We start from the raw sequence: 80901 nt of genomic DNA on the forward strand, positions 1-80901 counted from the left end.
GAAAGAGTACTGCGACCTGCTGCGCCGCGCGGACGCAATCTTCATTGAAGAGCTGCACAAAGCCGACCTGTACAACAAAGTGAGCCAGGCGTTCACCGTGTTCCTGCCGGTCCGTTCCGTTGGCGTCATGGGCGATGGCCGTAAGTACGACTGGGTTGTTTCCCTGCGTGCGGTTGAAACCATCGACTTTATGACCGCTCACTGGGCGCATCTGCCGTACGATTTCCTCGGCCGCGTATCCAACCGTATCATCAATGAAGTCAACGGTATTTCCCGCGTGGTGTACGACATCAGCGGTAAGCCGCCGGCGACCATTGAGTGGGAATAAACTTTATTCTTTGCGTTAATTGAATAAAAAAATAATGCCATTAATGATTGACGTCATTAATGGCATTTTTCTTAACAAGATCGCCGAATTACGGCATTCCCTGAGACGATGAATACCGATACACCGGGTTTCTACTGTCAACCCCGTTCTTCAATCGCCGCTGGCGTATTCTCCCGCTGACACCATGCAATGGCCATCGCCAGAGCTGCCACCACCAGGGCCAGCGCGGCGGAAACCGCTAAACTGCCCCTTATCCCGAGATGATCATTCAGCCACGCGTAGGCAAACGGCGAGGCGGCGGCCAGCAGCTGCGCGGGAATCAACAGAATACCGGTTCGTCGGGCATAATCCTCGGCGGCAAAAAGCTGCAGCGGCAGAGTAGCTTTAAATACGGTCGTCAGGCCGTTGATCGCGCCGTAACCCAGCACAAATCCGCCGGCCGCCCACGACAGATATGGCCCGCTCAGGCCGAGCGCAAAGCAGAGCGGCATCAACAGGGTGGTCAGTATCGTTAGCCGCAACGGCGTAAGGACAGAACCGGATGCCACTTCGAGAAAGCGCGCGCCGGTTTGCCCAATCCCCCACAGCATTCCCACCGCGACAGGAAGCCCGACGCTGGCGATATACTCGGGGAGATGCGTCGAGGTACCGTTGGAAACAAAGGTTACCAGCGCAATCAGCGACGCGTACAGGAGGGCAGGGCGTTTATCGCGGTGGGAGAGCCGCTGGCGTTGCATTATCCGTTTCGGTGACGGCAGTCTGTGATTTGGCATTTTCCACAGCAGCATCGCGCTAAGCAGGCCAAACAGGGCATAAATCAGCAGCGCATGCCGCCAGTCCATCTGCGTCAACAACCCGGCGCCGAGCGGCCAGAACAGAGCCGAAGCCAGGCCGCCGGCCAGCGTCACGCGCGAGATAGTTAATCTGGCGCTTTGCCCATAGATATTCACCAGCGCGGCGAACAGCGCGTCGTAGAGCGCCAGACGCATCCCGGCGCCGGTCAGAACCCAGGCGGCGAACCAGCCCGGCAGACTCTGGACGTAAGCCATTACCAGGCAGCCCGCTGAAATCATTAGCGTACCCGTGACCACCACCCGTTGGCCCCCAAAGCGGGCCAGTAGCCGGGCGACAAACGGGGAGAGCATCGCCATCATCAGCATGGCGATAGTCAGGCCAAAGTAGATTTCCGTTGCGGCCCAGCCGGTCTCCTGAGCAATAGCTCTGGCGAAAGTGCCGGGCATATAAAATGAGATTCCCCAGTTTATTAGCTGGTTGCACCCGGCGGAAAGCGTGACAGCGCCCGGCGCGGAGAGTGGTTTTGCAGATGTTTTCATGATCGTCCATTTTGTTACGCTGTTGTCGGCAGCATACCCTGCACGCTATTGTGGAGGCAGGCCGGTCCATTTATGACCCTTATAAGAGAAACTTTGTGATGATGACGCTCAATCTGGGAAATCTGGCGACGTTCCGCCTGGTGGTACAGCGCGGAAGCTTTTCCGCCGCAGCTGACCTGCTGGGGCTGTCGCAGCCTGCGGTAAGTCTGCAGGTACGTCAGCTGGAACAATTTCTCCAAACCAGACTGCTTGAGCGAACAGGACGAGGCATCAAAGCGACGGCGGCCGGCATCGCCCTGCTGGCGCACAGCGAGCGGATTGAACTGGCGGTGGGCGCGGCAGTGCAATCGGTTAGCGAATTCAATCGAGAAATCAGCGGCTCGATAACGTTGGGTACCGGGGCGACCGCCTGTATCCACCTGTTACCGCCGCTGCTGCAGAAGCTGCATCAGGATCACCCTCTGCTGACGGTGAGGGTCACGGTTGGCAATACCCTGGAAGTGGTTCGGGCTATCGAGGAGAACCGGCTTGATCTGGGCCTTTGTACGCTTCCGGCGAACGGACGCAGCCTGGCGGTGACGCCGGTTTTAGATGAAGAGTTTGTCGGTATTTTTAGCGATGCTCAGGACGACCTGCCCTCGCCGCTGACGCCAGAGGTTCTGCAATCATTGCCGCTAATTGCTTTTGAAGCGGGGAGCGGAACCCGGGATCTGATTGACGGCTGGTTTCGCCATAATGGACTGATGGTCGTGCCAGTCATGCAGTTAGGCAGCATTGAGGCGATTAAGCGCATGGTGCGAGCGGGGCTGGGATACAGCATCGTGCCGCGTATGGCGGTAGAGGATCCGCAGGATCGCGTCGGCCTGAACGTGCAATCGTTGACTCCGCGCCTGTATCGGCAGTTAGGCATCGTCATGCGGCAGGATAAAATCATCAGCAAAGGCATCGCTGAAGTGCTGCGTTTGCTCTCTCAGGCCGGTTGCTGAACAACGTACCGCGCTTATTTTTGTACCGGCGTTTTTAGCGGATCTGAAGGTTCAACGGTGATAGTGGATTGCTGCGATTGCTTTTTGTCCTGATGATGGTACCAGGCACCGATGGAGGAGTAGACAAAGCGTCCAAAGAAGAAGATAAAGCTGATAAGCAGTACGATACGGGTCATGCGACGGTTAAATCGATGTCGTTTACGCATACTGGGTGCCTGACTCACAAAAGGTTCCTTAAAGTATACCCAAAGGATGGGCGATGTGCGTATTAAGGCACAGTAACGCGGAAGGGTCAATTGATGAGGATGTAAAAATCCCAGGGGTAAAACATTAATTAATGTTATATAAGATAATCCTCGTATTTACATGCTTTCTGCTTATCGCAAATTGATGTTAAAAAAAAGACATTATTAATATTAGCGACGTGATTTTTTGATTTATATCAATCGTCTATTCTCACCGACAACTAAAATCACCAGCCAGTTCCGCGTTGTTATTCCTTGCGCGATTATGACGGTTGGTTGGATGCCTGCCTGAATATACCCTGCAGGATTTAGGGTTATCCGTAGAGCATCTATGAACATTATTAAACTTTACAGACGATATCGGGATAAATGGTGGTCGCTGCCGCTCATCTTACCCATCCTTTTACTCCCCCTGGCAAGATGGGCGAACACCGTTGCTGTACTGAATGGTAATGAAGTTTATCTTTACTATTTACCTCTGGCGTTAGTGCTGAGCCTGATGCTGTTTTTCGGCTGGGCTGCTTTACCGGGGATCGTTGTCGGTTTGCTGCTTTCCATTACGCGCGGCATGGCGCTGGAAGATTCCATCGGCGTGATTTTCCATTTTCTTATTCCGACCGTCCTTTGCTGGGGCGGGTATCGCGTTTTTGTCCCGCGAAGACAGCAAATCTCGCATGGCAATGTGCGACTGATGCCTCAACGATTGTTCTGGCAAATGTTGCTGCCATCGCTGATCTTTCTTATCCTTTCCCAGCTCGCCGAGTATTTGGGGATCCATCCTCGCGCGACCGGGTTGATCGGAGTCAACCCCTTAAGTTTGCGTTCGCTTATCACCTTTCAGGCCCTGATGGCCGGATGCCTGACCGGCGTGCCGCTATGCTACTTTCTGATTCGAATTATCCGCAACCCGCTCTATATTCGGGGTTTTGTTTCTCAGATTCGCCTGCAGATCGATCCGAAAATAAAGTACTTTGAGTTTATTTTATGGGCGGTAGTGCTGTTAATTTTATTAGTTTTGCTATTAATGCCGCTAAGTAGTACGAGCACTATTTTTAGTACAAATTATACCTTGTCCTTGCTTATGCCGGTGATGCTGTGGGGGGCGATGCGTTTTGGCTATCGCTTCATTTCATTGGTCTGGTCCCCTATATTAATTGTTATTATCCACTTTCATTATCAATATCTCCCGCATTCACCGATTTACAGTAATCAGCTGGCTATTATCTCCTCAAGCTATCTGGTGTTTTCATTTATTATCGCCTATATGGCGATGCTGGCGACGCAGCAGAGAATTTTTTATGCGCGTATGCGGCGGATGGCCTTCATTGATCCGGTTGTACGCTTGCCCAATATCCGCGCGCTGAGTCGGGCGTTAAATAAATCCTCCTGGTCAGTACTGTGCTTCTTACGCATTCCCGAGCTGGAAATATTGGGCCGCCATTACGGCGTTCTGTTGCGCATTCAGTACAAGCAGCTGCTGGCCGAGTCGCTTGGCGATCTATTGCAGCCCGGGGAGGATATCTATCAGATGGCCGGACACGAGCTGGTTATCCATCTGCACAGTGAAGACCATCAGCAGCGAGTCCCCCTGCTGTTTGACCATCTCAAAAAGTTTCGCTTTGTCTGGAACGGTATGCCGCTGCAGCCGCCCGTGGGATTCAGCTATTGCAACGTTCGCTCTCCGGTGATGCATCTGCATTTACTGCTTGGAGAACTCAGCGGCGCGGCTGACCTTTCCCTGGCGACCGGAAGTCCTGAAAATTTACAGCGTCGCGGCGCCATTAATACGCAGCAGGAGCTGAAAGACAAAGTCATGATAATGAATCAGCTGGTGAAGGCGCTGGAGCACGATCGCTTCGTTCTGATGGCACAACCGATCGTCGGCATCCGGGGGGATAGCTATCATGAAGTTCTGCTGAGAATGCTGAACGACAACGATGAAATCATCATGCCGGATGTCTTTTTACCGGTGGCGCACGAGTTTGGACTGTCGGCGCGTATCGATAGCTGGGTCCTCGAACATACGCTGATCTTTATGGACAAGCGGCGCAAAAATCTTCCTGGAATGCGCCTGGCGATAAATATCTCGCCGTTTTCAGTGAGTAACAGTTATTTTCATCAGCAGGTAAAAACGCTGCTGGAGCATTATGACATTGAGCCCTGGCAGATTATTTTTGAGCTGACGGAGAACCATTCACTGACCAATCCCGAGCAGGCGCGGAAAACCCTGGCGCAGCTTCAGGACCTGGGCTGTCGGGTAGCGATTGATGACTTTGGCACCGGCTATGCCAGCTACGCGCGGCTGAAAACGATGAATGCGGATCTGCTGAAAATCGACGGTAGTTTTATTCGTAATCTGGTGACCAGCAGTCTGGACTATCAGGCCGTTGCCTCTATTTGCCTTCTGGCGAGGATGAAAAATATGCAGGTGGTGGCCGAATATGTCGAAACGCCCGAGATTCGGCAGGCTGTGGTTTCGCTGGGGATTGATTATATGCAGGGCTATGATATCGGCAAACCGGCCCCGCTTGAGGCGCTGGTTGAGGATTGATAAGCGAATGGGCCGGACGTCCGGCCCATATGCGCGAAACTAGCTTGCCGCGTCAGGCTTCTCTTCTTCGCTGATTTTCAGCCACCAGTCAGGCACCCCTTCCCAGTATTCCTGCTCTTTTTCCAGGTCGAGCAGCACCAGCGCATTCTGGCTAAACCAGTCGTGCGGGAAGGTCAGCGTCCAGTGGTTTGCCTCGGTTTTCAGCGTAAGGCTCGGCGGCGTTGTCGTTGCCTGACGCTGGTTATTCAGCAGCACGCCAAGGCGCAGCAGCTGAATTAACGGCAGAAACTGCTTCTTCTTAAACAGCGTGAAACGCGGTAAATCATCCAGCTTAATCGCTTTACGGTGATAGCGAACTAAGGTGGCCATCAGCATCTGCTGTTCCTGATTAAAGCCCGGCAGATCGCTGTTTTGCAGGATATAAGCCGAATGACGGTGCATGCCGCTGTGGTTAATATTCAAGCCGACTTCATGCAGCATGGTCGCCCATTTCAGCAGCGCCGCCAGATGGGGGTTCGCGAGCTTGGGATTCTGCTCCTGCCATTGCTCATAAATATGCGTGGTGGTCTCCAGCACCCGACGCGCCTGCTCGCGATCGATATTGTACTGGTTCGCCAGGCTCTGCGCGGTGCGGCTACGGATATCCTGGTGACGGAAACGTCCTTCCATCTCGTACAGTACGCCTTCACGCAGCGCGCCGTCGGACAAGCGCAGCTCTTTAATCGCCAGCGCGTCAAACACCCCGCACAGGATAGCCAAACCGGGCGCAAAAACGGCTTTCCGATCTTCAGACAGCCCGGGCAGGCTTAGCGAGTCGAAGTTTTTATACTTCAGCAGCTCTTCGACCAGCATCTCGAGGCGCTCGGGAGTGATGAAGCCGTCTTTCTCGCCCATGGCCACCAGCACTTCGTGAGCGGCTTTAATGGTGCCCGATGCGCCCAGAGCGACGTTCCACCCCTGGATGCGGAACTGCCAGGCCAGAGTTTCCAGCTTCTGCACGGCGGAAAGACGCGCGCGCTGGAAATTCTCTTTGTTGATGACGCCGCCAGCAAAGTAGGCCTGAGAGAAGCTCACGCAGCCCATACGGCGGCTTTCCACCAAGCGAGGCTCGAAATCCTCGCCGATAACCAGCTCGGTAGAGCCGCCGCCGATATCGATGACCAGCTTACGGCCTCGCTCCGGCTGCGTGTGCTCCACGCCCATAAAAATCAGACGCGCTTCTTCGTTGCCGGGAATGATTTCGATCGGGTAGGGGATGACCTGCTCCGCGCGTTTGAGGAAATCTGCGGCGTTTGTCGCCTGGCGCAGCGTGTGCGTGCCGACGATACAGACGCTTGATGGGTCAAAACCCTGCAGGCGCTCGGCGAACAGCGACAGGCAGTTCAGCCCGCGCGCAATAGCCTCTTCGCTCAGTACAGAGTTTTCATCCAGGCCGTCGGCCAGATGTACGCGCTGCTTCAGACGACCGATGATCTGCATTGCCCCGTCAACGACACGGGCGATCACCATATGAAAACTGTTCGAACCGAGGTCGACCGCAGCGAACTCCTGCGGCCGAGGGGCATTTTCGTTTATTGGCATAGGTTAATCGGGCTGTTCAAGTGATTTGAGGTAGTCGTATATCGCCATCTGTGCGCGCACTTTGCGGCGATTGCCGCGCGGCACATAGCGATTACTCAGTTCTTTATCAAGATAGCGTGCTTTCACCGTATCGTTGAAGAGGAGATCGAAAATATCCAGCACCCGCTGTTTCAGGCGCGGATCCAGCAGCGGTGCGGCCACTTCGATACGATAGTCAATATTGCGCGTCATCCAGTCCGCGGACGATAGCCAAACCTGCTTATCGCCGCCGTTTTCAAAGCAATAAACGCGGTCATGCTCAAGGAAACGGTCAACAATGCTGGTCACGCGAATATTTTCGCTGATTCCTTCCAGACCGGGGATCAGCGAGCACATACCGCGAATAAGCAAATTAACCGGCACGCCGGAGCTGGAAGCGGCGTAGAGACGGTCTACCAGCCCCTTATCGACCAGGTTGTTCAGCTTCAGCATGATGCCCGATGGCTGACCATTTTGCGCGTTGGCGATTTCACGATCGATCATCTCATAAAGCAGGCGACGCGAGTTTTGCGGCGACACCAGCAGATAATCGAAGCTGACCGGGCGGTAGGGGTTTTCGATAAAGTTAAATACCCGGCGGACTTCATTGGTGATGCGCGCATCGGCGGTCAGCAGCGAGTAGTCGGTGTAAAGACGCGCGGTTTTTTCGTTGAAGTTGCCGGTACCGATATGCGCATAGCGCACAACTTCATCGCCCTCTTTGCGCGAAACCAGGAACAGCTTGGCGTGGATCTTGAGGCCCGGCGCGGAGAAGATAACGTGCACGCCAGCTTCGGTCAGGCGTTTAGCCCAATGAATATTGGCTTCTTCATCGAAACGCGCCTGCAGCTCCACGACCACCGTCACTTTCTTACCGTTGTGGGCGGCGTGAATCATCGAGTCGATAATCCGTGAATCTTTCGCGACGCGGTAGATGTTGATTTTGATAGCCAGCACGCTTGGGTCGAAAGAGGCCTGGCGCAGCAGCTCAAGGACGTGTTCAAACGTATGGTACGGGTAGTAAAGCAGCACGTCGCGTTCGCGGATTGCGTCAAAGCCGTTGCGGAATTTATCAAACCACAGATGACGCAGACGCGGCATCGGTTTGTTGACCAGATTGGCTTTGCCGACGTTCGGGAAGCCGATAAAGTCTTTAAAGTTGTGGTAACGACCGCCCGGCAGCATTGAATCGTAGTTGGAGATGGAGAGCTTATCGCGCAGCATTTCGACCATCGCGTCGGGCATATCGCGCTGATAAACGAAGCGCACCGGCTCGGCGGTCAGGCGCTGTTTCAGGCTGGAGGACATCAGCTCCATCAGGCTCGATTCCATCTCGTGCACCAGATCGTATTCGGCGTCACGGGTCATTTTCATCGAGTAGGCGTTCAGCGCGTCGTAATCAAAAAAGCCCTTGAAGATATCATCCAGGCAGTAGCGCAGGATATTATCTAACAGAATCATCGGCTTGCGGCGGCGAGGCGCTTCCGGCGGCAGGTTCACAAAACGCGGCACCTTGTCTGACGGAATTTCAAGCAGCGCGTAATTGATGGTATCCCCGCGAATAATCTCGACGGCCAGGTAGGTGTAATCATCCTTCAGGAACTGCACCAGATCCGTTTCGCGGTTAATCAGTATTGGCGTGATGTGCTGACGAAGATACAGCTTGAAGTAGTTACGCAGCCAGGACTGCTGGTTGACGGAGAGCTGGCGTTCGTTGATCAGGAAAATCTGGTTACGCGCCATTTCCAGCAGCAGCTCGTTGTATAAGCCGTCAAACTCCTGATCGGCCTTGAGCACGCGGGCCTGAATTTTGCCCAGCAGATGGCGAGAGTGTGCGGTACTGCCTTGTTCTTCGCTGATGATGATGCGGCGCTTCAGCTCGGCAAAGCGCACTTTATAAAATTCATCGAGGTTATTGGAGTAAATCCCTAAAAAGCGCATGCGCTCGATCAGCGGGTTGCTTTTGTCCGCCGCTTCCTGAAGTACGCGCTCGTTAAAGGATAACCAGCTGAGTTCTTTTTCGATGTATAGCTTTTCCTGGCCCATTACAGCTCACACTCCGGTAGATGTATGTTGCTTTTTCATTATGGCGAGCTTTGCCACTGAATGTCCAATTATGTCAAAGAAGTATGACTGTTTTCTTTCAGTATATAGCGAAGAAAAACAGACGATTTTCGCGACTTACGTTATGTTCAAGGCAAGGTGAGATTCAGGAGCAAAACCATGTGGGAGACGCGAGCGTTAGAACTGAATAATCAGGATATATGGAACTGGTCATCGGTATGCAATCTGGTCAGGTATGCCTCTCAGCATGGCTTTAATACTATCGTGGTGGGGCAGGCAGATCTCTTCGGTAAGCTGGTGTCCCCGAAGGGATATACGCCTTTTCACTATAACGATAGCGTTTCCAGCCAGCAGAGAGCGCGCTGTATCTACCTTAATCGTCTCGCCATGTATTGCCGCGAACAGGGGCTGCGATTTTATTTACAGGCAAAAGAGCTGGATTTCCCAACGGAATTGCTGTTGTCGCATAAGTATCTACTGGATAACCAGCAAGGGATCCTTTTTGATGTGGATTTCTGGAGCCGCTGGCTGACAGACAAAATTCGCGGCGTTTGTCAGGGAATTCCAGCTTTAACAGGGCTAATTATTGCGCTTTCCAGCACCGATGGTTTATTGCCGATTACGCGCCCTAAATGGGATATAAACGCCAGGGATGAGCCTGAAAATACCCGGCAACCGTCGCAAAGCTTTGTGCTCTATCGCCGTTGTTTTCAAGCGCTCAGCCAGGTGGTTACCGCACAAAATAAACATCTGGTTTTGCGGGTTTTCCCTGCAAGTAATGATGATCTTGGTACCGTTCTCGATGCTATCGAGCCGCTTCCGCCAAGCGTTTCGGTATCGATCAAGTTAACGCCAGAACGTTTCTGGCCAGCATTTCCAAATAATCCCGCACTGCTTCAGGTCACTATGCGAGACGTCTGGGTTGATATTGATTTAGCAGGCGAAGAGGTGGGCTGGGGCGTTATGCCTTTCTTGCGCATTGATGAGTTAAAAGGCCGACTGCTGTGGTGCCAAAGCGCGAATCCCAGAATCACCGGTGCGATATGCAAAACCAGTTGGGAGAGCGTTGATAACCACTGGATACCGGAAACGTTAAGCGAATGCAATCTGTTTGCCTGTAGCCAGCTGTTAGGTCATGGTGCGGGAAAGACCCAGGAGCAGCTGTTGGATCTCTGGCTGGCTGAGCGTTACGGCTGGTGCCCCGATGTTACAGTCGCCCGCCGTTTTCAGCAGCTACTTGAACAGGCAACGGAGGTGCTTTACCAGGCGATTTATGTTCGCGATCACGTTTTTCACCGCCATAGTCAGCTACCGGAAAGCTATGGTCAGGCAGTATGGAGTTTGTACAGCCAGCTGGCGCGTAATCACTGGCTGCCGGGGTCGGCCCAGGATATCCACTTCACGCGTGACGATCCGCAAATATCGATGGAAAACCTCACGCGAATTGCGCAAGAGAAGGATGAGGTAGCGGCAGATGCCCTGAAGCTATGCGCGCAGGCGCTGGAGTTTGCCGAGAATGCCGCGTTTCCCACGGCGCTCTATCGGCTCTGGCAGAATGAATGGCGGGGGCTCGCACTCTACTGTCAGCTGTTCACGCATGCACAGAAAGCTTTTTTTACGCTGCATTTTGCTCGTGAGGTGGAGAATAGCTGGAGTATGAGAGAAATCTGCCATATCAACGTGCAGGCGTTGTATCAGGGGGCATCCGAAATGGAGATGCTTTGCCAGCAGATGAACGAAGCATCGCCTGGGTTTTATATCATGTTCGATGCGGGTCGGGTTCGTAGCCTGGCTGATAGCCTGAGTAGCGAACTATCGGCACTCAGGCATTAGGTATTAACGCGTGCGGTATAAAGCCTCGACCAGGCTGAGCATCGCCAGCGCCTGGCCATATGGCATCGCAGTTAGGGGGATTCGTCGGTAATGGTCAAGGTCGTGTCCCATTGCCGTGCCAAATGAAACCTGGGTTAACTCTCCCTCCGGCGAGATATGCTCAATAATGCCTGCGATTGCTCGTTCGGCAACGGCTAGATAGCTGTCGTCCAGGTAGCCGAGACGTATCGCTTTCAGGATACCGGCTGCAAATCCCCCTGTTGCTGAGGCTTCAGCGTAGCTTGTTGCATCATCTAATAGCGTCGGCCATAGCCCGTTTTCACATTGACAGCGGGCGAGGGCGGATACCTGGCCCTGCAGGATGTTACAGAGCTGGCGATAGAAGGCGTCATGCTCATCAAGATTGAGCATTTCCAGTAGTTCAGGAATCGCCAGTGTTATCCAGCTATTGCCACGAGCCCATCGGGCACCGGCAAAATGATGCCTGCCGTCGAAATTCCAGCCGTGAAACCATAAACCACTTTTTCTATCCGTAAGGTAGTGAATGTGCTGTAGAAATTGAAATTTTGCTTCTTCTACCCAGTAAGGTTTTTGCAATAAAAACCCAATCCTGGCCAGAGGCAGGACCGCCATCATCAAGGTGTCATCCCAGATTTGCTGATAATGCGCGTTTTCGTAGGTGACATGCTGCATGCAGCCTTCATCAGTGCGCGGAATCTGACGATAAAGCGCATCTCCCCACACTTCCAGATACGCGCGCCATTCGTGACGAGCGTCCTGCTGGTAGCGACTGGCAAGCGTCAAAAAAGGGATCGCGGTATTAATATTCTTCTCCGGCGTTCCTTCGGCGAAACGGGCGCTGAACCAGTCGTCAATAATCTGCCTGGCGCGAGATGAGCCGGTAAGTTCATGGTAGCGGTAGAGACCAAACAAGCCGATACCATGTGTCCATTCCCATCCAGCCCAGCCTTTTGTATCAATCACGCGCCCGTCAGGCAGGCGCTGCAGGAATTGACCATTGTCATCCTGAATTGCGGTGAGGCTATCGATCAGTTTTTCGATAAGACGGATGATTTCAGGATGGCTTATTTTCTGCGACATAGTGATTCCTTTGCGCTGTCGTTTCAGCTGTATGCTGCCAGTGGGTATTCATATGCGGATGCCCGGTAAGTAACTCTACGGTTTGTCGTACCTGTGTTGATGCATCTTCGGGTTTACCGCCAGACCGCAGACGCTCTAGCTCGAAGGTAAGCGTCTTATGACACTCCTGGCTTAGACGAAAGCGAAACGCGCCGTACATCGCCAGCAGAGTGAGTAAACCCGGTCCGATAAGGAATACCCACCAGATGCCGTTTAGCGCGGCGGCATCTTGCGACTCTGCGCCTTTGGTAAAGCCAAACGCCTCCAGCGCCAGTCCAACAATAAACAGGGCGAGGGCCTGGGAAAATTTGCGCGTTAGCATCATGACGCCCGCGTAAATGCCTTCACGTCTGACGCCGGTATAAGCTTCATCCACATCAGGTAAAAAGTTGTAGACGTTCCATGGGATAAGATAGGTTCCGCCGCGTGCGATGCCCATCACGATGGCCCCGCCGAATAAGAACCCTGATAAATGGCTAATGGAGGCGGAAAGCTGGCTGAACCACAGTAGAGCGCACATAATCAGTGCAATTGCCAGTTTGTAGGCGTTGCCGTTGCCGATGCGAATACAAAGCCAGGTAAAGAAAGGGATGGCAAAAAATTGAAATAGCGTCATCAGGCTCATTGCCTGGGAAGCTAAGGATGCGCCGACCTGAAGTACATATGTAAGATAGTGCATAAACAGCGAGCCGAAAATATCCAGGGCGACGGCTCCGCCAACGTACATCATGATGTGAATGCGAAAAGTACGTAAACGGAAAGTTGAAGCCATTTCTCGATACAGCGAAATAATTGTTTTCCCCATCCCGCGCTGAGTCGAAGGCGGCGGGAGATTCTCCCGTTCCCAGGTTCCCCGCCAAACGAAGATCCACGGTAGGGCGAAGAGTACGGAAAAGACCAGGCCGATATATAAAAATGCCTGCGATTTATCGGCGACGTGCGCCAAAATTTGTCCTGGGATAAGTGCAGATAAAAACGCTGTCGCCTGGGCAAATAGCATCCGCGCGCCAGACATTTTTGAACGCAGATCGTAACGCAAGGTCATCTCCGCAGGCAGCGTATCGTAGGGCACCATCAAGAGGGTAAAAACGGTGCTGAATAACAAATAAGTACCAAGATACCAGGAATAGCCAAAACCGCTTACCCACATCAGGGCAAAGCAAAAGGAGAGCGGCGCGCCGATAATAAAGAATATTCGGCGTCGCCCCCAGCGCGTGCGAATATTGTCGGTGATATAACCCATGATCGGGTCGGTGATGCCATCCCAAATTTTGGCGATCGCAAAGATGGATGCGGCGGCGGCGGGAGAAAGGCCCGCCACTTCAATATAAAAATAAAGCAGCCAAAGCCCGGTGATCGTCATTGCCCCGCTGCCGAAGATATCGCCCATCCCCCAGCAGAGAATATTGCGTGTTTTTACTTCCCGTGGTGCCGTTACTGTCCTCGTCATTTTTCCTGTCTCTTCTGTCAGTAAAGAGGAAGTAGCACAGTAAAAGAGGTGAAAATTTTGCGGAATCGTCATTAAGGCGCTTTTGTTAAGAACTGAGAGCGGGGCGGAGAAAGCGGATTAAATGAAATAAATAGCGTGATATGGCCGGCAGTATTAGGACGGGCGAAAAAATGAAATGTGATAGCCATCGCTATTTCTGCGGAAGGAGCGAGAAGAAATGTGTCCGAAATCACAGATGAACTGCGGGAAAAAAGGACGTTGTGAGAACGGCGACAGATTACTTATGTCGATGCTGTTTTGCCCTACGGCGATCGATAATGACTGTGTTCAGATAGCATTCCCATTTCATCTCAGGAAATCCTATGAACATTTTTCTTTCAAACTGGCGCCCGCACGCAGATGGTATTACTCGCGACACTGAGATTTTTCAAAAAGCGCTGGATACCTTATCGCAAGCGGGCGGCGGTACGCTGGTGGTGGAAAGTGGAAAATATTACCTTGGCGGGTTACGCATGGGGTCAAACACCTGCCTGTGGTTGTCACCCGGTGCAGAACTCATCGTCAGCGATAATTATGCTGACTTCACCCAGGCGGTGGCCTTAAGTCGCGCAGAGTGCTCAGACCGGGCTTTCCTCTATGCCCAGGATGCCGAAAATATCTCGATTTGTGGGGGCGGTACTATTTACGGTAATGCCGATGGTTGGTTCTCCTCATCGGTTGATGATATGGGCTATCGCACGCCCGCCGAACAGCGGCCGCGCATGATTCTTCTGGAAAATTGCCAGCGGGTCAGGCTGGAAAATATCTGTATACACCATGCGCCGATGTGGACAATTCATCTTGTTTCATGTTCACAGGTGGTGATTGATGGCATTACCGTCGATAACGATCTGACAATGGCAAATACTGATGCGCTGGATATCGATAGCTGTCAGCAGGTACACGTTGCTAATAGTTTTTTTAGTGCGGCGGACGATGCAATTTGTCTGAAAACCACCGATAAACCGGCGGCTATCCAACGTCCTCTACGTCAGGTGACGATCGTCAATTGTACCCTGCGCTCAAAAAGCTGTGCTTTTAAAATCGGCACGGAAACCTGGCAAGATATTGAAGATATTGTGGTCAGCAACTGCACTATCTATGATTCGAATCGCGGTATCGGCCTGATTTCACGAGATGGCGGTCGGCTACGAAGAATGCTCTTTACCAGCATGACTTTTGAGTGTGTGGCGGCGCCAGCCTGTCACTGGGGGGAGGCGGACCCGATTTTCCTCTCCGCGCGCCGCAGGAATCCGCAGATCGAGCCCGGTGAGATTACGCAAATCCAGTTTCGTGGGCTTTGCGGAGAATGTGAAGGCGCCATCAATATGCACAGTGAAACCCCTTCCATGATCAACCGAATACGACTCGAGAGTATTCAGCTTACCCAGCGACTGCATTGCCACGGTTGGCAGGGGAATTATGATATTCGTCCGCCGTGTAATCCTTTTTCGCCAACAGGAATGGGTATCGATAACGCCTGGTGCCTCAACCCAGAAACGGGAAAGGCCTGGGGAGTCGAACCCTATCCCGGAGGGCTACCCGTCCTGTTTGCGCAGGGGGTTTCCGATTTAGTCATCACAGAACTTGATTGGCAGCGTCCAGTTCCCCTACCGGCAGGCTGGAATACGCAAGCGCTGTGTCTGGAAAAATGCGAGCGGTCATCCGTGCGGGAAACCTGAGCTAATGAAAAACGCCTCCAGCGGACGCCAGAGGCGGGGAAGTTTACTCTTCTGCCGCATATCCCTGCGGTGGAAGAGGAACATTATCAAGCCAGGCTTCGTTTCCTTCCGCGCGCAGGCGGCCGTCGACAAACCAGCTGATAGCCAGGGGATAGATATCGTGTTCCTGAGCCTGTACGCGGGCGGTAATGTCGTCCTCGGTATCTTCAGCGAAAACCGGCACCTTTGCCTGCAGAACCACCGGACCTCCGTCCAGCTCATCGGTCACAAAATGCACCGACGTCCCGTGCTCCTCATCGCCATTTTCCAGCGCCTGACGATGGGTGTGCAGCCCCGGATATTTTGGCAGCAGGGAAGGGTGGATATTCAGCATGCGCCCCTGGTAGTGGGCGACAAAAGCCGGGCTAAGAATACGCATGTAGCCGGCGAGAACCACCAGATCCGGCGCGTAAGCATCGATCTCGTGCATCAGCTCTCGGTCGAAAGCTTCCCGGTTGGCAAACTGGCTGGCGGCGAGCGCGTGAGCCGGAATATTGGCCGCGCGTGCGCGCTCAAGGCCGAACGCGTCGGCCTTGTTGCTGAAGACTGCACGCAGGGTGCCGTTGATTTTTTTCCGGGCGCAGGCGTCAATAATCGCCTGCAGGTTGCTACCGTTACCGGAAATCAGCACCACGATGTTTTTCATTCAATGACCACACGCTGTTCGGAATCAGAGGCTTTGATATACCCTATTTTCCACGCGCTTTCACCTTTGTCGTTCAGGAAGGCAATGGCTTTATCCGCCGCTTCCGCCGGCAGCGCGATGACCATGCCGACGCCGCAGTTAAAGGTGCGATACATTTCGTGGCTGCTAACGTTACCCGCGGTTTGCAGCCAGTTGAACACGTCCGGCCACTGCCAGGAGGATTCATCAATGACCGCCTGGGTGTTGTCCGGCAGCACGCGCGGGATGTTTTCCCAGAAGCCGCCGCCGGTCAGGTGGGCGATGGCGTGCACGTCAACGTTGGCGATCAGGTCGAGTACGGATTTCACATAAATGCGGGTCGGCGCCAGCAGATGGTCGGCCAGCGGCTTACCGTTGAGATCGGTGGTTTGCGGGTCAACGCCGCTGACTTCGATAATTTTGCGCACCAGAGAGTAGCCGTTAGAGTGCGGGCCGCTGGAAGCCAGCGCCACCAGCACGTCGCCATCGGCCACTTTGCTGCCGTCGATAATTTCTGATTTTTCTACCACCCCAACGCAGAAACCGGCCACGTCATAATCTTCGCCGTGGTACATGCCCGGCATTTCCGCCGTCTCGCCGCCCACCAGCGCGCAGCCTGACTGCAGACAACCTTCGGCAATGCCGCTGATTACGCTCGACGCAGTATCGACATCCAGTTTGCCGGTCGCGTAGTAATCAAGGAAGAACAGCGGCTCTGCGCCCTGAACCACGAGGTCGTTTACGCACATAGCGACCAGGTCGATACCGATAGTGTCGTGACGCTTGAGGTCCATCGCCAGACGCAGCTTGGTGCCGACGCCGTCGGTGCCGGAGACCAGAACCGGTTCGCGATACTTCTGCGGCAGCGCGCACAGCGCGCCGAATCCGCCCAGTCCACCCATCACTTCCGGGCGGCGGGTTTTCTTCACCACGCCCTTAATACGGTCGACGAGAGCGTTGCCTGCATCAATATCCACGCCGGCATCTTTATAGCTGAGAGAGGTTTTATCGGTCACTGCGAAGTCTCCACGCGTTTGCGGTAGCAATAAAAAACGGCGCAATTCTAACAGGGATAGCAAACGTTTGCGAGCCTGCTTTGCAGCCGATGTAAAACGGCCGTTAAGTGCGCAAATTTGATACTGTTCACGAAAATGAAACCGGGTACATTCTTCTGCTTGCCAGCGTTGTCGGGAATAATCATCATGCCAGTGAAACCGGTTTCTTTCCTGATTCCTGGAGAGATAAACCGCGAATGTGATGGATTCTGGAGGAAAGCTGAGGATGAACATTGCCGCATTTGATATCGGTGGCACGGCGTTAAAAATGGGGGTAATGACGCGCGAAGGCACGCTGCTGGAGAAAGGAAAGCAGAACATCGTCGACAGCGACGGCGACCAGATCCTGCAGGCGATGCTGGCGTGGATCGCCGCTCACCCGGCGTGTGAAGGGGTGGCAATCAGCGCGCCCGGCTACGTTAACCCGCACACCGGCTTTATCGAAATGGGCGGCGCCATCCGTAAATTCGATAACTTCGCCATCAAGCGCTGGCTTGAGCAGCAGGTTCGCCTGCCCGTGGCCATTGAGAATGATGCCAACTGCGTGCTGCTGGCCGAGCGCTGGCGGGGTAAAGCCGCCGACATGAGCAACTTTCTGGTCCTGACCATCGGCACCGGCATCGGCGGGGCGATTTTCTGTAATAACCAGCTGGTCCACGGCGCGCGCTTCCGCGCCGGCGAGTTCGGCTATATGCAAACCGCGCGTCCGGGTACCCGCGATGTGCGGCGCTATTCGATGAACGAAAACTGCACGCTGCGCGTGCTGCGCCATCGCTACGCTGAACATATCGGCAAGGCGCTGGATGACGTCACTGGCGAAGAGATTTTTGACCGCTACGATGCGGGCGACGCCACCTGTCGACGTCTGGTCGCTGAATTCTTTAACGGCCTGGGTACCGGGCTTTACAACCTCGTCAACTTATTCGACCCGCAAACGATTTTGATCGGCGGCGGGATTGTGGAACGACCGGGCTTTCTGGCGCTGCTGCGCGAACATCTGGCCTGGTTTGGCATTGCGGAATATATCGACACCGTCAGCCACGGCAACGATGCCGGGCTGGTAGGCGCGGTTTACCATTTCAATCAGCAATACCGGTCGCAGAGCGGCGACTGCGCATAGGGAGAGAACATGTCCGGATTTAAAGAAGGTTTTCTGTGGGGCGGCGCGGTGGCGGCGCATCAGCTGGAAGGCGGCTGGAAAGAGGGTGGTAAAGGGGTGAGCGTCGCCGACGTAATGACCGCAGGCGCGCACGGCGTACCGCGCGAAATCACCGATGGCGTGCTGCCGGGGAAAAACTACCCCAACCACGAAGCGATTGATTTTTATCATCGCTATAAAGACGACATTCGGCTGTTTGCCGAAATGGGCTTCAAATGCTTCCGCACCTCTATTGCCTGGACGCGCATCTTTCCGCTGGGCGATGAGCAAGAACCTAACGAGGCCGGGCTGCAGTTTTACGACGACCTGTTCGATGAGTGCCTGAAGCACGGTATTGAGCCGGTGATTACGCTCTCCCACTTCGAAATGCCGTACCATCTGGTGACGGAGTACGGCGGCTGGCGTAACCGTAAACTGATTGATTTCTTCGTCCGCTTTGCCCGGGTGGTATTTACCCGCTACCAGCACAAAGTGAAGTACTGGATGACCTTCAATGAGATCAATAACCAGGCCAACTTCCACGAAGATTTTGCGCCGTTCACCAACTCCGGACTGAAATATCTGCCGGGGGAGGACCGCGAGCCGGTCATGTTTCAGGCGGCGCACTATGAGCTGGTCGCCAGCGCGCTGGCGGTTAAAGCCGCCCGCGAAATTAACCCGTCATTGCAGATTGGCTGCATGATAGCCATGTGTCCGATTTACCCGCTGAGCTGCGCGCCCAACGACATGATGATGGCGATGAACGCCATGCATCGCCGCTACTGGTTTACCGACGTTCACGTGCGCGGCCGCTATCCGCAGCACCTGCTGAACTACTTCGAGCGTCGCGGTTTTGCGCTGGACATCACCGAAGAAGACCGCGTGGCGCTGACTCAGGGCTGCGTCGACTATATCGGCTTTAGCTACTATATGTCGTTCGCCACGAAAGCAACGGATGATAATCCGCAGCTGGATTACGATGAAAGCAAGAGCCTGGTTTCCAACCCGTACGTGCAGAAGTCAGACTGGGGCTGGCAGATTGATCCGGTCGGGCTGCGCTACTCCCTGAACTGGTTCTGGGATCATTACCAGCTGCCGCTGTTTATTGTGGAGAACGGCTTTGGCGCCATCGACGTGCGCGAAGCGGACGGCTCGGTGGATGACCAGTATCGTATTGACTACCTTTCCGCCCATATCGCCGAAATGAAAAAAGCGGTTGTTGAGGATGGCGTCGACCTGATGGGCTATACCCCGTGGGGCTGTATCGACCTGGTTTCCGCGGGAACCGGTGAGATGAAAAAACGCTACGGCTTTATCTACGTGGATAAAGATAATGAGGGCAACGGTACGCTGGCACGTAGCCGTAAGAAATCTTTTGCCTGGTATCAGCAGGTTATCGGCAGCAACGGCGAAAATCTATAAACGGCCGTAAAGCCCCATTCAGCCCCGCCTTCGCGGGGTTGTTTTATTTTGTCTTATACTGGCTCAGGCAGCGTAAAGCATTTTGGTTGATCCCGGTCAAACATATCGGCTATGGCGTAAAAGGAAAAAGGCGGTATAATCCGGCGATTTTTTTTGTGGCTGCCCCTCAGAGGAGAAAGAGAATGAAGATCGTGGAAGTGAAACACCCACTCGTCAAACACAAGCTGGGCCTGATGCGTGAGCACGACATCAGCACCAAACGCTTCCGTGAACTCGCCTCAGAAGTTGGCAGCTTACTGACTTATGAAGCTACTTCCGATCTGGCGACCGAAAAAGTCACCATCGAAGGCTGGAACGGCCCGGTAGAAATTGAGCAGATCAAAGGCAAGAAAATTACCGTAGTGCCGATTCTGCGCGCGGGTCTGGGGATGATGGAAGGCGTGCTTGAGCACGTGCCGAGCGCGCGCATCAGCGTGGTGGGCATCTATCGTAACGAAGAGACCCTTGAGCCGGTGCCTTACTTCCAGAAGCTGGTATCCAACATCGACGAACGCATGGCGCTGGTGGTTGACCCGATGCTGGCGACCGGCGGCTCCATGATCGCCACCATCGACCTGCTGAAAAAAGCGGGCTGCTCCAGCATTAAGGTGCTGGTTCTGGTGGCGGCGCCGGAAGGCATCGCCGCGCTGGAGAAAGCGCATCCGGACGTTGAGCTGTACACCGCGTCCATCGACCAGGGCCTGAACGAGCACGGATACATTATTCCGGGGCTCGGCGACGCCGGCGATAAGATTTTTGGTACGAAATAAATGATGAAGTAGAAAAAGCCGACTTTGAGAGTCGGCTTTTTTTTGAATAAAACACACCAACAGCAATCAACAAACGACTCTCAGAGGAAAATGCCATGACGCGCCGTGCTATCGGGGTGAGTGAAAGACCGCCGCTTTTACAGACAATCCCGCTTAGTTTGCAACATCTGTTCGCCATGTTTGGCGCAACGGTACTGGTGCCCGTTCTGTTCCATATCAACCCGGCCACGGTACTGCTGTTTAACGGCATCGGAACGCTGTTATATCTTTTCATCTGCAAAGGCAAAATTCCGGCTTATCTCGGATCGAGCTTTGCGTTTATCTCCCCGGTGCTGCTTCTGCTGCCGCTGGGCTACGAAGTCGCTCTCGGCGGCTTTATCATGTGCGGCGTGCTGTTTTGTATCGTCTCCTTTATTGTCAAAAAAGCCGGAACCGGCTGGCTGGACGTGATGTTCCCACCGGCGGCGATGGGCGCGATTGTCGCGGTTATCGGCCTGGAGCTGGCGGGCGTGGCGGCGAATATGGCCGGTCTGCTGCCCGCTGACGGGCAATCGCCGGACAGCAAAACCATTATTATTTCGATGGTGACGCTGGCGGTGACGGTTTTCGGTTCGGTGCTGTTCCGCGGTTTCCTGGCGATTATCCCGATTTTAATCGGCGTCCTGGTCGGCTACGCGCTCTCCTTCGTGATGGGCGTCGTCGATACCACGCCCATCGCCGAGGCCCACTGGTTCGCGCTGCCGACATTCTACACCCCGCGCTTTGAATGGTTTGCGATTTTCACCATTCTCCCCGCCGCGCTGGTGGTGATCGCCGAGCACGTTGGACATCTGGTAGTCACGGCCAATATCGTCAAAAAAGATCTGATCCGCGATCCGGGCCTGCATCGTTCAATGTTTGCCAACGGCCTGTCTACGGTGATCTCCGGCTTCTTTGGCTCCACGCCAAACACCACCTACGGCGAGAACATTGGCGTGATGGCGATCACCCGCGTCTACAGTACCTGGGTTATCGGCGGCGCGGCGATCATCGCGATTCTGCTCTCCTGCGTCGGCAAGCTGGCGGCGGCGATCCAGATTATCCCGCTGCCGGTAATGGGCGGCGTCTCACTGCTGCTGTACGGGGTTATCGGCGCTTCGGGTATTCGCGTGCTGATCGAATCTAAAGTCGATTACAACAAGGCGCAGAACCTGATTCTGACCTCCGTTATCCTGATCATCGGCGTCAGCGGGGCAAAAGTGCATATCGGCGCCGCCGAGCTGAAAGGCATGGCGCTGGCGACCATCGTTGGCGTCGGGCTGAGCCTGATCTTCAAACTGATTAGCGTGCTGCGTCCGGAAGAGGTGGTTCTCGACGCTGCGGATAGCGAAGAAGCAAAACATTGATCCTTATACCGGGCGGCGATCCTGCCCGGTTCTCTCCTTGCGTATTTCTGTGCTAAACTCTCCGCGTTTTTCTGCAAGCCTATGTTGAGGTCCATCTGAACGCACCGGCACAGCTCTCTTTGCCACTGTATCTTCCCGATGATGAAACTTTCGCGAGTTTCTGGCCGGGCGATAACCCTTCTCTTCTTGCCGCCCTTCAGAACGTGCTGCGGCAGGAACATAGCGGATACATCTACATCTGGTCACGCGAAGGGGCGGGGCGCAGCCATCTCCTGCACGCGGCCTGCGCGGAGCTCTCTCAGCGCGGCGATGCGGTGGGCTACGTACCTCTGGATAAACGGACGTGGTTTGTTCCTGAAGTGCTGGACGGGATGGAGCACCTGTCGCTGGTTTGTATCGATAATATTGAGTGCGTAGCGGGCGATGAACTGTGGGAAATGGCGATTTTCGACCTCTACAACCGCATTCTCGAGTCCGGTAAAACCCGGCTGTTGATTACCGGCGACCGACCGCCGCGCCAGCTCAAGCTTGGCCTGCCGGATCTGGCTTCGCGTCTTGACTGGGGGCAAATCTACAAGCTGCAGCCGCTGTCGGATGAAGACAAACTCCAGGCGCTTCAGCTTCGCGCCAGACTGCGCGGTTTCGAAATGCCGGAAGACGTCTGTCGGTTCCTGCTTAAGCGGCTGGATCGCGAAATGCGTTCGCTGTTTATGACGCTCGATCAGCTCGATCGCGCTTCCATTACCGCCCAGCGCAAGCTGACCATTCCTTTCGTGAAAGAGATCCTCAAGCTTTAGCGGGCCGCGGCCTGAGGATCAACAACTTAGTTAACGATTTCCAGAACCTGCTCCGGCGGGCGACCGATACGGGCCTCACCGTGGCTAACGACGATAGGCCGTTCAATCAGCTTTGGATTATCAACCATCGCCTGGATCAGCGCATCTTCGCTCAGCTGCGGGTTAGCGAGATCGAGGGATTTATAGAGATCTTCTTTCTGGCGCATTAAGTCGCGCGCGCTGGCCATCCCCAGCATCTTCAGCAGCTGGCGCAGCGTGGCGGCATCCGGCGGCGTCTCCAGATAGAGCACCACTTCGGGGTCGATGCCGTTAGCCTTCAGCAGGCTCAGCGTGTCGCGACTCTTGGAGCAGCGCGGGTTGTGATAGATTTTGACCGTATCGGACATGAGGTCTCCTTACATTTTCTGGTACGGTTTGAAGCGTTCCTGCAGCTGACGCAGCTGATCGATACGCGCATCGTAGCGGGCCTGCTGCAGGCTGCCTAATTTTACCTGTGAGCTGGCGCTGCTGAGCAGGGTAATGGCCTGATCGAGTCGGCCAACCAGCGCCATGCCTTCCGCTCGGGCTGCCAGCTCCTGATCGCGATTTCCCAGTTTAGCTTCCGCTTGCGCCAGCAAATCCCAACCATTGACGTCATCTTTATTATTGAAGGTATAGCGGTTAAGGATCGTCGCCGCTTCCCCCGGCTGCCCGCCTTCCAGCAGGGCGTTGGCGAGGTTGAGCTGCAGCACCGGATTAGTACGCAGCTCGCGGGCGCCCTTCAGGCGATTAATCGCGTCTGTGGCTCTCTTTTGCCCGAGATCGATATCGGTCGCCAGGTCAAGGTACCAGGCGTTCTGCGGTTCGGCGCTCAGCAGCGGCTGCAGCGTTTTGCGCGCCAGATCGTAATTGTTATTGCCCATGGCCAGCAGCGCGCGGCCGTACTGGGCGGCGTGCTGCTCGCGAATATTGCCTTTTTCCCAGCTGCTCAGCAGGTCGTTGCCCAGCTTATTGTCGCCGGAGGTGTACATGCCCAGCGTTCTGGCCTTCGCCAGGTAGAAGTCAGCGGAGGACTGCACGACAACCGGGCGCATCTGGTTCGCACGGTTGCGGGCGTCGGCGAGACGGCTTTCCGGTAAGGGGTGGGTCAGCAGCATTTCCGGCGGCCGGGTGGAGTAGCGCGACTCGTCGAGCAGCTTACCCATAAACGCCGGCATTGCCTGCGGGTCGAACCCGGAGCGCTGAAGGACCTGAATGCCAATGCGGTCGGCCTCTTCTTCATTTTGACGGGTAAAGCTGATCAGCCCCTGCTGGCTGCCCGCCAGGGTGCCGGTCAGCGCGGCCATCCCGGCCTGCGGGCTGGCCATCGCCAGCAGAATCGAGCCCAGCGCGCCGACCCAGGTCAGCGGAGCGTTACGCTTTTGGTCTTCCATCGCGCGGGCGAGATGGCGCTGGGTGACGTGAGAAATTTCGTGCGCCATTACCGACGCCAGCTCGCTTTCATTATCCGAGTAGCGGAACAGGGCCGAGTGCAGTACGACGTTACCGCCGAAGAAAGCAAAGGCGTTTATTTGATCGTTATTAATCAGATAAAAGTGGAACGGGGTGCGAACGGAATTGGCGTGCGACACCAGGCGCATGCCTAAACCGTTAATATACTGCACCAGCAGCGGATCGTTGATCAACGGCGCGCTGCCGCGCAGCTGGCGCACGTAGTAATCTCCCATCTGCATTTCCTGGCCGATGGAGAGCGTGCTTCCTGCGGAGGTGCCCATGTCCGGCAGAGTGTCTGCGGTATCGGCAAAAGCAGGTAATATTGAACCCAGCGTCAGCGACGCTATGACGGTCGCCACCAGCGTTTTCTTCAACTGCCTGAACATAACCTCTGTCCTGTAATGTAGGTGTGCCAGTTTGACCGATTGTGCGGCGTAATGTTCCCTGACCGCAAGCAGGTCCAGCGAGTTTAGCCGTCGTTCGCGGCGTTGCAAATATGATATTCATCCGGCCAGTAATGTTTGTGGTTTTACCCATAAAAAGCGAAGTCTTTTTTGTGACATTTCGATACAATTCCTGAGATTGTTACAGTTCCGCTCTTCAGGGAAGGGTTTTATGCTCCAGATGTTAATGCAGTGGTACCGTCGTCGGTTCAGCGACCCGGAGGCGATAGCGCTGCTGGTCATTTTGCTGGCTGGGTTCGGCATTATGTTTTTCTTCAGCGGCCTGCTGGCACCTTTGTTAGTGTCGATTGTTCTGGCCTATCTGCTGGAGTGGCCCACCGTCAGACTGGAGCGTATCGGGTTTTCACGTACCTGGGCCACCTCGGTCGTTCTGATTCTGTTTGTCGGCATTCTGCTGCTGATGGCGTTTGTGGTGATGCCGGTTGCCTGGCAGCAGGGCATTTATCTGATTCGCGATATGCCCGGGATGCTGAATAAACTTTCCGATTTCGCCGCCACGGTGCCGCGCCGTTATCCGGCCCTCATGGATGCCGGCATTATCGATGCGATGGCGGAGAATATGCGCAGCCGGATGTTAACCGTCGGCGACTCGGTGGTGAAATATTCGCTGGCCTCTCTGGTCGGGCTGCTGACCCTGGCGGTCTATCTGGTGCTGGTGCCGCTGATGGTTTTCTTTCTGCTGAAAGATAAAGAGCAGATGCTTAATGCCGTACGCCGGGTGCTGCCGCGCAACCGCGGCCTGGCCGGGCAGGTATGGAAAGAGATGAACCAGCAAATTACCAACTATATTCGCGGTAAGGTGCTGGAGATGATTGTCGTCGGCGTGGCGACGTGGATTGGCTTTATCCTTTTTGGCCTCAACTATTCGCTGCTGCTGGCGGTGCTGGTAGGGTTCTCGGTATTAATCCCCTATATCGGCGCGTTTGTGGTCACCATTCCGGTGGTGGGCGTGGCGCTGTTCCAGTTTGGCGCGGGAACCGAGTTCTGGAGCCTGTTTGCGGTGTACCTGATTATTCAGGCGCTGGATGGCAACCTGCTGGTGCCGGTACTCTTCTCGGAAGCCGTTAACCTGCATCCGCTGGTGATTATTCTGTCGGTGGTTATTTTTGGCGGTCTGTGGGGATTCTGGGGCGTGTTCTTCGCTATTCCGCTGGCGACGCTCATCAAAGCGGTGGTGCACGCCTGGCCGGATGGCCTGATAGTGGAAGACGAGCATTAGCGCTAAGCCGCAAGGAATGCCCTAAAAAAAGACGCCGGGTGGTTGAGAACGACCCGGCGTCTTGCGTTTATCTTAGCGTCAGGCGTTTTCTTTCAGCCAGTTCAGCACCACGTCGTGGTGATTGCTGGTTTTGAAATCATCAAACACATGTTCGATTTTGCCGTTGGCGTCGATGAGGAAGCTAATACGATGGATACCGTCGTAGGTTTTCCCCATAAAGGTTTTTTCACCCCAGATACCAAACTGCTCGCATACCTGATGATCTTCATCAGACAGCAGAGTGAAGTTCAGCAGCTCTTTTTCGGCGAAACGGGAGAGTTTTTCTGGTTTATCCGTACTGATACCCAGTACTTCAACGCCTGCTTTTTTCAGGTCGTCCATATTATCGCGTAAACCGCACGCCTGTACGGTGCAGCCCGGGGTCATGGCTTTCGGATAAAAATAAACCAGAACACGCTGTCCCTGGAAGTCGGTCAAATTTACTTCCTCGCCGTCCTGGTCCGGTAAGCTAAATTTCGGTGCAATATCACCGGCTTTCAGTGGGTTCATCACTCAAACTCCATCCTGTTCATCATGCTGTGAATAATTAACAATGTTAATACTGCCTTGTGCATTCAGTTCTGTACATAGGGCTTTGAACGCTTGTTCGATATTTGATGCATTTTGCGTAGTCGGGCTGTGGGCGGTGATTTGAATAAAAAGCTGTGCTGACTCGTCGTTCGCTCCGGGCTGAGTGCGGGAAACCAGCTCGGCAATGTTCATTTTCCACGTATCGCACAGCGCCGTAAACCGCTCAATGATATGCGGCGAATCCGGCACCTCAACCTGAACCCAGACGGTGTTCTGCATCGCCTGAGGTGGCCTCGCGGTTGTACGCTTCATCACGATAAGCAGATCCAGCTCGGCGCCTTTCAGCGGCAGAGTGGATTCAATCAGGTTAATTGCATTCCACGAGCCGGAAAGCAGCATGATAAACGTAAACTCATCGCCAAGCATGGCCAGCCGACTGTCTTCAATATTACAGCCGCAGCTGCTGACGTGACGAGTGATCGTATTCACGATGCCTGGGCGGTCAGCACCCAACGCGGTAATAACCAGATAGTGTTGTAATGAGGCTGTCAAACCTGTTCTTCCTTTAAAAAGGTGAGGTAACGTTAGGAAAGCATAAAAAAAACCGGCATACAACATCCCTGATGGCATCGGGTCTCTTGCTTTTATTACGACTCCAAACGTAACATTGAGAATCTTGTCCCACTTATGCTCTGAGGATGGCCCATGTTTACGGGAAGTATTGTAGCGCTTGTCACGCCAATGGATGAAAACGGCAACGTCTGCCGGTCAAGCCTGAAAAAACTGATTGATTATCATGTCGCCAGCGGAACCTCGGCGATCGTTTCGGTAGGGACTACCGGAGAGTCCGCAACATTGAGCCATGAAGAGCATGGTGATGTGGTGATGCAGACGCTGGAGCTGGCCGACGGGCGTATCCCGGTCATTGCCGGTACCGGTGCAAATGCAACCGCAGAGGCGATTAGCCTGACCAAGCGATTTAACGATAGCGGCGTGGTTGGCTGCCTGACGGTAACGCCGTATTACAACCGTCCGACCCAGGAAGGGCTGTTCCAACACTTTAAAGCTATCGCAGAACATACTGACCTGCCGCAAATCCTGTATAATGTGCCGTCCCGTACCGGTTGCGATATGCTGCCTGAAACCGTTGGTCGTCTGGCGGAAATTAAAAATATTATCGGTATTAAGGAAGCGACGGGGAACTTAAGCCGCGTTCATCAGATCAAAGAGCTGGTTTCAGATGACTTTATTCTGCTGAGCGGCGATGACGCGACCGGAATGGACTTTATGCAGCTTGGCGGTCATGGCGTGATTTCCGTAACGACAAACGTTGCGGCGCGCGAAATGGCCGAGATGTGCCGACTGGCGCTAGCAGGTCAATTTGCCGAAGCTCGTGCGATTAACCAGCGTCTGATGCCATTGCATACCAAATTATTTGTCGAACCCAACCCTATTCCGGTCAAATGGGCCTGTAAGGCGTTGGGTCTTGTGGCGACCGATACGCTACGCCTGCCGATGACCCCGATTACCGAAAACGGTATTAAGGTTGTGACCGCAGCGCTGAAGCATGCCGGTTTGCTGTAAAGTTTAGGGAGATTTGATGGCTTACTCAGTACAGAAGTCGCGCCTGGCGAAGGTTGCGGGTGTTTCGCTGGTTCTACTCCTCGCGGCCTGTAGTTCTGACTCGCGCTACAAGCGTCAGGTGAGCGGCGACGAGGCCTATTTGCAGGCTACGCCGCTTAGTGAACTTCACGCGCCAGCAGGGATGATCCTGCCGATTCAGGTGGGTGATTATAATATTCCGGTTGCGACCAGCACCGGTAACACTGGCAAAGCCCTGGACATTCGTCCGCCGGCCCAGCCACTGGCGCTGGTCAGCGGTGCGCGTACGCAGTTTAACGGTGATACCGCGACGCTGATGGTGGAAAACGGGCGCAGCGGTTCGCTGTGGGCGCAGGTGGCAAGCATCGTGCAGTCGAAAAACTACACTATCGCGAAACGCGACGATGCCGGCCAGACGCTGAATACCGACTGGGTCGAATGGAATCGCCTCGATGAAGACCAGCAGTATCGTGGTCGCTATCAAATCTCAGTTAAGCAGCAGGGCTATCAGCAGGCGGTGATCGTGAAGCTGGTGAATCTGGAGCAGGCGGGTAAACCTGTTGCCGATCCGGCTTCGCTGCAGCGCTACAGTACCGCCATGCTGAACGTCATCTCCGAAGGTCTGGATCTGAACGCCACCAGCGCGCAGAACGCCGCGCAGAAAAACGCCGGGGCGACCTTCGACGTGCAGAGCGGCGCTGATGATACCGGCCTGCCGATGCTGATCGTTCGCGCGCCGTTTAACCTGGTGTGGCAACGCCTGCCGGGCGCGCTGGAAAAAGTGGGCATGAAGGTCACCGATAGCTCTCGTTCTCAGGGCAGCTTCTCCGTCACCTACAAACCGCTTTCCGACAGCGGCTGGACCGATCTGGGCGCCCGCGACCCGCAGCTGGTTTCCGGCGATTATAAACTGCAGGTCGGGGACCTCGATAACCGCAGCAGTCTGCAGTTCATCGACCCGAAAGGCCATACGCTGACGCAGTCGCAAAATGATGCCCTGGTCGCCGTATTCCAGGCCGCATTAAGTAAGTAATTAACAGGGCTGGAGCAATCCGGCCCTTTTTAATGTATAGTGACGCAAACGTGTGCGTCAGCAGAAAAGCACAAATTTTTATCGTTAATCATCACTGGAGTGACAAAGATGCAAAAGCAAGCTGAGTTGTATCGTGGTAAAGCGAAGACGGTATACAGCACCGAAAACCCGGATCTGTTGATACTCGAATTCCGTAACGATACGTCAGCAGGGGACGGCGCTCGCATTGAGCAGTTCGATCGTAAAGGCATGGTGAACAACAAGTTCAACCATTTCATTATGAGCAAGCTGGCGGAAGCGGGTATCCCGACCCAGATGGAAGCGCTGTTGTCCGATACCGAGTGTCTGGTTAAAAAGCTGGATATGGTGCCGGTGGAGTGCGTGGTGCGTAACCGCGCTGCCGGTTCGCTGGTGAAACGCTTAGGGATTGAAGAGGGCATCGAGCTGAACCCGCCGCTGTTCGACCTGTTCCTGAAGAACGACGCCATGCACGACCCGATGGTCAACGAATCCTACTGTGAAACCTTTGGCTGGGTGAGCAAAGAGAACCTGGCGCGTATGCAGGAGCTGACCTACAAAGCTAACGATGTGCTGAAAAAGCTGTTTGACGATGCGGGCCTGATCCTGGTGGACTTCAAGCTGGAGTTCGGTTTGTTCAAAGGCGAAGTGGTGCTGGGGGATGAATTTTCTCCGGACGGCAGCCGTCTGTGGGATAAAAAAACCATGGATAAAATGGACAAAGACCGCTTCCGCCAGAGCCTTGGCGGCCTGATTGAAGCCTACGAAGAAGTCGCTCATCGCCTGGGCGTGAAGCTCGACTAATCCCCCGACGCCAGAAGAAGTTTTCTTCTTCTGGCGCTCTTCTTGCTGTTTCCTGTGGTAATCCTCCGCTGAACCGCCTACGATCTTATTCATTGGTTAATATGATGAATTGAGGTGCTTATGCGCTGGCAAGGACGTCGCGAGAGCGACAATGTGGAAGATCGTCGTGGTCAATCTGGTTCACCGATGGGCGGCGGAGGCGGTTTTCGTCTCCCCAGCGGTAAAGGCGGCATTGTACTGCTGATTATTGTTCTGGTGGCGGGCTATTACGGCGTGGATTTAACCGGCATGCTGACCGGCGAGCCGGTATCTCAACAGCAAACCACCCAACGCTCCATTAGCCCGCAGGATGAAGAGGCCGCGAAATTCACGAAGGTGATTCTGGCGGACACGGAAGATACCTGGGGCGCTATTTTTAAAGATATGGGCCGTCAGTATCCGCAGCCCAAACTGGTGATGTACCGCGGCGCGACGCGGACCGCCTGCGGCACCGGTCAATCGGTCATGGGGCCTTTTTACTGCCCTGCGGACAGCACGGTGTATATCGACCTGTCATTCTACGATGAGATGAGAAACAAGCTTGGCGCCGGCGGCGATTTCGCGCAGGGCTACGTTATCGCCCACGAGGTTGGCCATCACGTACAAAAGCTGTTGGGTATTGAATCGAAAGTGCGCCAACTGCAGCAAAACGCTTCGCAGGCGGAAGCGAACCGTCTGTCGGTAAAAATGGAGCTACAGGCGGACTGTTTTGCCGGCGTCTGGGGCTACAACATGCAGAAGCAAGACTACATGGAGACCGGCGATCTGCAGGAAGCGCTGAATGCCGCAGAGGCGATTGGCGACGATCGCCTGCAGCAGCAGAGCCAGGGGCGCGTCGTGCCGGACAGCTTTACCCACGGAACGTCGCAGCAGCGCTATACCTGGTTTAAACGCGGTTTCGATAGCGGCGACCCGGCGCAGTGCAACACCTTCGGCAACGCGCTGTAATGCTCTGCTGTCATGGATGAACTGCGTCACCTGGCGGCGCAGATGGCGCGCGAAGGCGTTCGTCGTCTGCTGGTTCTCAGCGGCGACGATGCCTGGACCCTGCGTCAGGCGCAAAGAGTACGTACCGCGCTGGCCGGCGACGGGCTGTGGGTCGGCCCGCGTCCGATGCCCGAGCCGTACGTCTCGTCTGCTGCCCTGAAATCGCTGCTGGGCCGCGAATTCCAGCACGCCTTTTTCGATGCCCGCGAGGGTTTTGATGTGGCGGCCTTTGCCGCATTAGCCGGTACGCTGCGCGCCGGAAGCTGGCTGGTATTGCTCACCCCCGACTTTGCGCAATGGCCGGCCCGTCCTGATGCGGATTCTCTGCGCTGGAGCGACGCTCCCGACCCCATCCCTACGCCGAATTTTGTTTATCGTTTTTGCCAACAGATTAGTGCGGATAACGCGTCCATTCTCTGGCGGCAGGGCAATGAACTTGCGGTGCCCGCGTTACCCGTGCGCCCGCCATGGCATCCCGCCGACGGACATCCGCAGGCGGAGCAGGCTGTCGTGCTTGCCGAACTGGCCCGGTTCCCTCCCGGTATTGCGGCGCTAACCGCCGAGCGCGGGCGAGGCAAGTCCGCGCTCGCGGGAATGCTTATTCGCCATCTGGGGGGAGATGCCATCGTCACGGCACCGGCGCGGGGAGCAGCGGAGGTGATGGCGACATTCGCCGGGGAGGCTTTCCGCTTTATGGCCCCCGACGCATTGCTGGCTTCCGGCTGCACCGCCGGATGGCTGATTGTCGATGAGGCCGCGGCCATCCCCGGGCCGCTGCTGCGCCAGCTTGTCTCCCGCTTCCCGAGGACGCTGTTGACCACTACCGTTCAGGGGTACGAGGGGACGGGACGCGGCTTTTTGCTTAAGTTTTGCGCCAGTTTTGCGCACTTACGGCAGTTTAGCCTGACGACGCCCATCCGTTGGGCAAGCGGCTGCCCGCTGGAGGCAGCGATTGCGCGGCTGCTGCTGTTCAACGACGAGACCTTTCAGCACGCGCCAGGCGGCGATATCGCGCTGGAAAGCGTCAGCCAGGAGAGCTGGCGGCGACAGTCTGCGTTACCGGAAGCGATGTATCAGCTGCTCTCCGGGGCCCACTATCGCACGTCGCCGCTGGACCTCCGGCGCATGATGGATGCGCCGGGGCAGCATTTTACCTGCGCCCGCGGCGGGGAGCGCATCGCCGGAGCGCTATGGCTGGTGGAGGAGGGCGGTCTTGAGCCGCCGCTTAGCCAGGCGGTGTGGGCCGGCTATCGCCGTCCGCGCGGCAATCTGGTGGCGCAGTCGCTGGCGGCGCACGGCGGTAGCCCACTGGCGGCTACGTTGGCGGGGCTGCGCATCAGCCGTATTGCCGTGCATCCGGCTCGCCAGCGCGAAGGGCTGGGGCAGCGGCTGGTGGCCCGGGCGGCGTCGCAGGCTGCGGACCGGGATTATCTCTCGGTGAGTTTTGGCTACACGCCTGAGCTGTGGCGTTTCTGGCAACGCTGTGGTTTTACGCTGGTGCGGCTGGGCACGCATCGGGAAGCCAGCAGCGGCTGTTACACCGCGATGGCGCTCTATCCTCTCAGCGAAGCGGGCCATCGCCTGGCAAGCGAAGAAGCCCAACGGCTGCAGCGCGACGAATTCTGGCTGCGCGAGTGGCGAGATGAACCTGTGCCTCTGACGGCGCTGAAAGCGACTATTCTTACTGAAGAAGACTGGCTGGAGGTGGCGGGTTTTGCTTTTGCCCATCGTCCGCTGCTGACCTCGGCGGGTAGCCTCAATCGCCTGCTTATATTGGTGGAGCTGCCGCTTCCGGCGCTGCGGGCCCGCCTGCAGCAGCAGGATGAGGCCGCGCTTTGCCGGACGTTAGGCTTATCCGGACGGAAAGCGCTGCTGGCCAGGCTGCGCGAAGAGGCGGCGCAGGCGCTGCTCAGCCTGGATGAAAACCGCGCCAACGACCTGCGCCGGCAGGTTCAAATGCTGCAATTTTTTTAACTAACTCCTTCAGTTAAATGGCATGGTCATATTTCGCCTGCGGCGTAAACTTCCTTGCAGACATTAAGGAGACAGCCATGAAACACGATCATTTTATTGTTCAGAGCCCCGCGACACCTGCACAGCAACTGCTGCTGCTGTTTCATGGCGTCGGCGATAACCCGGTGGCCATGGGGCAAATCGGTAGCTGGTTTGCGCCGCTATTTCCCGATGCGCTGATTGTCAGTATCGGCGGCGCTGAGCCGTGTGGTCCGCCTCCGGGACGCCAGTGGTTTTCCGTGCAGGGCGTTAGCGAAGAAAATCGCCAGCAGCGGGTGGATGCCATCATGCCGACCTTTATTGAAACGGTGCGCTACTGGCAACAGCAGAGCGGCGTCAGCCCGCAGGCGACGGCGCTGATCGGCTTCTCACAGGGGGCGATTATGTCGCTGGAGAGCATTAAAGCCGAGCCGGGTCTGGCATCGCGGGTGATCGCCTTTAACGGCCGCTATGCGACGCTGCCGGAGACCGCGACGACCGCGACCACTGTTCACCTGATCCACGGCGGTGAAGATCGGGTGATCGATCTGGCGTGGGCGGTAGCGGGGCAGGAGGCGCTGCAGCAGGCCGGCGGTGACGTGACGCTGGATATTGTTGAAGATCTGGGGCACGCGATTGACGATCGCAGTATGCAGTTTGCCCTCGATCATCTGCGCTTTACCGTACCGAAGCATTATTTCGATGAAGCCCTCAGCGGCAGCACGCCGAAAGACAGCGATATTATTGAACTGCTGTGAATAATAAACCCGGAGGCGGCGCGATGCGCCTGTCCGGGCTACCGGACCTGCAGACGAGCTGTAAACCCGTAGCCCGGGCAAGGCGCGTTAAGCGCCGCCCCCGGGAAAAGAGCGCAGAGTGGGGTAATCTTCCGGAGGCGATGCTGCGCATCTGTCCGGGCTTGTATGATTACTCCGTCAGAAAGAACCGGCCAGTTCTCTCTGATGGCGGTCCGGATGCCGTGTCCGGGCTTAGGCTTTCGCGCCTGTTCCGTAGATCCTTTGCACCGGACCGCCGTTCTTTCTCATGTGATAAACCGGACAGTATCATGGACCGGCTTTCACCGGTAACCCGTATTTGCAAGGTTGGTTTCACTATGGAAAATGAACTCCACTTCATCGGTATTGATGTCGCCAAAGCTAAACTGGATGTCGATATTCTTCGCCCTGATGGCCGGCATCGTTGTAAAAAATTTGATAATACCCTCTCCGGACACGAAGCGCTGGTCCGCTGGCTTCGCGGCCATGACGTGAACCGTGCCCATGTCTGCATGGAGTCCACCAGCACCTACATGGAAGACGCGGCCGCGCATCTGAGTGATGCCGGGTATACCGTGTCCATCATCAACCCCGCCCTCAGTAAAGCTTTCGCACAGAGTGAGGGGTTGCGCAGTAAAACTGACAAAGTGGACGCCCGTATGCTGGCTCACTTCTGCCGGGAAAAACGCCCGTCAGCCTGGGAGGCCCCTCATCCGACAGAGCGGGCACTGAAAGCCCTGGTGTTAAGGCATCAGGCGCTGACAGAGATGCAGACGCAGGAGAAAAACCGGCGAGAAACCGCGCCGGAGGTTCAGCTGGCCAGCATTGACATCCTGCTGGGATGTCTGAGCGCGGAGCTGGCACGTATCGAAAAACAGATAAAAGACCTGACGGATAACGACCCGGATATGAAACGACGGCGGAAGCTGCTGAACAGTATCCCGGGCATCGGGGAGAAAACAGCGGCTGTTCTGCTGGCGTATACGGGCCTGAGGCTGAAGTTCGGTACAGCGCGGCAGTTCGCGGCGTATGCAGGACTGACGCCGGTGCAGCATGAGTCGGGAAGCAGCGTGATGCGGGCGAGCCGGATGAGCAAAGCGGGGCCGGTTCAACTGCGCAAGGCGTTATACATGCCAGCGTTATCGGCGCTGTACCATACGGCGTGGGGAAAAGCGTTCAGGAAAAGGCTGGAAGAGAGCGGAAAGCGGGCAAAAGTCATCATAGGGGCGATGATGCGAAAGCTGGCGCAGGTGGCTTATGGAGTACTGAAGTCAGGAAAGGCGTTCGATGCGTCACAGCATGAGCTGTTGATAGCGTAACAACGTTCCCTGAGAAAAAACGACAGCACCAGAGAGTGCTGTCGTTGGTGTGCCTGTCATCCGGGAGCCGGAGAAAGTATCGGCAACTAAAAATGGTTGCAGGCGTTCACAGTATCTACCGGACTTGCAACGAGCTGTAAACCCGTAGCCCGGGCAAGGCGCGTTAAGCGCCGCCCCCGGGAAAAGAGCGCAGAGTAGGATATTTTCCCGGAGGCGATGCTGCGCATCAGTCCGGGCTACTTGACCCGCGTCGAACTCGCCGGGCGATTGCTTTATGGCAATCCGCAGTAAGATGTTACTTCTTCTTCGACGGGTCGTTCTTCGGCCAGTCGTCATCGTCGTCCCACTTGTCGTTGAAGTCGCGATGCGGGGGCAGATCCGGTTTATTGTTGAGAAATTTTTTGTGGTCAACGCGGGTCAGATCTTTAATCACGTTGATCATCACGCCCACCAAAAATACCAACACCAGAACCCACCAGTATTTCGTTAGCCAATCCATGCGCTTACCTCTTCTCTATTGATGCCGTCAGGCGACCAGCTGTTCCATGATGCGTTGGTACATCCGCGCCAGCAGCTGGAGGTCGGCGGCATTCACACACTCGTTTATTTTATGAATGGTGGCGTTCACCGGCCCCAGTTCAACCACCTGCGCGCCCATACGCGCGATAAAGCGCCCGTCGGAGGTGCCGCCGTTGGTCAGCAGCTGCGGTTTTATTTCATTATAGTGCTCAATGGCGTTAACCACCGCATCAACCAGCTTACCGCGGCTGGTCAGGAACGGCTGGCCTGAGAGCCACCAGTCGACGCTGTAGCGCAGCGCGTACTTCTCCAGCAGCGCCACGACGCGCGCTTTAATCATTTCGTCGGTCAGCTCGGTGCTAAAGCGGAAGTTGAACTGGACGAACATATCGCCGGGAATTACGTTGTTGCTGCCGGTGCCGGACTGCACGTTAGCGATTTGCATACTGGTCGGCGGAAAGAACTCGTTGCCCTTATCCCATTCGATATTCACCAGCTCCGCCAGCATCGGCGCGGCGCGGTGCACCGGGTTATCGGCGAGATGCGGGTAGGCCACGTGCCCCTGTACGCCGTGAATGGTCAGGTTGCAGGTCAGCGAGCCGCGACGGCCGTTTTTCACTACATCGCCGACGACTTCGGTGCTGGACGGTTCGCCGACCAGGCAATAATCCAGGCGCTCGTTGCGCGCCATCAGCGCTTCAACAACCTTAACGGTGCCGTTTTTGGCGCTGGCTTCTTCATCAGAAGTGATCAGGAAGGCCAGACGACCTTTATGATTTGGATACTGAGCGACAAAACGTTCGGCGGCGACGACCATTGCCGCGAGCGAGCCTTTCATATCCGCGGCGCCGCGGCCAAACAGCATGCCGTCGCGAATGGTGGGTTCAAAGGGGGGGTTAATCCAGCGATCGGCGTCCCCCGACGGGACGACATCGGTATGGCCGGCAAACGCCAGCGTTTCCCCGCGCCCGCGCCAGGCCCAGAAGTTTTGGGTATCCCCGAAATCCATCGGTTCAACGGTAAAGCCAATCGCACGCAGACGTTCAATCATTAACGCCTGGCATCCCGCATCATCGGGGCTGAGGGAAGGGCGGCGAATAAGCTGCTGAGCCAGCTCAATGACCGGGCAAGACATAGACTACACCTCGTTAAACTGCTGATAACTTGATTCACTGAAACCCAGCAGCATAGGCTGACCGGGCGCGCAGAGCAATGGGCGTTTAATGATTGCCGGCATTTCCAGCATCAGTTTTGCCGCAGCGTCGGCGTTATTGATACCGGCGCGGACCGTTTCATCCAGCTTGCGCCACGTCGTCCCCCGGGTGTTAAGCAGGGCTTCCCAGCCGAGTTCAGCGATAAAGGTATCTAATAAAGTGCGATCCAGACCATCGACACGATAATCATGAAAGCGATATTCTATCTGCTGCGTCTCCAGCCAGCGGCGAGCCTTTTTTATGGTGTCGCAGTTTTTTATCCCGTACATGGTAAGCATGATTAAACCTTTTCCGTTGAATTAAACGATTGGCTAAGAATGTTCCGAATATATAAGCCCTGAATAAATAATACGTGAAATGCTTTAATAAATATCGTTTTTTCCCGTCGGGATATATTCATTGTTACATTTTGGCTGTTTTTTAAACGCCCCCTGACGGCGTTTCCTGGCCTCGAGGCGGATTCCGGTGATTCAGGCTGATGAACAAATGTTGCTAAATGTTGCTGTTGGTCACATTAAAATGCGCAAAATCGGCTCATAGTACTTACGAATGAAAGAGAACGTTCCGCAGGGGGTAATGAAAGTTATCAGTACGATAGCGCAAACAGGCTTTTAACCATCAATGAATTTGCATAAAATCACCCATAATAATAAGAGAGGCTATTATGATTGAACACGAACTGGGGAACTGGAAAGACTTTATCGAAGGCATGCTTCGTAAATAGTTTTCCGCAATAAAAGCATGGCGATTTCACAGGCAGAATAATAATGCAGTTGAAGCGACCACATGAAAAAGGCGACCTGTCCGGTCGCCTTTTCTGTTATTTGGCCCTGGCGAAAATATCGTCAGGGCGCGTCCCGATTATTGCGGCCGTTCCTTGAGCGGGAAGCGGCGGCGTACCAGCACAAAGAACAGCGGCACGAAGAAGATAGCCAGCACCGTGGCGGAAATCATCCCGCCCATCACCCCGGTGCCGACGGCATGCTGGCTGCCGGAGCCCGCCCCGGTGCTGGTGGCCATCGGCAGTACGCCGAAGATAAACGCCAGTGAGGTCATCAGGATCGGCCGCAGACGCTGGCGGCAGGCGGAGAGCGTGGCGGTAAGCAGATCTTCGCCTTTCTGATTCAGCTCATTGGCAAATTCGACAATAAGAATGGCGTTCTTCGCCGACAGGCCGATAACCGTCAGCAGGCCCACCTGGAAATAGACATCGTTTTCCAGTCCGCGCATCCAGGTCGCCAGCAGCGCGCCGATAACCCCCAGCGGCACCACCAGCATCACCGAGAACGGCACCGACCAGCTTTCATACAGCGCCGCCAGGCACAGGAACACCACCAGCAGCGAAATGGCGTACAGCGCCGGCGCCTGCGCCCCGGAGAGCCGCTCCTGATAAGACATCGCCGTCCATTCGAGACCAAAGCCGTTCGGCAGCTGCTGGGCCAGCTCTTCCATAATCGTCATGGCGGTACCGGTACTGACGCCCGGCGCGGCTTCACCGACGATCTCTACCGCCGAGTAGCCGTTGTAGCGCTCCAGACGCGGCGAGCCGGTCTCCCAGCGCGAGGTCGTGAAGGCGGAGAAGGGCACCATCGTACCGCTGCTGTTGCGCACGTACCACAGGTTGATATCGTCCGGCAGCATGCGATACGGCGCGGCCGCCTGAACGTAGACCTTCTTCACGCGGCCGCGATCCATAAAGTCGTTAACGTAGCTTGACCCCCACGCGGTCTGCAGGGTGTCGTTGATATCGTCGATAGAGACGCCCAGCGCCTGCGCTTTACGCTGATCGATGTCCACCTGAAGCTGCGGACTATCGTCGAGGCCGTTGTGGCGGACGCGGGTGAGCTGGTTATTTTTGCCGGCTAGCTCCAGCAGGGTATCGCGGGCGGCCATCAGCGCTTCGTGTCCGTTGCCCGCGTGATCCTCCAGCTCCATATCGAAACCGGCGGAGCTGCCCAGACCGCTGATGGCCGGCGGACTGCTGGCAAAGACGCGCGCTTCTTTAATTTTGTTAAACGCTTTGGTTGCGCGTTCGATGATGGCAAAAGATGAACCGGTTGTGGGATCGCGTTCGTCCCAGTCCTTCAGGCGTACGAACATACGCGCCACGTTCTGGCCGTTGCCGCCGGGGCCGGAGCCGATGGTCGCGAACACCGATTCAACGTTTTGCTTCTCATTGTTCAGGAAGTAGTCTTCCGCCTGCTGCACCACCTTCAGGGTTTGCTGTTGGGTTGAGCCGCTCGGCAACTGCACCGAAGTGGTAAACATGCCGCGGTCTTCCAGCGGCAGGAATGACGTGGGCAGATGCAGAAACAGAAAGACCATCCCGCCCAGCAGCAGGACGTAGATCATTATCCAGCGCAGCGAACGATGAAGAATTTTGCCGACCGCGGTTTCGTAGCGGCTGGCGTTACGGTTAAACGTGCGGTTAAACCAGCCAAAAAAGCCCCGCTGCCCGTGGGTTTCGCCTTTATGAACGGGTTTAAGCAATGTGGCGCACAGCGCCGGGGTGAGGATCATCGCCACCAGCACCGACAGTACCATCGCCGAGACGATGGTAATCGAGAATTGGCGGTAGATCGCGCCGGTGGTGCCGCCGAAGAAGGCCATCGGCACAAATACCGCCGATAGCACCATGGCGATACCGACCAGCGCGCCCTGAATCTGCCCCATTGATTTTCGCGTCGCTTCACGCGGCGAGAGGCCCTCCTCGCTCATAATACGCTCGACGTTCTCTACCACCACGATGGCATCGTCCACCAGCAGGCCTATCGCCAACACCACCGCGAACATGGTTAAGGTGTTGATGCTGTAGCCGCAGGCGTAAAGGACGGCAAAGGTTCCCATCAGCACCACCGGAACGGCGATGGTCGGGATCAGCGTGGCGCGGAAGTTCTGCAGGAACAGATACATCACGAGAAAGACCAGCGCGATGGCTTCAAGCAGCGTTTTCACGACGTCGGTAATCGACGCCTTAACGAATGAGGTGGTTTCGTAAGCGACTTTATATTCCAGGCCGTGCGGGAAATATTGCGACAGCTCGTTCAGACGGCTGATGACGCGTTCAGCGGTCGCCATTTCGTTTGCGCCAGAGGCCAGCTTAACCCCCAGCCCGGACGCCGCCTGGCGGTTGTAGCGGCTGAGGTAATCGTATTTTTCCGCCCCCATCTCGACGGTGGCGACGTCGCCAAGGGTGACTTCCGAACCGTCCTGATTAACCCGCAGGGTAATATCACGGAACTGTTCCGGCGTTTGTAACAGCGATTGTGAATTAATCGTCGCGTTGAGCGCCTGTTTATCCACCGACGGCGTGCCGCCCAGCTGGCCGACGGCGATCTGCGCGTTCTGCGAAGAGATGGCATCAGTGACGTCTTTTGCCGTCATCTGAAAGCTGTTGAGTTTGGCCGGATCGAGCCAGATGCGCATCGAATACTGCGAACCGTAGGCGTCAATATCTCCGACGCCGTTGACCCGGCTGAGCGGGTCCTGAATATTACTGGCGACGTAGTCGGCGATATCCTGTTTATCCATACTGCCGTCGGTAGAGACGAAGGCGATCGTCAGGATATTGGTATCCCCGGTTTTACGCACCGTTACGCCCTGGTTCTGGACGGCCTGCGGCAGTTTGCGCATCGCCGACTGTAGCTGGTTCTGCACCTGCTGGACCGCTTCATCCGGATCGGTCCCGGCGGTAAAGCTCAGCGTCACGGTGGCCTGGCCGGTGCCGCTGCTCTGGGATGACATATACATCAGGTTATCGAGGCCGGTCATATTTTGCTCGATAACCTGGGTGACCGTATTTTCCAGCGTCTGTGCCGAAGCGCCCGGATAGTTCGCTGTGATCCGTACGTTAGGCGGGGCAAGGTCGGGATATTGCTCAACGGGAAGCGACAAAATTGCGAGCGTACCGGTCAGGCATAAAAGTATTGCCAGTACCCACGCAAAAATGGGGCGATCGATAAAAAAATTCGCCATCAGAATTAGGACCTCATTTTGCACATTTTTTTGTTATTGCACAGCCTGTGACACTCTAGCGGCAAGCCCTCAGGCAATCGTGGAGAAAATAAGGAGATAGTGTAATTTATCGTGTGCCTTTTATGGCAGCGTAAAGAACTCTCTTTCTTCCTCTATCTGCTCCTTCCTTTCGGCGCGCCGCCGCGGTGGCGCATACGTAGCGCATTATTACTTAGCTAAATAAAACGTGATTTCATTTAAGTCAAAAAAATTGATCCACCTCGGGTTATTACCAAAAAATCGGCAACCTGTGCAAATGCACATTGTTCCGGCACCGTTTTGTCGGGTAATAGATAAGCATGCGAATTGAGGGGTTATTCACCACGAAGACTGAAGGATGTCATGAACCACTTTATTTTAAGCGATAGTCATAAGTGCATCGGATGCAAGGCTTGTGAAGTTGCCTGCGTCATGGCGCACAACGATGAGCAGCATGTTTTGACCCCGCAGCGTTTTTTGCCGCGCATTACGGTTATCAAAAACGAGCAAAAACGTAACGCCGTAACCTGCCACCATTGTGAAGGGGCGCCGTGCGCCCGCAGTTGTCCCAATGGCGCCATCAGCCAGCTTAACGACAGCGTCCAGGTTAATCAGGAGAAATGCATCGGCTGTAAATCCTGTATGGTTGCCTGCCCGTTTGGCGTGATGCAAATCGTCCTGACGCCGGTACAGGAGGAGAGGGTCAAAGCGACGGCGCATAAATGCGATTTGTGCAGCGGTCGCGAAGAGGGGCCCGCCTGCGTACAAAACTGCCCGGCCGAAGCGCTGGTACTGGCAACGGACAGCACGCTGGTGAATCTGGCGAAACAGCGGCGTCAGCGCGCGGCGCGTCTTGGCCACCCCGGCGCGGCGATGGCGCCTTGCTCCGCGGGCAAAGTCGCGCAGATGGCCGCGACGCCGCCGCGCGGCGAGCCCGACAAGCTATCCGCCGAGGCGCGTAAGGCCAATTTTAGCGAAATCTATCTGCCGTTCAGCGCCGGGCAGGCCAACCGCGAGGCGGAGCGCTGCCTGACGTGCGGCGAGCACAGCATTTGTGAATGGACCTGTCCGCTGCATAACCATATTCCGCAGTGGATTGAACGCGTGAAAGAGGGGGATATTTCCGCCGCCGTGGAGCTTTCTCACCAGACCAACTGCCTGCCGGAAATTACCGGCCGCGTCTGCCCGCAGGATCGCCTGTGCGAAGGGGCCTGCACGCTGCGCGATGAGCACGGTTCGGTGACTATCGGCAACATTGAACGCTATATCTCCGACCAGGCGCTGGCCAACGGCTGGCGGCCGGATCTTTCTCAGGTCGTTGAAAGCGGCAAGCGGGTGGCGATTATCGGCGCGGGTCCTGCCGGGCTCGCCTGCGCCGACCGTCTGGTGCGTAACGGCGTGAGTCCGGTGGTCTTTGACCGTCACCCGGAAATTGGCGGTCTGCTGACCTTTGGTATTCCTGCCTTTAAGCTGGATAAATCTCTGCTTGCCCGACGGCGGGAAATCTTTACCCAGATGGGCGTGCGCTTTGAGCTGAACTGCGAGATAGGCAAAGATATCCCGCTGACGACGCTGCTTGATGACTATGACGCGGTATTTATTGGCGCCGGAACCTATCGCTCGATGAAAGCGGATCTGCCGAATGAAGACGCGCCCGGCGTATATGACGCGCTGCCGTTCCTGATAGCCAACACCAAACAGGTGATGGGGCTGCTTGAGCTGCCGGAAGAGCCTTACGTCAACACCGAAGGGCTGAACGTCGTGGTGCTCGGCGGCGGCGATACGGCGATGGACTGCGTGCGTACCGCGCTGCGCCACGGCGCGAAGCAGGTTACCTGCGCCTATCGTCGCGATGAAGCCAATATGCCTGGTTCGAAGAAAGAGGTGAAAAACGCGCGCGAAGAGGGGGCGCAGTTTGAATTTAACGTCCAGCCGGTCACCCTGGAGCTGAACGAAAAGGGACACGTCAACGGCGTACGCTTTCTGCGTACCCGGCTGGGCGCGCCGGACGCTCAGGGGCGCCGTAGCCCGTCGCCAATCCCCGGAAGCGAGTTTGTCATGCCCGCCGACGCGGTGATCATGGCCTTTGGTTTCCATCCGCACGGTATGCCGTGGCTGGAATCGGTGGGCGTTAAGCTCGACAGCCGGGGTCGAATCAAGGCCAATGTGGAAAGCCGCTACCGCTACCAGACCACCCATCGCAAAGTGTTTGCCGGCGGCGATGCGGTGCGTGGCGCCGATCTGGTGGTGACCGCCATGGCGGAAGGCCGCCACGCGGCGCAGGGGATAATGGACTTCCTCGAGGTTAAATCGATTCCGCTTCACTGACGACAAAGCGGGCTTCACAGCGTAGTATGGAATCGTCATTTCACGCTGTGGGGCTCGTATGTCACTCAATATCAACATTATCAAAGATAAAATCCTCTCCGAAAACTGGTTCCTTTTGCGCAACATGACCTATGAACTGACGCGCAGCGACGGCAGCGTGGTTCGCCATAGACGCGAAGTCTACGATCGCGGCAACGGCGCTACCATCTTGCTGTATAACCGCCATAAGCAGACCGTCGTGCTGGTTCGCCAGTTCCGCATCGCGACCTGGATAAACGGCAACGAAGACGGGATGCTGATTGAAACCTGCGCCGGGCTGTTGGACAGCGATGAGCCGGAGGAGTGCGTGCGCAAAGAAGCCATTGAAGAGACCGGTTTCGAAGTGGGTGAAGTGCGCAAACTGTTTGAACTGTTTATGTCGCCCGGCGGCGTCACCGAGCTTATCTATTTCTTTATTGCCGAATATAACGATACTCAGCGGGCCAACGATGGCGGCGGCGTTGATGATGAAGATATTGAGGTGCTGGAGCTCCCTTATCATCGGGCGCTGGAGATGATGGCGAACGGGGAGATCCGCGATGGCAAAGCGGTGATCCTGCTGCAATATTTGCAAACCTCCGGGCTGATGAACGGGGATCTCTGATAAATCCGATTGAGTAAAACCTCGCCGCTGGTGAACATAGCCGCTGTGTATGGCGTTTTCTCCGGGGTTGTGCCGCTCATGTTGCATCGGGTTATTTTGTTTCTGCTTTTCGGTTTAGTGCCGACGTCGCTGGTGCGGGCGGCGCCGGCACAACAGCTCTTCAATGACTGGCAGGTAACCTGCAACAATCAGAACTTCTGCGTGGCCCGCAACGTCGGGCTGCATCACGGCCTGGTCATGACCCTCACCCGCAGCGCCGGGGCGGCTACCAGCGCCAGCCTGCGCATTGAACTCGGCGGCGTGGGCAATCCGGTCGCGGCGCTGGCGCCGATTGCGCCACGCCTTCGCCTCGATGGTAAACCCCTGTCTCTGGGCGATAAACATTGGCAGATCGCCGACAAACTGCTTGAAACCGACGATAGCGTCACCATTGATGCCTTTCTGCAGCAGGTGCAGGCAGCAAAGGCGATAACCCTCGAAAATGGCCTGCAGGCCATCTCTTTACAGGGGCTGAAAGCCGCCCTGCTGTTTATCGATAGCCGGCAGAAGCGCGTGGGGAGCGAAACCGCGTGGGTAGGGAAGGGAGAAGAGCCGCCGCTCAGCGTTCCGCCCGCCCCGGCGCTGCGCTCGGTGGCGAGAATCGACGTGGCGGAGTCCCCCCTCAGCCGCGATGAACTTAACGATCTCATGGATTATGGCAACGAGCGCATGAACAGCAGCGCCTGTTCGCTGGATCCGTTTCGCCGCGAGGTGCGGGTTGCCGCGCTGACCGACGATAGGGTGCTGCTGATGACCAGCTGCGAAGCGGGCGCCTACAACACCATTTGGCTGGCCTGGCTGGTGTCGCGCCAGCGGCCGTATATTGCTCATCCGGTACGGCTCACTCTGCCTTTCCAGCCCCCCGGCGACGGGCCGCGCGATGTCGAACTGGTAAACGCCCGCTACGACGATCGACGCCAGGAACTGGTGACGCTGGATAAAGGGCGCGCGCCCGGCGACTGCGGGACGCAAACGCGCTGGCGCTATGACGGCCAGCGGTTTAGCCTGGTACGCTACGCGCGGCAGCCGCAGTGCGATAACTGGCAGGGGCCAGACGCCTGGCCCACGCTCTGGGTTACCCGTTCAGTACCTCGTCCCCTACGGTAACGATATGCTCAACGGTAAAGCCGAAGTAAGGGAAGAGCTTATCCGCGGGGGCCGATTCACCGTAGCCGGTCATGCCGACGATTTTGCCTTTTAGCCCCACATACTTATACCAGTAGTCGGCGATGCCGGCCTCAACCGCGACGCGGGCGCTGACGTCCGACGGCAGGACCGATTCCCGGTAGGCTTCCTCCTGGGCATCAAACACGTCGGTCGATGGCAGGGAAACCACGCGCACGTTCACCCCTTTGGCCAGCAGCTTCTCCGCCGCCAGCACGGTGATCTCGACTTCCGAACCGGTAGCTATCAGGATCAGGTCCGGCTTGCCGCCAGCGTCCTTCAGCACGTAGCCGCCGCGGGCGATATTCTGTACCTGCTCCGGCGTGCGCGCCATTTGCGCCAGATTTTGCCTTGAGAGGATCAGCGCCGTCGGCCCGCTGTGACGTTCGACCGCCAGCTTCCACGCCACCGCGGCCTCCACCTGATCGCACGGTCGCCAGGTGCTGAAGTTTGGCGTCAGGCGCAGGCTGGCCAGCTGTTCTACCGCCTGGTGCGTCGGACCATCTTCGCCGAGACCGATGGAGTCGTGGGTATAGACCATGATTTGCCGCGCTTTCATCAGCGCCGCCATACGCGCCGCGTTGCGGGCATATTCGACGAACATCAGGAAGGTGGCGGTATAGGGGACAAACCCGCCGTGATGCGCGATGCCGTTGGCGATGGCCGTCATCCCAAACTCGCGTACGCCGTAGTGGATATAGTTACCCGCCGGATCCTCTTTCAGCGAAGTCGATCCTTTCCAGATGGTCAGGTTGCTGGGCGCGAGGTCAGCGGAGCCGCCCAGCAGTTCCGGCAGATGCGGGCCGTAGGCATCGAGGGCATTTTGCGAAGCTTTGCGGGTGGCGATTTTCGCCGGGTTAGCCTGCAGATCGGCAATATACTTCCGCGTCGTTTCATTCCACGACTCAGGCAGTCCGCCGCTCATGCGCCGCGTAAACTCCGCCGCCAGCTGCGGATGGGCCTGCTGATAGGCGGCAAACTTCTCCTCCCAGCTTTTCTGCGCCTTTTGTCCCTTTTCACGCGCGTCCCAGGCCCGGTAGATCTCTTTCGGGATCTCAAACGCCGGGTGATGCCAGCCCAGCTGCTGGCGCGCCAGCGCCACTTCCTGTTCTCCCAGCGCCGCGCCGTGGGCCTCTTCTTTCCCGGCTTTATTCGGCGAACCAAAGCCTATTACCGTACGGCAGATAATCAGCGAGGGTTTGTCCTTCACGCTCTGGGCTTCCAGAATCGCTTTCTTCACGGCTTCGGGGTCGTGGCCGTCAATTTCATGCACCACATGCCAGTGATAGGCCTCAAAGCGTTTTGCCGTGTCATCGGTAAACCAGCCTTTGGTTTCGCCATCAATGGAAATGCCGTTGTGGTCGTAGAAGCCGATCAGCTTGCCCAGTCCTAACGTCCCCGCCAGAGAGCACACTTCGTGAGAAATCCCCTCCATCAGGCAGCCATCGCCCATAAACACGTAGGTGAAGTGATCGACGATCTCATGGTCTGGCTGATTAAACTGGGCCGCCAGCGTGCGCTCGGCGATAGCCAGGCCCACGGCATTCGCCAGTCCTTGCCCCAGCGGACCGGTGGTGGTTTCCACTCCAGGCGTATAGCCAATCTCCGGGTGGCCCGGGGTTTTTGAATGCAGCTGACGGAAGTTTTTTATCTCTTCGATGGGCAGGTCATAGCCCGTCAGATGCAGCAGGCTGTAGAGCAGCATCGACGCGTGGCCGTTGGAGAGAATAAAGCGGTCGCGATCGTACCATTGCGGGTTTTCAGGATTGTGCTTGAGGAAATCGTTCCATAGCACCTCGGCGATATCGGCCATACCCATTGGCGCGCCGGGGTGGCCGGAGTTGGCTTTCTGGACTGCATCCATACTCAGGGCGCGGATGGCGTTGGCTAGTTCTCTACGGGACATAATGTGCTCCTGAAACAATAGGTTACATGAGTTTTTATTGGTTTAGGATAGAGAGGGTGATGAGTTGCATAACTAAAAAGCATAGCAGACGGGGCTATCATTGCTTCTGAAACTAAGTTACATAAACAATATAAATCGATAACAAATATAACTTTGTTATGGCGAGAGTTTGGCGGTGTTCAAAGTTTACGAAGCCGTCAGGCGAGATACTAGGTGGCCCTTTAGGGTGAACACCAGGTACGCGATAACGTTTCACCCCCTACGATCGATACGTGAAAGGAACGATAAAATGGATGAGCAGTTAAAACAAAGCGCCCTTGATTTCCACGAATTCCCGGTCCCCGGAAAAATCCAGGTCTCCCCGACCAAACCGCTGGCTACCCAACGCGATCTGGCCCTGGCCTACTCGCCGGGCGTCGCCGCGCCCTGCCTGGAAATCGAGAAGGATCCGCTGGCAGCCTATAAATATACCGCGCGCGGCAACCTTGTAGCGGTGGTCTCCAACGGCACGGCCGTTCTGGGGCTGGGCAATATCGGCGCGCTGGCCGGTAAGCCGGTGATGGAAGGCAAAGGCGTTCTGTTTAAAAAATTCGCCGGTATCGATGTGTTCGATATTGAAGTCGATGAACTGGACCCGGACAAATTTATCAACGTCGTCGCGGCGCTGGAGCCGACCTTCGGCGGTATCAACCTTGAAGATATTAAAGCGCCGGAATGCTTCTACATCGAGCAAAAGCTGCGCGAGCGCATGAATATTCCGGTTTTCCATGACGATCAGCACGGGACGGCGATTATCAGTACCGCGGCGATTCTTAACGGTCTGCGGGTGGTGGAGAAAAACATCTCCGACGTGCGGATGGTGGTCTCCGGCGCGGGCGCGGCGGCGATTGCCTGTATGAACCTGCTGGTGGCGCTGGGGATGCAGAAACACAACATCGTGGTCTGCGACTCGAAAGGCGTTATCTATAAGGGCCGCGAGCCGAATATGGCGGAGACGAAAGCGGCCTATGCGGTCGAAGACAGCGGCAAACGCACGCTGGATGACGTGATTGACGGGGCGGACATTTTCCTCGGCTGCTCGGGCCCGAAAGTGCTGACTCAGGAGATGGTGAAGAAAATGGCCCGCGCGCCGATGATTCTGGCGCTGGCTAACCCGGAGCCGGAGATTCTGCCGCCGCTGGCGAAAGAGGTGCGCTCCGACGCCATTATTTGTACCGGCCGCTCCGACTATCCGAACCAGGTGAACAACGTGCTGTGCTTCCCGTTCATCTTCCGCGGCGCGCTGGACGTCGGCGCAACGGCGATTAACGAAGAGATGAAGCTGGCGGCGGTGCACGCGATTGCCGAGCTGGCGCACGCTGAGCAGAGCGAAGTGGTGGCCTCCGCCTACGGCGATCAGGATCTGAGCTTCGGCGCGGAATATATCATTCCGAAGCCGTTCGACCCGCGGCTGATCGTCAAGATTGCTCCGGCAGTGGCGAAAGCGGCGATGGACTCCGGCGTCGCGACCCGCCCGATCGCCGATTTTGATGCTTACATCGAGAAGCTCAGCGAGTTCGTCTACAAAACGAACCTGTTTATGAAGCCGATTTTCTCGCAGGCGCGCAAAGAGCCGAAGCGGGTGGTACTGGCGGAAGGCGAAGATACCCGCGTACTGCACGCGACTCAGGAGCTGGTCTCCCTTGGGCTGGCGAAACCGATTCTGATCGGTCGTCCCGGCGTCATTGAGATGCGCATCCAGAAGCTGGGACTGCAGATCAAAGCCGGGGTTGATTTTGAGATCGTCAATAACGAATCCGATCCGCGCTTCAAAGAGTACTGGAATGAATATTACACCCTGATGAAGCGCCGCGGGATCACCCAGGAGCAGGCGCAGCGGGCGGTGATCAGCAACACTACGGTCATTGGCGCGATCATGGTGCAGCGCGGCGAAGCCGATGCGATGATCTGCGGCACCATCGGTGACTATCACGAGCACTACAGCGTCATTCAGCCGCTGTTTGGCTACCGCGAAGGGGTTCATGCGGCCGGGGCGATGAACGCGCTGCTGCTGCCGAGCGGCAACACCTTTATCGCCGACACCTACGTCAACCACGATCCCTCGCCGGAGCAAATTGCCGAGATCACCCTGATGGCGGCAGAAACCGTTCGTCGATTCGGGATTGAACCGCGGGTGGCGCTGCTGTCGCACTCGAACTTTGGTTCCTCGGACTGCCCGTCCGCCAGCAAAATGCGCCAGGCGCTGGAGCTGGTGAAGGCGCAGGCGCCGGAGTTGATGATCGATGGCGAAATGCACGGCGATGCCGCGCTGGTGGAAAGCATTCGTAATGAGCGGATGCCGGACAGCCCGCTGAAAGGTTCGGCCAATATTCTGGTGATGCCGAATATGGAAGCGGCGCGTATTAGTTACAACTTACTTCGCGTCTCCAGCTCTGAAGGCGTCACCGTCGGACCGGTGCTGATGGGCGTCGCAAAGCCGGTGCATATCCTGACGCCAATTGCTTCGGTACGGCGTATCGTGAATATGGTCGCGCTGGCGGTTGTTGAAGCGCAAACTCAGCCGCTGTAATTTTCATTTAATTATTTCAGGCGCGGGAATTCTCCCGCGCTTTTTTATTTCTGTTTATAAGTGATCTATCTCACCTTTCAAATCAACTTGCCGAATTTTGTTATTTACTCCAGCGGAAACTTGTCACGATAAGCGCAAGTTTTAGCGGAGCGGTGAGCCATGGATAAAGAACGCATCATTCAGGAATTTGTACCCGGCAAGCAGGTGACGCTGGCGCATCTGATTGCGCACCCTGGGGCAGAACTGGCGAAAAAGATCGGCGTTCCCGAATCCGGCGCTATCGGCATTATGACCTTAACCCCTGGAGAAACCGCCATGATCGCCGGTGATTTAGCGATGAAGGCCGCCGATGTGCATATCGGTTTTCTCGACCGGTTTAGCGGCGCGCTGGTGATTTACGGCTCGGTCGGCGCGGTAGAAGAGGCGCTGCTGCAGACGGTGAGCGGGCTTGGCCGATTATTAAATTACACCCTCTGCGAGTTAACCAAAAGCTAATTAGAGGCGGCAATGAAACGTATTGCATTTGTCGGTACGGTGGGCGCGGGAAAAACAACGCTATTTAATGCGTTGCAGGGAAATTATTCCCTCGCGAGAAAAACGCAGGCCGTGGAATTTAACGAGAAAGGCGATATTGACACCCCGGGGGAATATTTCAGCCATCCGCGCTGGTACCACGCATTAATTACCACGCTGCAGGATGTCGATACGCTGATTTATGTCCACGCGGCAAATGATACCGAAAGTCGCTTACCCGCCGGGCTACTGAATATTGGCGCGAATAAACGACATATCGCCGCGATCAGCAAAACGGATATGCCGGACGCCGACGTCGCCGCGGTGCGGCAACTGCTGTACGGGATGGGGTTTCAGGAGCCGATTTTCGAACTCAACGCTCACGACCCGCAAAGCGTAGAGCATCTGGTGAATTACCTGAGTGAGCTCAGCCAAAAGGAGGAAGGGGCAGGTGAAGAAACTTATCACAGCTAACGATATTCGTGCGGCCCACGCGCGAGGCGAAGAGGAAATATCGGTTGTGCTGCGCGCCAGCATCATCACCCCGGAAGCCCGCGAAGTCGCGGAGCTGCTGGGCGTCGCCATCCAGGAGTGCGATGAATCCGCGCCAGAGCCGGCAGTCCCGGCGGCAGAGGAAAAAACCGAAAGCCAGCGCATTCGCGAAACCATTATCGCGCAGCTGCCGGAAGGGCAGTTTACCGAAAGCCTGGTGGCGCAGCTGATGGAAAAAGTGATGAAGGAGAAGCAGTCGCTGGGGATGGACGCGATGCAGCCCAGCTTTAAGGCGGTCACCGGTAAAGGCGGCGTAAAGGTCATTGACGGCAGCAGCGTGAAATTCGGCCGCTTCGACGGCGCCGAACCGCACCGCGTCGGCTTAACGGATTTGGTCACCGAGCAGGACGGCAGCAGCATGGCCGCCGGGTTTATGCAGTGGGAAAACGCCTTCTTCCCCTGGACGCTGAACTATGACGAGGTCGACATGGTGCTGGAGGGCGAACTCCACGTGCGCCATGAAGGCGAAACCATGGTGGCCAAAGCCGGGGACGTGATGTTTATCCCGAAAGGTTCGAGCATTGAATTCGGCACGCCGTCGACCGTGCGCTTCCTGTACGTCGCCTGGCCTGCGAACTGGCAATCGCTATGAAAGATTTTATTACCGAAGCCTGGCTCAGAGCGAACCATACGCTCAGCGAAGGAGCAGAAATTCATCTGCCCGCCGACGCCCGTCTGACGCCTTCGGCCCGGGAGCTGCTGGAAAGCCGCCGTCTGCGCATTAAGTTTCTCGACGAGCAGGGCAGCCTGTTTGTCGATGACGACGCGCAGCAGCCGCAGCCGGTACACGGTTTAACCAGCAGCGGTACGCATCCGCAGGCCTGCTGCGAACTATGCCGCCAGCCGGTAGACAAAAAACCGGACACCCTGACCCATCTGACGGCGGAGAAAATGGTCGCCAAAAGCGATCCGCGGCTGGGCTTTCGCGCCGCCCTCGACGCCACCATCGCCCTGGCGGTATGGCTGCAAATCGAACTGGCGGAGCCCTGGCAGCCCTGGCTGGCGGATATCCGCTCGCGCCTGGGCAATATTATGCGCGCCGACGCCGTGGGTGAACCGCTGGTGGCGCAGTCTATCGTCGGGCTGAACGAGGATGAACTGCATCGCCTTTCCCACCAGCCGCTGCGCTATCTCGACCACGATCATCTGGTGCCGGAAGCCGGCCACGGCCGCGATGCCGCGCTGCTCAATCTGCTGCGCAGCAAAATACGCGAAACGGAAACGGTCGCCGCACAGGTCTTTATTACCCGCAGCTTTGAGGTCTTACGTCCGGACATTCTGCAGGCGCTCAACCGCCTCTCCAGCACCGTCTACGTGATGATGATTTTAAGCGTGGCGAAACATCCGCTGACCGTCAGTCAGATCCAACAGCGTCTGGGAGGGGAGCAATGATTATTCAACGCGCCCGTCAACTGGCTTTGCGTTCGCCCGCCCGGGTGGTGTTTGCGGACGCGCTGGATATCCGCGTCCTCAAAGCGGCGCACTACCTCCAGCAGCAGGGGCTGGCAAAGCCGATTTTGATCGCCAGCCCCTTTGCCCTGCGCCAGTTCGCCCTCAGCCACCGCCTGCCGATGGACGGTATGCAGATCGTCGACCCGCACAGCAACCGGCAAATGCGCGAAGCGTTTGCCCGCCGCTGGCTTGCCCGCGCCGGAGAAAAAACGCCGCCGGACGCGGAGGAAAAACTCAACGACCCGCTGATGTTCGCCGCCGCGATGGTCAGCGCCGGGAAGGCCGACGTGTGTATTGCCGGCAATCTCTCCTCGACGGCGAACGTGCTGCGCGCCGGATTACGCATTATTGGCCTTCAGCCGGGCTGCAAAACGCTGTCGTCGATCTTTCTGATGCTGCCGCAGTACGTCGGACCGGCGCTGGGATTTGCCGACTGCAGCGTGGTGCCGCAGCCGACGGCGGCGCAGCTGGCGGATATCGCCATCGCCAGCGCGGAGACATGGCAGGCCATTACCGGCGAGGAGCCGCGGGTGGCGATGCTGTCGTTTTCCAGCAGCGGCAGCGCCCGTCATCCCAACGTCGCCAACGTACAGCAGGCCACAGAGATCGTGCGTCAGAGCGCTCCGCAGCTGATGGTGGATGGCGAACTGCAGTTTGACGCCGCCTTCGTGCCGGAGGTCGCCGCGCAAAAAGCGCCCGCCAGTCCGCTGCAGGGGCGGGCCAACGTGATGGTTTTTCCGTCGCTGGAAGCCGGCAACATCGGCTACAAAATCGCCCAGCGCCTGGGCGGCTATCGTGCGGTCGGGCCGCTGATTCAGGGGCTGGCCGCACCGCTCCACGACCTCTCCCGAGGCTGTAGCGTGCAGGAAATTATCGAACTGGCGTTAGCGGCAGCCGTGCCGCGCCGGAGTGACGTAAGCGGCGAGTGCCGCTTACCCACGCAGGTTGAATGAACGGTCCCGTTCTGGACCCCCTTAAGTAAGAGGAAAACACAATGGAAGCATTAGGAATGATTGAAACCCGGGGCCTGGTTGCGCTGATTGAGGCCTCTGATGCGATGGTGAAAGCCGCGCGCGTGAAGCTGGTTGGCGTGAAGCAGATTGGCGGCGGTCTGGTGACCGCGATGGTGCGCGGCGACGTGGCGGCCTGCAAAGCCGCTACCGATGCCGGCGCCGCTGCGGCGCAGCGCATCGGCGAGCTGGTCTCGGTGCACGTGATTCCGCGTCCGCACGGCGATCTGGAGGAGGTGTTCCCCATCAGTTTTAAAGGCGACAGCAACATCTGATGGTCGGGCCGGATAAGACGCGCCAGCGTTGCCCTCCGGCATTAACGCGCGCCATTGCCTGATGGCGCTGCGCTTATCCGGCCCACCACTTACCACGCAATTCAGGGAGGCGGTATGAAACTGGCAGTCGTCACGGGACAGATTGTCTGCACCGTCCGCCATCAGGGGCTGGCGCACGACAAGCTGCTGATGGTGGAGATGATTGATGCAGCGGGCAAGCCCGACGGGCAGTGCGCCGTCGCCATCGACAGCATCGGCGCGGGGCCCGGCGAATGGGTGCTGCTGGTGAGCGGAAGCTCGGCGCGACAGGCACACCGCAGCGAGGCGTCTCCTGTGGATTTGTGCGTCATCGGTATCGTCGATGAAGCGGTGGCCGGCGGTCAGGTGATTTTCCATAAATAGGACTGAACATCATGAATCAACAGGATATTGAACAGGTGGTGAAAGCGGTACTGCTGAAAATGACGGCCAGCAGCCAGCCGGACGACGCCGTTCATGAGATGGGCGTCTTTGCCTCCCTGGATGACGCCGTCGCGGCGGCAAAGGTGGCCCAGCAGGGGCTGAAAAGCGTGGCGATGCGCCAGCTGGCGATTCACGCCATCCGTGAGGCGGGCGAAAAACACGCCAGAGAATTAGCGGAGGTTGCCGTCAGCGAAACCGGCATGGGTCGCGTTGAAGATAAATTTGCCAAAAACGTGGCCCAGGCGCGCGGCACGCCGGGCGTGGAGTGCCTCTCTCCGCAGGTGCTCACCGGCGATAACGGCCTGACGCTGATTGAAAATGCGCCCTGGGGCGTGGTGGCCTCGGTCACCCCCTCCACCAACCCGGCGGCGACGGTAATTAATAACGCCATCAGCCTGATTGCCGCGGGCAATAGCGTGGTGTTCGCCCCGCATCCGGCGGCGAAAAGGGTTTCCCAGCGGGCGATTATGCTGCTCAACCAGGCGGTGATTGCCGCGGGCGGTCCGGCCAATCTGCTGGTCACCGTGGCGAACCCGGACATCGAAACGGCCCAGCGGCTGTTTAAGTACCCCGGTATTGGCCTGCTGGTGGTCACCGGCGGTGAAGCGGTGGTGGAGTCCGCGCGCAAGCATACCAATAAACGTCTGATTGCCGCCGGCGCCGGTAACCCGCCGGTAGTGGTCGACGAAACGGCCGACCTGGCGCGCGCCGCGCGGTCCATCGTCAAAGGCGCCTCGTTTGATAACAACATCATCTGCGCCGACGAAAAGGTGCTGATTGTGGTCGATAGCGTCGCCGACGAGCTGATGCGCCTGATGGAAGGCCAGCAGGCGGTGAAGCTCAGCGCGGCCCAGTCCGAGCAGCTTCAGCCGGTGCTGCTGAAGAATATCGATGAGCGCGGCAAAGGTACGGTCAGCCGTGACTGGGTGGGACGTGACGCGAGCAAGATTGCCGCCGCCATCGGCCTGAACGTGCCGCCGCAGACGCGCCTGCTGTTCGTGGAAACCCCGGCCAGCCATCCATTTGCCGTGACGGAACTGATGATGCCGGTGCTCCCTGTCGTACGGGTGGCCAGCGTCGATGACGCTATCGCGCTGGCGGTGCAGCTGGAGGGCGGCTGCCACCATACGGCGGCGATGCACTCGCGCAATATCGACAACATGAATCAGATGGCGAACGCCATTGATACCAGCATTTTCGTTAAAAACGGGCCGTGCATCGCCGGGCTCGGGCTGGGCGGAGAGGGCTGGACCACCATGACCATCACCACGCCAACCGGGGAGGGGGTGACCAGCGCGCGCACCTTCGTTCGCCTGCGGCGCTGCGTGCTGGTGGATGCCTTCCGAATTGTATAAGGGATGACTCATGGCACACGACGAACAATGTTGGCTCACCCCCAGACTGCAAAAAGCGGCCGCCCTGTGTAATCAGACGCCTGCCGCCAGTGAATCACCGCTGTGGCTGGGCGTGGATTTAGGCACCTGCGACGTGGTGTCGATGGTTGTCGACAGCGAAGGGCAGCCGGTGGCGGTGTGTCTGGACTGGGCTGACGTCGTGCGTGACGGCATCGTCTGGGATTTCTTCGGCGCCGTCACCATCGTGCGCCGCCATCTCGATACGCTCGAACAGCAGCTTGGCTGTCGCTTCAGCCACGCGGCGACCTCGTTTCCGCCGGGCACCGACCCGCGTATTTCGATCAACGTACTCGAATCTGCCGGGCTGGAAGTTAGCCACGTGCTGGATGAACCGACCGCGGTGGCGGATCTGCTACAGCTCGACAACGCGGGCGTGGTGGATATCGGCGGCGGCACCACCGGGATCGCTATCGTCAAACGGGGCGAGGTGACGTACTCCGCCGATGAAGCGACCGGCGGTCACCATATCTCCCTGACCCTTGCCGGTAACCGCCGCATGCCGCTGGAAGAGGCGGAGCAGTACAAGCGCAGCAACGCCCAGGAGATCTGGCCGGTGATGAAGCCGGTATACGAAAAGATGGCCGAGATTGTTGCTCACCATATTGAAGGCCAGGGCATTGCTGATTTATGGCTGGCGGGCGGCTCCTGTATGCAGCCGGGCGTGGACGCGCTGTTTCGCAAGCGCTTCCCGGAATTACGGGTGCATTTACCGCAGCACAGCCTGTTTATGACCCCGCTGGCGATAGCCAGCAGCGGGAGAGAGAAAGCGGAGGGAATCTATGCAAGCTGAACTGCAGACGGCGCTCTTTCAGGCATTCGATACCCTGAATCTGCAGCGGGTGAAAACCTTCAGCGTGCCGCCGGTGACGCTGTGCGGCCTCGGCGCGCTGAGCGCCTGCGGCCAGGAAGCGCAAGCGCGAGGCGTAAGCCATCTGCTGGTGATGGTCGACAGTTTCCTGCATCAGGCGGGAATGACCGCCGGGCTTGCGCGCAGCCTGGCGATGAAGGGGGTGGCGATGACCGTCTGGCCCTGTCCGCCGGGAGAGCCGTGCATTACCGACGTCTGCGCGGCGGTGGCGCAGCTGCGCGAATCGAAGTGCGACGGCGTGGTGGCCTTTGGCGGCGGTTCGGTGCTTGACGCGGCGAAAGCGGTCGCGCTGTTGGTCACCAACCCGGAGCAGACGCTCAGCGCGATGACGGAAAGCAGCGTACTGCGCCCGCGTCTGCCGCTCATTGCGGTGCCGACCACCGCCGGAACCGGCTCGGAAACCACCAACGTGACGGTGATTATCGATGCGGTCAGCGGGCGCAAGCAGGTGCTGGCCCACGCCTCGCTCATGCCGGACGTGGCGATTCTCGACGCCGCCCTGACTGAAGGCGTTCCGCCGCCGGTGACGGCGATGACCGGGATTGACGCGCTGACCCACGCCGTTGAGGCGTACAGCGCGCTCAACGCGACGCCCTTCACCGATAGCCTGGCGCTTGGCGCGATAGCGATGATCGGCCAGTCGCTGCCGAAGGCCGTGGGCTACGGCCACGACCTCGCCGCCCGCGAAAGCATGCTGCTGGCTTCCTGTATGGCGGGAATGGCCTTTTCCAGCGCGGGTCTGGGTTTGTGTCATGCGATGGCGCATCAGCCCGGCGCGGCGCTGCATATTCCACACGGGCAGGCCAACGCCATGCTGCTGCCGACGGTAATGCGGTTTAACCGCATGGTATGCCGCGAGCGTTTCAGCCAGATCGGCCGGGCGCTGACCGCTAAAAAAACCGACGACCACGAGGCTATCGCCGCCGTAGAGGCGCTGATCGCCGAAGTCGGCCTGAGCAAACGACTCTCTGACGCCGGGGCGAAGCCCGAACATTTCAGCGCATGGGCGCAGGCGGCGCAGGAGGACATTTGTCTGCGCACCAATCCACGCACCGCCACCCGGGAGCAGGTTATCGATCTGTACGCGGCGGCGCGCTGATGCGGCCTTAACACCGGCGAATTTTCCCGGAGGCGATGCTGCGCATCTGTCCGGGCTACAAGCCTGGCAAGCCGCGCTGAACCGGTAGCCCGGGCAAGGCGCTTTGCGCCGCCCCCGGGGGAAGGCCGCAGAGTATTAATACAAATCATAAATGACAGGGAGTAAAGGCTATGGGAATTAACGAAATCATCATGTACATCATGATGTTCTTTATGCTGATTGCCGCCGTGGACAGGATCCTGTCGCAGTTTGGCGGCTCGGCGCGCTTTCTCGGCAAGTTTGGCAAAAGCATCGAAGGATCCGGCGGCCAGTTCGAAGAGGGGTTTATGGCGATGGGCGCGCTGGGCCTGGCGATGGTCGGGATGACCGCGCTGGCGCCGGTACTGGCGCACCTGCTCGGGCCGGTGATAATTCCGCTGTATGAAATGCTCGGCGCCAACCCGTCGATGTTCGCCGGAACGCTGCTGGCCTGCGATATGGGCGGCTTCTTCCTCGCTAAAGAGCTGGCGGGCGGCGACGTGGCGGCGTGGCTCTATTCCGGCCTGATCCTCGGGGCGATGATGGGGCCGACGCTGGTGTTCTCCATTCCGGTCGCGCTCGGCATCATCGAGCCCTCCGACCGCCGCTACCTGGCGCTGGGCGTGCTGGCCGGGATCGTCACGATTCCAATCGGCTGCATCGCCGGCGGCCTGGTGGCCATGTACTCCGGCGTGGAGATTAACGGACAGCCGGTGGAGTTCACCTTCGCGCTGATCCTGATGAATATGATCCCGGTGCTTATCGTCGCGGTGCTGGTGGCGCTGGGGCTGAAGTTTATTCCGGAAAAAATGATCAACGGCTTCCAGATTTTCGCCAAATTTCTGGTGGCGCTGATCACCATCGGCCTGGCGGCGGCGGTCATCAAGTTCCTGCTCGGCTGGGATCTGATCCCGGGGCTCGACCCGATCTTTATGGCTCCCGGCGACCAGCCCGGCGAGGTGATGCGCGCTATCGAAGTTATTGGTTCGATCTCCTGCGTGCTGCTCGGCGCTTATCCGATGGTGCTGCTGCTGACCCGCTGGTTTGAAAAGCCGCTGATGCGCGTCGGTAATCTGCTGAAAATCAACAATATGGCTGCCGGCGGGATGGTGGCGACGCTGGCCAACAACATCCCGATGTTCGGCATGATGAAGCAGATGGATACCCGCGGCAAAGTCATCAACTGCGCGTTCTCCGTCTCCGCCGCTTTCGCGCTGGGGGACCACTTAGGCTTCGCCGCCGCCAACATGAACGCCATGATCTTCCCGATGATCGTCGGCAAGCTGATCGGCGGCGTCACCGCCATTGGCGTAGCGATGCTGCTGGTGCCGAAAGATGAAAACGCACCGGCGGCGGCGAAAACCGAAGCGGAGGCGCAATCGTGAAAACTCGCCAGCTGCTGAGCGTCGGTATCGATATCGGCACCACCACCACTCAGGTGATCTTCTCCCGCCTTGAGCTGGTTAACCGTGCGGCGGTGTCGCAGGTGCCGCGCTACGAATTCATCAAACGCGAAATTAGCTGGCAAAGCCCGGTCTTCTTTACCCCGGTTGATAAGCAGGGCGGTCTGAAGGAGACCGAACTCAAGGCGCTGATTCTGGCGCAGTACCAGGCCGCCGGGGTTGCCCCCGAATCGGTGGACTCCGGGGCGATCATTATCACCGGCGAAAGCGCGAAAACCCGCAACGCAAGGGCGGCGGTGATGGCGCTCTCGCAGTCGCTCGGCGACTTTGTGGTGGCCAGCGCCGGGCCGCATCTGGAATCGGTGATTGCCGGTCACGGCGCCGGGGCGCAAACCCTTTCTGAACAGCGGATGTGCCGGGTGCTGAACATTGATATCGGCGGTGGTACTTCAAACTACGCGCTGTTTGAAGCGGGAAAAATCAGCGCCACCGCCTGCCTGAACGTTGGCGGGCGCCTGCTGGAGACCGACGGCCAGGGGCGGGTGGTTTATGCGCATCAGCCGGGACAAATGATCGTCGATGAGGTTTTTGGCGCAGGCGCCGATGCGCGCGCGTTGAGTGCTTCGCAGTTAGCGCAGGTAGCGCGGCGGATGGCGGAGCTGATCGTCGAAGTTATCGACGGCACGCTCTCTCCGCTGGCGCAACGGCTGATGCAAACCGGCCTGCTGCCCGCAGGCGCGGTACCCGAGGTGATAACCCTTTCCGGCGGAGTGGGCGAGTGCTACCGCAATCAGCCTGCGGATCCGTTCTGTTTTTCTGATATTGGGCCACTGTTGGCCACGGCGCTGCATGAGCATCCGCGGCTGCGGGAGATGAACGTGCAGTTCCCGGCGCAAACCGTACGCGCCACGGTGATTGGCGCCGGCGCGCACACGCTCTCGCTTTCTGGCAGCACCATCTGGCTGGAGGGGGTTCAGCTCCCGCTGCGCAATCTGCCGGTGGCGATCCCGCTTGATGAAGCCGATCTGCTGAGCGCCTGGCAGCAGGCGCTGATGCAGCTCGATCTGGATCCGGGATCGGATGCTTACGTGCTGGCGCTCCCTGCTTCGTTGCCGGTGCGCTACGCCGCCCTGCTGGTGGTGATTGACGCGCTGCTGGCTTTTGTCGCGCGCTTTCCCAACCCGCATCCCCTGCTGGTGGTGGCCGAGCAGGACTTTGGCAAAGCGCTGGGCATGCTGCTGCGCCCACAGCTGCAACAACTCCCGCTGGCGGTCATCGATGAGGTGAGCGTACGGGCGGGGGACTATATCGACATTGGTACGCCTCTTTTTGGCGGATCGGTTGTGCCGGTGACGGTGAAATCACTCGCATTTCCTTCCTGAGGGAACGACTTATGAAACTAAAGACCACATTGTTTGGCAATGTTTATCAGTTTAAGGATGTAAAAGAGGTGCTGGCTAAAGCCAACGAACTGCGTTCGGGGATGTGCTGGCGGGGGTGGCGGCGGAAAGTTCGCAGCAGCGCGTGGCGGCGAAGCAGGTGCTCTCCGATATGACGGTCGCCGATATTCGTAACAATCCGGTGATTCCTTATGAAGAGGACTGCGTGACGCGCCTGATTCAGGATGACGTCAACGAAACCGCCTATCAGCGGATTAAAAACTGGACCATCAGCGACCTGCGCGAATACGTGCTTAACGATGAGGTCACCAGCGATGACATCGCGTTTGTACGCAAAGGGCTGACCTCAGAAGTGGTGGCGGCGGTGGCGAAGGTCTGCTCCAACGCCGACCTGATCTACGGCGCGAAGAAAATGCCGGTGATTAAAAAAGCCAACACCACCATCGGCCTGCCGGGCACCTTTAGCTGCCGCCTGCAGCCGAACGATACCCGCGATGATGTGCAGAGCATTGCCGCGCAAATCTACGAGGGGCTCTCGTTCGGCGCGGGCGATGCGGTGATCGGCGTTAACCCGGTAACCGATGACGTAGAAAACCTGACCCGCGTCCTCGATACCGTCTACGGCGTTATCGACAAGTTTAATATCCCGACCCAGGGCTGCGTGCTGGCGCACGTCACCACCCAGATTGAAGCGATCCGTCGCGGCGCGCCGGGGGGGCTTATTTTCCAGAGCATCTGCGGCAGCGAAAAGGGGCTAAAAGAGTTCGGCGTGGAGCTGGCGATGCTCGATGAAGCGCGGGCGGTCGGCGCCGAGTTTAACCGTATCGCCGGAGAGAACTGCCTGTACTTTGAAACCGGGCAGGGCTCGGCGCTGTCGGCCGGCGCGAACTTCGGCGCCGACCAGGTGACGATGGAGGCGCGCAACTATGGCCTGGCGCGGCACTACGATCCGTTCCTCGTCAATACCGTGGTGGGCTTTATCGGGCCGGAGTACCTCTATAACGATCGGCAGATTATTCGCGCCGGTCTTGAAGATCACTTTATGGGCAAGCTGAGCGGCATCTCGATGGGCTGCGACTGCTGCTACACCAACCATGCCGACGCCGACCAGAACCTCAATGAAAACCTGATGATTCTGCTCGCCACCGCCGGCTGCAACTACATCATGGGCATGCCGCTCGGCGACGACATCATGCTCAACTATCAGACCACCGCGTTTCACGACACCGCTACCGTCCGTCAGTTGCTGAATCTACGGCCGTCGCCGGAGTTCGAACGCTGGCTGGAAACCATGGGCATTATGGCAAACGGTCGTCTGACCCAACGGGCGGGCGATCCGTCACTGTTCTTTTGATGACGCGGGGATGACACATGATGGATCAAAAGCAGATTGAAGAAATTGTACGTAGCGTGATGGCGTCAATGGGACAACCGCAGACGGCAGCAGCAGCGCCTGAGGCGACGGTGACGAAGTGCGCCAGCCGGTGCGAGGTCGCGGCGGAGAGCTGCGCGCTGGATTTAGGTTCGCCAGAGGCGAAAGGCTGGATTGGCGTGCAGCAGCCGCATCGTGCGGAAGTGCTGGCCGAACTGAAGCGCAGCACCGCAGCGCGCGTGTGTACCGGCCGCGCCGGTCCGCGTCCGCGCACCCTCGCGCTGCTGCGCTTCCTCGCCGACCACTCGCGCTCCAAGGATACGGTGCTGAAAGAGGTACCGGAGGAGTGGGTGAAAACCCAGGGATTGCTGGAGGTGCGCTCCGAAATTAGCGACAAAAACCTCTACCTGACGCGCCCGGATATGGGCCGTCGGCTGAGTCCGGAGGCGATTGACGCGCTGAAGGCGCAGTGCGTGGCGAATCCTGACGTTCAGGTGGTGGTATCCGATGGCCTCTCTACCGACGCGATTACCGTCAACTATGAAGAGATCCTGCCGCCGCTGCTGTCGGGCCTGAAGCAGGCCGGACTGAAGGTCGGTACGCCGTTCTTCGTCCGCTACGGGCGGGTCAAAATTGAAGATCAGATTGGCGAAATTCTCGGCGCTAAGGTGGTCATCCTGCTGGTAGGCGAACGTCCGGGGCTGGGGCAGTCGGAAAGCCTCTCCTGTTACGCCGTGTATTCGCCGCGCGTGGCGACCACCGTCGAAGCGGACAGGACCTGTATTTCCAATATTCACCAGGGCGGCACGCCCCCGGTAGAAGCCGCGGCGGTGATTGTCGATTTGGCCAAACGCATGCTGGAGCAGAAGGCTTCCGGCATCAACATGACTCGGTAAGGAGGCATCATGCCTGCATTAGATTTAATTCGCCCTTCGGTGACGGCCATGCGCGTGATTGCCTCAGTGAATGACGGCTTTGCCCGCGAGCTTAAATTACCGCCGCATATACGTAGCCTCGGACTCATCACGGCGGATTCGGATGATGTGACTTATATTGCCGCTGACGAAGCGACAAAACAGGCGATGGTGGAAGTGGTCTACGGTCGTTCTCTTTACGCCGGCGCGGCCCACGGCCCTTCGCCAACCGCAGGTGAAGTGCTGATTATGCTGGGCGGCCCGAACCCGGCGGAAGTGCGCGCCGGTCTGGATGCGATGGTGGCGCATATCGAAACTGGGGCCGCGTTCCAGTGGGCCAACGATGCCGAAGATACGGCGTTTCTGGCGCACGTGGTGTCGCGTACCGGCTCTTATCTCTCGTCTACCTCCGGCATTGCGCTGGGCGATCCGATCGCTTATCTGGTGGCGCCGCCGCTGGAGGCGACCTTCGGTATCGATGCGGCAATGAAATCGGCCGACGTGCAGCTGGTGACCTACGTGCCGCCGCCGTCGGAAACCAACTATTCCGCCGCCTTTTTGACGGGAAGCCAGGCCGCATGTAAAGCCGCCTGTAACGCCTTTACCGATGCCGTTCTGGATATTGCCCGTCATCCAATCCAGCGCGCGTAAGGGGGAAGCGATGATCAACGCCCTGGGATTACTGGAAGTGGACGGCATGGTGGCCGCCGTTGACGCGGCGGATGCAATGCTGAAGGCGGCCAACGTGCGGCTGCTCAGCCATGAGGTTCTTGACCCCGGCAGGCTGACGCTGGTGGTGGAAGGCGACCTGGCGGCGTGCCGGGCGGCGCTGGATGCCGGTAGCGCTGCGGCGCAGCGTACGGGGCGCGTTATCAGCCGTCGGGAGATTGGACGTCCGGAAGAGGATACCCAGCGGCTGATCGCCGGTTTTCAACGGCTGCCGCAAACGCCGGAGCCGCCGGTGGTCGTGGAATCCTCAGAACCCTTGCTGACGCTGCTCTCTTCCACGCGTCAGGGAATGACGGCAGGGGAGGTGGCCGCCCATTTCGGCTGGTCGCTTGAAGAGGCCAGGAAGGCGCTGGAGCAGCTCTTTTCTACCGGAGCGTTGCGTAAACGCAGTAGTCGCTATCGCTTAAAAAATTAACCAGTCGGAGGTGCCGGGAACGCGAAAGCGCTCCCGGTTTATCAGATCATGAAAAAGAAAAAACCGGCCAACCTGCACCATCTTTATCATGAAGCATTACCCGAAGACGTTAAACTGACGCCGATGGTCGAGGTGGACAACGTCCATCAGCGGCGGACCACCGATGTCTATGAACATGCCCTGACGATTACCGCCTGGCAGCAGATTTACGATCAGCTGCATCCGGGGAAATTTCACGGTGAATTTACCGAAATCCTGCTCGATGATATTCAGGTCTTTCGCGAATATACCGGCCTGGCGCTGCGTCAGTCCTGCCTGGTGTGGCCGAACTCCTTCTGGTTCGGTATTCCGGCAACCCGCGGCGAGCAGGGGTTTATTGGCTCACAGTGTCTCGGCAGCGCCGAAATCGCCACCCGACCCGGCGGCACCGAGTTTGAGCTCAGCACGCCGGATGATTACACCATTCTGGGCGTAGTGATCTCGGAGGATGTCATTTCCCGCCAGGCCAGCTTCCTGCATCACCCGGAGCGGGTGCTGCATATGCTGCGTAACCAGTCGGCGCTGGAGGTCAAAGAGGAGCACAAGGCGGCGCTGTGGGGCTTTGTGCAGCAGGCGCTGGCGACGTTTAGCGAGAATCCGGAGAACCTTCATCAGCCCGCGGTGCGTAAGGTGTTGGGCGATAATCTCCTGCTGGCGATGGGGGCGATGCTGGAGGAGGCGCAGCCGATGATTACCGCCGAGAGCATTAGCCACCAGAGCTATCGGCGTCTGCTTTCCCGGGCGCGGGAGTACGTGCTGGAGAATATGTCGGAGCCGCTGACGGTTCTCGATTTATGTCAGCAGCTGCACGTCAGCCGCCGTACGCTGCAAAACGCCTTTCACGCCATTCTGGGGATCGGGCCGAACGCCTGGCTGAAGCGCATTCGTTTAAACGCGGTGCGCCGGGAGCTGATTAGCCCGTGGTCGCAGAGCACGACGGTTAAGGATGCGGCGATGCAATGGGGATTCTGGCACCTGGGCCAGTTCGCTACCGATTATCAGCAGCTGTTCGCCGAGAAACCGTCGCTGACGCTGCATCAGCGGATGCGGCAGTGGGCGTGATGACGATCTATTTACCGGATGGCGATTCGCGCCGTCATCGCAGGCCTGATAAGCGTAGCGCCATCAGGCAAAACGGCGCCGTATCTGGCCTGCGAACCGCACTATCAGGTAACGTTAAACCCAATCGCGCACCTGAATAAACTCGCTCAGCGCCGCTTCCGGGCTGCCCGCTTCCGGCTGGTAGTCGTATTCCCAGCGCACCAGCGGCGGCATCGACATCAGAATGGATTCGGTGCGGCCGCCGGTTTGCAGGCCGAACAGGGTACCGCGATCCCACACCAGGTTGAACTCCACGTAGCGCCCGCGGCGGTAGAGCTGAAAATCGCGCTCGCGCTCGCCCCAGACCCTCTCTTTACGCCGCTCGACAATGGGCAGATACGCATCGGTGAAGCCATTGCCTACCGCCTGCATAAAGTCGAAACAATGGTCAAAGTTCGGGGTATTCAAATCATCGAAAAACAGGCCGCCGATGCCGCGCTGTTCGTTACGATGCTTGAGGAAGAAGTAGTCGTCGCACCACTTTTTATAGCGCGGATAAACCTCTTCGCCGAAGGGCTGGCACAGGTTGCGGGCGGTGCGATGCCAGTGAACGGCATCTTCTTCAAAGCCGTAGTAGGGGGTTAAATCGAAGCCGCCGCCGAACCACCATACCGGCTCGGCGCCCGGTTTTTCCGCGATAAAGAAGCGTACGTTAGCGTGGCTGGTGGGGATATAGGGGCTGCGCGGGTGCACGACCAGCGAGACGCCCATCGCTTCAAAGCTGCGGCCCGCCAGCTCAGGGCGATGCGCGGTTGCGGAGGCCGGCATCGCCTCGCCGTGCACGTGCGAAAAGTTAACGCCAGCCTGCTCAAAGATACCGCCATCGCGCAGCACCCGGCTGCGTCCGCCGCCGCCGCCTTCCCGCTGCCAGCTATCTTCGATGAATTCGCTGCCGTCAACGGCGCTGAGCTTTTGGCAGATAGCATCCTGGAGCTGGAGAAGGAAAGCTTTTACCTGGTGCGCATCGGGTCTCATTAACGTCTCTTCGAGTGGGCTTTCTGGTTATCGAACCAGTGGAAATAGCTGATGATGCCGTTGGCAATCGCCGTGGCGATTTTCTGCCGGAACGCGGTGGTGCCGAGCAGTTTTTCTTCGTTCGGATTGGTAATAAACGAGGTTTCTACCAGCACCGACGGAATCGACGGCGATTTCAGCACCACAAACGCCGCCTGCTCGGTATTGCGGCTGTGCAGCTTGTGCACCGGCTTGATCTTTTTCAGGATATGGGAACCGAGCGTCAGGCTGTTTTTGATGGTATCAGTTTGTACCAGGTCGAACAGCACTTGCTGCAATAGGTGGTCTTTATCCGTCGTTTTCTTGCCGGCCACTTCATCCGCTCGGTTTTCACGGTCCGAGAGATACTTTGCCATGGCGCTACTGGCGCCGCGGTTGGAAAGGGCGAAAACGGAGGCGCCGGCCGCGCTCGGGTTGGTGAAACCATCGGCGTGAATTGACATAAAAAGATCGGCGCCGTGCTGGTGGGCGATCTCCACCCGGTCATAGAGCGGAATAAAGGTATCGCCGCTGCGCGTCAGGCGCGCATCGATGCCGTTGCTGCGCAGAATGCTGCGCACGTTTTTAGCGATCGCCAGCACGACGTGCTTCTCTTTTGAACCGTTATGGCCGATAGCGCCGGTATCAATACCGCCATGGCCCGGGTCGAGCATCACGACGCGTTTGGCGCCTTTTTTCTTCGCTGCGGGTTTGCTGTGCCCATTGGATGTTTTCAATGGCTGTTGTTCTTTCGCGCTGGCCTGTGAGGCGATCCCTGAAAGCGTGATTGCTGCCAGCCCGGCTTTCAGCACCTGGCGGCGCGAAGCAAGTATTTTTAATGGTTTAAAAGTGCTCATTCGGCCTGAATTGCAAACAAGTGGTAATCGATGTTATATCGTATCGTCTTTTCTGATACGACCATTCAAAATAAGAATTGTTTTACTTTTCATTTCAATACATGACAGAGTCATAGTATGCCATTTTTTGCGGCTCATTGCGCCTGATATTGGCTATCGGGCACAATCACGCCATAATCTCTGTTTTTAACCGTCAATGGTGGGGAATACCATGGAGATACGCGTTTTTCGCCAGCAAGATTTCGAAGAGGTCATCACCCTGTGGGAGCGTTGCGATCTCCTTCGCCCATGGAACGATCCGGAAATGGATATTGAACGTAAGCTGAACCACGATGCCAGCCTGTTTCTGGTCGCCGAAGTTAACGGTGAAGTGGTTGGCACGGTGATGGGCGGTTATGACGGGCATCGCGGGTCTGCCTACTATCTTGGCGTGCATCCTGAATATCGCGGTCGCGGTATTGCTAATGCGCTGCTTAATCGGCTGGAGAAAAAGCTGATCGCCCGCGGCTGTCCGAAAATAAATATTATGGTTCGCGAAGATAATGACGTGGTGCAGGGGATGTACGAACGCCTTGGCTATGAGCATTCAGACGTGCTGTGCCTCGGCAAGCGCTTAATTGAAGATGAAGAATACTGAGTTTATCCCCGCCGATTTCGATACCCACGGCCGCCTGCGTTTGCCGTTTCTCTTTTGGTGCGTGCTGCTGCTTCAGGCGCGGACGTGGGTGCTATTTCTGATGGCCGGCGCGTCACGCCAGCAGGGCGACGCGCTGCTGAATCTGTTTTATCCGGACCACGATAATTTTTGGCTGGGATTGCTCCCCGGCATTCCGGCGGTGCTGGCGTTTATCATTAGCGGGCATCGTCAGCGCTTCCCCCGGCTCTGGCCCATGATGCGCTGGCTGCTGGTGCTTTCCCAGCTCTTGCTGTTGGTCTGGCAACCGCTGTTGTGGATGAGCGGCGAGTCGCCTTCGGCGGTGACCATCGGCCTGCTGGCGGCGGATCTTTACGCGCTCTGGTGGCTGTTAAGCAGCCGTCGGCTGAAAGCCTGTTTTCGCGAAGAACAGGTTTAACGGCACTTTTTGCCGATCGCGTACTCCAACTTGCGTTGAATACATCAGAAAGGACACTCAGTCATGAAATCGCTACGTTTACTTCTCTGCGCACTACCGCTGGCTTTAACCGGCTGCTCAACGATGAGCTCGGTGAACTGGTCGGCGGCTTATCCGTGGAACTGGTTTGGTTCCTCTATGGAGGTGAGCGAACAGGGCGTAGGCAACCTGACGGCGTCAACGGCGCTGAGCGAGCAGGCGATCGGCGACGCGCTCGGCAGCAGCTACCGCCTGCGCAGCGGCATGAAAACGGCTAACGGCAATATTGTGCGCTATTTCGAAGCGTTAAAAGATGACAAGGTCGCGCTGACCATCAACGGCGAGAGCGGGACTATTAGCCGCATCGACGTGCGCGATAGCAATATCAAAGCCGCCAGCGGCGTGAAAATCGGTACCCCGTTCAGCGATATCTACAGCAAAGCGTTTGGCAACTGCCAGAAAGCCAGCAACGATAACGGTGCCGTGGTGGAGTGCAAGGCCGAGGGTAGCCAGCATATCAGCTATGCCTTCACCGGCAACTGGAGCGGCCCTGAAGAGCTAATGCCCTCCGACGACACGCTGAAAAACTGGAAGGTGAGCAAGATTATCTGGCGTCGCTAATTTGATCTGAAGTGATTCGAGGTCCTGAAAAAGCGGGTACAATAGCGCCTTAAAAAGCCACAGCGTTGTGGTTGTACTATTTCAGGAGGAGCGATGTCTCAGGTTCAGAGCGGCATTTTGCCGGAACATTGCCGTGCGGCGATTTGGATTGAAGCAAATGTCAAAGGCGATGTTGATGCCCTGCGCGAAGCCAGCAAGGTGTTTGCCGATAAGTTAGCCACCTTTCAGGCGAAATACCCGGAAGCGAAGCTGGGGGCGGTGGTCGCTTTTGGCCATAACGTCTGGCGTCAGCTAAGCGGTGGCGTCGGGGCTGAAGAGCTAAAAGATTTCCCGTCCTACGGCAAAGGTCTGGCCCCGGCGACCCAGTATGATGTGCTAATCCACATTCTGTCCGCGCAGCATGAGCTGAATTTTTCTGTCGCTCAGGCGGCCCTCTCCGCTTTTGGCGCAGCAATTGATGTCAAAGAAGAGATTCACGGCTTTCGCTGGATTGAAGAGCGCGATCTGAGCGGCTTTGTCGACGGTACTGAAAACCCGGCGGGGGAAGAGACCCGCCGTGAAGTGGCGGTGATTCAGGATGGCGTCGATGCAGGCGGCAGCTACGTATTTGTGCAGCGCTGGGAGCACAACCTCAAGCAGCTTAATCGCATGAGCGTTCCCGATCAGGAGATGATGATCGGCCGTACCAAAGAAGCCAACGAAGAGATTGACGGCGACGATCGTCCGGATACCTCTCACCTGAGCCGCGTGGATCTGAAAGAAGAAGGTAAAGGGCTGAAGATTGTGCGTCAGAGCCTGCCGTACGGTACCGCCAGCGGGACCCACGGCCTCTACTTTTGCGCCTACTGCGCGCGTCTGCACAATATTGAACAGCAGCTGCTGAGCATGTTCGGCGATACCGACGGTAAGCGCGACGCGATGCTGCGTTTTACCAAACCGGTAACCGGCGGATACTACTTCGCGCCTTCGCTGGATAGACTGCTGGCGCTGTAAGATCTCCGCCAAACCCTCTCCCCGCAGGGAGAGGGGACCGTTCGGCGCGGCCGGCAGGCGTCGAACGTTTTCCGGTTCTGCATGCGTGATTCAGATAAGCTTTGCCATTCCCTTATTCTCTTTTCGACTTCCAAATCGCCAAACGGTATATAAAACCGTTACTCCTTTCATAGCCGTTATAAATATGATGATCAGCAGAAAATCATCATATTGATAAGGGTGCGCAATGGCCGTTAAATCACTAAAAAAAGGATATCTGGCGCTGGCTGCTTCTGTGCTGCTGGTCGCGCAGGCGCAGGCGACGGAATTGCTGAACAGTTCCTACGATGTTTCCCGCGAGCTGTTTGCCGCCCTTAACCCGCAGTTCGAACAGCAGTGGGCGAAAGATAACGGCGGCGATAAGCTGACGATTAAACAATCTCATGCCGGGTCATCAAAACAGGCGCTGGCGATTCTGCAAGGGCTGAAGGCTGACGTGGTGACCTACAATCAGGTGACCGATGTCCAGATTCTGCACGACAAAGGCAAGCTGATCCCCGCCGACTGGCAAAGCCGTCTGCCGAATAACAGCTCGCCGTTTTACTCCACCATGGGCTTCCTGGTGCGTAAAGGCAACCCGAAGAATATCCACGACTGGAATGACTTAGTGCGTTCCGACGTGAAGCTGATTTTCCCGAACCCAAAAACCTCCGGCAACGCGCGTTACACTTATTTAGCGGCGTGGGGCGCGGCGGACAAGGCTGACGGCGGCGATAAAGCGAAAACCGAGCAGTTCATGACCCAGTTCCTGAAAAACGTCGAAGTGTTTGATACCGGCGGTCGCGGGGCTACCACGACCTTCGCCGAGCGCGGTCTGGGCGATGTGCTGATCAGCTTCGAATCGGAAGTGAATAACATCCGCAAACAGTATGAAGCGCAGGGCTTTGAGGTGGTTATCCCGAAAACCAACATCCTGGCCGAGTTCCCGGTGGCGTGGGTGGATAAAAACGTCCAGGCCAACGGTACCGAGAAAGCGGCAAAAGCCTATCTCAACTACCTGTACAGCCCGCAGGCGCAGACCATCATTACCGATTACTACTACCGCGTGAATAACCCGGACGTGATGAACAAACTGCAAGATAAATTCCCGCAGACCGAACTGTTCCGCGTGGAAGATAAATTTGGCTCCTGGCCTGATGTGATGAAAACCCATTTTGCCAGCGGCGGTGAGCTGGACAAACTGCTGGCGGCGGGGCGTAAGTAATGTTTGCAGTATCGACTAAACGCGTGCTGCCGGGCTTTACCTTAAGCCTCGGGACCAGCCTGCTGTTCGTCTGCCTGATCCTGTTGTTGCCGCTCAGCGCGCTGGTGATGCAGCTTGCCCAGATGAGCTGGGCGCAGTACTGGGACGTAGTGACCAACCCGCAGGTGGTGGCGGCCTATAAAGTGACGCTGCTGTCGGCGTTTGTCGCCTCCATTTTTAACGGCGTGTTCGGCCTGCTGATGGCGTGGATCTTAACCCGCTACCGCTTCCCGGGCCGCACGCTGCTTGATGCGCTGATGGATTTGCCGTTTGCGCTGCCGACGGCCGTTGCCGGCTTAACCCTCGCCTCGCTCTTCTCCGTGAACGGGTTGTACGGCGAGTGGCTGGCGAAATTTGATATTAAAGTCACCTATACCTGGCTCGGTATCGCGGTGGCCATGGCCTTTACCAGCATCCCGTTTGTGGTGCGTACCGTGCAGCCGGTGCTGGAAGAGTTGGGTCCGGAATATGAAGAAGCGGCGGAAACCCTGGGCGCCACGCGCTGGCAGAGCTTTCGCAAGGTGGTGCTGCCGGAGCTCTCCCCGGCGCTGATGGCGGGCGTTGCGCTGTCCTTTACCCGCAGCCTCGGTGAGTTCGGCGCGGTGATTTTTATCGCCGGCAACATTGCGTGGAAAACGGAAGTGACCTCGCTGATGATTTTTATCCGTTTGCAGGAGTTTGATTACCCGGCGGCGAGCGCGATTGCTTCGGTGATCCTCGCGGCCTCGCTGCTGCTGCTGTACTCGATTAACACTCTGCAAAGTCGCTTTGGTCGACGTGTGGTAGGTCACTGATGGCGGAAGTTACGCAATTGAAGCGATACGATGCGCCCCGCATCAACTGGGGTAAATGGTTTCTGATCGGTGCGGGCGTGCTGGTTTCCGCCCTTATTCTCGTCGTGCCGACGATTTATATCTTCGTCCAGGCGTTCAGCAAGGGGCTGATGCCGGCGCTGGAAAACCTGGCGAACCCGGATATGCTGCACGCCATCTGGCTGACCGTGCTGATTGCATTGATCACCGTGCCGGTGAACCTGGTGTTCGGTACCCTGCTGGCGTGGCTGGTGACGCGCTTTAACTTCCCGGGACGTCAGCTGCTGCTGACCCTGCTGGATATTCCTTTTGCCGTGTCGCCGGTGGTGGCGGGCCTGGTTTATCTGCTCTTTTACGGCTCCAACGGGCCGCTGGGCGGCTGGCTGGATGAGCACAACCTGCAGATCATGTTTGCCTGGCCGGGCATGGTGCTGGTGACGGTCTTTGTGACCTGCCCGTTTGTGGTGCGCGAGCTGGTGCCGGTGATGTTAAGCCAGGGGAGCAACGAAGACGAAGCGGCGGTGCTGCTGGGCGCGTCAGGCTGGCAGATGTTCCGCCGCGTGACGCTGCCGAATATCCGCTGGGCGCTGCTTTACGGCGTGGTGCTGACCAACGCCCGCGCGATTGGCGAGTTTGGTGCCGTTTCCGTCGTCTCCGGCTCTATTCGCGGTGAAACCCTGTCGCTGCCGTTACAGATTGAGCTGCTGCAGCAGGACTACAACACCATCGGTTCGTTTACTGCCGCCGCGTTGCTGACGCTGATGGCTATTTTGACCCTGTTTTTGAAGAGTGTGGTGCAGTGGCGTTTAGAAAATCAGGAAAAACGTCAGCATCAGGAGGGAAATCATGAGCATTGAGATTGCCAATATTAAGAAGTCTTTTGGTCGCACCCAGGTGCTGAATGATATCTCGCTGGATATCCCTTCCGGACAAATGGTGGCGCTGCTCGGGCCGTCTGGCTCCGGTAAAACCACGCTGCTGCGTATTATCGCCGGGCTTGAGCATCAGACCAGCGGGCACATCCGCTTTCACGGCACCGACGTGAGCCGTCTGCATGCCCGGGATCGCAAGGTGGGCTTTGTATTCCAGCATTACGCGCTGTTCCGCCATATGACCGTGTTCGACAATATTGCGTTTGGCCTGACCGTACTGCCGCGCCGCGAGCGCCCGAATGCGGCGGCCATCAAAGCGAAAGTGACCAAACTGCTGGAGATGGTACAGCTTGCGCATCTGGCGGATCGCTTTCCGGCGCAGCTCTCCGGCGGGCAGAAGCAGCGCGTGGCGCTGGCGCGTGCGTTAGCCGTTGAACCGCAGATACTGCTGCTGGATGAACCCTTCGGCGCGCTGGACGCCCAGGTGCGTAAAGAGCTGCGTCGCTGGCTGCGTCAGCTGCATGAAGAGCTGAAGTTCACCAGCGTCTTCGTCACCCACGATCAGGAAGAGGCGATGGAAGTTGCCGACCGCGTGGTAGTGATGAGCCAGGGCAACATTGAGCAGGTTGACGAGCCGGAGCAGCTCTGGCGCGAACCGGCGACCCGCTTTGTGCTGGAATTTATGGGCGAGGTGAACCGTCTGCAGGGCACCATTCGCGGCGGACAATTCCACGTGGGCGCGCACCGCTGGCCGCTGGGCTATACCTCCGCGCATCAGGGGCCGGTCGATCTGTTCCTGCGTCCGTGGGAAGTTGACGTGAGCCGCCGAACCAGCCTCGATTCACCGCTGCCGGTGCAGGTGCTGGAAGCTAGCCCTAAAGGTCACTACACGCAATTGGTGGTACAACCGCTGGGCTGGTATACCGAGCCGCTGACCGTGGTCATGCGCGACGACGTCCCGCCGCACCGGGGAGAGCGCCTGTTTGTCGGTCTGCAGCATGCCCGTATTTATCACGGGAAGGAACGCATTGAGACGCGCGAGGATATTGCTCTGGCTGAGTCAGCCTGATAGGTTATCGCGTATGTTTTTCGCCCGGTGGCGTAATGCTTACCGGGCTTTTTATTGGGCAAAACCGTGAATACATTAGAACAAACAATCGGCAACACGCCTCTGGTCAAACTGCAGCGCATGGGGCCGGACAACGGCAGCGAAATCTGGGTCAAACTTGAAGGCAACAATCCGGCGGGGTCGGTGAAAGACAGGGCGGCCCTGTCGATGATTGTCGAGGCCGAAAAGCGCGGAGAGATTAAACCCGGTGATGTGCTGATTGAAGCGACCAGCGGCAACACCGGCATTGCGCTGGCGATGATCGCCGCGCTTAAAGGCTATCAGATGAAGCTGCTGATGCCGGACAACATGAGCCAGGAGCGCCGTGCCGCCATGCGCGCCTACGGTGCGGAGCTGATTCTGGTCACCAAAGAGCAGGGAATGGAAGGCGCGCGTGACTTAGCGTTAGCCATGGCGCAGCGCGGCGAAGGCAAGCTGCTCGATCAGTTCAACAACCCGGACAACCCGTACGCGCACTACACCACTACCGGGCCGGAAATCTGGCAGCAAACCGACGGGCGGATCACCCATTTTGTCTCCAGCATGGGTACCACCGGCACCATTACCGGCGTATCGCGTTTTCTGCGCGAGCAGGATAAAGCGGTGAGCATCGTGGGGCTGCAGCCGGAAGAGGGGAGCAGTATTCCCGGAATTCGCCGCTGGCCTGCCGAATATATGCCGGGTATTTTTAACGCGCAGCTGGTGGACGCGGTGCTCGATATCCATCAACAGGATGCCGAAAACACCATGCGGATGCTGGCGGTGAAGGAGGGGATTTTCTGCGGCGTCAGTTCCGGCGGCGCGGTGGCGGGCGCGCTACGCGTGGCGGGTGAAAATCCTGGCGCGGTAGTGGTGGCGATCGTTTGCGATCGCGGCGATCGCTACCTTTCTACCGGCGTATTTGGCGAAGAGCACTTTACCCAGGGCGCGGGAATTTAAACCTCGGGCGCGTCGAGCAGGTCCGTACCGTAGGAGTTATCCACGGTGCAGAGCCAGCGTTCGCCCTGCTGACGAAAGACATAGGTTGCGCGCCGCGTGACCTGTGTTATCCCGGCTTCCGCCGTCGGGATATCCAGCCGGGTCTCCATAATCACCAGCGCATTGCCGCCGCCTTCGATAATCTCCATTTTTCCCTGCGTCACCACCAGCCGGTGCTGGAAATAGTCGGCAATGGCGATAAACGCGTTGCGGATATTTTCTTTGCCCCGCACCACCATGCCTGGCTTGACGACCAGCGCGGCGTCATCAGCGTAATACTCCATCAGTGTCGCGTAATCCTCCTGGGAGATAGCGCGATCGCAGGCTTCGATGGCGGCTTTAAGCTGTGGGTTGGGATTGTGCATTTCTGGGGATCCTTAAACTGTCGGGCTTTAATAAAAGCCTTTTGCTTACTTTGCCGTCAGCTTATCAAGAAACGCCCACAGCTTCTCATTCATTTCGCGATAATCCCAGGCACGCATCTCCTGTTCACTACGTATGAAACGCCTGCCTCTGGCGGCGCTAAGCTCCTGCTGCGAATGGGCGATCAGCAGCTCAATGACCTCAGCATCAAACTCCATGTGGCACTGGAAGCCATAAACCCGGTCGCTGTATTTCACAATTTGCCGCGGGCAGCCTTCGCTGGAGGCCATCACTTCCGCCTCCGGGGTCAGGCCTGGCATATCGTTATGCCAGTGGCCGACGACCAGCGAGGGGCCAAAATGGGCCAGTTTGTCATCCTGCAGGCCCGCGGTGGTGAGCGTGATGGGATAGTGACCCACCTCTTTTTCCGGACTTTGCATGACCGGCGCGCCCAGCGCTTCACCGATAAGCTGCGAGCCGAGGCAAATCCCTACCACGATCCGTCCTGCGGCAATGGCCTGCGCAATCAAACGCTGCTCGGCGTGGCTATCAAACCAGGGGCACTCAGATAATGTCGTGCGCGGCGACTGCGGACCGCCGAGCACAACCAGCATATCAAAAGCGTTGGCGTTTTCCGGTAGACTGTCCCCCGCGTATACCCGCGACCAGCTGATACCGTAGCCGCGCGCCTGCGCCCAGTGCAGGTAAGCTCCCGGCGCTTCAAAGACTTCATGGACGATAAAGTGGATCTGCATAGCGTTAACTCCCGTCACTGTTGTTGTAATATCTGGTATAAGTCATTGGCGAGCTTATTCATTTCATTGTCGCTGAGCGTCGCAAGCGACAGCCTCAGCCCGTGCGAAGGGGCGCGAATGCCGAACGTTTCGCCTTCGCGAACCAGCCAGCCGGCGTGCGCCAGACGGAGCGCTACCGGCTGGCTCGGTTCTTCCAGCGGGAACCAAAAATTAAGGCCGTCTCCCGGCGTCAGGTGGGTGATTCCGCGGCTGGCGAGGGCGGCAATCAGCTTTTCATGCTGCTGACGATAGTGGCGCCGGGTTTCCGCCAGAGAGGCCATAAAGGTGTTGTCGTTAAGGCAGGCGATGACCAGATCCTGCAACAGATGGCTGACCCATTGGCTACCGGAATTAAGCCTCAGGCGCAGCGCCGCCGACGTGTCAGCGTCGCTGGCGACGATGGCCAGACGCAAATCGGGTCCCAGGGTTTTTGACAGGGAGCGTACCAGCGCCCAACGCTGACTTTCCGCGGCGATAGGGGAGTACCAGGGCGTGGCGGAGAGCAGCGCGAAATGGTCGTCAACAATCACCAGAACCTGCGGATAGCGGGCCAGTATTTCGCGTATTGCCCGGGCGCGGGATTCGCTGAGGCTACAGCCGGTCGGATTGTGCGCGCGCGGGGTAATAATGACCGCCCGGGCGCCGTTGCGCAGCGCCTCTTCAAGGGCCTCAGGCTGCATGCCTTCCCCGTCGACCGGTACCGGCGAAGGGCTAAAACCGGCGTAGCGCAGCATATTGATGCTGCTGAGAAAGCAGGGGTCTTCGATGGCCACGCTATCGCCGGGCAGCAGCAGGGCGCACAGCAGGCGCTCAAGCGCATCGACTGCGCCGCTGGCAAGGTTAATATCGGCATCCAGGTTCACATCGTTGTTAACCCAGCGGCTGGCCCACGCGGCCAGCCGTGGTTCAACCGCCGCATCGCCGTACAGGCGAGGCGCTGGCGCAATTGCGCCGAGATAGTGCTTGAGGTTTGCCAGGCGAGCGGGGTCGGGATTGCCGCTGGAGATATCCTTCAGCGGTGAAGAGGGATCGCCACCTTCAAGGGCGGGAAGGGTATTATGCGTTTTAATGGCGGTACCATTACGCCCCTTGCTGATAGCCAGGCCAGAGGTCACCAGTCGCTTATAGGCGGCAGCGACGGTATTGCGGTTAACCGACAGCTTGCCCGCCAGCTCGCGGACCGGCGGTAAAACATCGCCAGGCTTGAGTGCGCCGCTTTGTACCAGATGGCGGATGCTATCGAAGATCTCACTGGCAGTTTTTCCAACGATCATTATTGACCTATGACAAAATGAATTTTAGCATAGGACGAATGATAATCAGAGTATGACCCGCTGTCCAGCGGGGGGAGAAAGGATGGGCCAGCAAGATGAAATACAATCGGTGCTCTTCAACGATAAAAGTCGGGCGCTTCAGGTCGATATTGTGGCCGTGCAGTCGCAGGTGGTCTACGGCAGCGTAGGCAACAGTATTGCGATACCGGCGATAAAGCAGCACGGCCTGCGGGTCATCGCGGTGCCGACGGTGCTGTTCAGCAATACGCCGCACTATGATACTTACTATGGCGGCGTTATCCCGGAAGAGTGGTTTGCCGGCTATTTAAAGGCGCTGGAGGAGCGTGACGCCCTGCGCGAGCTGCGGGCGGTAACGACCGGCTATATGGGCAGCGCCGTGCAGATTAAGCGTCTGGCGCAATGGCTGCTGCGCATTCGCGAGCAGCATCCTGAACTGTGTATTCTCGTTGATCCCGTCATTGGCGATGTGGATAGCGGCATCTACGTCAAGGCCGAGATCCCTGAAGCCTATCGTACGCATTTGCTCCCGCTGGCGCAGGGGATCACGCCCAATCTGTTTGAGCTGGAAACGCTAAGCGGTCTGCCTTGCCATAATCAGCAGGAGGCGATTATTGCCGCCCGTAGTCTGCTCTCTGATTCACTGAAATGGGTCGTTATCACCAGCGCGCCGGGAGAGAATAGCGCCACGATCAACGTGCTGGTGGTTAGCGCGCAGTCGGTCGAGGTAGTTGAACATCCGCGCGTTGAAACCGATCTGAAGGGAACGGGCGACCTTTTTTGCGCCGAACTGGCGAGCGACCTGGTGTGCGGAATGCCGCTGGGCGAGGCCGCCCGCGCTGCCGCGCAGCGGGTGCTAGCGGTTATGACCTGGACCAATGAACAGGGCTGCGATGAGCTCATTCTTCCGCCGCCCAGGGAGAGAGAATGAAGAGCTATCGTTTAGTGGTGCGTCAGCAGGGAAGAGTCGTCGGCCATTTTGAGACCACCGGCAGCGAAGCCCTTGAGGATGTCTGCGAAGTGGGATCTTTATTTGGCGCCGTTGGCGGATATCAGTGTGATTTACAGGTTTCTGACAGCGAGAAGCGGATTCTGGAAAGCGGCCCAGAAGGGATGAAAATACTTTCGCGGGAGAAGTGCTATCGGCCGTTTAAAGCGGCGAGATAAAAAAATGGCGCCCGAGAGGCGCCATTCTTCTGCGGCAAGAATTACTTCTTGATGCGGATAACCGGTGTTTCACCCACGGTTACGCTACCGGACAGTTTGATCAGCTCTTTGATTTCGTCCATGTTGGAGATAACAACCGGAGTCAGGGTAGACTTGGCTTTCTCTTCCAGCAGCGGCAGATCGAATTCGATAACCGGGTCGCCGACTTTCACACGCTGGCCTTCTTCGGCGATACGTTTGAAGCCTTCGCCTTTCAGCTCAACGGTATCAATACCGAAGTGAACGAACAGTTCAATGCCGCTATCAGATTCGATTGAAAAAGCATGGTTGGTTTCAAAAATTTTACCGATGGTACCATCTACCGGCGCAACCATTTTGTTGCCAGTAGGTTTGATAGCAATGCCATCACCCACAATTTTTTCCGCAAAAACTACATCCGGCACGTCTTCAATGTTGACGATCTCGCCAGAGAGCGGGGCAACAATCTCAATAGTTCCGGTGTCTTTTTTATCATCAGAAACCAGAGATTTCAATTTATCGAACAAACCCATGATCTTCTCCTAAGCAGTAATTTGGGCCGCGCATCTCGTGAATTAGCAGATTGTTTTTTCTTCAATGAACTTGTTAACCAGCGTCATTAACTCGTCCGTTGTCGGTTGAGCAAGAGCCTGCTCTGCTAATACTTTCGCATCTTCGAAGTTCGTGTTACGGATAATCTTCTTGATGCGCGGGATGGAAATGGCGCTCATAGAGAACTCGTCCAGACCCATACCCAGCAACAGAAGTGTAGCACGTTCATCGCCCGCAAGCTCACCGCACATGCCAGTCCATTTGCCTTCAGCATGAGAAGCATCAATAACTTGCTTAATCAGCGTCAGCACGGACGGGGACATTGGCTGGTAAAGATGTGAAATCATATCATTACCACGGTCAACTGCCAGAGTATACTGCGTTAAATCATTGGTACCGATACTAAAGAAATCAACTTCTTTGGCTAAGTGACGCGCAATTGTCGCAGCGGCTGGGGTTTCCACCATCACGCCAATCTCAATTGCCTCATCAAAAGCTTTACCTTCGTCGCGCAGTTCCTGTTTGTAGATTTCGATCTCTTTCTTCAGTGCACGCACTTCTTCAACAGAGATGATCATCGGGAACATGATGCGCAGTTTACCGAAAGCGGAGGCGCGCAGGATGGCACGAACCTGGTCGCGCAGAATCTCTTTGCGATCCATGGCGATGCGCACTGCGCGCCAGCCGAGGAACGGGTTCTCTTCTTTCGGGAAGTTCATGTACGGCAGCTCTTTGTCGCCGCCGATGTCCATGGTGCGAACGATAACCGCCTGCGAGCCGCATGCTTCGGCAACGGCTTTGTATGCTGCGAACTGTTCTTCTTCAGTCGGCAGCGAGTCGCGGTCCATGAACAGGAATTCTGTACGATACAAACCAACGCCTTCCGCGCCGTTACGTTCGGCACCTTCAACGTCGCGTACGGTACCGATGTTGGCGCAGACTTCAACCTGATGGCCGTCCAGCGTAATGGCCGGCAGGTCTTTCAGCTTAGCCAGTTCCGCTTTCTCTTCAGCGACCTGAGCCTGCAGGTTGCGCAGTTCTTCGATTTGTTGATCGCTCGGGTTAACCAGAACCTGATTATTCACCGCGTCGAGAACCAGATAATCGCCGTTTTTCACCTGGGTAGTTACGCTACCGGTGCCCACGATGGCCGGCAGTTCAAGGGAACGCGCCATGATGGAGGTGTGGGAAGTACGGCCGCCCGCGTCGGTGATGAAACCCAGCACCTTGTTCAGGTTCAGCTGTGCGGTTTCAGACGGGGTGAGGTCAGCGGCTACCAGGATAACTTCATCCTGAATCGCGCTCAGATCGATGATGGCCAGACCGAGGATGTTGCGCAGCAGGCGCTTACCGATGTCGCGTACGTCAGCGGCACGCTCTTTCAGGTATTCGTCATCCAGTTCTTCCAGGGCAGTAGCCTGACCTTCGATAACTTCATTGGCTGCCGCATCGGCAGTCATATGCTTATCTTTAATCAGGGCTATGATTTCCTGCTCAAGCTCCTCATCTTCCAGCAGCATGATGTGCCCTTCGAAGATGGCTTCTTTTTCTTCACCGAAAGTTTCACCAGCTTTGGTTTTGATGACCTCCAGCTGGGCGGAGGCCTTGGTGCGGCCATTCAGAAAACGTTCAACTTCCTGATCAACCTTATCGGCAGAAATTTTCTTCCGGTCGATGACAATTTCATCTTCTTTCAGCAGAAGTGCCTTGCCGAAAGCGATACCCGGGGATGCTAAAATGCCTGAAATCATAACCCTACCTTACTTGTGACTGATATTAAAAAGAACCCGTGAACTTACTCGAGTTCAGCCATCAGTTTTACCAGATGCTCAACTGCTTTTTGCTCGTCTTCGCCTTCGGCAGAGAGAGTGACAACGGTACCCTGGGTCAGGCCCAGAGTCTGCAGTTTGAACAGGCTTTTGGCGCTGGCGCTTTTGCCGTTGGAGGTTACAGTGATCTCAGAAGTGAAGCCTTTTGCTTCTTTAACAAACTGAGCAGCAGGGCGGGTGTGCAGACCGTTCGGAGCGGTAATAGTAACTTCTTGCTGGAACATTATATTTCCCCAACTTATAGGTTTAGTGTTGTGGACCTAAAGTTTAGCCTAACGGCCAAACTTTAGCCTGTATCGTTAGCGCCGGCATCACGTATCCGGCTCCGGCACCATCAGCGGAAAATCGCTGTGGAAACCTTCAGGCCGTTAACGTCTACCACGTCATTAAACATTATGCCGCTAAAGGAAGACTTGAACCAAATCATAAAATCGATTCAGCTTATGGAAATCCAAATCGGAATAATTTCGCGCATCGAAATAAATGTGCTGGTTAAATACCAGACCCAACGAAGTGAATCAATGCCAGGAGGGGTAAAAGTTTGATGTGCGCCACAAAAAAGCACCTGAAAAGGTGCTTTTTTACACGATATTAACAAGCTGGCATTACTGTTGCAGTTCTTTCTCGGTGAAGAGATCGGCAAACAATGCGGTGCTTAAATAGCGCTCACCTGAAGAGGGTAGGATAACCACAATATTCTTGTTGGTAAAGGCTTCATCCTCCTGCAGCTTCAGCGCAGCGGCAACGGCAGCGCCGGAAGAGATGCCGGCCAGAATGCCTTCCTCTTCCATCAGGCGACGGGCGGTGGAAATGGCTTCATCATTGGTAATAGCCACTACTTTATCCACCAGCTTCAAATCCAGGTTGCCTGGGATAAAGCCTGCGCCAATACCCTGGATTTTGTGCGGGCCTGGCTTCAGCTCTTCGCCTGCCAGCGCCTGGGCGATAACCGGGGAGTCGGTAGGTTCAACGGCAACGGTAATCAGATCTTTTTTACCTTTGGTGCCTTTG

General features: G+C 57.1%; 75 protein-coding genes and 2 pseudogenes (1 of these 77 cut by a window edge). 51 read left to right on the forward strand and 26 right to left on the reverse strand.

Annotation, left to right across the window (positions count from 1 at the left end; all coding sequences use genetic code 11):
* Positions 1–328 carry the 3' portion of a glutamine-hydrolyzing GMP synthase gene (guaA, locus tag CDA56_RS23760; protein WP_004853173.1) on the forward strand. The gene continues 1250 nt to the left of window position 1, outside the view, so only the last 328 of its 1578 coding nucleotides appear in the window; its start codon lies off the left edge, out of view; the stop codon is at positions 326–328.
* A gap of 137 nt (positions 329–465) precedes the next feature.
* Here guaA and CDA56_RS23765 read toward each other — a convergent pair whose 3' ends face one another.
* Positions 466–1662: an MFS transporter gene (locus CDA56_RS23765; RefSeq protein WP_046878253.1), complete on the reverse strand. Its 1197-nt coding sequence runs from the start codon at positions 1660–1662 to the stop codon at positions 466–468.
* 98 nt (positions 1663–1760) lie between these two features.
* Between CDA56_RS23765 and CDA56_RS23770 the strand changes: the two genes are divergently transcribed.
* On the forward strand, positions 1761–2648 hold the full coding sequence (locus CDA56_RS23770) for a LysR family transcriptional regulator (protein WP_014230353.1): 888 nt from the start codon (positions 1761–1763) through the stop codon (positions 2646–2648).
* 14 nt (positions 2649–2662) lie between these two features.
* On the opposite strand, the gene CDA56_RS23775 is transcribed toward CDA56_RS23770, so the two are convergent.
* The gene (locus CDA56_RS23775; RefSeq protein ID WP_009654356.1) at positions 2663–2854 is read right to left on the reverse strand and encodes a YfgG family protein; all 192 of its coding nucleotides are present in this window, start codon (positions 2852–2854) and stop codon (positions 2663–2665) included.
* A 370-nt stretch (positions 2855–3224) separates the two neighbouring features.
* Between CDA56_RS23775 and CDA56_RS23780 the strand changes: the two genes are divergently transcribed.
* Positions 3225–5444, forward strand: a complete 2220-nt coding sequence (locus tag CDA56_RS23780; RefSeq protein ID WP_103815068.1) for an EAL domain-containing protein — start codon at positions 3225–3227, stop codon at positions 5442–5444.
* Positions 5445–5483: 39 nt separating this feature from the next.
* On the opposite strand, the gene ppx is transcribed toward CDA56_RS23780, so the two are convergent.
* Positions 5484–7025: an exopolyphosphatase gene (gene ppx / locus CDA56_RS23785; RefSeq protein ID WP_064358819.1), complete on the reverse strand. Its 1542-nt coding sequence runs from the start codon at positions 7023–7025 to the stop codon at positions 5484–5486.
* Positions 7026–7028: 3 nt separating this feature from the next.
* Positions 7029–9089 carry a polyphosphate kinase 1 gene (gene ppk1 / locus CDA56_RS23790; RefSeq protein ID WP_004123499.1) on the reverse strand — a complete coding sequence of 687 codons (2061 nt, stop codon included), beginning with the start codon at positions 9087–9089 and terminating at the stop codon, positions 7029–7031.
* Between the two features lie 177 nt (positions 9090–9266).
* Here ppk1 and CDA56_RS23795 point away from each other — a divergent pair, with 177 nt between their 5' ends.
* On the forward strand, positions 9267–10940 hold the full coding sequence (locus CDA56_RS23795; RefSeq protein WP_047723131.1) for a hypothetical protein: 1674 nt from the start codon (positions 9267–9269) through the stop codon (positions 10938–10940).
* Between the two features lie 3 nt (positions 10941–10943).
* Here CDA56_RS23795 and bglB read toward each other — a convergent pair whose 3' ends face one another.
* Together bglB and CDA56_RS23805 are read right to left on the reverse strand one after the other, a co-directional pair.
* A complete protein-coding gene (bglB, locus tag CDA56_RS23800; RefSeq protein WP_103815070.1) occupies positions 10944–12041 on the reverse strand; it encodes a beta-galactosidase BglB in 1098 nt (365 codons plus the stop codon).
* A complete protein-coding gene (locus CDA56_RS23805; RefSeq protein ID WP_481808259.1) occupies positions 12016–13602 on the reverse strand; it encodes an MFS transporter in 1587 nt (528 codons plus the stop codon). Before CDA56_RS23805 ends, bglB begins: the two co-directional genes overlap by 26 nt.
* A 290-nt stretch (positions 13603–13892) precedes the next feature.
* On the opposite strand from CDA56_RS23805, the gene CDA56_RS23810 reads away from it, so the two are divergent.
* Positions 13893–15251, forward strand: coding sequence for a glycoside hydrolase family 28 protein (locus tag CDA56_RS23810; protein ID WP_025106614.1), 1359 nt, complete (start codon positions 13893–13895; stop codon positions 15249–15251).
* Between the two features lie 43 nt (positions 15252–15294).
* Here CDA56_RS23810 and purN read toward each other — a convergent pair whose 3' ends face one another.
* Positions 15295–15936 carry a phosphoribosylglycinamide formyltransferase gene (gene purN, locus CDA56_RS23815; protein WP_004853109.1) on the reverse strand — a complete coding sequence of 214 codons (642 nt, stop codon included), beginning with the start codon at positions 15934–15936 and terminating at the stop codon, positions 15295–15297.
* A complete protein-coding gene (gene purM / locus CDA56_RS23820) occupies positions 15933–16970 on the reverse strand; it encodes a phosphoribosylformylglycinamidine cyclo-ligase (protein WP_004853107.1) in 1038 nt (345 codons plus the stop codon). Before purM ends, purN begins: the two co-directional genes overlap by 4 nt.
* Before the next feature lie 265 nt (positions 16971–17235).
* On the opposite strand from purM, the gene bglK reads away from it, so the two are divergent.
* The 5 genes from bglK (at position 17236) to CDA56_RS23845 (ending at position 22560) form a co-directional block, all read left to right on the forward strand.
* Complete coding sequence (gene bglK, locus CDA56_RS23825) at positions 17236–18129, forward strand: beta-glucoside kinase BglK (protein ID WP_014230345.1); 894 nt, start codon at positions 17236–17238, stop codon at positions 18127–18129.
* A gap of 9 nt (positions 18130–18138) precedes the next feature.
* The gene (locus tag CDA56_RS23830; protein WP_025106615.1) at positions 18139–19569 is read left to right on the forward strand and encodes a 6-phospho-beta-glucosidase; all 1431 of its coding nucleotides are present in this window, start codon (positions 18139–18141) and stop codon (positions 19567–19569) included.
* Positions 19570–19751: 182 nt separating this feature from the next.
* Entirely contained in the window at positions 19752–20378 is a 627-nt protein-coding gene (gene upp, locus CDA56_RS23835) for a uracil phosphoribosyltransferase (protein WP_004123492.1), read from the forward strand.
* Positions 20379–20473: 95 nt separating this feature from the next.
* Positions 20474–21763 carry a uracil permease gene (uraA, locus tag CDA56_RS23840; RefSeq protein WP_004853099.1) on the forward strand — a complete coding sequence of 430 codons (1290 nt, stop codon included), beginning with the start codon at positions 20474–20476 and terminating at the stop codon, positions 21761–21763.
* A 95-nt stretch (positions 21764–21858) separates the two neighbouring features.
* Positions 21859–22560, forward strand: a complete 702-nt coding sequence (locus CDA56_RS23845; protein ID WP_211800913.1) for a DnaA inactivator Hda — start codon at positions 21859–21861, stop codon at positions 22558–22560.
* A 26-nt stretch (positions 22561–22586) separates the two neighbouring features.
* Here the strand turns inward: CDA56_RS23845 and arsC are convergent, their stop codons facing one another.
* On the reverse strand, positions 22587–22946 hold the full coding sequence (arsC, locus tag CDA56_RS23850; protein WP_004853095.1) for an arsenate reductase (glutaredoxin): 360 nt from the start codon (positions 22944–22946) through the stop codon (positions 22587–22589).
* Between the two features lie 9 nt (positions 22947–22955).
* Positions 22956–24419: a beta-barrel assembly-enhancing protease gene (bepA, locus tag CDA56_RS23855; RefSeq protein ID WP_004853093.1), complete on the reverse strand. Its 1464-nt coding sequence runs from the start codon at positions 24417–24419 to the stop codon at positions 22956–22958.
* Positions 24420–24648: 229 nt separating this feature from the next.
* On the opposite strand from bepA, the gene CDA56_RS23860 reads away from it, so the two are divergent.
* On the forward strand, positions 24649–25716 hold the full coding sequence (locus tag CDA56_RS23860; protein ID WP_004123481.1) for an AI-2E family transporter: 1068 nt from the start codon (positions 24649–24651) through the stop codon (positions 25714–25716).
* Between the two features lie 78 nt (positions 25717–25794).
* Here the strand turns inward: CDA56_RS23860 and bcp are convergent, their stop codons facing one another.
* Entirely contained in the window at positions 25795–26265 is a 471-nt protein-coding gene (gene bcp, locus CDA56_RS23865; RefSeq protein WP_004104423.1) for a thioredoxin-dependent thiol peroxidase, read from the reverse strand.
* Positions 26266–26268: 3 nt separating this feature from the next.
* Positions 26269–26838 (reverse strand): glycine cleavage system transcriptional repressor, encoded by a 570-nt coding sequence (locus tag CDA56_RS23870; protein ID WP_004123480.1) that lies wholly within the window; start codon positions 26836–26838, stop codon positions 26269–26271.
* A 153-nt stretch (positions 26839–26991) separates the two neighbouring features.
* Here CDA56_RS23870 and dapA point away from each other — a divergent pair, with 153 nt between their 5' ends.
* The 7 genes from dapA (at position 26992) to CDA56_RS23905 (ending at position 34856) form a co-directional block, all read left to right on the forward strand.
* Complete coding sequence (gene dapA, locus CDA56_RS23875; RefSeq protein ID WP_004853086.1) at positions 26992–27870, forward strand: 4-hydroxy-tetrahydrodipicolinate synthase; 879 nt, start codon at positions 26992–26994, stop codon at positions 27868–27870.
* 16 nt (positions 27871–27886) lie between these two features.
* Positions 27887–28921 carry an outer membrane protein assembly factor BamC gene (gene bamC / locus CDA56_RS23880; RefSeq protein ID WP_049101678.1) on the forward strand — a complete coding sequence of 345 codons (1035 nt, stop codon included), beginning with the start codon at positions 27887–27889 and terminating at the stop codon, positions 28919–28921.
* A 108-nt stretch (positions 28922–29029) separates the two neighbouring features.
* On the forward strand, positions 29030–29743 hold the full coding sequence (purC, locus tag CDA56_RS23885; protein WP_004104417.1) for a phosphoribosylaminoimidazolesuccinocarboxamide synthase: 714 nt from the start codon (positions 29030–29032) through the stop codon (positions 29741–29743).
* A 120-nt stretch (positions 29744–29863) separates the two neighbouring features.
* Complete coding sequence (gene ypfJ, locus CDA56_RS23890; protein WP_014839185.1) at positions 29864–30730, forward strand: KPN_02809 family neutral zinc metallopeptidase; 867 nt, start codon at positions 29864–29866, stop codon at positions 30728–30730.
* 12 nt (positions 30731–30742) lie between these two features.
* Positions 30743–32743 (forward strand): tRNA(Met) cytidine acetyltransferase TmcA, encoded by a 2001-nt coding sequence (locus CDA56_RS23895; RefSeq protein ID WP_103815074.1) that lies wholly within the window; start codon positions 30743–30745, stop codon positions 32741–32743.
* A 77-nt stretch (positions 32744–32820) separates the two neighbouring features.
* Positions 32821–33519: an esterase gene (gene ypfH, locus CDA56_RS23900; RefSeq protein WP_004853078.1), complete on the forward strand. Its 699-nt coding sequence runs from the start codon at positions 32821–32823 to the stop codon at positions 33517–33519.
* Positions 33520–33875: 356 nt separating this feature from the next.
* Entirely contained in the window at positions 33876–34856 is a 981-nt protein-coding gene (locus tag CDA56_RS23905) for an IS110 family RNA-guided transposase (protein ID WP_032747738.1), read from the forward strand.
* Between the two features lie 295 nt (positions 34857–35151).
* Here CDA56_RS23905 and CDA56_RS23910 read toward each other — a convergent pair whose 3' ends face one another.
* From CDA56_RS23910 to CDA56_RS23920, 3 genes are read right to left on the reverse strand one after another with little or no spacing between them, the layout of a single operon-like run.
* Positions 35152–35355, reverse strand: coding sequence for a YpfN family protein (locus CDA56_RS23910; protein ID WP_004123464.1), 204 nt, complete (start codon positions 35353–35355; stop codon positions 35152–35154).
* Positions 35356–35382: 27 nt separating this feature from the next.
* Positions 35383–36510 (reverse strand): succinyl-diaminopimelate desuccinylase, encoded by a 1128-nt coding sequence (gene dapE / locus CDA56_RS23915; RefSeq protein WP_004853076.1) that lies wholly within the window; start codon positions 36508–36510, stop codon positions 35383–35385.
* Positions 36511–36513: 3 nt separating this feature from the next.
* A complete protein-coding gene (locus CDA56_RS23920) occupies positions 36514–36867 on the reverse strand; it encodes an ArsC family reductase (RefSeq protein WP_004853073.1) in 354 nt (117 codons plus the stop codon).
* Between the two features lie 386 nt (positions 36868–37253).
* Between CDA56_RS23920 and ypfM the strand changes: the two genes are divergently transcribed.
* Positions 37254–37313 (forward strand): protein YpfM, encoded by a 60-nt coding sequence (ypfM, locus tag CDA56_RS23925; protein ID WP_100181659.1) that lies wholly within the window; start codon positions 37254–37256, stop codon positions 37311–37313.
* A 137-nt stretch (positions 37314–37450) separates the two neighbouring features.
* On the opposite strand, the gene acrD is transcribed toward ypfM, so the two are convergent.
* Complete coding sequence (acrD, locus tag CDA56_RS23930; RefSeq protein WP_025106617.1) at positions 37451–40564, reverse strand: multidrug efflux RND transporter permease AcrD; 3114 nt, start codon at positions 40562–40564, stop codon at positions 37451–37453.
* Between the two features lie 381 nt (positions 40565–40945).
* Between acrD and aegA the strand changes: the two genes are divergently transcribed.
* The 3 genes and pseudogenes from aegA to CDA56_RS23945 all read left to right on the forward strand — a co-directional run bounded on the left by aegA (position 40946) and on the right by CDA56_RS23945 (position 44699).
* Positions 40946–42910, forward strand: a complete 1965-nt coding sequence (gene aegA, locus CDA56_RS23935) for a formate-dependent uric acid utilization protein AegA (RefSeq protein ID WP_025106618.1) — start codon at positions 40946–40948, stop codon at positions 42908–42910.
* Positions 42911–42968: 58 nt separating this feature from the next.
* Positions 42969–43566: pseudogene (gene nudK, locus CDA56_RS23940) on the forward strand (GDP-mannose pyrophosphatase NudK).
* A gap of 65 nt (positions 43567–43631) precedes the next feature.
* The gene (locus CDA56_RS23945; protein ID WP_025106620.1) at positions 43632–44699 is read left to right on the forward strand and encodes a DUF1176 domain-containing protein; all 1068 of its coding nucleotides are present in this window, start codon (positions 43632–43634) and stop codon (positions 44697–44699) included.
* Here CDA56_RS23945 and tkt read toward each other — a convergent pair.
* On the reverse strand, positions 44668–46662 hold the full coding sequence (tkt, locus tag CDA56_RS23950; RefSeq protein ID WP_042945780.1) for a transketolase: 1995 nt from the start codon (positions 46660–46662) through the stop codon (positions 44668–44670). The two genes, CDA56_RS23945 and tkt, sit on opposite strands and share 32 nt — an antisense overlap.
* A 289-nt stretch (positions 46663–46951) precedes the next feature.
* On the opposite strand from tkt, the gene maeB reads away from it, so the two are divergent.
* The 18 genes and pseudogenes from maeB to eutR all read left to right on the forward strand — a co-directional run bounded on the left by maeB (position 46952) and on the right by eutR (position 64229).
* Positions 46952–49231: an NADP-dependent oxaloacetate-decarboxylating malate dehydrogenase gene (gene maeB, locus CDA56_RS23955; protein ID WP_004853066.1), complete on the forward strand. Its 2280-nt coding sequence runs from the start codon at positions 46952–46954 to the stop codon at positions 49229–49231.
* Positions 49232–49390: 159 nt separating this feature from the next.
* Complete coding sequence (gene eutS, locus CDA56_RS23960) at positions 49391–49726, forward strand: ethanolamine utilization microcompartment protein EutS (protein WP_004123425.1); 336 nt, start codon at positions 49391–49393, stop codon at positions 49724–49726.
* Between the two features lie 12 nt (positions 49727–49738).
* Positions 49739–50218 (forward strand): ethanolamine utilization acetate kinase EutP, encoded by a 480-nt coding sequence (eutP, locus tag CDA56_RS23965; protein WP_032693119.1) that lies wholly within the window; start codon positions 49739–49741, stop codon positions 50216–50218.
* Entirely contained in the window at positions 50196–50888 is a 693-nt protein-coding gene (gene eutQ / locus CDA56_RS23970) for an ethanolamine utilization acetate kinase EutQ (protein WP_014230335.1), read from the forward strand. The genes eutP and eutQ overlap by 23 nt, the downstream gene beginning before the upstream one ends.
* Complete coding sequence (eutT, locus tag CDA56_RS23975; RefSeq protein WP_102803366.1) at positions 50885–51688, forward strand: ethanolamine utilization cob(I)yrinic acid a,c-diamide adenosyltransferase EutT; 804 nt, start codon at positions 50885–50887, stop codon at positions 51686–51688. The genes eutQ and eutT overlap by 4 nt, the downstream gene beginning before the upstream one ends.
* Positions 51685–52701, forward strand: coding sequence for a phosphate acetyltransferase (gene pta, locus CDA56_RS23980; RefSeq protein WP_104011449.1), 1017 nt, complete (start codon positions 51685–51687; stop codon positions 52699–52701). The genes eutT and pta overlap by 4 nt, the downstream gene beginning before the upstream one ends.
* A 41-nt stretch (positions 52702–52742) precedes the next feature.
* Positions 52743–53033, forward strand: a complete 291-nt coding sequence (gene eutM / locus CDA56_RS23985; RefSeq protein WP_000387720.1) for an ethanolamine utilization microcompartment protein EutM — start codon at positions 52743–52745, stop codon at positions 53031–53033.
* Between the two features lie 114 nt (positions 53034–53147).
* On the forward strand, positions 53148–53435 hold the full coding sequence (eutN, locus tag CDA56_RS23990) for an ethanolamine utilization microcompartment protein EutN (protein ID WP_004853058.1): 288 nt from the start codon (positions 53148–53150) through the stop codon (positions 53433–53435).
* Between the two features lie 11 nt (positions 53436–53446).
* A complete protein-coding gene (locus CDA56_RS23995; RefSeq protein WP_103814822.1) occupies positions 53447–54850 on the forward strand; it encodes an aldehyde dehydrogenase family protein in 1404 nt (467 codons plus the stop codon).
* 10 nt (positions 54851–54860) lie between these two features.
* On the forward strand, positions 54861–55700 hold the full coding sequence (gene eutJ / locus CDA56_RS24000) for an ethanolamine utilization protein EutJ (protein WP_103814824.1): 840 nt from the start codon (positions 54861–54863) through the stop codon (positions 55698–55700).
* On the forward strand, positions 55690–56877 hold the full coding sequence (eutG, locus tag CDA56_RS24005; RefSeq protein WP_103814826.1) for an ethanolamine utilization ethanol dehydrogenase EutG: 1188 nt from the start codon (positions 55690–55692) through the stop codon (positions 56875–56877). The genes eutJ and eutG overlap by 11 nt, the downstream gene beginning before the upstream one ends.
* A gap of 170 nt (positions 56878–57047) precedes the next feature.
* Positions 57048–58280, forward strand: a complete 1233-nt coding sequence (eutH, locus tag CDA56_RS24010; RefSeq protein WP_004853049.1) for an ethanolamine utilization protein EutH — start codon at positions 57048–57050, stop codon at positions 58278–58280.
* Positions 58277–59680, forward strand: a complete 1404-nt coding sequence (gene eutA / locus CDA56_RS24015; protein ID WP_102803362.1) for an ethanolamine ammonia-lyase reactivating factor EutA — start codon at positions 58277–58279, stop codon at positions 59678–59680. The genes eutH and eutA overlap by 4 nt, the downstream gene beginning before the upstream one ends.
* An 11-nt stretch (positions 59681–59691) precedes the next feature.
* A pseudogene (eutB, locus tag CDA56_RS24020) lies at positions 59692–61052 on the forward strand (ethanolamine ammonia-lyase subunit alpha).
* Positions 61053–61072: 20 nt separating this feature from the next.
* Positions 61073–61966 carry an ethanolamine ammonia-lyase subunit EutC gene (gene eutC / locus CDA56_RS24025; protein ID WP_032693169.1) on the forward strand — a complete coding sequence of 298 codons (894 nt, stop codon included), beginning with the start codon at positions 61073–61075 and terminating at the stop codon, positions 61964–61966.
* A gap of 9 nt (positions 61967–61975) precedes the next feature.
* The gene (eutL, locus tag CDA56_RS24030; RefSeq protein ID WP_004853042.1) at positions 61976–62635 is read left to right on the forward strand and encodes an ethanolamine utilization microcompartment protein EutL; all 660 of its coding nucleotides are present in this window, start codon (positions 61976–61978) and stop codon (positions 62633–62635) included.
* Positions 62636–62645: 10 nt separating this feature from the next.
* A complete protein-coding gene (eutK, locus tag CDA56_RS24035; RefSeq protein ID WP_014230327.1) occupies positions 62646–63128 on the forward strand; it encodes an ethanolamine utilization microcompartment protein EutK in 483 nt (160 codons plus the stop codon).
* 48 nt (positions 63129–63176) lie between these two features.
* Entirely contained in the window at positions 63177–64229 is a 1053-nt protein-coding gene (gene eutR / locus CDA56_RS24040; protein ID WP_025106630.1) for an HTH-type transcriptional regulator EutR, read from the forward strand.
* Between the two features lie 114 nt (positions 64230–64343).
* Here eutR and hemF read toward each other — a convergent pair whose 3' ends face one another.
* Together hemF and amiA are read right to left on the reverse strand one after the other, a co-directional pair.
* On the reverse strand, positions 64344–65243 hold the full coding sequence (gene hemF / locus CDA56_RS24045) for an oxygen-dependent coproporphyrinogen oxidase (RefSeq protein ID WP_102803361.1): 900 nt from the start codon (positions 65241–65243) through the stop codon (positions 64344–64346).
* Positions 65243–66118, reverse strand: coding sequence for an N-acetylmuramoyl-L-alanine amidase AmiA (gene amiA, locus CDA56_RS24050; RefSeq protein ID WP_004870750.1), 876 nt, complete (start codon positions 66116–66118; stop codon positions 65243–65245). Before amiA ends, hemF begins: the two co-directional genes overlap by 1 nt.
* Positions 66119–66329: 211 nt before the next feature.
* Here amiA and CDA56_RS24060 point away from each other — a divergent pair, with 211 nt between their 5' ends.
* The 9 genes from CDA56_RS24060 to cysM all read left to right on the forward strand — a co-directional run bounded on the left by CDA56_RS24060 (position 66330) and on the right by cysM (position 73836).
* The gene (locus tag CDA56_RS24060) at positions 66330–66755 is read left to right on the forward strand and encodes a GNAT family acetyltransferase (RefSeq protein ID WP_004853033.1); all 426 of its coding nucleotides are present in this window, start codon (positions 66330–66332) and stop codon (positions 66753–66755) included.
* Positions 66742–67191 (forward strand): DUF2919 domain-containing protein, encoded by a 450-nt coding sequence (locus CDA56_RS24065; RefSeq protein ID WP_004853030.1) that lies wholly within the window; start codon positions 66742–66744, stop codon positions 67189–67191. The genes CDA56_RS24060 and CDA56_RS24065 overlap by 14 nt, the downstream gene beginning before the upstream one ends.
* A 63-nt stretch (positions 67192–67254) precedes the next feature.
* The gene (locus tag CDA56_RS24070) at positions 67255–67830 is read left to right on the forward strand and encodes an RpoE-regulated lipoprotein (protein WP_103814828.1); all 576 of its coding nucleotides are present in this window, start codon (positions 67255–67257) and stop codon (positions 67828–67830) included.
* A gap of 93 nt (positions 67831–67923) precedes the next feature.
* Positions 67924–68823 (forward strand): Dyp-type peroxidase, encoded by a 900-nt coding sequence (locus CDA56_RS24075; protein ID WP_009654897.1) that lies wholly within the window; start codon positions 67924–67926, stop codon positions 68821–68823.
* Between the two features lie 226 nt (positions 68824–69049).
* On the forward strand, positions 69050–70066 hold the full coding sequence (gene cysP / locus CDA56_RS24080; RefSeq protein ID WP_049069738.1) for a thiosulfate/sulfate ABC transporter substrate-binding protein CysP: 1017 nt from the start codon (positions 69050–69052) through the stop codon (positions 70064–70066).
* Positions 70066–70899 (forward strand): sulfate/thiosulfate ABC transporter permease CysT, encoded by an 834-nt coding sequence (cysT, locus tag CDA56_RS24085; RefSeq protein WP_004123378.1) that lies wholly within the window; start codon positions 70066–70068, stop codon positions 70897–70899. Before cysP ends, cysT begins: the two co-directional genes overlap by 1 nt.
* Complete coding sequence (cysW, locus tag CDA56_RS24090) at positions 70899–71774, forward strand: sulfate/thiosulfate ABC transporter permease CysW (protein ID WP_103814830.1); 876 nt, start codon at positions 70899–70901, stop codon at positions 71772–71774. Before cysT ends, cysW begins: the two co-directional genes overlap by 1 nt.
* Positions 71764–72858: a sulfate/thiosulfate ABC transporter ATP-binding protein CysA gene (gene cysA, locus CDA56_RS24095; RefSeq protein ID WP_004853015.1), complete on the forward strand. Its 1095-nt coding sequence runs from the start codon at positions 71764–71766 to the stop codon at positions 72856–72858. Before cysW ends, cysA begins: the two co-directional genes overlap by 11 nt.
* Positions 72859–72924: 66 nt before the next feature.
* Complete coding sequence (cysM, locus tag CDA56_RS24100; protein ID WP_014230319.1) at positions 72925–73836, forward strand: cysteine synthase CysM; 912 nt, start codon at positions 72925–72927, stop codon at positions 73834–73836.
* Here cysM and CDA56_RS24105 read toward each other — a convergent pair.
* The 3 genes from CDA56_RS24105 to ptsJ are packed head-to-tail and all read right to left on the reverse strand — an operon-like array spanning position 73833 to position 76306.
* On the reverse strand, positions 73833–74240 hold the full coding sequence (locus tag CDA56_RS24105) for a YybH family protein (RefSeq protein ID WP_025106634.1): 408 nt from the start codon (positions 74238–74240) through the stop codon (positions 73833–73835). The two genes, cysM and CDA56_RS24105, sit on opposite strands and share 4 nt — an antisense overlap.
* 45 nt (positions 74241–74285) lie before the next feature.
* Positions 74286–74993, reverse strand: a complete 708-nt coding sequence (locus tag CDA56_RS24110; protein ID WP_046878229.1) for a type 1 glutamine amidotransferase — start codon at positions 74991–74993, stop codon at positions 74286–74288.
* Between the two features lie 14 nt (positions 74994–75007).
* A complete protein-coding gene (gene ptsJ, locus CDA56_RS24115) occupies positions 75008–76306 on the reverse strand; it encodes a MocR-like B6 salvage transcription factor PtsJ (RefSeq protein WP_046878228.1) in 1299 nt (432 codons plus the stop codon).
* An 82-nt stretch (positions 76307–76388) separates the two neighbouring features.
* Here ptsJ and pdxK point away from each other — a divergent pair, with 82 nt between their 5' ends.
* Positions 76389–77255 (forward strand): pyridoxine/pyridoxal/pyridoxamine kinase, encoded by an 867-nt coding sequence (gene pdxK, locus CDA56_RS24120; protein WP_102803357.1) that lies wholly within the window; start codon positions 76389–76391, stop codon positions 77253–77255.
* Positions 77252–77491, forward strand: a complete 240-nt coding sequence (locus CDA56_RS24125) for a hypothetical protein (protein ID WP_004104337.1) — start codon at positions 77252–77254, stop codon at positions 77489–77491. Before pdxK ends, CDA56_RS24125 begins: the two co-directional genes overlap by 4 nt.
* Before the next feature lie 41 nt (positions 77492–77532).
* Here the strand turns inward: CDA56_RS24125 and crr are convergent, their stop codons facing one another.
* The 4 genes from crr to CDA56_RS24145 form a co-directional block, all read right to left on the reverse strand.
* Complete coding sequence (crr, locus tag CDA56_RS24130; RefSeq protein ID WP_000522253.1) at positions 77533–78042, reverse strand: PTS glucose transporter subunit IIA; 510 nt, start codon at positions 78040–78042, stop codon at positions 77533–77535.
* Between the two features lie 42 nt (positions 78043–78084).
* Complete coding sequence (gene ptsI / locus CDA56_RS24135; protein WP_004852999.1) at positions 78085–79812, reverse strand: phosphoenolpyruvate-protein phosphotransferase PtsI; 1728 nt, start codon at positions 79810–79812, stop codon at positions 78085–78087.
* A gap of 44 nt (positions 79813–79856) precedes the next feature.
* The gene (gene ptsH, locus CDA56_RS24140; RefSeq protein WP_002913505.1) at positions 79857–80114 is read right to left on the reverse strand and encodes a phosphocarrier protein Hpr; all 258 of its coding nucleotides are present in this window, start codon (positions 80112–80114) and stop codon (positions 79857–79859) included.
* Between the two features lie 381 nt (positions 80115–80495).
* A partial coding sequence (locus CDA56_RS24145) for a pyridoxal-phosphate dependent enzyme (RefSeq protein WP_104011450.1) occupies positions 80496–80901 on the reverse strand: 406 nt, incomplete at its 5' end.

The sequence above is a fragment of the Klebsiella michiganensis genome (assembly GCF_002925905.1).
Lineage (GTDB): Bacteria > Pseudomonadota > Gammaproteobacteria > Enterobacterales > Enterobacteriaceae > Klebsiella > Klebsiella michiganensis.

Excerpts from the sequence above, each read along its gene's own strand:
- CDA56_RS23765 (WP_046878253.1), bottom strand. The coding sequence starts at position 1,662 with ATGAAAACATCTGCAAAACCACTCTCCGCGCCGGGCGCTGTCACGCTT.
- CDA56_RS23770 (WP_014230353.1), top strand. The coding sequence starts at position 1,761 with ATGATGACGCTCAATCTGGGAAATCTGGCGACGTTCCGCCTGGTGGTA.
- CDA56_RS23775 (WP_009654356.1), bottom strand. The coding sequence starts at position 2,854 with ATGCGTAAACGACATCGATTTAACCGTCGCATGACCCGTATCGTACTG.
- CDA56_RS23780 (WP_103815068.1), top strand. The coding sequence starts at position 3,225 with ATGAACATTATTAAACTTTACAGACGATATCGGGATAAATGGTGGTCG.
- ppx (WP_064358819.1), bottom strand. The coding sequence starts at position 7,025 with ATGCCAATAAACGAAAATGCCCCTCGGCCGCAGGAGTTCGCTGCGGTC.
- ppk1 (WP_004123499.1), bottom strand. The coding sequence starts at position 9,089 with ATGGGCCAGGAAAAGCTATACATCGAAAAAGAACTCAGCTGGTTATCC.
- CDA56_RS23795 (WP_047723131.1), top strand. The coding sequence starts at position 9,267 with ATGTGGGAGACGCGAGCGTTAGAACTGAATAATCAGGATATATGGAAC.
- bglB (WP_103815070.1), bottom strand. The coding sequence starts at position 12,041 with ATGTCGCAGAAAATAAGCCATCCTGAAATCATCCGTCTTATCGAAAAA.
- CDA56_RS23805 (WP_481808259.1), bottom strand. The coding sequence starts at position 13,602 with ATGACGATTCCGCAAAATTTTCACCTCTTTTACTGTGCTACTTCCTCT.
- CDA56_RS23810 (WP_025106614.1), top strand. The coding sequence starts at position 13,893 with ATGAACATTTTTCTTTCAAACTGGCGCCCGCACGCAGATGGTATTACT.
- purN (WP_004853109.1), bottom strand. The coding sequence starts at position 15,936 with ATGAAAAACATCGTGGTGCTGATTTCCGGTAACGGTAGCAACCTGCAG.
- bglK (WP_014230345.1), top strand. The coding sequence starts at position 17,236 with ATGAACATTGCCGCATTTGATATCGGTGGCACGGCGTTAAAAATGGGG.
- CDA56_RS23830 (WP_025106615.1), top strand. The coding sequence starts at position 18,139 with ATGTCCGGATTTAAAGAAGGTTTTCTGTGGGGCGGCGCGGTGGCGGCG.
- upp (WP_004123492.1), top strand. The coding sequence starts at position 19,752 with ATGAAGATCGTGGAAGTGAAACACCCACTCGTCAAACACAAGCTGGGC.
- uraA (WP_004853099.1), top strand. The coding sequence starts at position 20,474 with ATGACGCGCCGTGCTATCGGGGTGAGTGAAAGACCGCCGCTTTTACAG.
- arsC (WP_004853095.1), bottom strand. The coding sequence starts at position 22,946 with ATGTCCGATACGGTCAAAATCTATCACAACCCGCGCTGCTCCAAGAGT.
- bepA (WP_004853093.1), bottom strand. The coding sequence starts at position 24,419 with ATGTTCAGGCAGTTGAAGAAAACGCTGGTGGCGACCGTCATAGCGTCG.
- CDA56_RS23860 (WP_004123481.1), top strand. The coding sequence starts at position 24,649 with ATGCTCCAGATGTTAATGCAGTGGTACCGTCGTCGGTTCAGCGACCCG.
- bcp (WP_004104423.1), bottom strand. The coding sequence starts at position 26,265 with ATGAACCCACTGAAAGCCGGTGATATTGCACCGAAATTTAGCTTACCG.
- dapA (WP_004853086.1), top strand. The coding sequence starts at position 26,992 with ATGTTTACGGGAAGTATTGTAGCGCTTGTCACGCCAATGGATGAAAAC.
- bamC (WP_049101678.1), top strand. The coding sequence starts at position 27,887 with ATGGCTTACTCAGTACAGAAGTCGCGCCTGGCGAAGGTTGCGGGTGTT.
- purC (WP_004104417.1), top strand. The coding sequence starts at position 29,030 with ATGCAAAAGCAAGCTGAGTTGTATCGTGGTAAAGCGAAGACGGTATAC.
- ypfJ (WP_014839185.1), top strand. The coding sequence starts at position 29,864 with ATGCGCTGGCAAGGACGTCGCGAGAGCGACAATGTGGAAGATCGTCGT.
- CDA56_RS23895 (WP_103815074.1), top strand. The coding sequence starts at position 30,743 with ATGGATGAACTGCGTCACCTGGCGGCGCAGATGGCGCGCGAAGGCGTT.
- ypfH (WP_004853078.1), top strand. The coding sequence starts at position 32,821 with ATGAAACACGATCATTTTATTGTTCAGAGCCCCGCGACACCTGCACAG.
- CDA56_RS23905 (WP_032747738.1), top strand. The coding sequence starts at position 33,876 with ATGGAAAATGAACTCCACTTCATCGGTATTGATGTCGCCAAAGCTAAA.
- CDA56_RS23910 (WP_004123464.1), bottom strand. The coding sequence starts at position 35,355 with ATGGATTGGCTAACGAAATACTGGTGGGTTCTGGTGTTGGTATTTTTG.
- dapE (WP_004853076.1), bottom strand. The coding sequence starts at position 36,510 with ATGTCTTGCCCGGTCATTGAGCTGGCTCAGCAGCTTATTCGCCGCCCT.
- CDA56_RS23920 (WP_004853073.1), bottom strand. The coding sequence starts at position 36,867 with ATGCTTACCATGTACGGGATAAAAAACTGCGACACCATAAAAAAGGCT.
- acrD (WP_025106617.1), bottom strand. The coding sequence starts at position 40,564 with ATGGCGAATTTTTTTATCGATCGCCCCATTTTTGCGTGGGTACTGGCA.
- aegA (WP_025106618.1), top strand. The coding sequence starts at position 40,946 with ATGAACCACTTTATTTTAAGCGATAGTCATAAGTGCATCGGATGCAAG.
- CDA56_RS23945 (WP_025106620.1), top strand. The coding sequence starts at position 43,632 with ATGTTGCATCGGGTTATTTTGTTTCTGCTTTTCGGTTTAGTGCCGACG.
- tkt (WP_042945780.1), bottom strand. The coding sequence starts at position 46,662 with ATGTCCCGTAGAGAACTAGCCAACGCCATCCGCGCCCTGAGTATGGAT.
- maeB (WP_004853066.1), top strand. The coding sequence starts at position 46,952 with ATGGATGAGCAGTTAAAACAAAGCGCCCTTGATTTCCACGAATTCCCG.
- eutS (WP_004123425.1), top strand. The coding sequence starts at position 49,391 with ATGGATAAAGAACGCATCATTCAGGAATTTGTACCCGGCAAGCAGGTG.
- eutP (WP_032693119.1), top strand. The coding sequence starts at position 49,739 with ATGAAACGTATTGCATTTGTCGGTACGGTGGGCGCGGGAAAAACAACG.
- eutT (WP_102803366.1), top strand. The coding sequence starts at position 50,885 with ATGAAAGATTTTATTACCGAAGCCTGGCTCAGAGCGAACCATACGCTC.
- pta (WP_104011449.1), top strand. The coding sequence starts at position 51,685 with ATGATTATTCAACGCGCCCGTCAACTGGCTTTGCGTTCGCCCGCCCGG.
- eutM (WP_000387720.1), top strand. The coding sequence starts at position 52,743 with ATGGAAGCATTAGGAATGATTGAAACCCGGGGCCTGGTTGCGCTGATT.
- eutN (WP_004853058.1), top strand. The coding sequence starts at position 53,148 with ATGAAACTGGCAGTCGTCACGGGACAGATTGTCTGCACCGTCCGCCAT.
- CDA56_RS23995 (WP_103814822.1), top strand. The coding sequence starts at position 53,447 with ATGAATCAACAGGATATTGAACAGGTGGTGAAAGCGGTACTGCTGAAA.
- eutJ (WP_103814824.1), top strand. The coding sequence starts at position 54,861 with ATGGCACACGACGAACAATGTTGGCTCACCCCCAGACTGCAAAAAGCG.
- eutG (WP_103814826.1), top strand. The coding sequence starts at position 55,690 with ATGCAAGCTGAACTGCAGACGGCGCTCTTTCAGGCATTCGATACCCTG.
- eutH (WP_004853049.1), top strand. The coding sequence starts at position 57,048 with ATGGGAATTAACGAAATCATCATGTACATCATGATGTTCTTTATGCTG.
- eutC (WP_032693169.1), top strand. The coding sequence starts at position 61,073 with ATGGATCAAAAGCAGATTGAAGAAATTGTACGTAGCGTGATGGCGTCA.
- eutL (WP_004853042.1), top strand. The coding sequence starts at position 61,976 with ATGCCTGCATTAGATTTAATTCGCCCTTCGGTGACGGCCATGCGCGTG.
- eutK (WP_014230327.1), top strand. The coding sequence starts at position 62,646 with ATGATCAACGCCCTGGGATTACTGGAAGTGGACGGCATGGTGGCCGCC.
- eutR (WP_025106630.1), top strand. The coding sequence starts at position 63,177 with ATGAAAAAGAAAAAACCGGCCAACCTGCACCATCTTTATCATGAAGCA.
- hemF (WP_102803361.1), bottom strand. The coding sequence starts at position 65,243 with ATGAGACCCGATGCGCACCAGGTAAAAGCTTTCCTTCTCCAGCTCCAG.
- amiA (WP_004870750.1), bottom strand. The coding sequence starts at position 66,118 with ATGAGCACTTTTAAACCATTAAAAATACTTGCTTCGCGCCGCCAGGTG.
- CDA56_RS24060 (WP_004853033.1), top strand. The coding sequence starts at position 66,330 with ATGGAGATACGCGTTTTTCGCCAGCAAGATTTCGAAGAGGTCATCACC.
- CDA56_RS24065 (WP_004853030.1), top strand. The coding sequence starts at position 66,742 with ATGAAGAATACTGAGTTTATCCCCGCCGATTTCGATACCCACGGCCGC.
- CDA56_RS24070 (WP_103814828.1), top strand. The coding sequence starts at position 67,255 with ATGAAATCGCTACGTTTACTTCTCTGCGCACTACCGCTGGCTTTAACC.
- CDA56_RS24075 (WP_009654897.1), top strand. The coding sequence starts at position 67,924 with ATGTCTCAGGTTCAGAGCGGCATTTTGCCGGAACATTGCCGTGCGGCG.
- cysP (WP_049069738.1), top strand. The coding sequence starts at position 69,050 with ATGGCCGTTAAATCACTAAAAAAAGGATATCTGGCGCTGGCTGCTTCT.
- cysT (WP_004123378.1), top strand. The coding sequence starts at position 70,066 with ATGTTTGCAGTATCGACTAAACGCGTGCTGCCGGGCTTTACCTTAAGC.
- cysW (WP_103814830.1), top strand. The coding sequence starts at position 70,899 with ATGGCGGAAGTTACGCAATTGAAGCGATACGATGCGCCCCGCATCAAC.
- cysA (WP_004853015.1), top strand. The coding sequence starts at position 71,764 with ATGAGCATTGAGATTGCCAATATTAAGAAGTCTTTTGGTCGCACCCAG.
- CDA56_RS24105 (WP_025106634.1), bottom strand. The coding sequence starts at position 74,240 with ATGCACAATCCCAACCCACAGCTTAAAGCCGCCATCGAAGCCTGCGAT.
- CDA56_RS24110 (WP_046878229.1), bottom strand. The coding sequence starts at position 74,993 with ATGCAGATCCACTTTATCGTCCATGAAGTCTTTGAAGCGCCGGGAGCT.
- ptsJ (WP_046878228.1), bottom strand. The coding sequence starts at position 76,306 with ATGATCGTTGGAAAAACTGCCAGTGAGATCTTCGATAGCATCCGCCAT.
- pdxK (WP_102803357.1), top strand. The coding sequence starts at position 76,389 with ATGGGCCAGCAAGATGAAATACAATCGGTGCTCTTCAACGATAAAAGT.
- CDA56_RS24125 (WP_004104337.1), top strand. The coding sequence starts at position 77,252 with ATGAAGAGCTATCGTTTAGTGGTGCGTCAGCAGGGAAGAGTCGTCGGC.
- crr (WP_000522253.1), bottom strand. The coding sequence starts at position 78,042 with ATGGGTTTGTTCGATAAATTGAAATCTCTGGTTTCTGATGATAAAAAA.
- ptsI (WP_004852999.1), bottom strand. The coding sequence starts at position 79,812 with ATGATTTCAGGCATTTTAGCATCCCCGGGTATCGCTTTCGGCAAGGCA.
- ptsH (WP_002913505.1), bottom strand. The coding sequence starts at position 80,114 with ATGTTCCAGCAAGAAGTTACTATTACCGCTCCGAACGGTCTGCACACC.